At 72.1% G+C, this 112,540-nt stretch carries 103 protein-coding genes, 1 tRNA gene and 2 pseudogenes (2 of these 106 running past the window's edge); 62 read left to right on the forward strand and 44 right to left on the reverse strand.

What is annotated here, in order from left to right; genetic code table 11:
- From MTF69_RS02400 to MTF69_RS42735, 4 genes are all read left to right on the forward strand, one after another.
- Nucleotides 1-810, forward strand: partial view of an RluA family pseudouridine synthase gene (locus tag MTF69_RS02400; RefSeq protein ID WP_243330191.1) — the 3' portion only. It extends 132 nt beyond the left edge of the window; the window shows 810 of its 942 coding nt (coding positions 133-942); the start codon falls outside the window, past its left edge; its stop codon occupies nucleotides 808-810.
- Entirely contained in the window at nucleotides 807-1,289 is a 483-nt protein-coding gene (locus tag MTF69_RS02405) for a GNAT family N-acetyltransferase (protein ID WP_243330194.1), read from the forward strand. The genes MTF69_RS02400 and MTF69_RS02405 overlap by 4 nt, the downstream gene beginning before the upstream one ends.
- A gap of 307 nt (nucleotides 1,290-1,596) precedes the next feature.
- The gene (locus MTF69_RS02410; protein ID WP_243330196.1) at nucleotides 1,597-3,189 is read left to right on the forward strand and encodes a Na+/H+ antiporter; all 1,593 of its coding nucleotides are present in this window, start codon (nucleotides 1,597-1,599) and stop codon (nucleotides 3,187-3,189) included.
- 277 nt (nucleotides 3,190-3,466) lie between these two features.
- Nucleotides 3,467-3,736 carry a hypothetical protein gene (locus MTF69_RS42735; protein WP_279345234.1) on the forward strand — a complete coding sequence of 90 codons (270 nt, stop codon included), beginning with the start codon at nucleotides 3,467-3,469 and terminating at the stop codon, nucleotides 3,734-3,736.
- A gap of 13 nt (nucleotides 3,737-3,749) precedes the next feature.
- Here MTF69_RS42735 and MTF69_RS02420 read toward each other — a convergent pair whose 3' ends face one another.
- Together MTF69_RS02420 and MTF69_RS02425 are read right to left on the reverse strand one after the other, a co-directional pair.
- Entirely contained in the window at nucleotides 3,750-4,766 is a 1,017-nt protein-coding gene (locus MTF69_RS02420; RefSeq protein ID WP_243330453.1) for an SDR family NAD(P)-dependent oxidoreductase, read from the reverse strand.
- A 29-nt stretch (nucleotides 4,767-4,795) separates the two neighbouring features.
- The gene (locus MTF69_RS02425; protein WP_243330197.1) at nucleotides 4,796-6,010 is read right to left on the reverse strand and encodes a glycosyltransferase; all 1,215 of its coding nucleotides are present in this window, start codon (nucleotides 6,008-6,010) and stop codon (nucleotides 4,796-4,798) included.
- 72 nt (nucleotides 6,011-6,082) lie between these two features.
- Here MTF69_RS02425 and MTF69_RS02430 point away from each other — a divergent pair, with 72 nt between their 5' ends.
- Both MTF69_RS02430 and MTF69_RS02435 read left to right on the forward strand, forming a co-directional pair.
- On the forward strand, nucleotides 6,083-6,766 hold the full coding sequence (locus tag MTF69_RS02430) for a response regulator transcription factor (protein WP_243330199.1): 684 nt from the start codon (nucleotides 6,083-6,085) through the stop codon (nucleotides 6,764-6,766).
- Entirely contained in the window at nucleotides 6,763-8,184 is a 1,422-nt protein-coding gene (locus MTF69_RS02435) for a cell wall metabolism sensor histidine kinase WalK (protein ID WP_243330201.1), read from the forward strand. The genes MTF69_RS02430 and MTF69_RS02435 overlap by 4 nt, the downstream gene beginning before the upstream one ends.
- Before the next feature lie 152 nt (nucleotides 8,185-8,336).
- Here the strand turns inward: MTF69_RS02435 and MTF69_RS02440 are convergent, their stop codons facing one another.
- Both MTF69_RS02440 and MTF69_RS02445 read right to left on the reverse strand, forming a co-directional pair.
- Entirely contained in the window at nucleotides 8,337-9,173 is an 837-nt protein-coding gene (locus tag MTF69_RS02440; RefSeq protein WP_243330203.1) for a PIG-L family deacetylase, read from the reverse strand.
- Between the two features lie 247 nt (nucleotides 9,174-9,420).
- A complete protein-coding gene (locus tag MTF69_RS02445; RefSeq protein ID WP_243330204.1) occupies nucleotides 9,421-10,413 on the reverse strand; it encodes a ScbA/BarX family gamma-butyrolactone biosynthesis protein in 993 nt (330 codons plus the stop codon).
- Nucleotides 10,414-10,797: 384 nt separating this feature from the next.
- Here MTF69_RS02445 and MTF69_RS02450 point away from each other — a divergent pair, with 384 nt between their 5' ends.
- From MTF69_RS02450 to MTF69_RS02465, 4 genes are all read left to right on the forward strand, one after another.
- A complete protein-coding gene (locus tag MTF69_RS02450; protein ID WP_243330206.1) occupies nucleotides 10,798-11,493 on the forward strand; it encodes an HAD family phosphatase in 696 nt (231 codons plus the stop codon).
- A 90-nt stretch (nucleotides 11,494-11,583) separates the two neighbouring features.
- Nucleotides 11,584-12,351 (forward strand): glucose 1-dehydrogenase, encoded by a 768-nt coding sequence (locus MTF69_RS02455; protein WP_243330207.1) that lies wholly within the window; start codon nucleotides 11,584-11,586, stop codon nucleotides 12,349-12,351.
- Between the two features lie 146 nt (nucleotides 12,352-12,497).
- Nucleotides 12,498-13,259, forward strand: coding sequence for a ScbR family autoregulator-binding transcription factor (locus MTF69_RS02460; protein WP_243330210.1), 762 nt, complete (start codon nucleotides 12,498-12,500; stop codon nucleotides 13,257-13,259).
- A gap of 232 nt (nucleotides 13,260-13,491) precedes the next feature.
- On the forward strand, nucleotides 13,492-14,274 hold the full coding sequence (locus MTF69_RS02465) for an AfsR/SARP family transcriptional regulator (RefSeq protein WP_243330212.1): 783 nt from the start codon (nucleotides 13,492-13,494) through the stop codon (nucleotides 14,272-14,274).
- Nucleotides 14,275-14,361: 87 nt separating this feature from the next.
- Here the strand turns inward: MTF69_RS02465 and MTF69_RS02470 are convergent, their stop codons facing one another.
- Nucleotides 14,362-14,703: a helix-turn-helix transcriptional regulator gene (locus tag MTF69_RS02470; RefSeq protein ID WP_243330213.1), complete on the reverse strand. Its 342-nt coding sequence runs from the start codon at nucleotides 14,701-14,703 to the stop codon at nucleotides 14,362-14,364.
- Between the two features lie 201 nt (nucleotides 14,704-14,904).
- Here MTF69_RS02470 and MTF69_RS02475 point away from each other — a divergent pair, with 201 nt between their 5' ends.
- The gene (locus tag MTF69_RS02475; RefSeq protein ID WP_243330215.1) at nucleotides 14,905-16,401 is read left to right on the forward strand and encodes an MFS transporter; all 1,497 of its coding nucleotides are present in this window, start codon (nucleotides 14,905-14,907) and stop codon (nucleotides 16,399-16,401) included.
- 111 nt (nucleotides 16,402-16,512) lie between these two features.
- On the forward strand, nucleotides 16,513-18,015 hold the full coding sequence (locus MTF69_RS02480; protein ID WP_243330217.1) for an FAD-dependent monooxygenase: 1,503 nt from the start codon (nucleotides 16,513-16,515) through the stop codon (nucleotides 18,013-18,015).
- An 88-nt stretch (nucleotides 18,016-18,103) separates the two neighbouring features.
- On the opposite strand, the gene MTF69_RS02485 is transcribed toward MTF69_RS02480, so the two are convergent.
- The 3 genes from MTF69_RS02485 to MTF69_RS02495 all read right to left on the reverse strand — a co-directional run bounded on the left by MTF69_RS02485 (nucleotide 18,104) and on the right by MTF69_RS02495 (nucleotide 21,397).
- Nucleotides 18,104-19,813, reverse strand: a complete 1,710-nt coding sequence (locus tag MTF69_RS02485; RefSeq protein ID WP_243330219.1) for an FAD-binding oxidoreductase — start codon at nucleotides 19,811-19,813, stop codon at nucleotides 18,104-18,106.
- 54 nt (nucleotides 19,814-19,867) lie between these two features.
- Nucleotides 19,868-20,821, reverse strand: coding sequence for an amidohydrolase family protein (locus MTF69_RS02490; RefSeq protein ID WP_243330221.1), 954 nt, complete (start codon nucleotides 20,819-20,821; stop codon nucleotides 19,868-19,870).
- Between the two features lie 84 nt (nucleotides 20,822-20,905).
- Nucleotides 20,906-21,397 carry a cupin domain-containing protein gene (locus MTF69_RS02495; RefSeq protein ID WP_243330224.1) on the reverse strand — a complete coding sequence of 164 codons (492 nt, stop codon included), beginning with the start codon at nucleotides 21,395-21,397 and terminating at the stop codon, nucleotides 20,906-20,908.
- A 253-nt stretch (nucleotides 21,398-21,650) separates the two neighbouring features.
- Between MTF69_RS02495 and MTF69_RS02500 the strand changes: the two genes are divergently transcribed.
- From MTF69_RS02500 to MTF69_RS02530, 7 genes are all read left to right on the forward strand, one after another.
- A complete protein-coding gene (locus tag MTF69_RS02500) occupies nucleotides 21,651-22,823 on the forward strand; it encodes a 3-deoxy-7-phosphoheptulonate synthase (protein WP_243330226.1) in 1,173 nt (390 codons plus the stop codon).
- Nucleotides 22,824-22,837: 14 nt separating this feature from the next.
- Nucleotides 22,838-23,641 (forward strand): 2,3-dihydro-2,3-dihydroxybenzoate dehydrogenase, encoded by an 804-nt coding sequence (locus MTF69_RS02505; RefSeq protein ID WP_243330227.1) that lies wholly within the window; start codon nucleotides 22,838-22,840, stop codon nucleotides 23,639-23,641.
- Between the two features lie 61 nt (nucleotides 23,642-23,702).
- Complete coding sequence (locus MTF69_RS02510; RefSeq protein WP_243330229.1) at nucleotides 23,703-24,359, forward strand: isochorismatase family protein; 657 nt, start codon at nucleotides 23,703-23,705, stop codon at nucleotides 24,357-24,359.
- Nucleotides 24,356-26,233: an anthranilate synthase family protein gene (locus MTF69_RS02515; protein ID WP_243330231.1), complete on the forward strand. Its 1,878-nt coding sequence runs from the start codon at nucleotides 24,356-24,358 to the stop codon at nucleotides 26,231-26,233. Before MTF69_RS02510 ends, MTF69_RS02515 begins: the two co-directional genes overlap by 4 nt.
- A complete protein-coding gene (locus tag MTF69_RS02520; RefSeq protein ID WP_243330233.1) occupies nucleotides 26,221-26,559 on the forward strand; it encodes a hypothetical protein in 339 nt (112 codons plus the stop codon). Before MTF69_RS02515 ends, MTF69_RS02520 begins: the two co-directional genes overlap by 13 nt.
- 29 nt (nucleotides 26,560-26,588) lie before the next feature.
- On the forward strand, nucleotides 26,589-27,809 hold the full coding sequence (locus MTF69_RS02525) for a 3-hydroxybenzoate 6-monooxygenase (RefSeq protein WP_243330234.1): 1,221 nt from the start codon (nucleotides 26,589-26,591) through the stop codon (nucleotides 27,807-27,809).
- A 195-nt stretch (nucleotides 27,810-28,004) separates the two neighbouring features.
- A complete protein-coding gene (locus tag MTF69_RS02530; RefSeq protein WP_243330236.1) occupies nucleotides 28,005-29,243 on the forward strand; it encodes a transposase in 1,239 nt (412 codons plus the stop codon).
- Here the strand turns inward: MTF69_RS02530 and MTF69_RS02535 are convergent.
- Nucleotides 29,240-31,189 (reverse strand): GAF domain-containing protein, encoded by a 1,950-nt coding sequence (locus tag MTF69_RS02535; RefSeq protein WP_243330237.1) that lies wholly within the window; start codon nucleotides 31,187-31,189, stop codon nucleotides 29,240-29,242. The genes MTF69_RS02530 and MTF69_RS02535 overlap by 4 nt on opposite strands.
- Before the next feature lie 146 nt (nucleotides 31,190-31,335).
- Nucleotides 31,336-32,364 (reverse strand): mechanosensitive ion channel family protein, encoded by a 1,029-nt coding sequence (locus MTF69_RS02540; RefSeq protein WP_243330240.1) that lies wholly within the window; start codon nucleotides 32,362-32,364, stop codon nucleotides 31,336-31,338.
- Between the two features lie 49 nt (nucleotides 32,365-32,413).
- Here MTF69_RS02540 and MTF69_RS02545 point away from each other — a divergent pair, with 49 nt between their 5' ends.
- Nucleotides 32,414-32,983, forward strand: a complete 570-nt coding sequence (locus MTF69_RS02545; protein ID WP_243330242.1) for a dienelactone hydrolase family protein — start codon at nucleotides 32,414-32,416, stop codon at nucleotides 32,981-32,983.
- 91 nt (nucleotides 32,984-33,074) lie between these two features.
- Here the strand turns inward: MTF69_RS02545 and MTF69_RS02550 are convergent, their stop codons facing one another.
- The 5 genes from MTF69_RS02550 to MTF69_RS02570 form a co-directional block, all read right to left on the reverse strand.
- Entirely contained in the window at nucleotides 33,075-34,016 is a 942-nt protein-coding gene (locus MTF69_RS02550) for a zinc metalloprotease (protein ID WP_243330455.1), read from the reverse strand.
- A gap of 222 nt (nucleotides 34,017-34,238) precedes the next feature.
- Entirely contained in the window at nucleotides 34,239-35,927 is a 1,689-nt protein-coding gene (locus tag MTF69_RS02555; RefSeq protein ID WP_243330244.1) for an alkaline phosphatase, read from the reverse strand.
- A 121-nt stretch (nucleotides 35,928-36,048) separates the two neighbouring features.
- On the reverse strand, nucleotides 36,049-36,846 hold the full coding sequence (locus MTF69_RS02560) for a DsbA family protein (protein WP_243330245.1): 798 nt from the start codon (nucleotides 36,844-36,846) through the stop codon (nucleotides 36,049-36,051).
- A 73-nt stretch (nucleotides 36,847-36,919) separates the two neighbouring features.
- Nucleotides 36,920-37,609, reverse strand: coding sequence for a hypothetical protein (locus MTF69_RS02565; RefSeq protein WP_243330247.1), 690 nt, complete (start codon nucleotides 37,607-37,609; stop codon nucleotides 36,920-36,922).
- A 50-nt stretch (nucleotides 37,610-37,659) separates the two neighbouring features.
- Nucleotides 37,660-38,985, reverse strand: a complete 1,326-nt coding sequence (locus tag MTF69_RS02570; RefSeq protein WP_243330249.1) for a DUF2252 domain-containing protein — start codon at nucleotides 38,983-38,985, stop codon at nucleotides 37,660-37,662.
- A 172-nt stretch (nucleotides 38,986-39,157) separates the two neighbouring features.
- Between MTF69_RS02570 and dnaE the strand changes: the two genes are divergently transcribed.
- A complete protein-coding gene (dnaE, locus tag MTF69_RS02575; protein ID WP_243330251.1) occupies nucleotides 39,158-42,703 on the forward strand; it encodes a DNA polymerase III subunit alpha in 3,546 nt (1,181 codons plus the stop codon).
- Nucleotides 42,704-42,784: 81 nt separating this feature from the next.
- Here dnaE and MTF69_RS02580 read toward each other — a convergent pair whose 3' ends face one another.
- Nucleotides 42,785-42,955, reverse strand: a complete 171-nt coding sequence (locus MTF69_RS02580; protein WP_243330253.1) for a hypothetical protein — start codon at nucleotides 42,953-42,955, stop codon at nucleotides 42,785-42,787.
- 228 nt (nucleotides 42,956-43,183) lie between these two features.
- Between MTF69_RS02580 and MTF69_RS02585 the strand changes: the two genes are divergently transcribed.
- The 4 genes from MTF69_RS02585 to MTF69_RS02600 are packed head-to-tail and all read left to right on the forward strand — an operon-like array spanning nucleotide 43,184 to nucleotide 47,170.
- On the forward strand, nucleotides 43,184-44,518 hold the full coding sequence (locus MTF69_RS02585; protein ID WP_374321955.1) for an NYN domain-containing protein: 1,335 nt from the start codon (nucleotides 43,184-43,186) through the stop codon (nucleotides 44,516-44,518).
- A 28-nt stretch (nucleotides 44,519-44,546) separates the two neighbouring features.
- Nucleotides 44,547-45,587 (forward strand): ABC transporter ATP-binding protein, encoded by a 1,041-nt coding sequence (locus MTF69_RS02590; protein WP_374321957.1) that lies wholly within the window; start codon nucleotides 44,547-44,549, stop codon nucleotides 45,585-45,587.
- Nucleotides 45,584-46,408 carry an ABC transporter permease gene (locus MTF69_RS02595; RefSeq protein ID WP_374321959.1) on the forward strand — a complete coding sequence of 275 codons (825 nt, stop codon included), beginning with the start codon at nucleotides 45,584-45,586 and terminating at the stop codon, nucleotides 46,406-46,408. The genes MTF69_RS02590 and MTF69_RS02595 overlap by 4 nt, the downstream gene beginning before the upstream one ends.
- 51 nt (nucleotides 46,409-46,459) lie before the next feature.
- Complete coding sequence (locus MTF69_RS02600) at nucleotides 46,460-47,170, forward strand: hypothetical protein (protein WP_243330256.1); 711 nt, start codon at nucleotides 46,460-46,462, stop codon at nucleotides 47,168-47,170.
- A gap of 225 nt (nucleotides 47,171-47,395) precedes the next feature.
- Here the strand turns inward: MTF69_RS02600 and ybaK are convergent, their stop codons facing one another.
- The 3 genes from ybaK to MTF69_RS02615 are packed head-to-tail and all read right to left on the reverse strand — an operon-like array spanning nucleotide 47,396 to nucleotide 50,275.
- Nucleotides 47,396-47,884, reverse strand: coding sequence for a Cys-tRNA(Pro) deacylase (gene ybaK / locus MTF69_RS02605; protein WP_243330258.1), 489 nt, complete (start codon nucleotides 47,882-47,884; stop codon nucleotides 47,396-47,398).
- Nucleotides 47,885-47,898: 14 nt separating this feature from the next.
- Nucleotides 47,899-48,636, reverse strand: a complete 738-nt coding sequence (locus tag MTF69_RS02610; protein ID WP_243330260.1) for an LON peptidase substrate-binding domain-containing protein — start codon at nucleotides 48,634-48,636, stop codon at nucleotides 47,899-47,901.
- A gap of 34 nt (nucleotides 48,637-48,670) precedes the next feature.
- Nucleotides 48,671-50,275: an oxidoreductase gene (locus tag MTF69_RS02615; RefSeq protein ID WP_243330262.1), complete on the reverse strand. Its 1,605-nt coding sequence runs from the start codon at nucleotides 50,273-50,275 to the stop codon at nucleotides 48,671-48,673.
- 425 nt (nucleotides 50,276-50,700) lie between these two features.
- Between MTF69_RS02615 and hisD the strand changes: the two genes are divergently transcribed.
- The 11 genes from hisD to MTF69_RS02670 all read left to right on the forward strand — a co-directional run bounded on the left by hisD (nucleotide 50,701) and on the right by MTF69_RS02670 (nucleotide 58,487).
- The gene (hisD, locus tag MTF69_RS02620; protein WP_243330264.1) at nucleotides 50,701-52,023 is read left to right on the forward strand and encodes a histidinol dehydrogenase; all 1,323 of its coding nucleotides are present in this window, start codon (nucleotides 50,701-50,703) and stop codon (nucleotides 52,021-52,023) included.
- Complete coding sequence (locus MTF69_RS02625; protein WP_243330265.1) at nucleotides 52,020-53,171, forward strand: histidinol-phosphate transaminase; 1,152 nt, start codon at nucleotides 52,020-52,022, stop codon at nucleotides 53,169-53,171. Before hisD ends, MTF69_RS02625 begins: the two co-directional genes overlap by 4 nt.
- Nucleotides 53,168-53,761: an imidazoleglycerol-phosphate dehydratase HisB gene (hisB, locus tag MTF69_RS02630; protein WP_243330267.1), complete on the forward strand. Its 594-nt coding sequence runs from the start codon at nucleotides 53,168-53,170 to the stop codon at nucleotides 53,759-53,761. The genes MTF69_RS02625 and hisB overlap by 4 nt, the downstream gene beginning before the upstream one ends.
- A 1-nt stretch (nucleotide 53,762) precedes the next feature.
- Nucleotides 53,763-53,930: a hypothetical protein gene (locus MTF69_RS02635; protein WP_243330269.1), complete on the forward strand. Its 168-nt coding sequence runs from the start codon at nucleotides 53,763-53,765 to the stop codon at nucleotides 53,928-53,930.
- Between the two features lie 5 nt (nucleotides 53,931-53,935).
- Nucleotides 53,936-54,577 carry an imidazole glycerol phosphate synthase subunit HisH gene (gene hisH / locus MTF69_RS02640; RefSeq protein ID WP_243330461.1) on the forward strand — a complete coding sequence of 214 codons (642 nt, stop codon included), beginning with the start codon at nucleotides 53,936-53,938 and terminating at the stop codon, nucleotides 54,575-54,577.
- Nucleotides 54,577-55,311 (forward strand): bifunctional 1-(5-phosphoribosyl)-5-((5-phosphoribosylamino)methylideneamino)imidazole-4-carboxamide isomerase/phosphoribosylanthranilate isomerase PriA, encoded by a 735-nt coding sequence (gene priA / locus MTF69_RS02645; protein ID WP_243330271.1) that lies wholly within the window; start codon nucleotides 54,577-54,579, stop codon nucleotides 55,309-55,311. The genes hisH and priA overlap by 1 nt, the downstream gene beginning before the upstream one ends.
- Nucleotides 55,308-55,724, forward strand: a complete 417-nt coding sequence (locus tag MTF69_RS02650) for a RidA family protein (RefSeq protein ID WP_243330274.1) — start codon at nucleotides 55,308-55,310, stop codon at nucleotides 55,722-55,724. Before priA ends, MTF69_RS02650 begins: the two co-directional genes overlap by 4 nt.
- Nucleotides 55,721-56,476 carry an imidazole glycerol phosphate synthase subunit HisF gene (hisF, locus tag MTF69_RS02655; RefSeq protein WP_243330275.1) on the forward strand — a complete coding sequence of 252 codons (756 nt, stop codon included), beginning with the start codon at nucleotides 55,721-55,723 and terminating at the stop codon, nucleotides 56,474-56,476. The genes MTF69_RS02650 and hisF overlap by 4 nt, the downstream gene beginning before the upstream one ends.
- Nucleotides 56,477-56,504: 28 nt before the next feature.
- Entirely contained in the window at nucleotides 56,505-57,731 is a 1,227-nt protein-coding gene (locus tag MTF69_RS02660; protein WP_243330276.1) for an MFS transporter, read from the forward strand.
- 130 nt (nucleotides 57,732-57,861) lie between these two features.
- Entirely contained in the window at nucleotides 57,862-58,080 is a 219-nt protein-coding gene (locus tag MTF69_RS02665) for a type II toxin-antitoxin system VapB family antitoxin (protein ID WP_243330277.1), read from the forward strand.
- A complete protein-coding gene (locus MTF69_RS02670) occupies nucleotides 58,077-58,487 on the forward strand; it encodes a PIN domain-containing protein (protein ID WP_243330278.1) in 411 nt (136 codons plus the stop codon). The genes MTF69_RS02665 and MTF69_RS02670 overlap by 4 nt, the downstream gene beginning before the upstream one ends.
- Nucleotides 58,488-58,491: 4 nt before the next feature.
- Here MTF69_RS02670 and MTF69_RS02675 read toward each other — a convergent pair whose 3' ends face one another.
- Complete coding sequence (locus MTF69_RS02675) at nucleotides 58,492-59,124, reverse strand: TIGR03085 family metal-binding protein (RefSeq protein WP_243330279.1); 633 nt, start codon at nucleotides 59,122-59,124, stop codon at nucleotides 58,492-58,494.
- An 84-nt stretch (nucleotides 59,125-59,208) separates the two neighbouring features.
- Between MTF69_RS02675 and hisI the strand changes: the two genes are divergently transcribed.
- The 11 genes and pseudogenes from hisI to lgt all read left to right on the forward strand — a co-directional run bounded on the left by hisI (nucleotide 59,209) and on the right by lgt (nucleotide 68,676).
- Nucleotides 59,209-59,598: a phosphoribosyl-AMP cyclohydrolase gene (hisI, locus tag MTF69_RS02680; protein ID WP_243330280.1), complete on the forward strand. Its 390-nt coding sequence runs from the start codon at nucleotides 59,209-59,211 to the stop codon at nucleotides 59,596-59,598.
- 31 nt (nucleotides 59,599-59,629) lie between these two features.
- Complete coding sequence (locus tag MTF69_RS02685; protein WP_243330281.1) at nucleotides 59,630-61,120, forward strand: anthranilate synthase component I; 1,491 nt, start codon at nucleotides 59,630-59,632, stop codon at nucleotides 61,118-61,120.
- A 14-nt stretch (nucleotides 61,121-61,134) separates the two neighbouring features.
- Nucleotides 61,135-61,818, forward strand: coding sequence for a TIGR02234 family membrane protein (locus tag MTF69_RS02690; RefSeq protein WP_243330282.1), 684 nt, complete (start codon nucleotides 61,135-61,137; stop codon nucleotides 61,816-61,818).
- A gap of 166 nt (nucleotides 61,819-61,984) precedes the next feature.
- Nucleotides 61,985-62,236 (forward strand): HGxxPAAW family protein, encoded by a 252-nt coding sequence (locus MTF69_RS02695; RefSeq protein WP_243330283.1) that lies wholly within the window; start codon nucleotides 61,985-61,987, stop codon nucleotides 62,234-62,236.
- Between the two features lie 63 nt (nucleotides 62,237-62,299).
- The gene (locus tag MTF69_RS02700) at nucleotides 62,300-62,770 is read left to right on the forward strand and encodes a DUF2752 domain-containing protein (RefSeq protein ID WP_243330284.1); all 471 of its coding nucleotides are present in this window, start codon (nucleotides 62,300-62,302) and stop codon (nucleotides 62,768-62,770) included.
- Between the two features lie 162 nt (nucleotides 62,771-62,932).
- Nucleotides 62,933-63,742, forward strand: a complete 810-nt coding sequence (gene trpC, locus MTF69_RS02705) for an indole-3-glycerol phosphate synthase TrpC (protein WP_243330285.1) — start codon at nucleotides 62,933-62,935, stop codon at nucleotides 63,740-63,742.
- A gap of 177 nt (nucleotides 63,743-63,919) precedes the next feature.
- Nucleotides 63,920-64,135: a tryptophan biosynthesis modulator TrpM gene (gene trpM, locus MTF69_RS43645; protein ID WP_374321967.1), complete on the forward strand. Its 216-nt coding sequence runs from the start codon at nucleotides 63,920-63,922 to the stop codon at nucleotides 64,133-64,135.
- A gap of 196 nt (nucleotides 64,136-64,331) precedes the next feature.
- Nucleotides 64,332-65,588 (forward strand): tryptophan synthase subunit beta, encoded by a 1,257-nt coding sequence (gene trpB / locus MTF69_RS02710; protein WP_243330286.1) that lies wholly within the window; start codon nucleotides 64,332-64,334, stop codon nucleotides 65,586-65,588.
- On the forward strand, nucleotides 65,585-66,397 hold the full coding sequence (trpA, locus tag MTF69_RS02715; protein WP_243330287.1) for a tryptophan synthase subunit alpha: 813 nt from the start codon (nucleotides 65,585-65,587) through the stop codon (nucleotides 66,395-66,397). The genes trpB and trpA overlap by 4 nt, the downstream gene beginning before the upstream one ends.
- A gap of 140 nt (nucleotides 66,398-66,537) precedes the next feature.
- A pseudogene (locus tag MTF69_RS02720) lies at nucleotides 66,538-67,323 on the forward strand (DsbA family protein); the annotation flags it as partial.
- Nucleotides 67,324-67,653: 330 nt separating this feature from the next.
- Complete coding sequence (gene lgt, locus MTF69_RS02725) at nucleotides 67,654-68,676, forward strand: prolipoprotein diacylglyceryl transferase (RefSeq protein ID WP_243330288.1); 1,023 nt, start codon at nucleotides 67,654-67,656, stop codon at nucleotides 68,674-68,676.
- 63 nt (nucleotides 68,677-68,739) lie between these two features.
- On the opposite strand, the gene MTF69_RS02730 is transcribed toward lgt, so the two are convergent.
- From MTF69_RS02730 to MTF69_RS02765, 8 genes are all read right to left on the reverse strand, one after another.
- Complete coding sequence (locus tag MTF69_RS02730; protein WP_243330289.1) at nucleotides 68,740-68,886, reverse strand: hypothetical protein; 147 nt, start codon at nucleotides 68,884-68,886, stop codon at nucleotides 68,740-68,742.
- 35 nt (nucleotides 68,887-68,921) lie between these two features.
- Nucleotides 68,922-69,746, reverse strand: a complete 825-nt coding sequence (locus MTF69_RS02735) for a CoA ester lyase (RefSeq protein WP_243330290.1) — start codon at nucleotides 69,744-69,746, stop codon at nucleotides 68,922-68,924.
- Complete coding sequence (locus tag MTF69_RS02740) at nucleotides 69,743-70,981, reverse strand: CaiB/BaiF CoA-transferase family protein (RefSeq protein ID WP_243330291.1); 1,239 nt, start codon at nucleotides 70,979-70,981, stop codon at nucleotides 69,743-69,745. The genes MTF69_RS02735 and MTF69_RS02740 overlap by 4 nt, the downstream gene beginning before the upstream one ends.
- Nucleotides 70,978-71,913: a ribokinase gene (gene rbsK / locus MTF69_RS02745; RefSeq protein WP_243330292.1), complete on the reverse strand. Its 936-nt coding sequence runs from the start codon at nucleotides 71,911-71,913 to the stop codon at nucleotides 70,978-70,980. Before rbsK ends, MTF69_RS02740 begins: the two co-directional genes overlap by 4 nt.
- On the reverse strand, nucleotides 71,910-73,727 hold the full coding sequence (locus MTF69_RS02750) for an ADP-ribosylglycohydrolase family protein (protein WP_243330293.1): 1,818 nt from the start codon (nucleotides 73,725-73,727) through the stop codon (nucleotides 71,910-71,912). Before MTF69_RS02750 ends, rbsK begins: the two co-directional genes overlap by 4 nt.
- Nucleotides 73,724-74,926, reverse strand: a complete 1,203-nt coding sequence (locus MTF69_RS02755) for an ADP-ribosylglycohydrolase family protein (RefSeq protein WP_243330294.1) — start codon at nucleotides 74,924-74,926, stop codon at nucleotides 73,724-73,726. The genes MTF69_RS02750 and MTF69_RS02755 overlap by 4 nt, the downstream gene beginning before the upstream one ends.
- Nucleotides 74,923-76,251, reverse strand: a complete 1,329-nt coding sequence (locus MTF69_RS02760) for an ADP-ribosylglycohydrolase family protein (protein WP_243330463.1) — start codon at nucleotides 76,249-76,251, stop codon at nucleotides 74,923-74,925. The genes MTF69_RS02755 and MTF69_RS02760 overlap by 4 nt, the downstream gene beginning before the upstream one ends.
- An 833-nt stretch (nucleotides 76,252-77,084) precedes the next feature.
- On the reverse strand, nucleotides 77,085-78,071 hold the full coding sequence (locus MTF69_RS02765) for an ADP-ribosylglycohydrolase family protein (protein ID WP_243330295.1): 987 nt from the start codon (nucleotides 78,069-78,071) through the stop codon (nucleotides 77,085-77,087).
- A 278-nt stretch (nucleotides 78,072-78,349) separates the two neighbouring features.
- Between MTF69_RS02765 and MTF69_RS02770 the strand changes: the two genes are divergently transcribed.
- From MTF69_RS02770 to MTF69_RS02780, 3 genes are all read left to right on the forward strand, one after another.
- Nucleotides 78,350-79,081: a VIT1/CCC1 transporter family protein gene (locus MTF69_RS02770; protein WP_243330296.1), complete on the forward strand. Its 732-nt coding sequence runs from the start codon at nucleotides 78,350-78,352 to the stop codon at nucleotides 79,079-79,081.
- A 378-nt stretch (nucleotides 79,082-79,459) separates the two neighbouring features.
- Nucleotides 79,460-84,010: a glutamate synthase large subunit gene (gene gltB, locus MTF69_RS02775; protein WP_243330465.1), complete on the forward strand. Its 4,551-nt coding sequence runs from the start codon at nucleotides 79,460-79,462 to the stop codon at nucleotides 84,008-84,010.
- Nucleotides 84,003-85,463, forward strand: coding sequence for a glutamate synthase subunit beta (locus MTF69_RS02780; protein WP_243330297.1), 1,461 nt, complete (start codon nucleotides 84,003-84,005; stop codon nucleotides 85,461-85,463). Before gltB ends, MTF69_RS02780 begins: the two co-directional genes overlap by 8 nt.
- A gap of 124 nt (nucleotides 85,464-85,587) precedes the next feature.
- On the opposite strand, the gene MTF69_RS02785 is transcribed toward MTF69_RS02780, so the two are convergent.
- Complete coding sequence (locus MTF69_RS02785) at nucleotides 85,588-86,370, reverse strand: GntR family transcriptional regulator (RefSeq protein ID WP_243330298.1); 783 nt, start codon at nucleotides 86,368-86,370, stop codon at nucleotides 85,588-85,590.
- Complete coding sequence (locus MTF69_RS02790; RefSeq protein ID WP_243330299.1) at nucleotides 86,367-86,915, reverse strand: GntR family transcriptional regulator; 549 nt, start codon at nucleotides 86,913-86,915, stop codon at nucleotides 86,367-86,369. Before MTF69_RS02790 ends, MTF69_RS02785 begins: the two co-directional genes overlap by 4 nt.
- Before the next feature lie 146 nt (nucleotides 86,916-87,061).
- Between MTF69_RS02790 and MTF69_RS02795 the strand changes: the two genes are divergently transcribed.
- Nucleotides 87,062-87,451: an ATP-binding protein gene (locus tag MTF69_RS02795; RefSeq protein ID WP_243330301.1), complete on the forward strand. Its 390-nt coding sequence runs from the start codon at nucleotides 87,062-87,064 to the stop codon at nucleotides 87,449-87,451.
- 180 nt (nucleotides 87,452-87,631) lie between these two features.
- Here the strand turns inward: MTF69_RS02795 and MTF69_RS02800 are convergent, their stop codons facing one another.
- Nucleotides 87,632-88,402: a CHAP domain-containing protein gene (locus MTF69_RS02800; protein ID WP_243330303.1), complete on the reverse strand. Its 771-nt coding sequence runs from the start codon at nucleotides 88,400-88,402 to the stop codon at nucleotides 87,632-87,634.
- Between the two features lie 254 nt (nucleotides 88,403-88,656).
- Between MTF69_RS02800 and MTF69_RS02805 the strand changes: the two genes are divergently transcribed.
- From MTF69_RS02805 to MTF69_RS02815, 3 genes are all read left to right on the forward strand, one after another.
- Nucleotides 88,657-89,691, forward strand: coding sequence for a helix-turn-helix transcriptional regulator (locus MTF69_RS02805; protein WP_243330304.1), 1,035 nt, complete (start codon nucleotides 88,657-88,659; stop codon nucleotides 89,689-89,691).
- 212 nt (nucleotides 89,692-89,903) lie between these two features.
- Nucleotides 89,904-92,483 carry a molybdopterin-dependent oxidoreductase gene (locus MTF69_RS43320; RefSeq protein WP_243330306.1) on the forward strand — a complete coding sequence of 860 codons (2,580 nt, stop codon included), beginning with the start codon at nucleotides 89,904-89,906 and terminating at the stop codon, nucleotides 92,481-92,483.
- The gene (locus tag MTF69_RS02815; protein ID WP_243330307.1) at nucleotides 92,480-93,451 is read left to right on the forward strand and encodes a xanthine dehydrogenase family protein subunit M; all 972 of its coding nucleotides are present in this window, start codon (nucleotides 92,480-92,482) and stop codon (nucleotides 93,449-93,451) included. Before MTF69_RS43320 ends, MTF69_RS02815 begins: the two co-directional genes overlap by 4 nt.
- Nucleotides 93,452-93,508: 57 nt before the next feature.
- Here the strand turns inward: MTF69_RS02815 and MTF69_RS02820 are convergent, their stop codons facing one another.
- From MTF69_RS02820 to MTF69_RS02845, 6 genes are all read right to left on the reverse strand, one after another.
- On the reverse strand, nucleotides 93,509-94,174 hold the full coding sequence (locus MTF69_RS02820) for a M15 family metallopeptidase (protein WP_243330308.1): 666 nt from the start codon (nucleotides 94,172-94,174) through the stop codon (nucleotides 93,509-93,511).
- Nucleotides 94,167-94,634, reverse strand: a complete 468-nt coding sequence (locus MTF69_RS02825; protein WP_243330309.1) for a hypothetical protein — start codon at nucleotides 94,632-94,634, stop codon at nucleotides 94,167-94,169. Before MTF69_RS02825 ends, MTF69_RS02820 begins: the two co-directional genes overlap by 8 nt.
- 2 nt (nucleotides 94,635-94,636) lie before the next feature.
- Nucleotides 94,637-96,988 (reverse strand): glycoside hydrolase domain-containing protein, encoded by a 2,352-nt coding sequence (locus MTF69_RS02830; protein WP_243330310.1) that lies wholly within the window; start codon nucleotides 96,986-96,988, stop codon nucleotides 94,637-94,639.
- Between the two features lie 281 nt (nucleotides 96,989-97,269).
- Nucleotides 97,270-98,232 carry a hypothetical protein gene (locus tag MTF69_RS02835; RefSeq protein ID WP_243330311.1) on the reverse strand — a complete coding sequence of 321 codons (963 nt, stop codon included), beginning with the start codon at nucleotides 98,230-98,232 and terminating at the stop codon, nucleotides 97,270-97,272.
- Between the two features lie 16 nt (nucleotides 98,233-98,248).
- Complete coding sequence (locus tag MTF69_RS02840) at nucleotides 98,249-98,659, reverse strand: hypothetical protein (protein WP_243330312.1); 411 nt, start codon at nucleotides 98,657-98,659, stop codon at nucleotides 98,249-98,251.
- A gap of 282 nt (nucleotides 98,660-98,941) precedes the next feature.
- The gene (locus MTF69_RS02845; RefSeq protein ID WP_243330313.1) at nucleotides 98,942-99,139 is read right to left on the reverse strand and encodes a hypothetical protein; all 198 of its coding nucleotides are present in this window, start codon (nucleotides 99,137-99,139) and stop codon (nucleotides 98,942-98,944) included.
- A 249-nt stretch (nucleotides 99,140-99,388) separates the two neighbouring features.
- Here MTF69_RS02845 and MTF69_RS02850 point away from each other — a divergent pair, with 249 nt between their 5' ends.
- From MTF69_RS02850 to MTF69_RS02860, 3 genes are all read left to right on the forward strand, one after another.
- The gene (locus tag MTF69_RS02850; RefSeq protein ID WP_243330314.1) at nucleotides 99,389-99,595 is read left to right on the forward strand and encodes a hypothetical protein; all 207 of its coding nucleotides are present in this window, start codon (nucleotides 99,389-99,391) and stop codon (nucleotides 99,593-99,595) included.
- A complete protein-coding gene (locus tag MTF69_RS02855) occupies nucleotides 99,592-100,677 on the forward strand; it encodes a hypothetical protein (RefSeq protein WP_243330315.1) in 1,086 nt (361 codons plus the stop codon). Before MTF69_RS02850 ends, MTF69_RS02855 begins: the two co-directional genes overlap by 4 nt.
- A gap of 128 nt (nucleotides 100,678-100,805) precedes the next feature.
- Nucleotides 100,806-102,251: a DUF1906 domain-containing protein gene (locus tag MTF69_RS02860; RefSeq protein ID WP_243330317.1), complete on the forward strand. Its 1,446-nt coding sequence runs from the start codon at nucleotides 100,806-100,808 to the stop codon at nucleotides 102,249-102,251.
- Between the two features lies 1 nt (nucleotide 102,252).
- Here the strand turns inward: MTF69_RS02860 and MTF69_RS02865 are convergent, their stop codons facing one another.
- The 5 genes from MTF69_RS02865 to MTF69_RS02885 form a co-directional block, all read right to left on the reverse strand.
- Nucleotides 102,253-102,774, reverse strand: coding sequence for a pyridoxamine 5'-phosphate oxidase family protein (locus tag MTF69_RS02865; protein ID WP_243330319.1), 522 nt, complete (start codon nucleotides 102,772-102,774; stop codon nucleotides 102,253-102,255).
- Between the two features lie 104 nt (nucleotides 102,775-102,878).
- Nucleotides 102,879-104,369: an RNA-guided endonuclease IscB gene (gene iscB, locus MTF69_RS02870; RefSeq protein ID WP_243330321.1), complete on the reverse strand. Its 1,491-nt coding sequence runs from the start codon at nucleotides 104,367-104,369 to the stop codon at nucleotides 102,879-102,881.
- Between the two features lie 212 nt (nucleotides 104,370-104,581).
- Entirely contained in the window at nucleotides 104,582-105,310 is a 729-nt protein-coding gene (locus MTF69_RS02875; RefSeq protein ID WP_243330323.1) for a VWA domain-containing protein, read from the reverse strand.
- 51 nt (nucleotides 105,311-105,361) lie between these two features.
- Nucleotides 105,362-106,507 (reverse strand): acyl-CoA dehydrogenase family protein, encoded by a 1,146-nt coding sequence (locus MTF69_RS02880; RefSeq protein ID WP_308401356.1) that lies wholly within the window; start codon nucleotides 106,505-106,507, stop codon nucleotides 105,362-105,364.
- Entirely contained in the window at nucleotides 106,504-108,189 is a 1,686-nt protein-coding gene (locus MTF69_RS02885) for a FadD3 family acyl-CoA ligase (protein ID WP_243330325.1), read from the reverse strand. The genes MTF69_RS02880 and MTF69_RS02885 overlap by 4 nt, the downstream gene beginning before the upstream one ends.
- A 121-nt stretch (nucleotides 108,190-108,310) precedes the next feature.
- Here MTF69_RS02885 and MTF69_RS43325 point away from each other — a divergent pair.
- Nucleotides 108,311-108,700 (forward strand): annotated as a pseudogene (locus MTF69_RS43325) (flavin reductase family protein); the annotation flags it as partial.
- A 47-nt stretch (nucleotides 108,701-108,747) separates the two neighbouring features.
- On the opposite strand, the gene MTF69_RS02895 reads toward MTF69_RS43325, so the two are convergent.
- A complete protein-coding gene (locus MTF69_RS02895; RefSeq protein ID WP_374322007.1) occupies nucleotides 108,748-109,425 on the reverse strand; it encodes a helix-turn-helix transcriptional regulator in 678 nt (225 codons plus the stop codon).
- A gap of 114 nt (nucleotides 109,426-109,539) precedes the next feature.
- On the opposite strand from MTF69_RS02895, the gene MTF69_RS02900 reads away from it, so the two are divergent.
- From MTF69_RS02900 to MTF69_RS02910, 3 genes are read left to right on the forward strand one after another with little or no spacing between them, the layout of a single operon-like run.
- Nucleotides 109,540-110,670, forward strand: a complete 1,131-nt coding sequence (locus MTF69_RS02900; protein WP_243330328.1) for an LLM class flavin-dependent oxidoreductase — start codon at nucleotides 109,540-109,542, stop codon at nucleotides 110,668-110,670.
- Nucleotides 110,671-110,673: 3 nt separating this feature from the next.
- Nucleotides 110,674-111,423 (forward strand): SDR family NAD(P)-dependent oxidoreductase, encoded by a 750-nt coding sequence (locus MTF69_RS02905; RefSeq protein WP_243330330.1) that lies wholly within the window; start codon nucleotides 110,674-110,676, stop codon nucleotides 111,421-111,423.
- Nucleotides 111,420-112,319, forward strand: a complete 900-nt coding sequence (locus MTF69_RS02910) for an alpha/beta hydrolase (RefSeq protein ID WP_243330332.1) — start codon at nucleotides 111,420-111,422, stop codon at nucleotides 112,317-112,319. The genes MTF69_RS02905 and MTF69_RS02910 overlap by 4 nt, the downstream gene beginning before the upstream one ends.
- A gap of 16 nt (nucleotides 112,320-112,335) precedes the next feature.
- Here MTF69_RS02910 and MTF69_RS02915 read toward each other — a convergent pair.
- A tRNA-Ala gene (locus MTF69_RS02915) sits at nucleotides 112,336-112,410 on the reverse strand.
- 67 nt (nucleotides 112,411-112,477) lie between these two features.
- Here MTF69_RS02915 and MTF69_RS02920 point away from each other — a divergent pair.
- Nucleotides 112,478-112,540: the 5' portion of a hypothetical protein gene (locus tag MTF69_RS02920; protein ID WP_243330334.1), read on the forward strand. It continues 267 nt past the right edge of the window; the window shows 63 of its 330 coding nt (coding positions 1-63); it begins with the start codon at nucleotides 112,478-112,480; the stop codon falls past the right edge of the window.

Genomic DNA, 112,540 nt, shown 5'->3' on the forward strand with positions numbered 1-112,540 from the left:
GTGCTGGTCGACGGCAGTGTCGTCGGGAAGTCCGAGCGTGTGCACGGTGGCGCCTGGCTCGAAGTCGAGATGCCCGAACCGCCGCGGAAGGTCGAGCTCGTCGCCGAGCCCGTTCCCGGCATGGAGATCGTCCATGACGACGACGACATCGTCGTCATCATGAAGCCGGTCGGCGTCGCCGCCCACCCCAGCCCCGGCTGGACCGGTACCACCGTGATCGGCGGCCTCGCCGCCGCCGGCTACCGCATCTCCACCTCCGGTGCCTCCGAGCGCCAGGGCATCGTGCACCGGCTCGACGTCGGCACCTCCGGCCTGATGGCCGTCGCGAAGTCGGAGCGCGCGTACACCTCGCTGAAGAACCAGTTCCGCGAGCGGATCGTCGACAAGCGCTACCACGCGCTGGTGCAGGGCCACCCCGACCCGATGAGCGGCACGATCGACGCGCCGATCGGGCGGCACCCCAGCGCCGACTACAAGTGGGCCGTGACCCAGGAGGGCAAGCCCTCCGTCACGCACTACGACCTGATCGAGGCCTTCCGCGCCGCCTCGCTGCTGGACATCAAGCTGGAGACCGGGCGCACGCACCAGATCCGCGTGCACATGGCCGCCCACAAGCACCCCTGCGTCGGCGACCTGACCTACGGCGCCGACCCGACCGTCGCGAAGCGCCTCGGGCTCACCCGGCAGTGGCTGCACGCGGTGCGGCTCGGGTTCGAGCACCCGTCGGACGGGCAGTGGGTCGAGTTCGCGAGCACCTACCCGACGGACCTGCAGAACGCGCTGGACGTGATCCGCAAGGAGAGCGAGTGACCGCCGTCGGCGGCGCCGGCGGTGTCGCCGTACGGGTCGCCGTCACGGAGGCGGACCTGAAGGCCTGCTTCGCCGTGCGGACCGAGGTCTTCGTGGTCGAGCAGTCGGTGCCGGAGACGATCGAGTACGACGCGTACGACGAGATCGCGCTGCACGTGCTGGCCGAGGGGGCGGACGGGGTCGCGCTGGGCACCGGCCGGCTGCTGTACGGGCCGCGGGCCCTGGGCAAGACGGGGTCCCCGGAGGTCGGTTCGCTGGGGCGGCTGGCCGTCTCCAAGTCCGCGCGCGGGCTCGGGGTGGGGGTCGCGCTGGTCCGGGCGATCGAGGCGGAGGCGGTTCGGCTGGGCCTTTCCGCTGTCGACCTCGGGGCGCAGACCCATGCGATGGGGTTCTACGGGCGGCTCGGGTACGAGGCCTACGGGCCGGAGTTCGAGGACGCGGGGATTCCGCACCGGTCTATGCGGCGCGCTCTGCCGTAGCCCGGCCGGGGTGGAGGCGGCCCTGCGGGGCTGTCCCCTACCCGCCCTTCCACCGTTCCCTGGGCTCCGCCCAGACCCGCGCCTCAAACGCCGGCGGGGCTGAAAGGTCGCCTCAAACGCCGGCGGGGCTGAAAGGTCGCCTCAAACGCCGGCGGGGCTGAAAAGATCGCCTCAAACGCCGGCGGGGCTGAAAGCGGCGGAGCCCCAGGACGCGGCGCCGCGCGGGCTCGACGGGCCGCTCGTCGGCGGAGCCCGACACGCAACCCGGTCCGCGTCGCCCAGCGCAGCGGACTGGCAGGGTGTGGGAGTGGATCAGCTCCTGCTGCTGTTCGTGTTGTTGCTCGGGGCCGTGGTGACGGTGCCGCTCGGGGACCGGTTGGGGCTGCCCGCGCCCGTATTGATGACGCTCGGCGGAGTGGTGCTCGCCCTGGTGCCCGTGGTGCCCAATGTCGACATCCCGCCCGAGTACATCCTGCCGCTGGTGCTGCCCCCGCTGCTGTACGCCTCCGTGCAGCGGACCTCCTGGCGGCAGTTCGCCGCCAACGTGCGGCCCATCCTGCTGCTGGCCGTCGCGCTCGTCTTCGTGACCACCGCGGCCGTCGCCTTCACCGCGCACGCCCTGGTGCCGGGGCTCTCGATCGCCGCGGCCGTCGCGCTCGGCGCGCTCGTCGCCCCGCCCGACCCCGTGGCCGCCACCGCCGTGGCCGGATCGCTCGGGCTGCCCCGGCGCATGGTGTCGATCCTGGAGGGCGAGGGGCTCTTCAACGACGTCACCGCCATCGTGCTCTACCACGTGGCCGTCGCCGCCGCCGTCAGCGGCACCTTCTCGTGGCCCGGGGCGCTCGGCGAGTTCGTGCTGTCGGCCGTCGTGGCCGTCGCGGTGGGGCTCGGGCTCGGCTGGGCCGCCAACCGGCTCATGGGACGGCTCGGCGATGCCACGCTCCAGATCGGGCTGACGCTGCTCGTGCCGTTCGTGGCGTACGTGCTGGCGGAGGAGTTCCAGGGCTCCGGCGTGCTGGCCGTGCTGACCACGGCGCTGTTCCTCGCCGAGTACGCGACCGACGCCGACGACGTGCTGGGCCGGCTCGCCGGGCACACGTTCTGGGAGGTCGTCGACATGCTGGTCACCGGTGTCGCCTTCGGGCTGATCGGGCTGGAGCTGCACAACGTGTTCGGGGCCGCCAGCGGCCGGGCCTGGGAGATGGCCGGGTGGGCGGCGGCCGTGGTCGCGGTGGTGGTCGGCGTACGGCTGGTGTGGCTGCTGCCGGCCGGCTGGCTCGCGAAACGGCTCCACTCGCGGCGCGACTACGAGGAGGAGATCCCGCTGAGCTGGCGGGAGTCCGTGGTCATGTGGTGGGCGGGGATGCGGGGCGTGGCGTCTGTGGCGCTGGCGCTCGCCCTTCCCTTCGAGACGGACGCGGGGGATCCCTTCCCGGCCCGTCAGGAGATCGTCTTCATCGCCTTCGCCGTGATCATGACCACCCTGGTGGTCCAGGGACTGACCCTGCCGTGGCTGGTCCGCCGGCTCGGCGTGGAGGCCGACCCGGACGCGGAGGCGGAGATCGCCCGCGCGCTGGCGATCCGCGCCGCCAAGGCCGCGAAGCGGCGGCTGAAGGAGATCGAGGAGGTGGAGGACCTGCCCGAGGACCTGGTGGAGATCCTCTACCGCAGGGCGTACGACGTGGGCGCCAGGATCAGCCCCGACATGGTCGACGAGGAGCGGCGCGAGGCGTACGTGAAGCGGGTGGAGCGGATCCGCGACGTGCAGCGCATCCAGCGGGAGATGATGTCCGCCGCCCGGCACGAGGTGCTGGCCGCGCGCAGCGAACCGGGCGCCGATCCGGAGATCGTCGACCGGGTGCTGCGGCACCTGGACGTGCGCAGTCTGCGCAGTCCGTAGGGTCCGGCTCCGGCAGCGGGCGCGGGCCATCCGGGCGGGGTGCGGGGCCCGCACGGCATGGCGCCCGGGGGCCGCTGAGCGCCCGGGCGGATGCTGATGGCTCCCCCTCGCAGGAGAGTCCCGTGAGTGATCCCAGCCCCCGAGTGACCCCGAGAGAGAGCTACCTGCGCGGCCTGGTCGCGTACGCGCTGGTCGTCGGCCTGTGCGTGGCGATCGCGCTCGCCCCCCTGCTCCAGCGCCGGGCCTGGCTGTTCCCGATGCCGGGCACCCGACGCGAGTGCGGGCTGCTGGGCAGGGCCCCCATAGGCCGGCCCTGCAGACGGAGGCCGCGCTCGGGAACCTCGCGGGCCGTGACGCGGCGGCGCTGGCCTTCGCGCGGGAGACCCATGCCCGTACCGCGGTCGCCGAGTGCCTGGCGGCCACGACGACCCTGTGGCTGCCGCTGTACGGGGTGGGGGTGGCGGTGCTGGTGGGTACGGCCGTCTGGTTCCGCGACCGGGCCCGGGCCAGGGACCGGGACCGGGCCGGCCTTCCGGATCAGGCCTGACCCGGGGAGCGGCCTACACCTGGTAGCGGTCCGGGGCGAAGAGGTGGACGTGGCCGGCTATCCACTCCGAGGTTCGGGTCAGACCCTCCTGGAGGGAGACTTCGGGCTTCCAGCCGGCCCAGTCGCGGGCCCGGGTGTTGTCCGACAGCAGGCGCTGGACCTCGCTGCCCGAGGGACGCAGCCGGGCGGGGTCGACGACCACCTCCGCGTCCCGGCCCGACGCCGTGATCAGTGCCCGGGCCAGGTCGCCGATGGAGATCTCCTCTCCGGTGCCGAGGTTGATCACCTCGCCCAGGGCCCGGTCGCACTCCGCGACCGCGAGGAAGCCCGCCGCGGTGTCGGTCACGTAAGTGAAGTCCCGGGTCGGGGTCAGGGATCCCAGCCGGACCTCCCGGGATCCCGAGTGGAGCTGGGCGAGGATGGTGGGGATGACCGCCCGGGCCGACTGGCGCGGGCCGTAGGTGTTGAACGGCCGGACCACCGTCACCGGCAGCTCGAACGCGTGGTGGAAGGAGAGCGCCGTCATGTCGGCGCCGATCTTCGAAGCGGAGTACGGGGACTGCGGCTGGAGCGGGTGGCTCTCGGAGATCGGGACCGTCAGGGCCGTCCCGTAGACCTCGCTGGTGGAGGTGTGGACGAGGCGGCGCACGCCGTGGCGGCGGCAGGCCTCGGCCATGTTCTCGGTACCGGTGACGTTGGTCTGGACGTACGCGCCGGGCGAGGCGTAGCTGTACGGGATCCCGATCAGGGCCGCCAGGTGGAAGACCGTGTCGCAGCCGGCCACCGCGTCGCTGACCCGGCCCGCGTCGCGGACGTCGCCGGCCCACATCTCCACCGGGCCGCCCGGGTCGGCCAGGTACCGGGCCAGGTGGCCCTTCTCCGCGTACGGCTTGTAGTGCACGAAGGCGCGCACCTTCGCGCCCCGGGCGACCAGCAGGTCGACGAGCGTGGAGCCGATGAAGCCCTCGGCGCCCGTGACGAGGACCGTACGGCCGCTCCAGTCGGCGGGAGTGCGCGCCGGGGTGGGCATCGGCGCGGGCGTGGGGGCGTGCGGCGTGGTCATACGAGCTCCAGGGGAGTGCGAGTGGGGGAGGAGGAGAAGGAGGGGAAGCCGGCGACCCGCAGGACCTGCGAGGCCAGCAGTTCGGCGGCCCGTGCGTGCGGGCCGGGGTCGGCGGCGCCGGCCATCGCCGCCAGCCGCACCGGGTCGGCCAGCAGCGGGGCGAGCAGCTCCGCGAGGCGGCCGGCCGTCGCCTCGGCGTCCGCCAGCAGCAGGCCGGCGCCCGCGTCGGACAGCACCCGGGCGTTGTGCGTCTGGTGGTCGCCGGGGGCGTAGGGGTAGGGGACCAGCACCGCGGGGACCCCGGTCGCCGCGAGCTCCGCCACCGTCGCCGAGCCCGCCCGGCACACCACGAGGTCGGCTGCCGCGTAGACCAGGTCCATCCGGTCCAGGTACGGCACGGCCCGCGCGATCCGCCGCCCGCCCGAGGCGGACAGAGCGTCCACCGTGTCCGCGAGCGCCGCCGGCCCCGTCTTGATCAGCAGCGTGACGTCCCCACGGGCCTGCCAGGCGGCCGCCAGCCCGGCCGCGGCCGACGTCAGGCGTACGGCGCCCAGGCTGCCGCCGTTGAACACCACCAGCCGCCGCCCGTCCGGCACCCCGAGCTCCCGCCGGGCCCCGGCGCGCAAGGCCGCCCGCTCGGGGCGGGACAGTCCGGCGAGGCCCGACAGCGCTGCCGAGATGGGCATTCCGGTGGTCAGCGCCCGCGCCCCGCCCGCCAGGTGCTCCCGGCTGCGGTCGAAGGCCACCGCCATGTGCGGGGTGAGGCGGGCCGCGAACTGGTTGGCCCGGCCCGGTACCGCGTTGGACTCGTGGATGACGGCCGGCAGCCCGGCCAGCCGGGCCCCGAGCACGGCGGGCGCGCTCGGATAGCCGCCCATGCCGACGGCCACCTGCGCGCCCTGCGCCCGGATCACGGCCCGCGCCTGCCCGGCCGAGCGGAGCAGCGCCGCCGGAAGGAGGTAGCGCTTGGCGCCCAGCGCCGGGTCGAAGGGGATCATGTCCACGGTGTGCAGGCGGTAGCCGGCGGCCGGGATCAGCTCGGTCTCCAGGCCGCGTTCGGTGCCGATGAAGGAGACCACGGCGTCCGGGACGGCGGCGCGCAGCGCCTCCGCCAGGGCGAGCCCGGGATAGATGTGGCCGCCGGTGCCGCCCGCGCCGATCACGACGGAGAGCGGCCAGCGTGAGGAGGAGGGAGGGGGTGAGGAGGTCATGGACGCAGACTTCCGGTGCGCCCTAAGAACGTTCTAAGAGGTTCTCCCGGAGCATTTGGGAGGCTTTGCCGCATGCAGCGGATTCTGGTGGTGGACGACGAGCCCGAGGTGCGGGCCGCCGTCGAGGACGGCCTCGCCGTCGAGGGGTACGAGGTGCGCGGCGCGGCCGACGGGCTGGCGGCACTGTCCGAGGTGGCGCTCTGGCAGCCGGACGCCGTGGTCCTCGACGTGATGATGCCGGTGCTGGACGGGCTCGCCGTGTGCCGGCAGCTGCGCGCGGTGGGCGACCGTACGCCCGTCCTCGTCCTCACGGCCCTGGACGCGGTGAGCGACCGCGTCGACGGGCTGGAGGCGGGCGCCGACGACTACCTGGTCAAACCGTTCGCGCTCGACGAGCTCGTGGCCCGGGTACGTGCCCTGCTGCGGCGGGCCGCCCCCGAACCGGCCGGGGGCGCGCCCGTGCTCGCGTACGGGGACCTCGTCCTCGACCCCGCCACCCGCACCGGGCGGCGCGGCGAGCGGCCGCTGGAGTTCAGCCGCACCGAGTCGGCGCTGCTCGAACTGCTCCTGCGCCACCCCGGGCAGGTGCTGCCGCGCGAGCTGGTCCTGGAACTGGTGTGGGGCCGGGACTTCGGGCCGGACTCCAACTCCCTGGCCGTCTACGTCGGCTACCTGCGCCGCAAGCTGGAGGCCGGCGGCGAGCCCCGGCTCGTGCACACCGTGCACGGGGTCGGCTACCGGCTGGACGCCGCGTGAGCGGGCGGGGGCGGGCGCGCGGAATCGGAGCGCGGTGGCGCCGCAGGCGGCCGCTGCGGACCCGGCTGGCGCTGGCCGTCACGGCGGCGGTGGCCTTCGTCGCGCTCGGCGTGTGCGCGGCGGCCTTCCTCGTCGTGCGCGGGGCGCTGTACCAACAGCTCGACCTCAGCCTGACCCAGTCCGCCCGCCTCGCCGCCCAGCGCAACCCGGACTCCGGACCCGGGACGCTGGCCGGGGAGTGCCGCTTCCGGGCGGCGCCCGCCTGCGCCGAGGTGGTGCCGGCGGATCCGGGGCGCGACCCCCGGGCGCCGTACCTGCTGCCGGTCACCCCGGCCGCCCGGGCCGTGGCGGCGGGCACGCGGGCCCCGTACTACACCGCCATCGTGCACGCGGGGCATCCGGCGCGGATGCTCACCACCGACTACGGCAAGGGGCGGGCGCTCCAGGTGGCGCTGCGGGCGGACACCGTGGAGGACGGCATCGAGCAGGCCGCGTGGTGGCTGGCGCTGACGGCTGCCGCGGGGGTGCTCCTGGCCGCGCTGCTCGGCTACTGGGTCGCGCGGACGGGTCTGGCACCGGTCACCCGGCTCACCGCCACCGCCGAGCGGATCGCCGCCACCCGGGACCCGAGGCACCGGATCGAACTGCCGCCTCCGGGGCGCGGCCGCGAGGACGAGGTCACGCGGCTGGCCGGGAGCTTCAACACCATGCTGGGGGAGCTGGAACAGTCCGTCACCGCGCAGCGCCGGCTCGTCGCGGACGCCTCGCACGAGCTGCGGACCCCGCTGACGGCGCTGCGGACGAACGCGGAGCTGCTGGCGCGGGGGGACCGGCTGACGGCGGAGCAGCGGGACCGGGCCTCGCTGGCGCTCGGGCGGCAGCTGCGGGAGGTGACCGGGCTGGTCAACGACCTGATCGAGCTGGCCCGCGACGAGGAGCCGCAGCTGCTGGTGGAACAGGTGCGGCTGGCTCCGCTGGTGGAGTACTGCGTGGGGGCCGCGCGGGCGCACTGGCCCGGAGTGGCCTTTCGGGTGCGGGCGCCGTCGCCGTCCCGGGGGGAGGGGGAGGCGGTGGTGGCGGGGGTGCCGGCCCGGCTCAGCCGGCTGCTGGGGAACCTGCTGGACAACGCCGCGAAGTTCAGCCCGGCGGGGGCCGAGGTGGAGGTGGCGCTGGCCGTTCGGGGGGACGGCTCCGCGCAGGTGACCGTACGGGATCACGGGCCGGGGATCTCGGAGGCGGACCTGCCGTACGTCTTCGACCGGTTCTACCGGGCGGGGGCGGCGCGGGCGCTGCCCGGGTCGGGGCTCGGGCTGGCGATGGCCCGGCAGATCGCGCGGGCGCACGAGGCGGAGGTGGTGGCCGAGGCCGCCCCGGGAGGGGGCGCGCTGTTCCGGCTGACGTTCGCGGCCCCGGCCTGAGCTGATGTTCGGTGCCCCGGCCTGAGCTGACGGTCGCGGCCCCGGCCTGATCGGCATGGCATGCCCCGGGCCGTCCCTTTCGGATCTTGCCTGGCAGACGAGATCCGAAAGGGACGGCCCGGGTGTGGTGACCCGCGGGGTTGCCGGGAGGATCAGCGCAGTCCGGCGAAGAGGTCGTTCTCCGGTAGGGCCGCGCCGGTGGCGTCCTGGACGCGTACGAAGGTCTCCGTGCCCATCAGCTCGCCGAACCTCTCCTTGCCCATCTTGAGGAAGAAGATGTTCTCGCCCTGACTGGCGTGTGCGGCCAGCGCGTCGAACTTCTGACCGCTGAAGGCGAGGGTGTCCACCCACGTGCTGATCTCATCGTCGGGGAGGCCTATCTCGGCCAGCGCGGCGGCCTCGGCGGGATCCGGCTCCGGCATGTCGTCCCCTTGGAACTCGCGCATGATCTCGCCGAACCGCTGCATCCCCGAGCGGGGCATCGTCGTCCAGTACACCTTCGGCGTCAGCGCGGTCATCTCCAGCGCCGCCATCGTGATCCGGTGGGCCTGGATGTGGTCGGGGTGGCCGTAGAAGCCGTTCTCGTCATAGGTGACGACCACGTCGGGCCGGTAGTGCCGCATGAGTTCCGCGAGCCGGGCGGCGCCCTCTTCCACGGGGGTCTGCCAGAAGGATCCGGGGGCGTCGTTGCTCGGCCAGCCCATCATCCCGGAGTCGGCGTAGTCCAGCGTCTCCAGGTGGCCGACCTCCAGGACGTCGCAGCTCGCTTCGAGTTCTTTGCGGCGCATGGAGGCGACGGCCGCGGGATCGTGCCCGGGACCGCCCGGCTTGACGCCCTCCGGTCCGTCACCGCAACGGCCGTCGGTACACGTCACGAGCACCGTGCGGATGCCTTCCGCCGCGTACCGGGCGAGGACCCCGCCGGTTCCGGTGGCTTCGTCGTCGGGGTGGGCGTGCACTGCCATGAGCGTCAAGGGCCGGTCGGCCATGGAACAGTCCTCCTGCGGACATCCGTCTCGGTCCGAGTCCGCGGCGGACGTGCCGCGATCCCGGGGACCGGATCCCGGTGGGGCGGACGACCTCGTGGTCTCCGTGTTCCCCGCCCGTACGGCGCCGGTCCCTCGGTCGGTACAACCGTGGCGGCCGTACCGGGTGTTCCCGGTACGGCCGCCCGGCCTTGCCCGCGCCGCGTTTCACCGCGAACGAGGCGGGTCGGCGCGAGCCGTGGATCCGGGCTCAGAACCGCGGCGGAACGGACCCGACCGGCTCGGTGACGACGACGGCTTCGAAGACCTGTTCGCCGTCCTGGTGGCCCGTGACCCGGACCGACCGGGCCGCGGCGCCGCCCAGTTCCGCCGAGGCGGGTTCCGCGCGGATCCACAGCGGGCTGCCGAACTCGGCGTAGCGATGGTAGGTGCTCATGACGGAGACCGGAATGACGCCGGCTTCGGCGTCGATGGTCACGGCCTGGCGGGCGGCCTCCAGGAGGACCATGCCGGGCACGTGGTCGCCGACGTGGTCGAAGAGCACGGGGTGGCGGATGTCGTAGCGCAGTTCCCACACCCCCGGGCCGGAGGCCGCGGAGAGGACGACGTCGAAGGGGGAGAGCCGGCCCACTTCGGCGGGCGCGACCGGGGCGGACCCGAGCACCGAGTCCGGCTGCGCGGCCAGCTGCTTGGCGCGCAGCCGCTGGTACACGGCGGGGGAGGTGACGGTGTACCCGACGCGCCCGGTGGCCACGACGCGGTCCTCCTGACGGATCACCACCTCGTAGGTGAGCGCCGTGAGCCGGCTGCCCCGGCGGCGTATCTCGGGGCAGGTGACGGTGAGGTCGAGGTCCGCAGGGGCCCCGCCCATGACGAGTTGCTCGGGGACGGTGGAGTACTCCAGCGACCAGAGCAGGAACTGGTGCCCGACCGGTACGTCGAAGGCCTCGTGAGCCAGGTACGCACCGACCTGCCGGATGGTCTCGGCGATCAGCATCGGGTCGTAGTGGGTGCCCGCCACGGGTGCGAAGAAGCTGTGCCCGCGGGGCCACTGGGCCTTGATGTGGAAGCGGTCCTCGGTGATGCGGCACATGCCGGTCAGGAAGACCTCGGCGACTGCCGCCCGGTGGACGAGTGCCCTCGGAACCGTGGCGGCCAGCCTGTTGTCCGTCTGGGCTTGACACGCGCAGTGCTCGGCCGGAGGAGACGTGGTGAAGTCCGTCGGTTCCAGGGTCGTGATCATGAAGTCCCTCATCGTGGACGAGTGCAGCAAACCTCTACGGGGTTCAGAGTACGTACTTCCGAGTTTGGTTAGTGGTTCGATCTTGGCCGAGGGGCGCCCTCACGTCCGCACTGAGTGACAAAAGGCACATGCCAAGTTGCCGTCAGGGTGCATGAGTTGCCACAAATGCCCACTCAGGCGCCATTTTGTGGTGCGAGTTGAGGCGTGTGACCGTGATCATCCGGCCTGGCGAGAAACAGCCGACGTCCGGTATCTTTCCCGGTGCAGAGCAACGCGGATACTGCTGGGTATTTTTCGGGGGGCTATCGAGTACGCCCGCGTCGCGGGCTGATTCGGAGTCCAGAAAACGTCTGCGCCGGCCCTCCCCCGCGTGATCGGAGCGCCATGCGCCCCCTGCAGCACCTGCGGCTCGCCGCCCTGAACATCGACGGCGTCCTGCTCAACGACACCTTCAGCCCGGTCATTCACGGGTTCATCACCCGCCGGGGCGGAACCTACGACGGTGAGGTGGAGCGCTCGATCTTCTCCCAGCCCCGGGCGCTCGCGGCCCCGGCCCTGGCCCGGGCCGCAGGGCTCGACTGGACGCCGGAGCGCGTGCTGGAGGCGTACTTCGAGGAGCGGGCCGCCTATCTGGCCGAGCACCCGCTGCAGGTGATGGAGGGGGTCGAGGAACTCCTGCTCCGGCTCCGGGGCCTCGGGCTGCAGACCGTCTGTTACGGCGGCCTCGACAAGGAGCACTTCGACCACTACCTGGGGCACCTCGCGCACCTCTTCGACGGCCCCGGCTACATCAGCACGGACACGTTCCGCCCGGGCATCCACGAGATCACCGTCGACTGGTTCGGCCTCGACCACTCCCAGGCGCTGTTCGTGGACGACGTGGCACGTGTCGCCGCGGTGGCCCTCGACCTGGGTGTGCCGTTCATCGGGCACCCCAGTACCTTCGAACACGGATTCCAAGGGCGTCAGATGCGCGAAGCCGGCGTGCGGAACCTGGTCGGCTCGCTCGGCGAAATCGACGAGGAACTCCTGCGCACCGTGGACGCGGAGGCCGGTGCGGGCATCGGCAGCGCGGTCTGAACCCGCCGCGGTGCCCGCCGCCGTGCCCGCCGGCGCGGAGCGGCACGCCGAGTGCGAGGACTGGAACGAGTGGAAACGAAGGGAGCGGCAATGCAGGGGCACGGTCTACTGGAGGGCAAGGTCGCGCTGATCACCGGGGCGAGCAGCGGCATCGGAGCCGCGGCCGCCCGGGTGTTCGCGCGGGAGGGTGCGCGGGTGGTGCTCGCCGCCCGGCGTGAGCAGCGGATCAAGGAGCTCTCCGAGGAGCTGCGGGCGCAGGGCGCGCAGGCGGCGTACGTCGTGACGGACGTGACCCGGCGCGGTGACGCGGAGGCTGCCGTCGCCCGCGCGGTCGAGGAGTTCGGCCGGCTGGACTGCGCCTTCAACAACGCCGGCTGGGGCGTGGGGCGAACCCCGCTGCACGAGATGGACGACCAGCTGTACGACGAGATCATGGAAGTCAACGTGCGCGGGGTGTGGAACTGCCTGCGCCCGGAGATCGCCGCGATGCTGGAGACCGGCGGCGGGTCGATCGTCAACAACAGCAGCGTCGGCGGGCTGCTCGCCACCCCGGTGGCGGCCCCGTACGTCGCGGCCAAACACGCGGTCATCGGCCTGACCAAAGCGGCCGCGGCCGAGTACGGGGCCCAGGGCATCCGGGTGAACTCGGTGGCGCCCGGCACCACCCGCACGGAGGTGGTCGAGCAGTGGTTCGCGGCCGTGCCCGGCATCGAGGCGCAGCTGCACGCGGGGACGCCGCAGCCGCGTACCGCGGAGCCCGCGGAGATCGCCGAGGCCGCCGCCTGGCTGTGCAGTGCGAGGTCCTCATTCGTCACCGGCGTGACCATGCCGGTGGACGGCGGGTTCTCCATGGTGTGAAACTGCCCTAAGCAAGAACGTACCCCAGGGCATGTAAAGCGCCGGTGTACGAGGGATGGCGGGGGAGACAAAGACTTCATCCGCTGCTTGCCCCGGAAAGGTGGGCGCAGCGGCATGACGGATGGGGGCGGGAGAGGTCGCATCACATGAGGACAGAACGACCACAGGTCAAACAGGACCGTGCGGTACGCACCCGCCGGGCGATCCTGGAGGCGGCCGCCGTGGTGTTCGAAGAGCGGGGCTATGAATCGGCCAAGCTCTCGGACATCGTCAACATCGCCAAGGTGACCAAAGGCGCGCTCTACTTCCACTTCGACTCGAAGGAGCACCTCGCCCAGGCGGTGATCGACGCCCAGGTGGCCTCGGCCCCGCGCGCGATGCCCCAGCCGTTCAAGGTGCAGGAGTTCGTGGACACCGGGATGATCTTCTCGCACCGGCTGCGGCACGACGTCCTGATGCGGGCGAGCGCGCGGCTCACGCTGGACCAGACCGGCCTGAGCCTGGACCGGGCCTCGCCCTACGAGGCGTGGATAGAGCTCCACCTCGCTCTGATGACGGAGGCCAAGGCCCGCGGCGAGCTGTTGACGACCGTGGACCCGATCGTGCCGGCACGGCTGATCGTGGGGTCCTACGCGGGGCTCAACATGATGTCCCACATGCTCGGAATGGACATGGACGAGCAGGTTTCTGCCCTCTACACCCATGTCATGCCGAACCTGGTGGTGCCGTCCCTGGCGATCCGGCTGGACACGGCCCCGGGCCGCGGGGCGAGGGCGCTGTACGGACCGCAGGGGACGCACCCGTGCGATTACGGCTGCGCCTCGGGCGTGCGCCGGCCGGTGGCAGCCGTCGAGGGTGAGCCGTGGACCTCGGTGGCCGGCGTGCAGGAGGAAAGCCGCGCGGGTTGAGCGCGCCGCTGACGGCGGCGTGCCGTAGACGGCGGTGACGGATGTGCGGATGCCCGGACGGGGCCCGGAAAAGGGGCCTCTCGTCCGGGCGTCCGCATGTCCGCGTCCGCGCCTTCGGGGGCCTCGCTCCACCCCTCCGTGTCCCGGCCACATGTGGGTTGCGAAAAATCCTTCCGGGTATTATTTTTCCTGACGTCCAGTGTCGCTGTGTCTTGCCTCCAGGGAGGGAACCGTGGACATTGACGTGCTCGGAGGACTGCGTGTCACCGAGAACGGGGTCCCCATCGCGGCGCCCACACCGGAGGCCCGCCACGTACTGGCCGTCCTCGCAGCCCATGCCGATCAGGTCGTACCCGTGTCAGTACTGGCCGACGAGCTGACCAGCTGCACTCCGCCCGAGCACACCCGGGCCGTCGCCCACGCCGCGGTCCGCATGCTGCGCGAGCAGTTCGCGGGGGCCCTGCAGTCCGGTCCGGGTGCGGTACGGACTCCCGACACGGTGCTGTCGGCGGTGCCCGGCGGGTATCTTCTCGACACCGGTGGGGGCCGGTGCGACTTCCGCGACTTCGAGCGCGAGGCGGGCGCCGGTTACCGGGCCATCTCCTGCGGGGACTTCGAGAAGGCGGCCCGCCGGCTGCGCGGCGCCCTGGACCTGTGGTCCGGCACGGCCTTCGCCGGGATCGACGCGGGCGCCTGGCTCGGCGAGCGCATCGCGGCCCTGGAGGAGACCCGGTACGCCGTGCTCGGCCAGTGGGTGGAAGCCGGGCTGGCGCTCGGCCGTCACTGCGAGCTGGACGCCGAGCTCTCGGCCCTGCTCGTCCGGCACAGCGGCCACGGGCACCTCGACGCGCAGCGCTTCGCGGCCCTGCGCCGCTCCGGGCGGCGCGTCGGACCGCAGCGCGGTCACTCGCTCGCGGCGGAGCGGCGCCCGAACGGCGGACCCGCGACGGTGGTCTGGGCCGCGGGCCGCACCGCCCTGCTGAGCGCCGCCGCCCCGGCCCCCCGGGCGGCCTGACCGGGGCATCCGGAACATCCGGCTGCGGGCCGGCGATGTCTCCGCGCGTCCGGTCCGCGACGGCGCGGACCGGACGCGCGGTGGTGATCAGCCCGTGGGGCGGGCGCTGCCCGCGCGGGGGAGCGCTTCGACCGAGATCGCACCGAGGACCGCGTCGAGCAGTCCGGGGAAGCGCGCGTCGAGATCCTCGCGCCGCAGGGACAGGAGCAGCTCTCTGCCGGACGGGCGCTGCCAGATGATGCCGCCCTCGCGCAGCACCCGCCAATGGTGGGTGAGCGTCGATTTGGAGACGCCTTCGAGCAGGCTGCCGCACGGGTACTCGCCGCCGGCCGCCAGGGCGCGGACCACGGTGAGTCGCATGGGGTTGCCCAGCGCGGTGAACACGTTCTCCAGCTTGATCTGGTCCCTGGTCGGGTGGTTGACAGTCATGCCGTCAAAAGTAGCTCGTATGTCCAAGGATGGTCGAACAGTTGCTGGTCAGTACTTGTTCGCGAACTTTCCGGGACCGTCCCCGACCTGACACAGCCGCCGGGTGCGGTTGACAGGCACCTCAGAACCGTACGACTATCCGTGAACAGTAATTGTACGTACTCAGTCGTACTGTTGAGCCCGGAAAGGTCGTCACTCCCCATGTCTGCCACCCGTTCCGCCTCCCCGTCAGGCACGGGGACTCCCCGCCTCGGCTGGATTCTTGCCCTCCTGGCCTTCGCCCAGCTGATCATTTCGCTGGACTTCAACATCGTCTACGTGGCCCTGCCGGAGATCGGCGAGGAGCTGGGCTTCACCGACCAGTCGCTCCAGTGGGTCGTCAGCGCCTACGCGGTGGTCTTTGGGGGTTTCCTCCTGCTCGGCGGGCGGGCGGCCGACCTGCTCGGCAAGCGCAACATGTTCGCCCTCGCCCTCGGCCTGTACGCCGTGTCGTCGCTGGTCGGCGGCTTCGCGGGCAACCCGGAGACGATGATCGCGGTCCGCGCCGTGCAGGGTCTGGGCGGCGCGCTGCTCTTCCCGGCCACGCTGTCACTGATCAACACCCTGTTTGCCGAGGGCAAGGAGCGCAACAGGGCGCTCGCGATCTGGGGCGGCGCCGGCGCCTCCGGTCTCACCCTCGGCTCGCTCCTCGGCGGCGTCCTCACCGGCGCCTTCGGCTGGGCCTCGGTCTTCTTCGTCAACGTCCCGCTGGCCGGCATCGTGCTGATCGCGGCCCTCGCCGTCATGCCGCGCGACACGAAGGCCACCGAACGCCGCAGCTTCGACCTGCCGGGCGCCATCACCGCCACGCTCGGTGTGACCCTGCTGGTCTACGTGCTGGTCCAGGGCCCGGAAAGCGGCTGGGCCTCCACCGAGATCATCATCAGCGCCGTCGTCGCCGTCGCCCTGCTCGCCCTGTTCGCCTTCATCGAGGCGAAGAGCAAGGACCCGCTGATGCCGCTGCGCCTCTTCGGCAACCGCAGCCTCGCGGTCGGCATGGCCGTCACCTTCATCTTCATGGGCACCTTCAGCGCCCTGCCGTACTTCCTGACCGTCCTCTTCCAGAGCGTGCACGGCTTCAGCGCCCTGGAGACCGGTCTGGCCTTCCTGGTCCCCTCGCTCTCCATCGCCGCGGGCACCCAGGTCGGTGAGCGCATGGCCACCCGCACCGCGACCCGGACGACCCTCGTCACCGGCCTCGTCGTCGGCGCGATCGGCACCGCCGTCCTCGCCTTCACGATCTCCGCCGACGCCGGCTACGCGAGCGTCGTTCCCGGCCTCGTCATCGCGGGCGTCGGCCAGGGCATCACCTGGACCGGCATGTGGATCGCCGCCGCCTCCGGCGTGGCCCCGCACGAGCAGGGCATCGCCTCCGGCATGGCCTCCACCACCCAGCAGATCGGCGGCGCGGTCGGCCTCGCCATCCTCATCGCCATCGCCAACGCCAACATCGACGGCCTCGCCGGCGACGCGCTCAAGACCAGCATGGCGGACGGCACCCAGACCGCCGTCTACATCGCCGCCGCGGGCATCCTGCTCGGCGCGCTCATCTCGCTCGCCCTCCCCGGCAAGCCCGCGGCCACCACCCGGCCCCCCGTCCAGGGGGCCCCGGACCAGCGGGGCGAAGAGCACACCGTGAGTTCCCCCGCCACGGTGTGATCTCGTCACCACCGCTGGACGGAGGGGAAGCGGCGCACGATCTGCCCGCTTCCCCTCCGTCATGTCACCCCCTGCACAGCACAGCGCCACCCAGCAACCTGGAGGTCCCCCATGTCCCTGGACACCGACGTCGCCGTGGTCGGCGGCGGCCCGGTCGGCATGCTGCTCGCCGCCGAGCTCGCCCTGTACGGCGTACGCGCCACGGTCCTGGAACATCTGCCCGAGCCCACCGGGGAGTCCAAGGCCGGCACCTTGCACGCGCGCACCGCGCAGACACTGCACCGGCGCGGCCTGCTGGGCGCCGTACAGCCCGGAGCGCACAAGGCCCTGGGGCATTCCCGCGGACCGGTGCCGTTCCACTTCGGCGGGATGTTCGAGCTCGACCTGTCGGCGGTCGTCCACGAGGGACCCGCCATGGTCGGCAGCCCGCAGGCCTACGCGGAGCAGGTCTTCGCCCGGCGCGCGACCACGCTCGGCACCCGCATCGAGCGCGACAGCGAGGTGGTCGGACTCGAGCAGCACGAGGACCACGTCACGCTGACCGTCCGGAACGAGGCCGGGACCGAGCGGACGCTGACGGCCGGCTGGGTCGTCGGCTGCGACGGCGCGCGCAGCTCCGTGCGCAAGCTCGGCGGCATCGACTTCGTGGGCACCCCGGCCACCGTGGGCGCGCTGATGGGCGAGGTCGAGCTGCTCGACCCGTACCGCGCGCCGTCCGGCTGGCAGCGGGGCGCCCGCGGCTGGACGCTGATCTGGCTCAACCCGTACGGCCGCAGCCGGGTCTCCACCTACGACTTCCGCAGCCCGCACGCGGACCGGAGCGCGCCCGTCACCCTCGACGAGATGCGGGACGAGGTCGAGCGCATCGCCGGGTACCCCGTGCCCATGGCCAACCCCCGCTGGCTGACCCGCTTCAGCGACGCGGCCCTCCAGGCCGAGCGCTACCGCAACGGACGGGTCCTGCTCGCCGGCGACGCCGCGCACGTCCACTTCCCGGCCGGCGGCCAGGGCTTGAACCTGGGACTCCAGGACGCGGTCAACCTGGGCTGGAAGCTCGCCGCGCAGGTGCAGGGCTGGGCCCCCGAGGCGCTGCTCGACACCTACCACGCGGAGCGCCACCCGGTGGCGGCCCAGGTGCTCCACAACGTCCGCGCGCAGGTGGCGCTGATGAACCCCGATCCGCGCACCGACGCGCTGCGCGAGCTCTTCACCGAGCTGATGCACATGCCCCAGGTCAACGAGTACCTCAGTGGAATGATCAGCGGCACCGCGGTGCGGTACGACATCGGCGACCCGGCCGACCCCATGGCGGGGCTGCTCGCCCCCGATCTCCCGCTCAAGACCGGCGACGCCGAGACGGGCCTGGCCGAGCTGCTGCACGGCGGGCGTCCGCTGCTGCTCGACCTCGGCGGGCAGGGCGACCTGCTCGACGCGGCCCGGCCCTGGGCCGACCGCGTCACCACGCTCTCCGCGGTGACCGACGTCCGGACGCCCGGCGCGCTCCTGGTCCGTCCCGACGGCTACACGGCATGGAGCGCGGCCGGTGTCCCGGACGACGTGCGGACCCTGACGGCGGCGCTGCGCGCCTGGTTCGGCTCGCCGCTCCGGCGATGAGCCTCAGGAGCCGGCGGTGAACCGGAGAACGCGAAGGGCCCGCCCGGCACGCGATGTGCCGGGCGGGCCCGCCGTCGTGCCCCTCGTCCTACGGGAGCCGGATGGACTGCCCGTGGCTGAAGCGGTCCGCCGGGTCGTACGTGGCCTTGATCTGCTGCAGGCGCGGGTAGTTGGACCCGTAGTACAGCGTGTACCAGGGCACTCCCGACGTGTTGTGGGCCGGATCGTTCAGGTCGATGTCGCAGTAGTTGATGTAGCAGCCGTCGGTGACGTCGTCCAGCACGGGGACACCGCCGGTCGTCGCGTAGGTCTCCTCGTACAGATCGCGCAGCCAGGAGATGTTGACCGCGTCGTCGGACGCGGACGGCCAGTAGCTCTGGAAGAGCAGCTTGAAGACCGAGTCCCGGTGCACGGTGGCCGTGGCGCCGGGGCTGACGGCGTTCACGTTGCCGCCGTAGGAGCTGAGCAGCACCATCGCGCCGGGATTGTCCAGGTCGGTGCGGTTGAGGTGCTTCCAGAAGGCGCCGATCTGCGCGTCGGTCACGTTCTTCTTGTGGAAGGCCGACTTGTAGTCGCCGCGCAGCGTCGGGTCCACCAGGGTGCTGTTGGTGGTGCCCAGGTAACGGGTGGCCTGCAGCCAGCCCATGCGCTGCGGGGTGAAGTACTCCGGCATCGGGCCGTGCTCGCCCATGGCCTTGGTGACCGGGCCGTGCGGGATGTCGACGCCTTCGGTGACCGCCGCGAGGAAGTCCTCCAGGAGCTGCCGCGCGTTCGGTACGGTCGCGTCCATCTGGGTGAGCAGGCCTATCTCACCATTGGACTTGTGGTTCAGCTTCAGGAAGCTCATCAGGCTTCCGTACTTCCCGCCGGGCGCCCCGTTGGCGACGTGCCAGGCGCCGAAGTTGCGGGTGAGGCGGGTGAAGGCCGCCTCGGTGACCTGGTCCCACTTCCAGGAGACGGCGCTGATGAAGACCTCGGCCGGCGGCTTGATGAGCGACTGCTCCGGCGCCGTGCCCGTGGCCTTCGGCGACCGGAACCAGTAGCGGGTGATGACGCCGTAGTTGCCGCCGCCCGCTCCCGTGTGCGCCCACCACAGGTCACGGTGGGGGTCGGTCGCCTCGCGGGTCGCGAGGACGGTGCGGGCGGTGCCCGCCGCGTCCACGGTCACGACCTCGACCGCGTACAGGTGGTCGACGATCAGGCCGTGCTCGCGGGCGAGCATGCCCCAGCCGCCACCGCTGACGTGGCCGCCGGCGCCCACGGAGTAGCACATGCCGCCGGGGACGGTCACGTCCCAGACCTTGAACAGCCGCTCGTAGACGTCCAGCAGGGTGGCGCCCGCCTCCACGGCGAAGGCCTTGTACGCGGGGTCCCAGTAGACGGAGGTCATCTCGGACATGTCGAGGACGATCTGCGTGTCCGCGTTGAAGACGAAGTCCTCGTAACAGTGGCCGCCACTGCGCACGGTGAGCTTCTTCTTGGCCCTCGCGGCCTCCTGGACGACCGCGAGGACCTGAGCGGTGGAGTCCACCACGCGCACGCTCTCGGGACGGCCGGTCCAGCGCTGGTTCATGCCGTGCACGAGGTCCTGGTAGCGCGGGTCGGTCGCGGTGACCTTCGCCGCGGGGAACTCCGCGGCCGGTCCGGCGGCCGGTCCGGCGGCGGGACCCGTCGCGGATTCGGCGGCCCGCGCGGTGAGGGCTCCGCCCGCGGTGATCGCCGCGCTCGCGCCGACGACCGCCGCCGCGTTGCCCAGCAGCCGCCTGCGGCTCCACTTGCCGTTCGATACGTCTGTCATTGCTGTTGGCGAACCTTTCGTGGAGTGTGGGTGGTCCCGCTGCGCCCTGAGGCGTCAGGAGGCCTTGTCGATCCGCTCGGACAGGCGGGGCAGGAGGCCCAGCGCGTTGGTCCGGCCGATGGCCGCGCGCTCCTCGCCGGACCACCCCGGGAAGGCGTGGAAGCCCTCGGTGTTCTCCGTGGTGTGAGCGGCGGGCATGAAGGGGAAGTCGCTGCCGAACAGGATGTTCCCGGTGCCCGCGAGCTTGGTGAGCGCCGGAAGGGCGTACTCGGTGGCGGACATCGCGATGTCGTAGTGCAGGCGTCCGAGCGAACCGATGAGGTCCTCGGGCGCGCGGTCCTTGAGGTAGGCGCCGATGGTCGGTCCGTACGTCATCCGCTGGGCCAGGAACGGCAGGGTGCCGCCCGCGTGGGACAGGATCAGCCGCAGCCCGGGCAGCCGGTCGAGGGTCCGGCTGAACAGCAGGCTGGCGACCGTGCGGGTGGTCTCGAAGGTGAACTCGTAGAGCGACGGCGGCAGATCGAAGGTGGCGAGGTCCTTCGACGGCGGGGTCATCGGGTGCACGTGGACCGGCAGGCCGCGCTCGGCCAGCTCGGCGAGGAGCGGCTCGAACCCGGGGTCGCCGAGGTAGCGGCCCTCGTAGCTGGTGAGCAGTCCGACACCGTCGAGTCCCAGCTCGTCGACGGCGTAGGCCAGTTCCTGCCGCGCCGCGGCCACGTCGGGCAGCGGCAGGACCGCGAAGGCGCCGAAGCGGCCGGGGTGCCGGCGGATCAGCTCGGCGAAGTACTCGTTGACCTGACGGGCGAGCTTGCGGCTCGCGTCGCCTTCCAGGAAGGTCACGCCCGGCGCGGTGATGGACAGCACGGCCGCGTCGATGCCGTGCCGGTCCATGACCTCGAGGCTCTCCTCGGGCGTCCAGGTCGGGTAGTCCACACCGGGGATGGCCGTCTTCCCGCCGAGCGCCTCGGCGTAGACGGGCGGAATCGCGTGGTGGTGAACGTCAATCAATCCGTTTGATCCGGGCATGAGTGGCTCCAGCGTCAAGAGTTCGTGAAGAGGATGCCGCCTTCGGCGAAGGCGTTCACATGAAATTTACGAGAGGTATTCGTCGCCGTACTCCGCGGCCACTCTGAGTGCCCGCTCCACGTCCAGCTCGTATTGGCCGGCCGGTGGCATCGGTGCATTGTCGTCCGCCGATATACCGGCGCCGAGAAAGAATCCGTCCTTGCCCCCGGGCATGAACATAATGAGAAGTTTCGAGGGCTCGTCACTGACGTTCTTGAACGAATGCACACTGCCGCGCGGCACGTGGATGAATGAGCCGGACTTCAGTTTCAGCTGCTCGGTTCCGTCGAACATGTCCACCTTTCCCTCGAGGACGTAGAACGCCTCCTCCTCGTGGTGGTGGATGTGTGGCGGCGGGCCACCACCCGGTGGGACCAGGGCTTCCATCATGAAGAAGTGTTTTCCGGTGTTGTGCTCGCCCGATTTGATCGTGTACTTGTCGCCGAATGCCCAACGGCTCGGACCCTCGCCCGGGGGTACGTGCACGATCTTGCGCGACCACTGTTCCTCGAAACTCAAGGTGCCGCTCCGTCCTCTGTTTTTGTCGGGACACTCCGTCCTGTCCAGGAATGCCCAGCAGAGTGTCCGACGGGTGGCAGACCGGGACAACCGCGAACGCGACAGTAAGTCATGTCCGAACGGATGTCCTTCGCCAACTGACATAGTCCCGCGATCGTCTTTGAACCTCTCCGACGCTTTCGGACAGAGTCGGCGGCGGCCGCTTTCCTGAACCAGATCGGGGGCGGCATCACTTCACCCCAGGAGGTACCAGGTGAACGGTGTCCACGAATTCCTCCGCTCTTTGCCCGCCGCGCAGCAGCCGGACTGGGCAGGACACGCAGAGCTCGGGCGGGTGCGGGAGGAACTGGCTTCCCTGCCCCCGCTCGTCGACGCCGACGACGTCGACGGACTGCGCGCCCTGCTCGCCGAGGCCGCGGAGGGCCGCGTCCAGATCATCCAGTCCGGCGACTGCGCCGAGGACTGGGCGGACTCGTCCGCGGACAGCGTGGCCCGCAAGGCCGGCCTGCTGGAAGTGCTGGCGGGCACGATGAAGATGATCTCGCACAAGCCGGTGATCCGGGTGGGCCGGATAGCGGGCCAGTACGGCAAGCCGCGCTCCAAGGCCACCGAGACCGTCGGCGGCGTCGAACTCCCCGTCTACCGGGGCCACATGGTCAACGCCCCCGAACCCGATCCGGAACTGCGCAAGCCCGACCCCACCCGCATGCTGACGGGTTACGAAGCGGCGCGCGGCGTCATCGAAGGCCTCGGCTGGCACCGGGACGAGCGCAGCCCGCGCCCCGACACCACCGTGTGGACCAGCCACGAGGCGCTGCTGCTCGACTACGAACTGCCCATGATGCGGACGCAGGCCGACGGCCGGGTCCTGCTCGCCTCGGCCCACTGGCCGTGGATCGGCGAGCGCACCCGCCAGGCCGAAGGCGCGCACGTCGCGCTGCTGGCCTCGGTGTCGAACCCGGTGGCCTGCAAGGTCGGCCCCGGCATGACCACCGACGACCTGCTCGCCCTCTGCCTCAAGCTCGACCCGGACAAGACGCCCGGCCGCCTGACCCTGATCGCGCGCATGGGCGCCGACACGGTCGGCGAGAAGCTCCCCCCGCTGGTCGCGGCGGTCCGCGAGGCAGGCCACCCGGTCATCTGGCTGACCGACCCGATGCACGGCAACACCGTCAGCGGCCCCGAGGGCCTCAAGACGCGCCTCGTGAAGACCGTGGTGCGCGAGGTCCGGGAGTTCCACCGCGCCGTCACCGAGGCGGGCGGTGTCGCCGGCGGCATCCACCTGGAGACCACGCCCGAGGCGGTCACCGAGTGCGTGGCCGACCAGGACCGGCTGCACGAGGTCGGCAACAAGTACACGAGCTTCTGCGACCCGCGCCTCAACCCGCGACAGGCCGTCGCGGTGGCCGCTGCCTGGCTCGGCTGAAGGGGACGGGAACAGTGACGTACGGAGAGACAACGACGGACGGCGGGATCGCCCTGGTCACCGGTGCGGCCGGCGGCATCGGCGAGGAGGTCGTCCGCACCCTGGCGGAGCGCGGCCTGAGCGTCGCGGCCGTGGACCGGCACGCCGGGACGCTCGGCGACACCGTCGCCAAGCTGCGTGCCGAGGGACTTCACGTCGAGGGGTTCACCTGCGACGTGACCGTCTCGGCTCAGGTGGACAGCCTGGTCGACACCGTCGAGCGGGTCCTTGGGCCGGTGGAGTACCTGGTCAACTCCGCCGGCGTGCTGCGCGTGGGCCAGGCGGTGTCCCTGTCCGACGACGACTGGGCGGCCACCTTCGCGGTCAATGCCACCGGCGTTTTCTTCGTCTCGCGCGCCGTGGTCGGCCGGATGGTGGCGCGCCGGTCGGGAGCGGTGGTCACCGTCGCCTCGAACGCCGCCGGCACCCCCCGGACCGGGATGGCCGCCTACGCGGCGTCCAAGGCGGCGACGGCCATGTTCACCAAGTGCCTGGGCCTGGAAGTGGCCAGGTACGGAATCCGGTGCAACGTCGTGGCCCCCGGATCCACCGCCACCCCGATGCTCACCTCCCTCTGGACGGACGGCGGCGCGGACGGCAGCGGAGAGCGGGGCTCGATCGACGGCATCGCGGACGAGTTCCGGGTGGGCATCCCCCTCGGCAAGCTGGCCCGCCCCCGCGATGTGGCCCAGGCGGTGGCGTTCCTGCTCTCCGACCAGGCCTCGCACATCACCCTGCACGACCTCACCGTCGACGGCGGCGCCGCACTCGGCGTCTGAACCGCCGCCGAGCCCACCCGAACCCACCCGAGCCCACACCCGAGCGAGAGGAAGGCCGATCATGGCGGGAATTCCGCCCATCGACCCGTACCCCATGCCCTCCGAGGGCGACCTCCCCGTCAACACCGCCGACTGGACGGTCGACCCCGGCCGGGCCGTGCTGCTGATCCACGACATGCAGCGCTACTTCCTGCGCCCCTTCCCCGAGGGCGAGTCCCCCGTCAACGACCTGGTGCGCAACGCGACGCTGCTGCGCGAACAGTGCGCCGCCCTCGGCCTCCCGGTCGCGTACACCGCGCAGCCCGGTGGCATGTCGGAGCAGGAGCGCGGTCTGCTCAAGGACTTCTGGGGCGCCGGCATGAAGGTGTCCCCCGAGGACCGCCGGGTGGTCGACCCCATCGAACCGGGGCCCTGCGACTGGGTGTTCACCAAGTGGCGCTACAGCGCCTTCTTCAAGTCGGACCTGCTGGAGCGCATGCGCTTCGAGGGCCGCGACCAGCTCGTCGTCTGTGGTGTGTACGCCCACGTGGGCGTGATGGCGACGGCCGTCGAGGCCTTCACCAACGACATCCAGACCTTCCTCGTCGCGGACGCCGTGGCCGATTTCTCCGAGGCGCAGCACCGGCTCGCCCTGGACTACGTCGCCCAGCGCGCCGGGTCCGTCAAGACCACCAAGTCCGTGCTCGCCGAGCTCACCACGACGGGCGGTGCCCGGTGACCCCGGACCTGCTGAACCGGGTGCTGACCGGCCGCGCGCCGGCGTACGCCCTGCTGCACCGGCCCGAGACGACCGGTCAGGAGCTCCTGGAGGTGCTGCTCGGCGAGGTGTCGAACGTGGACACCCTCGCCGACGTCCCCGTCCCGGAGGGCTCGGTCACGGGCCCGCGGCACGAGACCCTGGCCGTCGTCCCCTACCGGCAGATCACCGAGCGGGGGTTCGCCGGTACCGACGACGGTGAACCGCTGATCACCATGGCGGTCGGCGAGCAGGCGGTGTTCCCGCTGGCCGATGCGCTGCGCAGGCTCCCCGACGAGCCCGTCACCCTCACCGGCGGCCACTTCGACGTGGACGACGACGCGTACGCCGGAAAGGTCCGTGAGGTCATCGAGCGCGAGATCGGCAACGGCGAGGGCGCGAACTTCGTCATCAAGCGCTCGTTCGTCGCGGAGATCACCCACTACACCCCGACCAGCGCGCTCTCCTTCTTCCGGCGGCTGCTGGAGCGGGAGTCGGGCGCGTACTGGACCTTCCTCGTCCACACCGGGGACCGCACCTTCGTCGGGGCCAGCCCCGAGCGGCACGTCAGCCTGCACGACGGCACCGCCGTGATGAACCCGATCAGCGGCACCTACCGCTACCCGGCCGCGGGCCCCGACCTGCCCGGCGTGCTGGCGTTCCTCGCCGACCGCAAGGAGGCCGACGAGCTGTACATGGTCGTGGACGAAGAACTCAAGATGATGGCCCGGATCTGCGAGGGAGGCGGCCGCGTCGTCGGCCCGTACCTCAAGGAGATGGCGCGCCTCGCCCACACCGAGTACTTCATCGAGGGGCAGACCTCCCGCGACGTACGGGAGCTCCTGCGCGAGACGATGTTCGCCCCCACCGTCACGGGCAGCCCGCTGGAGAGCGCCTGCAAGGTGATCAGCCGGTACGAGCCGGAGGGCCGCGGCTACTACAGCGGCGTCATGGCCCTCATCGGCCGGGACGCCGACGGCGGCCGCACGATGGACTCCGCGATCCTCATCCGCACCGCCGACATCGCGGCCGACGGCCGGGTGCGCATCGGCGTCGGCGCGACGCTCGTACGGCACTCCGACCCGCTGAGCGAGGTCGCCGAGACCCGGGTGAAGGCGGCCGGACTGCTGTCCGCGCTCGAAGGGGGAGGCGCGAGCCGTTTCGCCCGGCACGCCGACGTCCGGGGCGCCCTGGAGGAGCGCAACGAGGGCATCGCCGGATTCTGGCTGCGCAAGACCGCCGACCGGTCCCGGCCGGTGCCGGAGCTGGACGGCCGCAGCGTGCTCATCATCGACGCCGAGGACACCTTCGCCTCGATGATCGGCCACCAGCTGGCCTCCATGGGCCTGAAGGTGACGGTCAGCCGTTTCGACGAACCGTACGACACCGGCGCCCACGACCTGGTCGTCATGGGCCCGGGTCCCGGCGACCCGGGCGACACCGCGCACCCCAAGATCGCGCACCTCAGGGCGGAGGTGTCCCGGCTGCTGGACGAGCGGCGGCCGTTCCTCGCGGTCTGCCTCAGCCACCAGGTCCTCTCCACCCTGCTCGGCCTCGACCTGGTCCGCAGGACCGTGCCCAACCAGGGAGTCCAGCGGCCGATCGACCTCTTCGGCGCGCCGGAGCGCGTCGGCTTCTACAACACGTTCGCGGCGCGGCTGGCCGAGGACAAGTTCGAGCACCCGCAGGCGGGCATCGTCGAGGTCAGCCGCGACACTGAGACCGGTGAGGTGCACGCCCTGCGCGGACAGGGCTTCGCCTCGATGCAGTTCCACGCCGAGTCGGTGCTCACCGAGGACGGCGTACGGATCACCCGCGACCTGCTGATCGGAGTGGTGCGCTCGTGCGAGCGGTAGTCGTCTGGTGGGACCTGAAGGACTCCGCGCAGACCATCGACTCGCTGCGCGGGTTCCTGCGCGACGAGGCGGTCGACCGGTTTGGCCGACTGGCCGGTCTGCGGCTGAAGTTCTGGATATCCGACCGGGAGACCGACCGCTGGGGCGCGGTTCTCCTGTGGGAGTCCGCCGAGTCGGCCGCGCTCGCCGCGGCGCTGCCCAACCGGGCCGCGGAACTCATCGGCTACCCGCCCACCGAGCGTTCCTCCTTCGACGTGGAAGCCACCGCCGAGGGCGTCTTCTCGCTCGACCGGCTCGCCGGCCGCGGCCTGGCCCTGGAGAACTGAGCGATGCCGCCCACAGAAGGAGAACGAGGATGACGCACGTGCTCGTCGCCGGCGGCGGCATCGGCGGACTGGCGACGGCGCTGAGCCTGGCGGCCCGGGGCCACCGGGTGACCGTGCTGGAGCGCCGGCCCGCATTCGCCGAGCTCGGCGCCGGAATCCAGCTGGGTCCGAACGCCTTCCACGCCCTCGACCGGCTCGGTGTGGGCCGGGCCGTGCGCGACCGGGCCGTCTTCATCGACGAGCTGTCCTTCATGGACGCCACCAGCGGGGAGCGCATCGCGCGGATGCCGCTGACCGGCGCCTACCGGGAACGGTTCGGCAACCCGTACGCGGTCGTCCACCGGGGCGACCTCTACCAGCCGCTGCTGGACGCCTGCCGGGCGGCGGACGGAGTCACCCTGCGGGCCGGGCACGCGGTCATCCGGTACGAGCAGACGGCCGACGAGGTCACGGCGCTCACCGACACCGGGCAGCGGTTCACCGGGGACGTACTGATCGGAGCCGACGGCATCCGGTCGGCCGTGCGCCGCCAGCTGATCGCAGACGGGGACCCGCGGGTCTCCGGCCACACCATCTACCGGTCGGTCATCCCCATGGAGAAGGTGCCCGCGGAGCTGCGCTGGAACAGCGTGACCCTGTGGGCCGGACCCAAGTGGCACTTCGTGCACTACGCGATCGGCGGCGGCGAGTTCCTCAACCTGGCCGCCACCCGCGACAACGGCGCGCGCGAGGCGCTCGTCGGGCTGCCGGTGGACCGGGACCACGTCCTGGGCGCGTTCCCGGAGCTGGGCGACGTGGCCCGGCGGCTGCTGGAGCTCGGTGAGGAGTGGAAGACCTGGGTGCTGTGCGACCGGGACCCGGTCGCGGGCTGGACGGACGGCCGGGTGGCGCTCATGGGCGACGCCGCGCATCCGATGCTCCAGTACGCGGCCCAGGGCGCGTGCATGGCGCTGGAGGACGCGGTCGTGCTGGGTGAGGCGCTGGATCCGGGCGGCCCGGAGGTCGTCCGGCGGCTGGAGCGGTACAACGAGCAGCGGCGCGACCGCACGGCGAAGACCCAGCTGGTGGCACAGGAGATGGGCAGGAAGCTCTACCACGTCGCCGGCGAGGAGGCGGCGGCCCGCAACAGGATGCTCGCCGGGTACAGCGCCGACGACCTGTACGACACGGTGGCCTGGCTGCACGGGTCCCGTGACTTCACGGACGGGCCGGCGGCCGGCCCCGAACTCGCCGAGGGAGGCGTCCGTTGAGCCCGCCGCAACGTGCGTTCGTACCGGGGTAACCTCCGGTACGCCTGACCCGGCCGACCCCTGCACCCCTTGTGCCGCACGGGGTGTGGGGTCCCGTCACCACCCCCGGCCACAGGCAGGTGGCCGGCGCACCTCCCCCGCGCGGGGGCCTTGGGGCGACCGTGGGACTGCACTCGACGCAGCCAAGGGGGGCCCGTGGTGACCACCGTCATGAACACCATCGTCCGAAGGGAACTGTCCGTCGTGGGTCCGAAGGAGGTCCGGGCCACCGCGGTCCAGATCCGACGCGACCCGATCCGGGAAATGACCGAGGACCTGTGCGACACGGTCTTCGCCTCGCTCCGCCGCAAGGACCAGCGGGAGAAGGCCCTGCGGTACGTACGGGGCCTGCTCGCCACCTCGGGGCGCAAGTCCATCCGCAGCATCGCCGCCCACGTCGAGGGGGACGCCGCCGAACAGAGCCTGCACCACTTCATCTTCAGCTCCACCTGGGACTGGCAGCCCCTGCGCACCGCACTGTCGGGCTACCTGGAGAGCACCACCCCGCTGACGGCGTGGGTCGCCCAGCCGATGGCGATCCCCAAGGGCGGCGAGCACTCGGTCGGAGTGGGCCACCACTTCGACCCCCACCAGGGCCAGATGTTCCGCGGCCAGCAGGCGTTCGGCACCTGGTTCACCTCACCCGAGGTGGCCACGCCGGTCGGCTGGCGGCTGTTCGTACCGGACGGCGAGAACAACGTCGAGGCCGCCGCCAACTCGGTGCGGCGCAGCACCGGCAGCAGCCCCGAACCCACACACCACACGTCCTACGAGGAGTGCGCGGCCAGCGGTGTCATCGAGACCGTCAAGGCCGCCGCGATGCCCGCGCGCCCGGTCGTCCTCGACGTCCGCAACATCGGCACCCGTCCGACCATGAACCGCTTCGCCGAGGCCAAGATCCCCGTCATGGCCCGGATCAGCCCGATCAGCCGGCTGCTCGTCACCGACCCGGCACTGCCCGGCTACGGCGCCGGCCCGCTGAACGCCGGAGACATCCTCCAGTCCCTCAAGGGCCTGCGCGCGCCCGTCGAGTGGGTCGACCCGGTCGGCTCCTCGGCGCGCCGCAGCACCCTCGCCGTCGCCGTCGGCGTGATGATGCCCGACCCGTCGGCGGCCCGGCGCCGCCAGCTCGTACTGGTCGGCGAGTGGGCCGACCCGCACGGGCTGCCGACCCAGCTGTGGATCACCGACCTGACGCGGATGCCGGTGGGCCGCCTGCTGCGGCTGACCAAGCAGGCCACGCGGGTGGCGCTCACCTCCCAGCGCAGCGGCCAGGAACTGGGACTGCGCGACTACGCCGGACGTTCCCTGCACGGCTGGCACCGGCACGTCACCCTGGCCTCCATCGCCCACGCCGCCCACCGCCTCGCCGCGGCGCGGCAGCAGCGGTCCTAGAGTCCCGCGCCGGGATGCGCGGCCCCGGACTCGGTGCGCCGTTCGTGCAGGACGTCGCGGGCCTTGCGCAGCCGCAGCGCCATCTGGATCTCCAGGGCCCGGTCCGGCCTCTGCCAGTGCGGGCCGAGCAGTTCCGTGATGCGCGCCATGCGGCGCGAGACGGTGTTGGCGTGGACGTGCAGCGCCTCGGCCGCACGGGTGGGGCTGCCCCCCGACTCGAAGTACGAGTCCAGGGTGCGGGTCAGCTCCGTGAAGCGGGTCTCGTCGTAGTCCAGGACCGGGCCGATCGTCGACCCGATGAACGCGTCGACATCATGATCGGTGGACAACAGCATTCCCAGGAAGCCCAGTTCGCTCAGCGAGGCGGTTCCGCCGGCTCCGTCGAGTGCCGTCAGGGCGTCCAGGCAGCGCACGGCCTCCGCGTACACCTGGGCCACCTCGCGGGCGCTGCGCGAGGGCCCGGCCGCCCCGGTGGACACCGGGTGCCCGAGGAGCGGTGACAGATCGGCCGAGACCTGGCGGGCGGCGGCAGAGGCGTCGGAGCCGGGGACCACGAGCACGATGCACCCGCGGCGCACGCCCTTGAGTCCGTTCATCCGGTGGGCGTACGAGGACGCCCAGGCCACTGCCCTGCCCAGCTCCCCGCCCTCCGGACGGGCCACCACCACCACGTGGGGGCGGTCCAGCTCGATGCCCAGGCGCCGGACGCGCTCCAGCAGGTGCCGGTCGGAGCGGGTCGGCCGGTCCAGCAGCTCCTGGAGCAGCTCCTCGTGGACCGGGCCCTCGGCCGCGGCGGTACCGCGCTGGATCAGGATCAGCGAGGCCACGGTCTGGGCGGCCATCCGCAGGAGCCGTACGTCCTCGACCGTCAGCGGCGCCGAGGCGTGGAGCACCAGTACGCCGAGCTCCTCGGCGCCCGCCAGGACCGGGGCCAGCCACACGTCGCCGGGCAGCTCCACGGGCCGCAGTCCGTGGGCCGCCAGGGCCGCCCTCGCGAAGGCCTCCTCGTCGAGCTCCGTCGGCAGCTCACCGGTGGAGACCAGCGGCCGCCCACCGGGATCCCGGACCTGGACGACCCCGTCCAGCGCGTCCGCGGTCGCCCGCGCCAGCGCCGACAGGCTCGCCCCGTCCAGCACCAGACCGGCCAGCCGGGCGTGGCACTCCCACAGGTAACGGACCCGGGTCAGGGTGGAGTTGGTCTGGGAGCCGAACCGCTCCAGCTCGGCGACCTCCTCCTGGGTCTGCTCCAGCAGGCGTGCCTTCTCGATGGCGACGGCCGCCAGGTCGGCGAGCGAGAGAAGCAGCCCGATCTCGTCCGGGGTGAAGCGGCGTACGTCCCGGCTGGCGCCGTACAGGGCGCCCAGCGTGGAGTCCCCGTTGCGCAGCGGCACCGCGATGATCGCGTGCAGTCCCTCGGCCCGGGCCACGGTGTCGATGCCGGGGCCGTGCGGGACGGTGTCGTCGTTGAGGTAGTCGGCGCTCCACAGGGGAGCCCGGTGGGTCTGGGCTGCGCTGCCCAGGCCCGAGCCCAGTTCGAGCCCGACGTTCTGTGTGGTGGTCTCGCCCTCGGAGGTGCGTACGTAACCCGTGCCGTCGGGGCGGTTGAGGGACACCCAGGCCATGTCGAGGCAGAGCAGCCGCCGGGCCCTGCGGTTGATCACCCGGAGCAGGCCGTCCAGGTCGTACGGCGAGGTCAGGTCGTGCGCGGTGTCCACCAGCGCGGCCAGGGACGCCTGTCGCTGCCGGCCGAGCACGGCGTGTGCGCGCACGGTCCGGGCGAGCTCCAGGGCCCGCGTCAGCTCGGCGACCTCCGCCGCTCCGGCCCCGGTTCTTCGGGCCTCGTGCAGCAGGGTCTCGAAGAGACCGGGCGGCGCTTCCTGTGCGAGGAGCTCCAGCACGGCCAGCGCGCCGGACCCTCCCCGGTGGGAACCGGTCTCCGGTCCCATGCGTGTCTCCCCTCGTCTGACCAGCGCATTCAAGCCAGCTCCCCGAACCTAGGTTCCGTCCGCCGAAGGGTCAAGCGGAGCCCGTTCCCTGTGGCCGGGGACGTGGTGCGGCGGGAGTCAACACCCTTACCCGGCCTGCGTGTACGTCAGGGTCCGGGCGGGGGAACCGCCTCCGTCGTGATGATGTGAGGCAAAGCGTACGGGTGGTTGGCTGTCAGCCAGGTGATCATGTGTTCGCGCACCGCGCAGCGGACGGTCCAGACGGCGTCGCCGTCCTTCGCCGTGACCACCGCGCGGACCTGGATGGTGTGCGGGGTGGTGTCGGTGACGGCCAGGGAGCCGGTGCGGCCGTCCCATTCCGGGACGTCCCGCAGGATCCGCTGGAGCTGCTCGCGCATCAGGTCCACCGGGGCACTGTGGTCCAGGTGCCAGAACACGGTGCCCGTCATCTGCGCGCCACCGCGCGACCAGTTCTCGTACGGCTTGCTCGTGAAGTACGAGACCGGCATCGTGATCCGGCGCTCGTCCCAGGTGCGGACCGTGAGGAAGGTGAGGGTGATCTCCTCGACCGTGCCCCACTCCTTGTCCACCACCACCGTGTCGCCGATCCGGACGGTGTCGCCGAAGGCGATCTGCAGTCCGGCGAAGAGGTTGCCGAGGGCGGCCTGCGCCGCGATGCCCGCCACGATGCCGAGTACGCCCGCCGAGGCCAGCATCGAGGTGCCGACCGTCCGCATCTCGGGGAACGTCAGGAGCATCGCACCGAGGGCCACCACGATCACCACCGCCGTGACCACCCGCTGGATCAGCGTGACCTGCGTGCGGACCCGGCGGACCCTGGCCTGGTCGGAGGCATCGGCGGCGTAGCGGGCGTACGTGGAGTCCACGATCGCCGTCGTGATGCGGATCAGCAGCCACGCGGCCGCGGCGATCAGGACCAGGGTCAGCACGTGCCCGGGGCCGTCCGCGCGCCGCCGCACGGCCTGGAGCAGGGAGGCGGCCAGGACCACCAGGAACGGCGGCCGGCAGCGGCGCAGCAGCCCCCACAGCGGGGTCTCGCTGTGCCGGGCGTCCGCGCGGCGGAGCAGCAGGTCCAGCAGCCAGCCCGCGAGCAGGGTGATGGCCAGGGTGCCGGCGACGGCCGCGATCGGGCGCAGGAAGGAGTCCGTGTCCATGCAGGCAACGTAACCGGAGGGGATCGCTCGAAACTGGCACGATGGGGGCATGAACATCATGCTTTTCCATTCGACCTACGGGCTGCGGCCCGCCGTGCGGGAGGCGGCCGACCGGCTGCGCGCGGCCGGGCACCAGGTCCAGGTGCCGGACCTCTTCGAGGGACGCACCTTCGAGACCGTCGAGGAGGGCATGGCCCACCAGGAGGAGATCGGCCGCGACGAACTGCTCAAGCGGGCGGTACTGGCTTCGGCCCCCTACTCCGACCAGGGCCTGGTCTATGCCGGCTTCTCCTTCGGAGGCTCGATCGCCCAGCACCTGGCGCTCGCCGACGAGAAGGCGCGCGGGCTGCTGCTCCTGCACGGGACGGCCGACCTGGAGGAGGGCGCCTACGTCGACGAGCTGCCGGTGCAGCTGCACATCGCCGACCCGGACCCCTTCGAGCCGCACGACTGGCTCACGGCCTGGTACCTGCGGATGCGCAAGGCCGGGGCGGACGTCGAGGTCCACGGCTATCCGGGGGCCGGGCACCTGTTCACCGATCCGGGACTGGACGACTACGACGCCGAAGCCGCCGAGCAGGCCTGGGCGGTCGCCCTCGCCTTCCTCGACTCCCTGTAGGCGGAAGCGCTGTAGCCGGACGCGGATGGGGCCCCTCGGGAGGGGCCCCATCGTCATGTGTGCGTCAGGACGTCAGGACGTCGGCACTGCGTCAGGCGCGGTACGCCGTCCACATGCTGTTCATGCGGGTCACCTGGCCCGCGGTGAACTGGTACATGCAGTTGTCGTACGTGTAGTCCATGAAGTTGTGGATCGGGTCGACGCCCGCCTTGCTGGCGCAGGTGTCACGTCCGGTCGGGCACTGGTAGGCCGCGCTCTTCTCGGCCGGGGTGTCCGAGACGGAGTCACCGCTGCCGTTGCAGCCGCCCTGGAAGGTGTGGTAGAGCCCGAGCCAGTGGCCGACCTCGTGGGTCGCGGTGTCGCCCTCGTTGTAGTTGGCGGCGGAGCCGCCGGGCAGCGAGGTGTCGAGGACGACGACGCCGTCCATCGACGGCTGGGAGGCGTAGGAGCTGGGGAAGGTGGCCCAGCCGAGCAGCCCGCCCGAGAGGTTCGCGGTGTAGAAGTTCAGTGCGTTCGCGCCGCCCTTGCGCAGGGTGGTCTTCATGGTCTTCTCGGCCGTGGAGCCGGAAGCCAGGTTGTACCAGCTCGCGTTGTCCGTGTAGTCGGTCGCCGCCAGGGTGAACTGGTAGTTGGTGTTGACGTTTCCGGTGCCCTGGCCGCCGAAGGCCGCGTTGAGGACCGCCATCTGGTTGTTGATGTCGGTGGACGTCAGCTTTCCGGTGGTGCCGGAGTGGACGACGTGGAAGTACACGGGGATGCTCGTGACCGCCTCGGCGACGCGCAGGCTGCGCGGCTCCTTCGAGATCTTGTCGAGCTTCGCCTTGAGGTCGGCGTCCATCGCCTTGGACTGGGCCTCGGTGACCTCGTTCGGCTCGGCCGCGTGCTGGTCCTTCGGGCGCGCCACACGGGCGTTGGCCGCCGCGCCGGAGACCTCCTCGGCGCACACCTCGGCGCCGGTCTTGGCGGCGGCGACCGTGGTGGGGGCGGCGAGCGGGGTGAAGGCCAGGGTGCCGGTGAGTAGGGCGGCACCCATCAGGCGGCGGCGAAGAAGGGGGGATATGCGGGCAAGAGCGCGCACGTGTGCTCCTCGCGAGTGGGGGGTTGAGCGGGAGGGATCTCCTCAGCTGGCGGGAATCTTACGTGCGCATGTCATAAACAGGTCAAGTGCTCTACGTAAAAGATTTGTTGCTTCTGATGTCAAAGGGGCGCCTGGTCTACGCCAAGCGCCCCTCCGGACGGGAAATCTGGCGGAGTGTCAGCGCACCGGCCGGTCCGCCCGCTCGACCTTCTGGGTCCCGTTGAGCGTGCGGTACGAGCGCGCCCAGGCGGCCGTGGCGTCCTGGCGCCGCTTGTCCGAAACCACGTAGTAGTCCATCTGGGAACGCTCGGCCGCCACGTCCAGCACGCCGTAGCCGTGGGCGTCCATGTCCAGCCACTTCACGTGCCGGTTGGCGGCCTTGATCGCCGTCTCGGCGACCAGCGAGGCCGTGTCGGCCGGTACGTGCAGCAGGTCGTCGATGTTGTCGGAGGTCACCGACGTCACCACGAACTCCACGCCCGCCGACCGCGACCACGGGTAGGTGGCCGCCGTCACCGGCACGTCGTTCGCCCAGGCCATGTGGATGTCGCCGGTCAGGAAGACGGTGTTGCGGACGGAACGGTCCGTCAGGTGCCCCAGCAGCTCCCGGCGGTCGTCCGTGTACCCGTCCCACTGGTCCACGTTGACCGCGAGACCGCCCGCGGGCAGCCCGAGCAGTTCGGTGAGGGGCCCCAGCAGGTGCGCGGGCAGCGAGCCGAAGGCGACCGGCGAGATCATCACCGAGGTGCCCACCAGCTTCCAGGTGGCCTGCGAGCCGGCCAGCCCGGCCTTCAGCCAGTCCAGCTGAGCCCGCCCGGTGAGGGTGCGCTCCGGGGCGTCCACCGCGCCGCTGCCGATGCCCGACTGCTGCGAGCGGAAGGTGCGCAGGTCCAGCAGGTGCAGGTCGGCGAGGGTGCCGAATTGCAGCCGGCGGTAGACGGTGCCCTCGGTGGAGGTGCGGACCGGCATCCACTCGAAGTACGCCTGCCGGGCGGCGGCAGCGCGGGCCGCGAAGGAGCCCTCGGCGGCGGGGTCGTGGTTCTCGGCTCCGCCGGACCAGGTGTCGTTGGCGATCTCGTGGTCGTCCCAGATCGCTATGACCGGGTGGGCCTGGTGCAGGGCCTGCAGGTCCGGGTCGGTCTTGTACTTCCCGTGGCGGGTGCGGTAGTCGGCCAGGGTGAGGATCTCGTGCAGCGGCTCGTGCTGCCGTACGACGTACTTCGCCTCGGGGTAACCGCCGCTCTGGTACTCGTAGATGTAGTCGCCCAGGTGCAGTACGGCGTCCAGATCGGCCCGCGCGGCCAGGTGGCGGTACGCGGAGAAGTAGCCGGACTCCCAGTTGGCGCAGGAGACCACGCCGAAGCGGACCCCGGCGGGCGCGGTCGCGGCGGCGGGGGCGGTGCGGGTGCGCCCGGCCGGGGAGACGGTGGCGCCGGCGGTGAACCGGTACCAGTAGGCCGTCTGCGGCCGCAGGCCCCGTACATCGGCCTTGACGGTGTGGTCCGAGGCGGCGCTCGCGGTGACGGTGCCGCTCGCGACGACCTGGGAGAAGGCCTTGTCCTCGGCGACCTCCCAGCCCACCGCGACGGCCGGGCCCGCACCGGAGCCCGGTACGGCCCCCGCGGTCGGGGTGACGCGGGTCCACAGCAGGACCCCGTCGGGGAGCGGGTCGCCCGAGGCGACGCCGTGCAGGAAGGAGGGGGCGTCGGCGGTGGTGCCGGTGCCCGTGGCGGCGTGGGCCTCGGCGCCCAGCGCGGCGATCGGGACGAGTGCCGCCGTGGCCGCCGCGGCCAGGACGACCGTACGGCGGCGGGGTGTCGACGGAAGCGTCGATTCCGGGGCGGAAGGGGAGAGTTGACTGGTCACGGATGATCATATTACCGACGGGTACTCGATCGGTGCCAGCCTCTTGACAGCAACGGACGGGCGAACTCTGGGAGTTCGCCCGTCCGTCGGGGTGCTGCGAGGGGGAGGGGAGGGGCAGGGATCAGCCGGCGATGGCCTTGTCGATCGCCGTCGTGAACGCCTCGGGCGACTGCGGCAGCGGGTCGATCTTCTTGCCGTCCATCTTCAGCGTCGGCGTGCCCTTCACACCGCTCTTGTCGAAGGTCTTGGACATCTCCAGCGCCCACCGGTCGTAGGTGCCGTCGTCGAGCGCCTTCTTGAACTCCGCGTTGCCCTTGAGCGCCGGGACCTGGTCCGCGACCGACAGCAGGTAGTCGTCCTTGGCGAACTTGTCGTCCTTCTCCTCCGGGTGGTTCGCCGCGGAGTAGAGGGCCGTCTTGTACTCGAGGAACGCCTCGGGGCTGACGTTGAGGGCCGCGCCCAGCGCGCTCAGGGCGTTCTTCGAGCCGCTGCCGGGGAAGCCGTTGTCCAGGAAGGTGGCGCCGACGAACTGGATCTTGTACTTGCCGGCGTCGACGTCCTTCTTGAGCTGCGGGCCGACCGCCTGTTCGAAGCTCGCGCAGACCGGGCAGCGCGCGTCCTCGTACAGCTCCAGGGTCTTCTTGGCGTCGGCCTTGCCTATGACCACCGTCGTGCCGTTCTCGCCCGAGGTGTTCTTCGGCGCGACCACGGGCGCGTCGGCGGCCTTCTCCCAGGCGCTCGGCTTGCCGGACTGGACGACGGCGTAACCGACGCCGCCGGCCAGGGCGAGGGCGGCCACGACGCCGCCCGCCACGAACACCTGCCGGCGGACCTTGGCCTTCTTGGCCTGCTGCTCGCGCTCGATGCGCAGCTTCTCGCGGGCCGCCGCCTTGTTCGCCTGGCTGTTGCGTGCGCTCATCGTTCTCTCCATGGGGGGTGGCTCCGCGGTGGAGCCGGCTGGAAGGGGGGACTGAGGGGACTGTCTTCGGACCTCAGGCGCGAGCGAACGCGCCGGGTACACGAGGAGGTCCCCGCCGTCCCACGGAGTGCACGGGGAAGCGGGTACGGGCCACCGTGCTCGCCAGCGCGGCCCGCGCCGAGCGCCGCACCGGAGCGAGGGCCCGCGCCGCGCGGGCCGAGGCCATCCGCAGCGGCCGGAAGGCGCAGGCGGACGCGGCGCGCAGCAGCCGGCCGAGCGCCCGCTCCCCGCGGTGCAGCCACAGCGAGGCGAGCAGTCCGACCGATACGTGCGCCCCCAGCAGCAGCCAGGGCGCCCACGGTCCGGGTGCGGCCAGCAGCGCGGCCGGATCGGCGGGCCCGCCCACCTCGGCCAGCGCCCCGCCCACCGGGCTGCCCCCGCAGAAGTCGGCAAGCCCCAGGGCACGCAGCGGACCCGAGACGGGGCCGCCCGCGGGGCCGTAGCAGAGGTGCTGGCCGGAGGTCAGGACGGTGTCGGCGGCCAGTTCCAGGGGGACGAGCAGCCCGGCGATGTGACCGAGGCCCCGCTCGCGGCCGGCCAGGGCGAAGGCGATCGCGAAGACCGCGGCGAAGGCCCCTCCCACCAGGGCGGGAGGCAGCGGCACCCGGGACATCAGGACGTGCGAGCCGGTCGAGAGCAGCACGACGATCGCGCTGAACAGCGCGGCCCGCAGCCCTCGGAGACCCACCCCTGATATGTCCATCGTCGCGAGTGTGCCATGCGTCCCTGTGGGGACGGGCCCTCGGTCCCCGGCTAGGGGAGGATCCGGCCGTTGCGGAAGAGGTCCACGAAGATCTGGTGGTCGGCGCGGGCCCGGGCGCCGTAGGCGTGCGCGAAGTCCACCAGCAGGTCCGCGAAGCCCTCCTCGTCGGCGGCGATGGCCGCGTCGATGGCCCGCTCGGTGGAGAACGGGACCAGCGTCTGACCGCTCTCCTGCTCGTCCGCCGCGCCGTGCATGGTCGCGGTCGCCCGGCCCAGGTCGGCGACCACGGCCGCGATCTCCTCCGGGTCGTCCAGGTCCGACCAGTCCAGGTCCACGGCGTACGGGGAGACCTCCGCGACCAGCTGCCCGGCCCCGTCCAGCTCCGTCCAGCCGAGCCACGGGTCGGCGTGCGCCTGCAGGGCCCGCTGCGAGATCACGGTGCGGTGCCCCTCGTGCCGGAAGTACTCGCGCACCGACCGGTCGGTGACGTGCCGGGACACGGCCGGGGTCTGCGCCTGCTTGAGGTAGATCACGACGTCGTTCTCCAGGGCGTCGCTGTGCCCCTCCAGCAGGATGTTGTACGAGGGCAGGCCCGCCGAGCCGATCCCGATGCCCCGGCGGCCCACCACGTCCTTGACCCGGTAGGAGTCGGGGCGGACCAGGGACTCGTCGGGAAGGGTCTCCAGGTACCCGTCGAAGGCGGCGAGCACCTTGTACCGGGTGGCCGCGTCCAGCTCGATGGTCCCGGGGCCGGGGGAGAAGCGGCGCTCGAAGTCACGGATCTCGGTCATCGAGTCGAGGAGCGAGAAACGGGTGCGGCGGCGGGCGGCGCGCAGGGCCTCCAGCAGAGGGCCGTCGGCGGTGTCCAGAGTGAAGGCCGGAACCTCGTCGTTCTTGGCTCCGGTGGCCAGCGCGTGGATGCGCTCCCGGTAGGCAGCCGCGTAGATCCGTACCAGCTCGCCGATCTGGTCGTCGCTGAGCGCCTTGGTGTAGCCGAGCAGGGCGACGGAGGCGGAGAACCGCTTCAGGTCCCAGGTGAAGGGGCCGACGTAGGCCTCGTCGAAGTCGTTGACGTTGAAGACCAGCCGGCCCTGCGCGTTCATGTAGGTGCCGAAGTTCTCGGCGTGCAGATCGCCGTGGATCCACACCCGGCCGGTGCGCTCGTCCAGGTACGGGCCGCCGTGCCGCTCGTGCTCCAGGTCGGCGTAGAAGAGGCAGGCGGTGCCCCGGTAGAAGGCGAAGGCCGAGGCCGCCATCTTGCGGAACTTGACCCGGAAGGCCGCGGGGTCGGCGGTGATCAGCTCGCCGAAGGCGATGTCGAACACGTCGAGTATCTGCTCGGCGCGCTGCTCGTCGGTCGTTTCGGGAACCGCCATGGCGGGTGCCTCCAGGTGGTGCGGTGGATCGGCGTTTTTGATCAGGCGCAGCGGACAGGCGTCCTTGGGTCTGCAACGGACGAAGGTACCCGTCGGTGCCCGGAAACTGTCACTGGGGCCACGTAGGATTCATAGCTGCCGCCCCCTCTCTCCCCGCCCGGAGGCCCCCACCGTGACCAAGACGCCGTTCACGCACCTGCACGTCCACACCCAGTACTCCCTGCTGGACGGTGCCGCGCGGCTGAAGGACATGTTCAACGCGTGCAACGAGATGGGCATGACGCACATCGCCATGTCCGACCACGGCAATCTGCACGGGGCGTATGACTTCTTCCACACGGCGAAGAAGGCCGGGGTCACGCCGATCATCGGCATCGAGGCCTACGTCGCCCCGGAGTCCCGGCGCAACAAGCGGCGCATCCAGTGGGGCCAGCCCCACCAGAAGCGCGACGACGTGTCCGGTTCCGGCGGTTACACCCACAAGACGATCTGGGCGGCGAACTCCACCGGGCTGCACAACCTCTTCCGGCTGTCCTCGGACGCGTACGCCGAGGGCTGGCTGACCAAGTGGCCGCGCATGGACAAGGAGACCATCTCCCAGTGGTCCGAAGGCCTGATCGCCTCCACCGGCTGCCCCTCCGGTGAGCTGCAGACCAGGCTGCGCCTCGGCCAGTTCGACGAGGCCCTGAAGGCCGCCTCCGAATACCAGGACATCTTCGGCAAGGACCGGTACTTCCTGGAGCTGATGGACCACGGCATCGAGATCGAGCGCCGGGTCCGCGACGGGCTGCTGGAAGTCGGCAAGAAGCTCGGCATCCCGCCGCTGGTGACGAACGACTCGCACTACACGTACGCGCACGAGTCCGCCGCGCACGACGCCCTGCTGTGCATCCAGACCGGCAAGAACCTCTCGGACCCGGACCGCTTCCGCTTCGACGGCACCGGCTACTACCTGAAGTCCACGGAGGAGATGTACGCCGTCGACTCCTCGGACGCCTGGCAGGAGGGCTGCCGCAACACCCTCCTGGTCGCCGAGCAGATCGACACCACCGGCATGTTCGAGGCCAAGAACCTCATGCCGAAGTTCGAGATCCCCGAAGAGGGCTACACCGAGATCACCTGGTTCAAGGAGGAAGTGCGGCGCGGCATGGCCCGCCGCTACCCGGGAGGCGTCCCCGAGGACCGCCAGCGCCAGGCCGATTACGAGCTGGACGTCATCATCCAGATGGGGTTCCCCGGCTACTTCCTCGTCGTCGCCGACTTCATCATGTGGGCGAAGAACCAGGGCATCGCGGTGGGCCCCGGCCGTGGCTCCGCCGCCGGCTCGATCGTCGCCTACGCCATGGGCATCACCGACCTCGACCCGATCACCCACGGCCTGATCTTCGAGCGCTTCCTCAACCCCGAGCGCGTCTCCATGCCCGATGTCGACATCGACTTCGACGAGCGCAGGCGCGTCGAAGTGATCCGGTACGTGACCGACAAGTACGGCGACGACAAGGTCGCCATGATCGGCACGTACGGAAAGATCAAGGCGAAGAACGCCATCAAGGACTCGGCGCGGGTCCTCGGCTACCCGTACGCCATGGGCGACCGGCTCACCAAGGCCATGCCCGCCGACGTCCTGGGCAAGGGCATCGACCTCAACGGCATCACCGACCCCTCGCACCCGCGCTACGGCGAGGCCGGCGAGATCCGGGCGATGTACGAGAACGAGCCGGACGTGAAGAAGGTCATCGACACCGCCCGCGGTGTGGAGGGCCTGGTCCGCCAGATGGGCGTGCACGCCGCCGGCGTGATCATGTCCAGCGAGCCGATCGTCGACCACGCACCGGTCTGGGTGCGGCACACGGACGGCGTGACCATCACGCAGTGGGACTACCCCCAGTGCGAGTCGCTCGGCCTGATCAAGATGGACTTCCTGGGCCTGCGCAACCTCACGATCATGGACGACGCCGTCAAGATGGTGAAGGCCAACAAGGGGATCGACCTCGATCTCCTGGGCCTGCCGCTCGACGACCCCAAGACCTTCGAACTGCTCGGCCGCGGCGACACCCTCGGCGTCTTCCAGTTCGACGGCGGGCCCATGCGCTCCCTGCTGCGCCTGATGAAGCCCGACAACTTCGAGGACATCTCCGCCGTCTCGGCCCTGTACCGGCCGGGCCCGATGGGCATGAACTCGCACACGAACTACGCCCTGCGCAAGAACAAGCAGCAGGAGATCACCCCGATCCACCCGGAGCTCGAGGAGCCGCTCAAGGAGATCCTCGGCGTCACCTACGGCCTCATCGTGTACCAGGAGCAGGTGCAGAAGGCCGCCCAGATCATCGCCGGGTACTCGCTCGGCGAGGCCGACATCCTGCGCCGCGTGATGGGCAAGAAGAAGCCCGAGGAACTGGCGAAGAACTTCGTCATCTTCGAGGCGGGTGCCAAGGAGAAGGGCTTCAGCGACCAGGCGATCAAGGCGCTGTGGGACGTCCTGGTCCCCTTCGCCGGCTACGCCTTCAACAAGGCCCACTCGGCCGCGTACGGCCTGGTCTCCTACTGGACCGCCTACCTCAAGGCCAATTTCCCGGCCGAGTACATGGCGGGCCTGCTCACCTCGGTCAAGGACGACAAGGACAAGTCCGCGATCTACCTGAACGAGTGCCGCCGGATGGGCATCAAGGTGCTCCCGCCGAACGTGAACGAGTCGGAGCCCAACTTCGCCGCCCAGGGTGACGACGTGATCCTCTTCGGCCTCACCGCCGTGCGCAACGTCGGCCAGAACGTCGTCGAGTCGATCATCAAGACCAGGAAGGCCAAGGGGAAGTACTCCACCTTCCCCGACTTCCTGGACAAGGTCGAAGCGGTCGTCTGCAACAAGCGCACCGTCGAGTCCCTGATCAAGGCCGGCGCCTTCGACGAGATGGGCCACACCCGCAAGGGCCTGGTCGCCCACCACGAACCGATGATCGACAACGTGGTCGCCGTCAAGCGCAAGGAGGCCGAGGGGCAGTTCGACCTCTTCGGCGGAATGGGCGACGAGAGCGCGGGCGACGAGCCGGGATTCGGCCTCGACGTGGAGTTCTCCGACGTCGAATGGGAGAAGTCCTACCTGCTCGCCCAGGAGCGCGAGATGCTCGGCCTCTACGTCTCCGACCACCCGCTCTTCGGCCTGGAGCACGTGCTCTCCGACAAGACCGACGCCGGCATCTCCCAGCTCACCGGCGGGGAGCACGGCGACGGCGCGGTCGTCACCATCGGCGGCATCATCTCGGGCCTCCAGCGCAAGATGACCAAGCAGGGCAACGCCTGGGCCATCGCCACCGTCGAGGACCTGGCCGGCTCCATCGAATGCATGTTCTTCCCCGCGACCTACCAGCTCGTCTCCACCCAGCTGGTCGAGGACACCGTCGTCTTCGTCAAGGGCCGCCTGGACAAGCGCGAGGACGTCCCCCGGCTGGTCGCCATGGAGATGATGGTCCCCGACGTGTCCAACGCCGGCACCAACGCCCCCGTCGTCCTCACCATCCCCACCGTCAAGGTCACCCCGCCGATGGTGACCCGGCTCGGCGAGATCCTGCGCCACCACCAGGGCAACAGCGAGGTGCGGATCAAGCTCCAGGGCCCGCGCACCACCACCGTGCTCCGCCTCGACAAGCACCGGGTCAAGCCCGACCCGGCGCTCTTCGGCGACCTCAAGGTGCTGCTCGGCCCGTCCTGCCTGGCCGGCTAGCCGCAGCCGCACCCACCGAACCCGTACGCGGGAAGCCCGCCCCAGTCGACCGGGGCGGGCTTCCCGCGTACGGGGGAGGCGTCAGTTGTGGCCGAACTTCTTTTCCTTCTTCTTGCCGGCCATCTGCAGCGGACTCGGGGCCGCCGGGGTCGAGGTCGAGGACGAGGAGTCCATCGAGCTCTTCGCCGGATCCTGTGAAGCCGAGCGCTCTTCGGACTTGGCGGGCTGCTGGCGGTTCTTGTTCTTGGCCATGGGATGCCTCCGTGGGGGGTTTAGGGGCCAGGGCCGCCTTCACACTCACACAGGGCCGTAAACGGCGCATTTTGGATCATTACCGCGCGTAGTCGGGGCACCTGCCGGGGACTCCGGGAGATACGCCACGCCGATGATCGAGTTCCGGCCGTCTAGGCCGTTGCCGTCGGGCAGACTCGGGGAAACCGCGAAAGACACAGAGGACCCCCAGGGAAGAGGGTGGTACGCGTGGACCGCTGCGTCGTCCTGGTGGACGCCGGCTATCTGCTGGGCGCCGCCGCGAGCCTCCTCGCAGGAGAGCCGTCCCGCTCCCGGATCACCGTCGACCACGCCGCCCTCATCCAGGGCCTGCGCGAGCGCGCCGAAGCCGACACCGAGCAGCCGCTCCTGCGGATCTACTGGTTCGACGGCGCACCCGACCGGGTGCCCCAGCCCGAGCACCGGCGGCTGCGCGTCATGCCCCGCGTCACCGTCCGCCTCGGCGCCCTGACCCGCAGCGACGGCCGCTGGGCCCAGAAGGGCGTCGACGCGGCCATGCACGCCGAGCTCACCGAGCTCGCCCGCAACCGGGCCTGCTCGGACGTCGTACTCGTCACCGGCGACGGCGACCTGCTGCCCGGCCTGATGTCCGCCAAGGAACACGGAGTCGCCGTCCACCTGTGGGCCGTCCAGGCCGCCGACGGGGACTACAACCAGTCCGAGGACCTCGTCGCCGAAGCCGACGAACGCCGCGTCCTGGACCGCACCTGGATCACCCGCGCCGTCCGCGCCCGCGACCTCACCGGACTCTGCGCCCCGGCGCCGGCCCCGCGCCCCGAGATCGCCGCCATCCTCTCCGCACCGCTGCCCGAAGCCGCCCTCGCCGAAGCCGCCCGCGGCAACGGCAACGGAACCCGGCCCGCGGCCCCCGTGGAGCCAGAGGAGGGCGGCGCAGCGGCCACCGCCGGGGCCACCACCGCCAACGGGAAGACCGTACCGACCCCGAAGGACCTCGCGGGCGCCCTGCGCGCCCCCGGCACCGCCGCGGCCGCACCCGCGCCCGCGCCCGGCCAGGCCCTCGGCGCGGCCCCGGCCGGCAGCGCCCTGCGGTGGTCCTCCGACAAGGGGTGGATCGACCGCGCCGGACCGCTCGGCGAGCCCGCCGAGACCGCCTCGCTGCCCACCCTCGCCCAGCTCACCTCCGCCGAGCAGCGCTGGGCGGACCGCGAGGAGGACATCACCACCGTCGGCGGCGACCCCTTCGAGGTCGGCCAGGTGTTCGCCCGGCGCTGGATGGAACGGCTCCCGGAGACCGTGCACCTGCAGAAGCTCGCCACCATGTACCCGCGGATCCCGCACCGCATCGACGGGGAGCTGCTGCGCTACGCCGCCCGCTTCGGGCTCCTCGCACACAAGGACGACCAGATCGACGAGCACGACCGCTACGCCATCAGGGCCGGCTTCTGGCGCGAGATCGACGTACGGGCGGCCGCGGAGCACGTGGCCGGCGCCGGATCGGCGGCCGCCCCCGGCGCCGTCGGTACCCCCGTGGCCCCCGTAGCGGCGGCCCCGGCAGCCGAGTAGGGGCCGCAACCCCGTAGGCTGCTCCCTCGTGAGTACGGGGACAGCACAGGCGGATACGGACACGGCAGGGGCCGCGGGACCGGCCCCCGACGTGGTCTGCGCGGTACGTGACCTGGTCAAGACGTATCCCGCGGTACGAGGACGGCGCGGGGCCCCGGCCCTGCCCGAGACCCGTGCCACCGACGGGATCTCCCTGGACGTGCGGCGCGGCGAGATCTTCGGGCTGCTCGGCCCCAACGGCGCCGGCAAATCGACCCTGGTCCGCCAGCTCACCGGCCTGCTGCGGCCCGACTCCGGCTCGGTGAACCTGCTCGGCCACGACCTCGTGCGCCACCCCGACCGGTCGGCCCGGCTGCTCTCCTACCTCGGCCAGGAATCCACCGCCCTCGACGAGCTCACGGTCTCGCTGGCCGCCGAGACGACCGGCCGGCTGCGCGGGCTCGGCCTGCGCGAGGCGCGGACCGTACGGGACTCCGTCCTGGAGGAGCTCGGACTGACCGGGATCGCCGGCCGCCCCCTGAAGAAGCTGTCCGGCGGACAGCGGCGCCTCGCGTGCTTCGCCGCCGCACTGGTGGGGGAGCGCCCCGTCCTGGTGCTCGACGAGCCCACGACCGGCATGGACCCGGTGGCCCGGCGGGCCGTCTGGGCCGCCGTCGACCGGCGCCGCGCCGAGACCGGGGCCACCGTGCTGCTGGTCACCCACAACGTCATCGAGGCCGAGACCGTCCTCGACCGGGTCGCCGTCATCGACCAGGGCCGGGTCATCGCCTGCGACACCCCGGCCGGGCTCAAGGCCCGGGTGTCCGGAGAGGTCCGGCTCGAACTGGTCTGGCGCACCGCGCCGCCGCTGGAGCTCCCGGAGGTCGCCGCGCTCGCCCCGGCCGCCGCCGAATCCGGGCGGCGCTGGGTGCTGCGGCTCGGACCCGACGAGGCGCGGGCGGCGGTGGCCGCCGTGACCGGCGGCCCGGCCTTCGCCGCCCTCGACGATTTCACGCTGGCCACGCCGAGCCTGGAGGACGTGTACCTCGCCCTGGGCGGACGCACCTCGAAGGGACTGGTGAAGGCGTGAGCCCCACCGCCGCCACGGCTACCGCCACCGCCGCCACGGCCACCACGGCCGCACCCGGCACCGCCGTCGGGGCACTGGCTCCGCGCGCCCGGTTCTTCCCGGCGCTGGCCGCCGTGTACCGGGCCCAGCTGTCCCGCGCGCGGGTCTCGCGGATCCCGCTGCTGTTCGTGGCCACCTTCCAGTCCGTCGGGATCATGATCCTGATGCGGGGCGTGGTCGACGGGGGCTCCGAGGCGCGGGCCGTCGTCGCCGGTTCCTCCGTGCTGGTCGTCGCCTTCGTCGCGCTGAACCTGCTCGCCCAGTACTTCGGGCAGCTCCGGGCCAGCGGCGGGCTCGACCACTACGCCACCCTGCCGGTGCCGCCCGCGTCCGTGGTGCTGGGCGCGGCGGCCGCGTACGCCTCCTTCACGCTGCCCGGCACGCTGGTGACGGCCGTCTTTGGCAGCGTGCTCTTCGGACTGCCGATGGGCGGCCTGTGGATCCTGGCCGCCGTGGTGCCGCTGGCGGGGGCCGCCCTCGCCGGGCTCGGCGCGGCGCTGGGCCTGCTCGCCCCCCGGCAGGAGCTGGCCACCCTCGCCGGACAGCTCGGCATGTCCGCGGCCCTGCTGCTGGGCGTACTGCCGCCCGAGCGGATGCCGGACGTGATCGTCTGGGCGCGGGACCTGCTGCCGTCCACGTACGGCGTGGAGGCCTTCGCCCGGACCTTCGAGCCGCACCCCGACTGGGCGGCGGTCCTCCTCGACCTCGGCGTCTGCGCCGGGGTGGGCGTGCTGTCGCTCGCGCTCGCGACCTGGGCCTACCGGCGGGCAGCGGTCCGCTGACGCCCGCCGGGGCCGATCGTTAAATCAAACACTTCCTGGCACGATGTGGGGGTGACCGAAGCCGTGACCCCTTATGACAAGCCCGATCAGCCGCCGTCGGAGTCCCCTTCGGCTGCGACAGCGGCTGGGGCCGCGCCCGCGCCCGAGCCCGCCTTCTCCCCGTCGGACATCCGCGACGGGGCCGCCATCGCCCTCGTGACCGGCGTGGCCGGCGTGCTCCTCGGGCTGCTGTGGGTCTGGCTCGCACCGCGCGTGCAGTTCGTCTCCAACGGCGAGGCAGTGTTCCTGCGGGACACCGAGAGCGAGGCCCGGATCGGGGCCGACGGGACCTTCCTGCTGCTGTCGGTGGGATTCGGCGTGCTGAGCGCGCTGGGCGTCTTCCTGTGGCGCCGCGGCGGGGGCGCCGCGCAGGTGATCGGGCTCGCGGTCGGATCGGTCTTCGCCACGCTGGTGGGCTGGCGCGTGGGCCTGTGGCTGGGGCCGACCTCGGACCTGGCGGCGGCCGCCCGGAAGGCGGGCAAGGGAGTCCCCTTCGAAGCCCCGCTGGAGTTGCTCGCGCACGGGGCGCTGCTCGGGTGGCCGATGGCCGCGGTCGTCGTCCACCTGGCGCTGACCGCCCTGTGGGGGACGCGGGACCCGGCGCCGGAGCTCGCGATGTGGCCGTCGGCGTATTACCAGGCCCCTGTCGATTCCGCCGACTCCCCGGCCCCGTCCCCGTCCGTGTATCCGGACCCGTCCGGTACGGAGCCTCCGCGGCCGTAGGCCCGGCCGGGGGAGGCGGGCCCTGCGGGGCCGTCCCCTACCCGCCCTTCCTCCGTTCCCCGGGCGCTGCCCGGACCCGGTCCTCAAACGCCGGACGGGCTGAGAATGCCGCTGCGCGGCATCATCCAGCCTCGCCGGCGTTTGAGGCGCGGGGTCTGGGGCGGAGCCCCAGGGAACGGTGGAAGGGCGGGTAGGGGACCTCTGCCGCGCAGCGTTCCGGGCCCGCTACGCGCGGGCGATCGGGGCCGGAGTGGCTGCGGTCAGGGCGGTCAGGGTGGACGGGGCGAGCTCGACCTCCAGGCCGCGGCGGCCCGCCGAGACGCAGATGGTGGGGAACAGCGATGCCGAGGCGTCCAGGACCGTGCGCAGGCGTTTGCGCTGGCCCAGCGGGGAGATGCCGCCCAGGACGTAGCCCGTGGTGCGCTCCGCCAGGGCCGGATCGGCCATCGCGGCGCGCTTGCCGCCCACCGCGGCGGCCAGGGCCTTCAGGTCGAGGCTGCCCGAGACCGGGACCACCGCGACCACCAGCGAGCCGTCGACGTCGGCGAGGAGCGTCTTGAAGACCTGGGAGGGGGAGACCCCGAGGGCCTGGGCCGCCTCCTCGCCGTACGACGGGTGGGCCGGGTCGTGCTCGTAGGCGTGCACGGTGAATTCGGCGCCGGCCGCCGTCAGCGCCACGATCGCCGGGGTGCCCGCCGGCTTCTTCTTCGCCATCGGTGCGCCGTCCGTCAGTTCGGGCTCGTCGGGGCGCGGGTGAGTTCCACGGCCGGGAGCGAGGGCAGGTGGCGGATGACGGCCGTCTCGGAGCGCAGCAGCTTCAGCTCCTCCGCTAGGCGGGTCGCCGTGTCCGGGGCCTGGAGCAGCCGCTGCTTCGCCGGGATGTCCAGCACTGCGGCCGCTGCGACCAGGTAGGAGACCACCGAGGGCTCGTCGGGGAGGTCCATGCCGGTCAGGGACCGTTCGCGGGCTCCGGCCAGCCGCTTCTGGTAGGCGCGGAACGCCCGCAGGACGCCCTCCGCCAGCGCGCCCGCGCCGTCGCCCGCGTCCTCCGGGAGCTCCTCCAGCTCCGCCACGAGGAAGGGGCCGGACGCGTCCACCGACAGCAGCCGGACCCGGACCGTGCCGGTCGCCATCACCTCGAAGCTGCCGTCCTCCCGCTCCCGGATCGATGCCGCGTCCGCGATGCAGCCCACCCGGTGGAAGGCCTGGACCGGGTCCGCGCCGAAGCCGGCGGCCGGCCCGCGCTCGGGCACGGCCGTCTGGTCCGGCAGACCGGGCGCGGTCGGGGCGACCTCACGGCCGTCGCGGATCGCGACGACCGCGAAGCGGCGGGGCTCGTCCTCTCCCGCCTTGAGCAGCTCGCGCATCATGGCGCGATAACGCTCCTCGAAGATGTTCAGCGGGAGGACGAGTCCCGGGAACAGCACCGAGTTCAGCGGGAAGAGGGGCAGGCGAACGGTGGTCACGAGGCACAGGGTAGTGGCCGTGGCCAGGGGACCGTCACCCCCGCCTCAGGACGCGGGAGGCTCCCGCTGCCACGGTCGTGGCCAGGATCCAGCCCAGGATGACCAGGGCCGCCGTGCCCCACTGCCAGCCGCCCCGCAGGATCCACTGGTCCTGCTGGCCGAGGTCGATCACCGGCAGCAGCAGGTCCAGCGCGAACAGCGCCGGGTTCCAGTCCGGGTGCTCCTCCGCCTTGAGCGGCGGCGGCTCGCCGTGCACCGCGAAGAGCGCGGCCCCGGCCGCCCACAGCACGGCCATCCACAGCGCCGCCCGCCCCGGCCGGTAGCCGTAGACCACCGTCCAGTCCTGGAGGTAGCCCCACGCGCGCAGCGCCGGCGGCAGCGTCGTGCGCCGACGCCGCTGTTTGGCCAGCAGCACCTCGCGGGCGTCCGCGTCCTCCCCGGAGGCCCGCAGGACCGCGGCGAGCCGCTCGTACGGTTCCGGGGAGTACTCGGGGGTGGCCGCCTCGACCCACTCCAGCCGGCGGGCCGGCGGGAAGAGGCCCCGGGGCGCGAGGTTCTCGTAGCCGAAGCCCTCGATGGACAGCCGGCCCGGGCGGGCCGGCCAGCTCGTGGCCGTGTCCACGAGCTTGACCACCTGCGAGCCCGACAGCACCACCCGGCCCCGCTCCGGCCGCTCGCCGACGAACCGCAGCTCCGGGGTGTGGATGCGGCGCAGCGAGACCTCCTGGTCCTCCGTGAGGGTGAACCGGGCCCCGTAGAAGTCCACGGCGTCACCGAAGCGGCCGTCGTCCAGCCGCAGGCCGCCCCGGCACTCGAAGTGCTGCGCGGGCTCGCCCCGCAGCGGGGTGTAGCCCTGCCCGTAGGGGGGAGTGGAGGAACCGGAGTCGCCCGAGGTGTAGTCCAGGGCGATGGAGGTCAGGTAGAGCGTGCGCTCCACGGTGAGCTGCGGGGCGTTCAGCGCCCGCTTCCCGGCCGGATTGCTCAGGCGGGCCCCGCGCAGGCTCATCGACACGCCGACCTTGGCGCCGCGCAGGCTGAGCTCCCCGTAGGTCTGGAGGAGCTCGCCCTGGAAGTCCTGCGCGACCGACATCCCGTCGGCGGCCAGGGCCCGGCCCTTGCCGTCGCGCTGCACGACCGCCTCGCTGATCAGCAGGTCGGTGCCGATCTGCGCGTCGGTCAGCCGGATCCCGCGCGCCACCCGGCAGCGTGGCAGGTGCAGGTCGCCCTCCGTCTGCAGGCGGGCCGCTTCGAGCCGGGGTATCGCGCAGTTGACCAGGCGCAGCGTGCCGAAGCGGGTCTCCGAGAGCTGCACCTCCCCGTCGAAGCGGCAGGACTGGAGCTCCACGTACGGGGTGACCGTGCCCCCGGAGAGGTCGAGGCGGCCGGTGATCCGGACGCCGCGCAGCTTCAGGGAGGCCACCCGGCCCCGCACCGGGCCCGGCCCGTGGAGCAGCAGCAGGGCCACCACCGCCGCGCGGACGCTGCGCTCGGGACCCCAGACCCGGTCGGCGTGCGGATCGTCCCGCTCGGCGGTGCGGGTGCTGAGATCGCAGACGCTGCCGGTCCGGTACGCGTCCCACATGAGCCGTTCGGGGCCGGTGAGATCGTCCGGTTCCCCGTCCGGGCGTGCTTCGGCCATGGCGGCCCCCCTCCGCTGTCACGGCGGTAGTCACCGCGCGTAATCGAACGCCAATCGGCGTTCCGTAATTCCGCTAGGATCGCCAAGTCCCGCAAGGGATAGGGCGAGAAGACGCCCTGTGGGAGTCAACCGCATTGTGTCTGTCCCCGGCTTGCCGGTACAGATCGCGCGGCAGCACAACGTTTGAGCTGTGCCTCTGCTCCCCGAATGCCGGACCAGCGCCCTGAGCGACCCCGGATGAGCCGCCCCCGGGCGACCATGCCGGACAGCCCAGGAACGCCCCGGCGGCAATCCGCCATCCCCACAAGATGCGGATCAAGTCTTAGAGGGCCGCTGTGACATTTTCTCCGTGGAAACCTCCGTGGCCTGTATCACCCAGTGATACAGGCAAACGGTGCCGCGAGGCGGTCTGAGAGAATTGGCAGGTGATCTCTCGTATCGACCTGCGCGGCGACACCCTCCCCGAGGGTGGCGCCCTGCGCGATCTGCTGCCCCGTGCCGAGTTCGACGTAGAAGCCGCCCTGGAGAAGGTGCGGCCCATCTGCGAGGACGTCCACCATCGTGGGACGGCGGCGCTGATCGAGTACGCGCAGAAGTTCGACGGGGTGGAGCTCAAGCAGGTCAGGGTGCCCGTCGAGGCACTGAAGACCGCTCTGGACCAGCTCGACCCGGCCGTCCGCGCCGCCCTGGAGGAGTCGATCCGGCGCGCCCGGATCGTGCACCGCAACCAGCGCCGCTCCGAGCACGTCACCCAGGTGGTCCCCGGCGGCACGGTGACCGAGAAGTGGGTTCCGGTGGAGCGCGTGGGGCTGTACGCCCCGGGCGGCCGCTCGGTGTACCCGTCCTCCGTCGTCATGAACGTGGTCCCGGCCCAGGAGGCGGGCGTCGAGTCCATCGCGCTCGCGTCCCCGCCGCAGAAGGAGTTCGACGGTCTGCCGCACCCGACGATCCTGGCCGCCTGCGCGCTGCTCGGCGTGGACGAGGTGTACGCCGCGGGCGGTGCCCAGGCCGTCGCGATGTTCGCGTACGGGACCGAGGAGTGTGCCCCCGCGAACATGGTGACCGGCCCCGGCAACATCTGGGTCGCCGCCGCCAAGCGCTACTTCACCGGCAAGATCGGCATCGACACCGAGGCCGGCCCGACCGAGATCGCGGTCCTCGCGGACTCCACGGCCGACCCCGTGCACGTCGCCGCCGACCTGATCAGCCAGGCCGAGCACGACCCGCTGGCCGCCGCCGTCCTCGTCACGGACTCCGCGGAGCTCGCGGCCGCCGTCGAGAAGGAGCTGGAGCCGCAGGTCGCGGCGACCAAGCACATCGAGGACCGGATCAAGCCCGCGCTGGCCGGCCGCCAGTCGGCGATCGTGCTGGTCGACAGCCTGGAGGACGGCCTCAAGGTCGTCGACGCGTACGGCGCCGAGCACCTGGAGATCCAGACCGCCGACGCGGCCGCCTGGGCCGCCCGCGTGCGCAACGCCGGCGCGATCTTCGTCGGTCCCTGGTCCCCGGTCTCGCTGGGCGACTACTGCGCCGGCTCCAACCACGTGCTGCCCACCGGCGGCTGCGCCTGCCACTCCTCGGGCCTGTCCGTGCAGTCCTTCCTGCGCGGCATCCACATCGTCGACTACACGCGCGACGCCCTCGCCGAGGTCACCCACCACGTGGTGACCCTGGCCGAGGCCGAGGACCTGCCCGCGCACGGCGCGGCTCTGAAGGCACGTTTCGGGTGGAAGGTTCCCCAGGCATGACCGGCACCACAGACAGCACGGACACGACGGCTGAGGCGGCCGTCATCGGCATCGACGACCTCCCCATCCGGGACGAGCTGCGCGGCAAGACCCCGTACGGCGCCCCGCAGCTGGACGTGCCCGTCCAGCTCAACACCAACGAGAACCCGTACGGGCTCCCCGAGCCGCTCGTCGCGCGCATCGCCGAGCGGGTCGCCGAGGCCGCCCGCACCCTCAACCGGTACCCCGACCGGGACGCCGTCGAGCTGCGCACCGAGCTCGCCGCCTACCTCACCCGTACCGGCAAGCACCCGGTCGCGCGGGAGAACGTGTGGGCCGCCAACGGCTCCAACGAGGTCCTCCAGCAGCTGCTGCAGACCTTCGGCGGCCCCGGCCGCACCGCGATCGGCTTCGAGCCCTCGTACTCGATGCACGCGCTCATCGCGCGCGGCACCGGGACGGACTGGATCTCCGGCCCGCGCAACGAGGACTTCACGATCGACGTGGAGGCCGCCGAGCGCGCCATCACGGAGCACGCGCCCAACGTCGTCTTCATCACCTCCCCCAACAACCCCACGGGCACCGCGGTCGGCGCGGAGACGGTCCTGGCCCTCTACGAGGCCGCGCAGGCGGCCGGGCCCAGCCTGGTCGTCGTGGACGAGGCCTACGTGGAGTTCAGCCACCGGGACTCGCTGCTGCCGCTGATCGAGGGCCGCCCGAACCTGGTGGTCTCCCGGACCATGTCCAAGGCCTTCGGCGCCGCGGGCCTGCGCCTGGGCTACCTGGCCGCGCACCCGGCCGTGGTCGACGCCGTACAGCTCGTACGCCTGCCGTACCACCTGTCGGCCGTCACCCAGGCGACCGCGCTGGCCGCCCTGGAATTCACCGACACCCTGCTCGGCTACGTCGAGCAGCTCAAGGCCGAGCGCGACCGCCTGGTCACCGAGCTGCGGGGGATCGGCTTCGAGGTCACCGACTCCGACTCGAACTTCGTACAGTTCGGCCGGTTCGAGAATTCCCACACCGCCTGGCAGAAGATCCTCGACCAGGGCGTCCTGGTCCGGGACAACGGCGTACCGGGATGGCTGCGGGTCACCGCGGGCACCCCGGCCGAGAACGACGCGTTCCTGGAAGCGGTTCGCGCACTGAAGAAGGAGCAGCACGCATGAGCCGCATCGGACGGGTCGAACGGACCACGAAGGAGACCTCGGTCCTCGTCGAGATAAACCTCGACGGCACGGGCAAGGTCGACGTCTCGACGGGCGTGGGCTTCTACGACCACATGCTCGACCAGCTCGGCCGCCACGGCCTCTTCGACCTCACGGTCAAGACCGAGGGCGACCTGCACATCGACAGCCACCACACCATCGAGGACAGCGCGCTCGCGCTCGGCGCCGCCTTCAAGCAGGCCCTCGGCGACAAGGTCGGCATCTACCGCTTCGGCAACTGCACCGTGCCGCTCGACGAGTCCCTCGCCCAGGTGACCGTCGACCTGTCGGGCCGCCCGTACCTCGTGCACACCGAGCCCGAGAACATGGCGCCGATGATCGGCTCGTACGACACGACGATGACCCGGCACATCTTCGAGTCCTTCGTCGCGCAGGCCCAGATCGCCCTGCACATCCACGTGCCGTACGGCCGCAACGCCCACCACATCGTGGAGTGCCAGTTCAAGGCGCTGGCCCGGGCCCTGCGCTACGCCGCCGAATTCGACACGCGCGCGGCCGGGATCCTGCCCTCCACGAAGGGCGCCCTCTAGCGTGAACGGGCTCAACACGATCCTGATCGTCCTCGGCCTGTTCCTGGCCGGCGGCGTCTACTCCTTCAAGAAGCAGGAGATGCCCACCTCGGTCATCGCCCTGCTCGCCATCGGCTCCGTGATGTGCCTGGTCGCCGGAGTGCTGCGGATCCAGGGAATTTGGGAGTGAGCACTGTGACCCCCACCAAGAAGGTCGTCGTCTTCGACTACGGCTTCGGCAACGTCCGCTCCGCCGAGCGCGCCCTCGCGCGCGCCGGCGCGGACGTGGAGATCACCCGCGACTACGACAAGGCCATGGACGCCGACGGACTCCTCGTCCCCGGTGTCGGAGCCTTCTCCGCCTGCATGCAGGGGCTCAAGGACGCGCGCGGCGACTGGATCATCGGCCGCCGGCTCTCCGGCGGCCGTCCGGTCATGGGCATCTGCGTCGGCATGCAGATCCTCTTCGAGCGCGGCATCGAGCACGGCGTGGAAACCGAGGGCCTCGACGAGTGGCCCGGCACGGTCGGCCCGCTCCAGGCCCCGATCGTCCCCCACATGGGCTGGAACACCGTCGACGCGCCGGCCGACAGCCAGGCCTTCGCCGGCCTGGACGCGGACGCCCGCTTCTACTTCGTGCACTCCTACGCGGCCCACGACTGGTCGCTGGAAGTCACCAACCCGCTGATCAAGGCCCCCAAGGTCACCTGGGCCACGCACGGCGAGCGGTTCGTCGCGGCCGTGGAGAACGGGGCCCTGTGGGCCACCCAGTTCCACCCCGAGAAGTCCGGGGACGCCGGCGCCCAGCTCCTCACCAACTGGATCGAGACCCTGTGATGACGACGTCGAAGAAGCTCGAACTGCTCCCCGCCGTCGACGTCCGCGACGGCCAGGCCGTCCGCCTCGTGCACGGCGTGTCCGGCAGCGAGACCTCCTACGGCTCCCCGCTCCAGGCCGCCCTGGCCTGGCAGGCCTCCGGTGCCGAATGGCTGCACCTGGTCGACCTGGACGCCGCCTTCGGCACCGGTGACAACCGCGCGCTCGTCGCCGAGATCACCGGCGCCATGGACATCAAGGTCGAGCTGTCCGGCGGCATCCGCGACGACGCCACGCTCGCCGCGGCCCTCGCCACCGGCTGCACCCGCGTCAACCTCGGCACCGCCGCCCTGGAGACCCCCGAGTGGGCCGCCAAGGCCATCGCCGAGCACGGCGACAAGATCGCCGTCGGCCTCGACGTGCGCGGCACCACCCTCAAGGGCCGCGGCTGGACCAGCGAGGGCGGGGACCTCTACGAGACCCTCGCACGCCTGGACTCCGAGGGCTGCGCCCGGTACGTCGTCACCGACATCGGCAAGGACGGCACCCTCACCGGCCCCAACCTGGAGCTGCTGAAGAACGTCTGCGCCGCCACCGACCGGCCCGTCGTCGCCTCCGGCGGCATCTCCTCCCTCGACGACCTGCGCGCACTGGCCGGGCTCGTCGGGGCCGGCGTCGAGGGCGCCATCGTAGGCAAGGCCCTGTACGCCAAGGCGTTCACGCTCGAAGAAGCCCTGAAGGTGGTCTCCGCATGAGTTCCGAGAACGGTTCCGCGAACAGTTCCGACGTCCGACGCATCTCTTCCGGCGGCGCCTACGAGGACGTACTCGGCTACTCCCGCGCTGTCCAGCTCCCCAACGGGCTGGTCCTGGTCTCCGGCTGCACCGGAGCCGACGCGGGCGGCCCGTACGACCAGACGAAGAAGGCCTTCAGCGTGGCCTTCAAGGCGCTCGAGGAGGCCGGACTCGGCCCCGAGCACGTGGTCCGCACCCGCCTCTACCTCACGCACGCCCGTGACGTGGACGAGGTCGGCCGCGCCCACAGCGAGCTCTTCGACAAGATCCGCCCCGCCTCGACGCTGATCATCGTCAACGGGTTCGTGGACCCGAGCATGGTCGTCGAGGTGGAGGTCGAGGCCTTCGGCCCCGTCGCGGGAGGCTCCGCATGACCCTCGCCGTACGGGTGATCCCCTGCCTGGACGTGGACAACGGCCGCGTGGTCAAGGGAGTCAACTTCCAGAACCTGCGCGACGCCGGCGACCCCGTCGAGATGGCCAAGCTCTACGACGCCGAAGGCGCCGACGAGCTGACCTTCCTCGACATCACCGCGTCCTCCGGGAACCGGGAGACGACCTACGACGTGGTGCGCCGCACCGCCGAGCAGGTCTTCATCCCGCTGACCGTCGGAGGCGGCGTACGCACCGCCGACGACGTGGACAAGCTGCTGCGGGCCGGCGCCGACAAGGTCGGCGTGAACACCGCCGCCATCGCACGGCCCGAGCTCATCCAGGAGATCGCGGAGCGCTTCGGCCGGCAGGTGCTCGTCCTGTCCGTCGACGCGCGCCGCACGGCCTCCGGCTCGTTCGAGGTGACCACCCACGGCGGCCGGCGCAGCGCCGGCATCGACGCCGTCGAGTGGGCCCACCGGGCGGCCGAACTGGGCGCCGGGGAAATCCTGTTGAACTCGATGGACGCGGACGGCACCAAGGACGGCTACGACACCGAGATGATCGCGGCCGTGCGCAAGCACGTCACGGTCCCGGTGATCGCCTCGGGCGGCGCGGGCAAGCTCTCGCACTTCCCGCCGGCGATCGCGGCGGGCGCCGACGCGGTGCTCGCGGCGTCGGTGTTCCACTTCGGAGACCTGCGCATCGGCCAGGTCAAGGACGCGCTGAGGGAAGCGGGCCACCCGGTCCGCTGAGGTCCGCTTCGCCCGTGGGGGGCTGGTCGTGAACGGGAACGTCTGGCGGGACGGCAACGTCCTGCGCTGGCTGGCCGCCTACGGGGCTTCGCTCGTCGGGGACGGGGTCTACTTCCTCGCCCTCGGCTGGGCGGCCGCCCAGACGGCCGGCCCGGCCGAGGTCGGCCTGGTCATGGCGGTCGGCGCGATACCGAGGGCCCTGCTCATGCTGGGCGGCGGGGTGGTCGCCGACCGCTTCGGGCCCCGGCTCGTGGTCATCTCCTCCGACGCCGTGCGGTGCGGTGTCGTCCTCGGACTGGCGCTCGTCCTCGCCCTCGGCTCCCCGGGCCTGTGGGTCCTGGTGCTCGTCGCGCTGGTCTTCGGCATCGTCGACGCCCTGTTCATGCCGGCCGTCGGCGCGCTGCCGCCCCGGATCGCGGGGCCCGGGCAGCTGGTACGGGTCCAGGGGCTGCGCAGCCTCGCGGAACGCGTCGGGCACACCGCCGGGCCGCCGGTGGCGGGGCTGGCGATGGGACTGGGCGGGCCGGCGTCGGCCTTCGCGGTGGCGTCGGTGCTGTTCGGGGTGTCGCTGGTGCTGCTGGTGGCGGTACGGATCGCTCCGCTGCCGGCTCCGGCGGAGGCTTGCGCCCCCACCTCGGGGGAGAGCCCTTGGAGGCAGCTCCGCTCGGGGCTCGGGTACATCCGGCGGCACGGGCTGATAGGCCCCCTGGTGCTGTCCGGGGCGCTGAGCCAGCTCGGCACCTCCGCGCCGATGACGCTGGGGCTCATCCTCGTCTCCGAGGAGCGCGGCTGGGGGCCGGGCGGGGTCGGCTGGATCATCGGCGGGATGGGCCTGGGAGCGGCGTCGAGCGCGCTGGTGCTGACGTTGATCCCGAGGTTCCCGCGGGCCGGGGCGATCCAGAACCTCACCCTGATCATCGGCTCCGCCGGGATCGGCGGCCTGGTGCTGGCCCCGAGCCTCCCGGTGGCGGTCGCCCTGGCCGTGCTGACGGGTCTGGTCTGCGGGATCTGCGGAGGCCTCGCGGTCGCCCTGATCCAGACGGCCACGGACCCCTCCTACCTGGGCCGGGTCAGCTCGGTGATGGCCTTCACGGCGGTCGGCCTGGCCCCGCTGGCCTATCCCGCCTTCGGCTTCGCGGCGGATGCGTGGGGGGTGACCCCGATCTTCCTGGCGGGTGCCGGTGTGAGCATGGCGGGGGCCATAGTCGGAACCTCAGCCCCCGCTGTCCGCCGCGCGGAGCTTGCCTTCGCCTGAAGCTCCCGCCCCCGCCCCGGCATCCCGCTGCCGGCCTTTGCCGCGCGGAGCTCGCCCTTGCGGCATAGCCGTCTCGACATCCAGGTTGATATACTGATGCCTACGTGTATATCGGCGCTGGAGGTTCCTGATGGCCAGAACTGTGATCGACGTCGACGACCAGATGCTCGCCTTCGCTCAGCAGCAGCTCGGCACCACCACCAAGCGCGACACCATCAACCGGGCGTTGACGATAGCGGCCGGGATCAGCGCGGACGACCGCGCCCGGGCGCTGCGCTGGCTCCAGGAGAACGCAGAGGACTTCCTCGACTTCGCGGTGCTTGAAGAGCGGGAGCGCAACGGCCTGTGAGCTACCTTGCCGACACCTCTGCGGTCTGGCGGCTGCTACGGGGGCAGATCGGGGAACCCTGGGTCAAGTACGTCGCCCAAGGACTGGTGGCGATCTGCCCACCGGTGGAGTCCGAGCTGATGCCCAGCCTCCGGGCCGACCGGGACTTCGAGCCGTTCTTCAGCATGCTGGGGCAGACCTTCGGCTGGGTCCCCGCCGTGGACGACCCATGGCCAAAGATCATCGCCGTGCAGCGGGACCTCGCCGCCATCGGCCATCATCGAGGTCCGTCCCCGATCGACATCCTCATCGCGCTGACCGCGCAACAGCACCGGCTCACGGTCCTGCACGTCGACGACGACTTCACCGCGATCGGCAAGGTGCGTCCGGGTATTCCCATGATCCGACTTCAGCCGCAGACCGCCTGAAGGATCAGATGCCCAGCTGGGCCGTGGTCAGCTCGGCCACCGCGTCCTTTTCGCCGTCCAGTTCCACCGCGGCAGCGTCCTGCCGGCCGAAGCAGAACAGGGTCAGTTCGCCCGGCTCGCCGGTCACCGTCACCACCGGCGCGCCCTTGTGGGCCACCGCCGTCTGGCCGTTCGGGCGGCGCAGGACCAGGCCCACCGGGGAGCGGCGGCCCGTGAGGCGGGCCAGCTTCTCCAGGCGGGACCAGAGGGAGTCGGAGAAGACCGGGTCCAGGACGCGCGGGGACCAGTCCGGCTGGGCGCGCCGGACGTCCTCGGAGTGGACGTAGAACTCCACCGCGTTCGCCAGCTCGTCGATCTGCTTCAGCGAGTAGAGGGACATCTTCGGCGGGCCCGTGCGGATCAGCTGGATGAGCTCCTCGTACGGCTTGGCCCCGTACTCCTCCATCGCCTTGTCCAGGCGGGCCTTCAGGACGTTCAGCAGGAGTCCGCCCGCCGCGTCCGGGCGACGCTCCCGGACCACCACGTGCGCGGCGAGCTCCCGCGTCCGCCAGCCGTCGCACAGCGTCGGTGCCTCCGGGCCGGCCGACTCCAACAGGTCGGCCAGCAGCAGTCGTTCACGCTTCGCATGGGTAGACATGCTGGCCAGCCTACGGCCGGAACCCGCCCCGTGCCTGCCCATCAGGCGGACAGGGATCCTTGATCGTCGCCCCGGCCCGGCACAATGGCTCCCATGAGTACGTCCTCCCTCGATCCCGCCATCGCCGCCCGCCTCAAGCGCTCCGCGGACGGTCTGGTCCCTGCCATCGCCCAGCAGTACGACACCGGTGAGGTGCTCATGCTCGGCTGGATGGACGACGAGGCCCTGCACCGCACCCTGACCACCGGCCGCTGCACGTACTGGTCGCGCAGCCGTCAGGAGTACTGGGTGAAGGGGGACACTTCCGGCCACTTCCAGCACGTGAAGTCCGTCGCGCTCGACTGCGACGCCGACACCGTGCTGGTCCAGGTGGACCAGGTCGGCGCGGCCTGCCACACCGGTGCCCGGACGTGTTTCGATGCCGACGTCCTCCCCCTGGCCGGTCCCTCCGGCCCCACCGCCGAAGCCGAATAGCCGAAGCCGATCACAAGTAAGGTCCCACGCCATGGATCTTGAGACGTTCCGCAAGCTTGCGGCCGACCGCCGCGTCATCCCCGTCAGCCGCAAGCTGCTGGCGGACGGTGACACGCCCGTCGGGCTCTACCGCAAGCTGGCCGCAGAACGCCCCGGGACGTTCCTCCTGGAGTCCGCGGAGAACGGCCGCTCCTGGTCGCGCTACTCCTTCGTCGGCGTCCGCAGCGCCTCCACCCTCACCGTCCAAGGCGGCCAGGCCCACTGGATCGGCACCCCGCCCGTCGGCGTCCCGACCTCCGGTGACCCCCTGGAGGCCCTGCGGCAGACCGTGGAGGCCCTGCACACCCCCCGGGACCTGGCCTCCGGCATGCCGCCCTTCACCGGCGGCATGGTCGGCTACCTCGGCTACGACATCGTGCGCCGCCTCGAGCGCATCGGCGAGCACACCGAGGACGACCTGCAGCTGCCCGAGCTGACGATGCTGCTCACCTCCGACCTGGCGGTCCTGGACCACTGGGACGGCACCGTCCAGCTGATCGCCAACGCCATCAACCACAACGACCTCGCCGCGGGCGTGGACGAGGCGTACGCGGACGCCGTCGCGCGCCTCGATGCCATGGAGGCCGACCTCGCACGGCCCGCCCCGTACGCACCGATGCCGCTGCCGGACTCGCAGCTCCCGGAGTACTCGGCCCTGTGGGGCGGCGAGAAGTACCAGGCCGCCGTGGAGGACGTGAAGGAGCGCATCCGGGCCGGCGAGGCCTTCCAGGTGGTGCCCTCGCAGCGGTTCGAGACCCCGTGCAGCGCCTCCGCGCTCGACGTGTACCGGGTGCTGCGGGCCACCAACCCGTCCCCGTACATGTACCTCTTCCGCTTCGAGAACGGCTTCGACGTCGTCGGCTCCAGCCCCGAGGCCCTGGTCAAGGTCGAGGACGGGCGGGCCATGGTCCACCCCATCGCCGGCACCCGGCACCGGGGCGCCACCCCGCAGCAGGACAACGAGCTCGCCGACGAGCTGCTGGCCGACCCCAAGGAGCGCGCCGAGCACCTCATGCTCGTCGACCTCGGCCGCAACGACCTCGGCCGGGTCTGCGAGCCGGGATCGGTGGAGGTCGTCGACTTCATGAGCATCGAGCGGTACTCGCACGTCATGCACATCGTCTCCACCGTCACCGGGCGCGTCGCCGAGGGCAGGACCGCCTTCGACGTGCTCACCGCCTGCTTCCCGGCCGGCACCCTGTCCGGGGCGCCCAAGCCGCGCGCCATGCAGATCATCGAGGAGCTGGAGCCCACCCGCCGCGGGCTCTACGGCGGCTGCGTCGGCTACCTCGACTTCGCGGGGGACTCCGACACCGCCATCGCCATCCGCACCGCGCTGCTGCGCGACGGGAAGGCGTACGTCCAGGCCGGCGCCGGGGTCGTCGCCGACTCGGTGCCCGAGCTGGAGGACGCGGAGTGCCGCAACAAGGCCGCCGCGGTGCTGCGCGCGGTGGCAGCGGCGAACCGCCTCCACGGCGCCTGAGCCCGTAGGGGATAGTGGGGTACGTGAGTGCCGTACCCCCGCCCCGAACCGAACACGCCGATGCCGCCGCCGAGCCCGAGGCCCCCTCGGGCCGCGGCGGCCGCCGCAGCGTGGCCGTCGCCCTGCTGCTCGGCGCGCTCGGCGCCACCGTCGTCCTGCTCGCCTCCGGCCGCGTCTGGGCCCGGGGCGTCGCCGCCATCGGCGGCGGTTCGCTGCCGGTGACCGCCGACGGGCGGGCCGTCACCGGCCTGCCCGCCGCCCTGGCCATCGTCGGGCTCGCCGCCCTGGTCGCCGTCTTCGCCGTACGCGGCAGGAGCCGGCTGCTGGTCTCGGCGCTGCTCGCGCTGAGCGGCCTGGGCGCGGGGGCGGCCGCCCTCGCCAACGCGGACGGCCGGCGTGCCCTGGACGCGGAGGCGGCCCGTACGACGGCCGACACCGCGGCCCACGTGGCCGGCCTGACCCATACGGCATGGCCCTACGTGACGGCCGTCGGCGGGGCGCTGATCCTGCTGGCCGGACTGCTCGCGCTGCGCTTCGGGAGCACCTGGCCCACGATGGGCGGCCGCTACGAGCGCGACGGCGGGCCCGGCGGGTCACAGCCGCGCAAGGCGGCCGTGGTGGACCCGGACAGGCCGGAGGACTTGTGGAAGGCTCTGGACCGGGGCGAGGACCCCACCGGCCCGGACCCGACTCCGTGAAACCGGGACCGACCCCGTGAACCCGGAGCGGACCCCGTGAACGAGGTCGCCTCCTGGTACGGGACAATGACCATCGAGCGTTCGACACAGCACCGTTCAACACAGCACCGTGCGACACAGCACGTGCGGCGTGCGACGGAGCACACCCGAGTACGAGGAGCAACTCATGGCGGGCACTAGCCACGGACACACCCCGGCCGCCTGGACCGGTGTCATCATCGCGGTCATCGGTTTCTGCATCTCCGGCGCCTTCATGGTGCTGGCGAACCCGCTGGGCTTCTACGCGGGCCTCGTCGTCGTCGTCATCGGCGGTGTCGTGGGCATGGCGATGAGCGCTGCGGGCATGGGCGCGCCGAAGGCCGCGCACCAGGACCTCGCCGAGGTCATCGCCGCGAACCGGGTCGCCGCCAAGGTCTGACCGGGCGGTAGCCGGTACGCGGGTTTTCGAAAGGCGCGGCCCTGTCGGGCTGCGCCTTTTGTCATGAGCGGAGAGAATCAGCGGGTGGACGCCTCCTCTGGAACGACCGACCTCGCACCGCCTCCCGCGCCCGCATCCCGGGCCGGCCGGCTGGCGCGTCCGGCGCTCACGCTGGCAGCGGCCGCCGCGGCCCTCGCGTACGTGGGGACCGTGGATCCGAACGAACCCGGCCACTATCCGGCCTGCCCGCTGTTCCGGCTGACCGGGGTCCTGTGCCCCGGCTGCGGAGGGCTGCGCAGCGCACACGCGTTCGCCCAAGGCGATCTCGTGACAGCTATCGGGGCAAATGCCCTGGCGGTCGCCGGCTACTTCTTCTTCGCCGGCTTCATGGCCCTGTGGCTGGTTCGCGCCTATCGGGGGGTGCGGGCTCCGAGGCTCGTCGTACGGCCGTTGTACTGGTGGGGGATCGGCGCGGTGGCCCTGGTCTTCTCCGTTGTCCGGAACCTGCCCGTGGGCTCTTTCCTGGCGCCCTGAGGTATAGCTGAAGTAAATATTCCGGATGTCCATTTAATGGGACGCCGTCAGCCGCGTGCGGAGGGCAAGGCGTCCTGCGGATACCATTTGAACTGCTGACCTTGCAGTTGTACGTGTCTGCAAGGCGGCCGACCGTCATCGACCCGGAAGGGGGCCGCTCGCGTGAGTGTGCTCGACGAGATCATCGAAGGGGTCCGCGAAGACCTTGCCGAACGGCAGGCGCGCGTCAGCCTCGACGAGCTCAAGGAGCGTGCCGCCAAGGCGCCCCAGGCCAAGGACGGCGTCGCTGCCCTGCGTGGCGACAGCGTCAAGGTGATCTGCGAGGTCAAGCGTTCCAGCCCCTCCAAGGGTGCGCTGGCCGCCATCGCCGATCCGGCCGGGCTCGCCGCCGACTACGAAGCGGGCGGTGCGGCGGTCATTTCCGTCCTCACCGAGCAGCGTCGTTTCGGTGGCTCGCTGGCCGACCTGGAGGCCGTCCGCGCCCGCGTGGACATCCCGATCCTGCGCAAGGACTTCATCGTCACGGCGTACCAGCTGTGGGAGGCCCGCGCCTACGGCGCCGACCTCGTGCTGCTGATCGTCGCGGCCCTGGAGCAGGAGGCCCTCGTCTCCCTCATCGAGCGGGCCGAGTCCATCGGCCTCACCCCGCTCGTCGAGGTCCACGACGAGGAGGAAGTGGAGCGTGCGGTCGCCGCCGGCGCCAAGATCATCGGCGTCAACGCCCGCAACCTCAAGGACCTCAAGGTCGACCGCTCCACCTTCGAGCGCGTCGTCGGAGAGATCCCGGCCCACATCGTCAAGGTTGCCGAGTCCGGCATCCGCGGGCCGCACGACCTGATCGCCTATGCGAACGAGGGCGCGGACGCCGTCCTCGTCGGGGAGTCCCTGGTGACCGGCCGCGACCCGAAGTCGGCCGTGGCCGACCTCGTCGCCGCCGGCGCCCACCCCGCCCTGCGCCACGGGCGGAGCTGACCCGTACCCATGGCCCCTAGGGAGTGTCGTCAAAGTAGCGTCTGGCCGGCGGGGCCTGGCACGCACGCTCGCCGCGTTGTCGTCGGTCGCCGACGCTCCGCGTCGACTCCCTCCTCCGCTTTGCGATCGCACGCACCAGGCCCCGCCGGCACCGCCCTGCGGGCGGCCGACGCTACTTTGACGACACTCCCCAGCCGCCCCTCCGTCCGCACCCGGCCGGGCTCCGCCCTGGCCGGCGTGCCGACGGCGCACGCGCCCCTGGCGCGCGGCTGCCGCCCTCGCGGCTGCCGCGCCCCGGCCCGGCGCGTGCGCGGGCGGCGGGTCCGGTACGTGATCGGCTCCGAGCCCGGTCAGGTCAACGGCATGCGATGGCGACCCGGAGTCGCGTCGTAACGAGGCCCGCCGGTCGGTGTACGTCGTACACCGCGTCCGTCGGCGTCCCCGTACGGTCCGTCCCCCCGAGCCGCCGGCTCCGGGGCGGGCCGCTCCGCACCCTCGTACGCCCATGCCCCAGCGGGGTGTGCGCGTCGCGGGCGGACGGCGCAATACGGTGAAGACATCCGCGTCGCATCCGTAGGAGTACCTGGGCATGTCCAGCGCCAGCAGTTTCTTCATCCCGGACCCCGAGGGTCACATCCCCAACGCCGAGGGCTACTTCGGCGACTTCGGCGGCAAGTTCATCCCGGAGGCGCTCGTCGCCGCCGTGGACGAGGTCGCCGTCGAGTACGAGAAGGCCAAGGGCGACCCGGCCTTCGCGGCCGAGCTCGACGACCTGATGGTCAACTACACCGGCCGCCCCAGCTCCCTCACCGAGGTGCCCCGCTTCGCCGAGCACGCCGGCGGCGCGCGGATCTTCCTCAAGCGCGAGGACCTGAACCACACCGGCTCGCACAAGATCAACAACGTGCTGGGCCAGGCTCTGCTCACCAAGCGCATGGGCAAGACCCGCGTCATCGCCGAGACCGGCGCCGGCCAGCACGGCGTGGCCACCGCCACCGCCTGCGCCCTGTTCGGCCTCGAGTGCACCATCTACATGGGCGAGATCGACACCCAGCGCCAGGCCCTGAACGTGGCCCGGATGCGCATCCTGGGCGCCGAGGTCATCGCCGTGAAGTCCGGCTCCCGGACGCTGAAGGACGCCATCAACGAGGCGTTCCGCGACTGGGTCGCCAACGTGGACCGCACCCACTACCTCTTCGGTACGGTCGCCGGCCCCCACCCCTTCCCCGCCATGGTCCGCGACTTCCACCGCGTCATCGGTGTCGAGGCCCGCCGCCAGATCCTGGAGCGCGCCGGACGCCTCCCCGACGCCGTCGTGGCGTGCGTGGGCGGCGGCTCGAACGCCATCGGCCTCTTCCACGCCTTCATCCCGGACGCGGACGTCCGCCTGGTCGGCTTCGAGCCCGCCGGGCACGGCGTGGAAACCGGTGAGCACGCGGCGACGCTGACCGCGGGCGAGCCCGGCATCCTGCACGGATCGCGCTCCTACGTCCTGCAGGACGAGGAGGGCCAGATCACCGAGCCCTACTCCATCTCGGCCGGTCTGGACTACCCGGGCATCGGCCCCGAGCACTCCTACCTCAAGGACGCGGGCCGCGCCGAGTACCGTGCGGTCACCGACGACCAGGCGATGCAGGCCCTGCGCCTCCTCTCGCGCACCGAGGGCATCATCCCGGCCATCGAGTCCGCACACGCCCTCGCGGGCGCCCTGGACCTCGGCAAGGAACTCGGCAAGGACGGCCTGCTCGTCGTCAACCTGTCCGGCCGCGGCGACAAGGACATGGACACCGCCGCCCGCTACTTCGACCTGTACGACGCCAACGCCTCCGAGGGGGAGACCAAGTGAGCGGCACCATCGAACTCCTGTCGGCCACCCTCGCGAAGGCGAAGTCCGAGGACCGTGCGGCCCTCGTCGCCTACCTCCCGGCCGGCTTCCCGACCGTCGACGGTGCCATCGCAGCCGTCAAGGCCGTCATCGCCGGCGGCGCGGACGTGGTCGAGATCGGCCTCCCGCACAGCGACCCGGTCCTGGACGGCGCGATCATCCAGACCGCAGACGACATCGCCCTGCGCGGCGGCGTCAAGATCGCCGACACGCTGCGGACCGTCCGCGAGGCCTACGAGGCGACCGGCGCCCCGATCCTGGTCATGACCTACTGGAACCCCATCGACCGCTACGGCGTCGAGCGGTTCACCGCCGAGCTCGCCGAGGCCGGCGGCGCGGGCTGCATCCTGCCCGACCTGCCGGTCCAGGAGTCAGCCCTGTGGCGCGAGCAGGCGGCCAAGCACGGTCTGGCGACCGTCTTCGTCGTGGCGCCCAGCAGCAAGGACGAGCGCCTCGCCACCATCACGGCGGCCGGCTCCGGCTTCGTCTACGCGGCGTCCCTCATGGGTGTCACCGGCACCCGCGAGTCCGTCGGCAACCAGGCCGCCGATCTGGTGCGCCGTACCCGCGCCACCAGCGACCTGCCGGTCTGCGTGGGACTGGGCGTCTCCAACGCCGCCCAGGCCAAGGAGGTCGCCGGCTTCGCCGACGGTGTGATCGTCGGCTCGGCCTTCGTGAAGCTGCTGCTCGACGCGCCGGACCTGCCCGCCGGGCTGGCCGCCGTCGAGGCGCTGGCGGGCGAGCTCGCCGAGGGCGTGCGCCGGAGCTGAGGCGTGCGCCGGGCCTGACGGGCGGCGCGTTCGATCGGGCAGCCGGACCCCTGAGCGGGTTCTGTAGCCCGATCGGGTGGAAGTAGGGGCAGGGAGGCACGAGAGTGCCTCCCTGCTTCGTTTGGCCGAACGTGAGCGACATGAACGACGGTGCGAACCGCGATGCGACGAAACGATCGGCCCGCGAGCGACTCCAGGTGGAGCGCGAGAAGCAGAAGGCTAGGGACAAGCGCCGGCGGACCCTCGTCGTGTCGGCGGCGGTGGTCGGCGTACTGGGGCTGGCGGCCGTCGTCGGCCTGATCGCGGCGAACGCGGGCAAGGGCGGATCCTCCGCCAAGGGCGGCCCGCTGGTCGCCCCGTCCGGGGCCACGGGCAAGGACGCACTCGCCATCCAGACCGGCAAGGGCGAGGCCCCCTCCACGCTGACCGTGTGGGAGGACTTCCGCTGCCCGGCCTGCAAGTCCTTCGAGACCAACTACCGGGACACCATCCACGAGCTGGAGGCCAAGGGCCTCCTCAAGGTCGAATACCACCTCGTCACCCTGATCGACGGGAACATGGGCGGCACCGGCTCGCTCAAGAGCGCCAACGCGGCCGCCTGCGCACAGGACTCCGGGAAGTTCGCCCCGTACCACGACGTGCTCTTCGACAACCAGCCCGAGGAGACCAACGACGCCTACGGCAAGAACGCCAAGCTGCTGGAGCTGGCCGGGAAGGTCGACGGACTGGACACCGCCGCGTTCCGCACGTGCGTCGAGGACGGGACGCACGACAGCTGGGTGAACAAGTCGCAGGAGGCCTTCCGTGCGGGCAAGTTCCGCGGGACCCCGACCGTGCTGCTCGACGGCACGGACATCTTCGCGGACCAGGCCAACCCGCTGACCCCGCAGAAGCTGAAGGAGAAGGTGGAAGCGGCCGGCAAGGGCGGCCCGGGCGGCGTGAAGGGCTCCCCGTCCCCGGCGGCGTCCGGCTCCCCGGCCAAGTCCAAGTCCGGATCCGGATCGGCGACGCCGTCGCCGTCCGCGTCGGGCTCGGCGAAGGCCTCCTCCGCCCGCTCGGGCACGGCCTCGGGCTCCTCCTCGTCCCCGGCCGCGCGCCCGGCCGGCCGCTCGGCCACGGGCGGGCCGGGCTCCGCCGACGCTTCCCCGGAGCACGCGGGGATGCCCATGGGGCACTGACGGCCGTCTCGATTCGGCAGCAGCTTGCCGGGCGGGTTGCGGTCACCACCGTCCGGCAAGGTAGCGTCGGGTCTTGCCATGAACCTTGCCTTCATTCCCAGTCCGTCGACGGGTGTGCTCGAACTCGGGCCGATCCCGCTGCGCGGCTACGCGTTCTGCATCATCATCGGCGTCTTCGTCGCCGTCTGGCTCGGCAACAAGCGCTGGGTCGCGCGCGGCGGTAAGCCGGGCACGGTCGCGGACATCGCCGTGTGGGCGGTGCCGTTCGGCCTGGTCGGCGGTCGCCTCTACCACGTGATCACCGACTACCAGCTCTACTTCGGCGAGGGCCGCGACTGGGTCGACGCCTTCAAGATCTGGGAGGGCGGCCTCGGCATCTGGGGCGCCATCGCGCTCGGCGCGGTCGGTGCCTGGATCGGCTGTCGCCGGCGCGGCATCCCGCTGCCGGCCTGGGCCGACGCCCTGGCCCCCGGCATCGCGCTGGCCCAGGCCTGCGGACGCTGGGGCAACTGGTTCAACCAGGAGCTGTACGGCCGCGCCACCGATCTGCCGTGGGCGGTGGAGATCACCGACGGCCCGAACCGGGTCGCCGGGACCTACCACCCGACCTTCCTCTACGAGTCCCTCTGGTGCGTCGGTGTCGCCCTCCTGGTGATCTGGGCCGACCGCCGCTTCACGCTCGGACACGGGCGGGCCTTCGCGCTGTACGTCGCCGCGTACTGCGTGGGGCGCGGCTGGATCGAGTACATGCGGGTCGACGAGGCCCACCACATCCTCGGCCTGCGGCTCAACGTTTGGACCTCGATCGTCGTCTTCGTGCTCGCCGTGACCTACCTGGTCCTGTCGGCGAAGCTGCGGCCGGGCCGCGAGGACGTCGTCGAACCGGACGCTGACTCCGTGGCCGGAGCCAAGGACGGGGACACCCCGGCCGGGGGCGGCGAAGCCGAGAGCGACGAGGCCAAGGCCGGTGCCAAGGCTCAGGACAAGTCCGCGGGCGACGTCGCCGCAGAGGCCGGGGACGACGTCACGGCCGACGCCGAGGGCGAAGCCGACGGCAAGGACAAGGACAAGGCCGAGGCCCCCGGGGCCAAGAAGCTCTGACCGGAGCAACGGTCGAACGGGAGGGGCGCCGCGCGGATGCGCGGCGCCCCTCCCGTTCTGCGTTCACCGGCGCGGCAACAGCGCGATCACCGCGCGCAGCAGCCGGACGTACGGACTCCAGCGCGCGGGCCGGGCGACCGTACCGGAGCAGGCCGGCTCGGCGCGGTCCAGGGCGTCCTCGGCGAGCGCGTCGTGCAGCCACCGGAACACCAGCGGCCGGCTGACCCGCGCCGGCGCCGTGTCGGTCAGGAGAGTACCGGCGCGTCCCGGCGGGACAGGGCCATGATCCGTTCCGCGCCCGCCAGCATCGCCGGGTCGACGAAGCGGCCGTCGGGGAGGGCCACCGCGCCCGGGGTGCGGCGGGCCGCGGCCACGATCTCCTCGGCGGCGCTGACCTCCGCCGGGCCGGGCAGGTAGGCCCGCTCGATCACCGGGAGCTGGCGCGGATGGATCGCCGCGCGCCCCAGGAAGCCGAGGGCGCGGCCCCGGGCGCAGGAAGCCGCCAGTGCCTCCAGGTTCCGGATGTCGGGGAACACCGACTGGGCCGGCGGCGCCAGCCCGGCCGCGCGGGCCGCGACCACCACCCGGGAGCGCGGCCAGTCCAGGCCCGACTCCGCGGTGACGCCCAGGTCGGCCCGCAGGTCGGCCTCGCCCAGGGACAGCCCGCGCAGGGCGGGGTGCGCGCGGGCGATCTCGTAGGCCCGTTCCACGCCGAGCGCCGATTCCAGCAGGGCGTACAGGGCCACCCCGGCGGCGCGGTCGGCGGTGGCGGCGATCTGCTCCGGCGAGGAGATCTTGGGCAGGCGCAGTCCGGCGAGGCCGTGGAGCCCGCCCAGCGCGCTGAGGTCGGCGCCGCCCCAGGGGGAGTCCAGGGCGTTGACGCGGACGTGGACCGGTACCGGGTGCGACCGGTCGCCGAGCAGTTCGGCGGTGGCGCCGCGGGCGTACTCCTTGCGGGAGGCCGACACCGCGTCCTCCAGGTCCACGATGACGGCGTCGGCTCCGGCGTGCAGGGCCTTGGAGACCACCTCCGGGCGGTCGCCGGGTACGTAGAGCCAGGTCAGGATCACAGCGCCCCCTCCGTGCGCAGAGCGGTGATCTCGGCCGGGGAGAGGCCGATCTCGGCGAGGACGGCATCGGTGTCCGCGCCGTGCGGGCGGCCCGCCCAGCGGATGGCGCCCGGGGTTTCCGAGAGCCGGAAGAGGACGTTCTGCATGCGGATCGGGCCCAGCTCCGGGTCCTCGACCTCGGTGATCGTGTCCAGGGCCGCGTACTGCGGATCGGCCATGACGTCCCGTACGTCGTAGACCAGCGCGACCGCGGCCTCGGCCTCCTCGAAGGCGGCCGTCACCTCGTCCGCCTTGTGGCGGGCGATCCAGCCGCCGACCGCTTCGTCGAGCACGTCCGCGTGACCGGCCCGGCCGGAACCCGACGCGAACCACGGCTCGGAGATCAGCTCGGGCCGGCCCACGAGCCGCATCACGCGCTCGGCGATGGACTGGGCGGAGGCGGAGACCGCCAGCCAGCGGCCGTCCAGGCTGCGGTACGTGTTGCGGGGGGCGTTGTTGGTGGAACGGTTGCCGGTGCGCGGCTGGACGTAACCGAGCTGGTCGTACCAGAGCGGGTGCGGCCCGAGGACGGTCAGGATCGGCTCGATGATCGCCAGGTCCACCACCTGCCCGTGCCCGGTGCGGTCGCGCCCGGCGAGCGCCGCCATCACGGCGTACGCGGTGGTCAGCGCGGCGATCGAGTCCGCGAGCCCGAACGGCGGCAGGGTCGGCGGCCCCTCCGGCTCCCCGGTGATCGACGCGAAGCCGCTCATCGCCTCCGCGAGGGTGCCGAAGCCGGGGCGGTGGGCGTACGGGCCCTCCTGGCCGAAGGCCGTGACGCGGGTCAGGATCAGCCGCGGGTTCGCGGCGGACAGCTCGGGCCAGCCCAGACCCCAGCGCTCCAGGGTGCCGGGGCGGAAGTTCTCGATCACCACGTCGGCGGTGGCGACGAGGCGCAGCAGGGTGTCCCGGCCGCCGGCAGCGGACAGATCGAGGGTCATCGTCCGCTTGTTGCGGCCCAGCAGCTTCCACCAGAGCCCGATGCCGTCCTTGGCGGGGCCGTGGCCGCGGGAGGGGTCGGGGCGGGTCGGGTGCTCGACCTTGACGACCTCGGCGCCGAAGTCGCCGAGGAGGGTGGCGGCGAGGGGACCGGCGAAGAGGGTGGCGAGGTCGAGGACGCGGAGCCCGCGCAGGGGCGGGGCGGCGGCGCCGCTCCCGGTCCCGGTCCCGGTGGTGTCCTGGCCGGTGGGGGTCACGAGGCGGCTCCGGGCTCGGGGTCGGTCGTGGGGCCGGAAGCGGAGAGGGCGAAGGCGTCGGTTTCCGTGCGGGTCGGCATCGAGTCCTGGGCGCCGGGGCGCTGCACGGACAGGGCGGCGGCCGCCGAGGCCCAGCGCAGGGCTTCGGGCATCGGCCGGCCCTCGCCCAGGGCGACGGCGAGCGCGCCGACGAAGGTGTCTCCGGCGGCGGTGGTGTCCACGGCCCGTACGCGCGGCGCGGGCAGGGTCAGCGGCTCGCGGCCGCGGGCGGCGTACAGGACCCCGGCCGCGCCGAGGGTGACGACCACCTCCGGCACGTCCTGGAGCAGGGCCGCCGCGGCGCGGTGGACGTCGGTGAGCCCGGTGAGCGCGGCGGCCTCGTGTTCGTTGGGGACCAGAAGGTCGGTGGCGGCGAGGAGTTCGGCGGGCAGCGGCTGGGCGGGGGCCGGGGTGAGGATGGTCCGGACGCCGCGGGCGCGGGCGGCGAGGGCGCCGGCGAGCACGGCCTCCAGGGGCAGCTCGAGCTGGAGGAGCAGGGAGTCGGCGGCGCCGATGCGGGCGGCGTCGCCCGGTTCCAGGGAGGTGACGCGGGCGTTGGCGCCGGGGATGACGACGATGCTGTTGCCGCCCTCGTCGTCCACGGTGATGTGCGCGGTGCCGCTGGCACCCTCGACGGTGCGCAGGGCCGCCGTCTCGACCCCGGCGCCGGTGAGCGCGGAGCGCAGCCGTACGCCGAACTCGTCGGCCCCGACCGCGCCGATCATCACCACCTCCGCGCCCGAACGGGCCGCGGCGACGGCCTGGTTGGCGCCCTTGCCGCCGGGGACGGTGCGGAAGGAGCGGCCGGTGACGGTTTCCCCGAGGCGGGGGGCCTTGGCCACGTAGGCGACCAGGTCCATGTTGGTACTGCCGAGCACGGCGATGGCCGTCATGAGCGGGCTGCCTCCTGTGCGGTGAGGTGGGCGAGGGTGTCGAAGCCGATGCCGTCGAAGCCGGGGACGGTGGTGGCGAGGCGGTTCTTCAGCGGGGCGGTCCAGCGGTGCGGGATGGCGTCGGGGGAGCCGGCGATCAGTCCGGCGAGGGCGCCCGCGGTGGCGCCGTTGGAGTCGGTGTCCCAGCCGCCGGAGACGGCGCGGCAGACGGAGTGGGTGAAATCCCCGTCTGCGTGGGTGAGGGCGGCGGCGATCACGGCGGTGTTGGGCACGGCGTGGACCCAGTGGTAGTGGCCGTAGCGGGCGTGGAGCAGGTCGACGACGGTATCGAAGCCGGCGGCGGTGTCCCGTGCGTCCGAGGCCGTCCGGATGCCGAAGCGCACGGCCTCGGCGAGGCGCGACCGGGGCGGTACGGCGGCCAGCCCGGCCCGGAGCGCGGTGTGCACGTCGGCTTGGCCGGTGGCCGCGGTGGCGGTGGCGGCGGCCACGAAGGTGGCGGCGTGGGCGCCGTTGCCGGTGTGGGTGAGGGCGGCGTCCCGGTACGCCTGGGCCGCGGCGGCGGCCGGGGCGCCCGGGTTGGTCCAGCCGTGCACGTCGGCGCGGATCAGGGCGCCGATCCATTCGCGGAAGGGGTTGTGGTGGGTGGCGGTGGCGGGGGGCTCCAGACCCTGGAGGAGATTGCGGTACGCGACCCGCTCGGCCGTGAAGGTACGGCCGGCCGGGAGTTCGTCGAGCCAGAGCCGGCCGACGTCGGCGGTGGTGAAGCCCTTGCCGTGGCGCTGGAGGAGGAGCAGGCCGAGGAGGGGGTAGTTGAGGTCGTCGTCCTCGGGGGCGCCGTCGATGTTCTCGGCGAGGGAGGTGGGCGCGGAGCGGCGGTTCCAGGGGTGGGCGGCGAGTACCTCCGGTGGTACGCCGCGCTCGGTGAACCAGTCGGCGAGCGGCCAGTTCCCGGCGGCCCGGGCCAGGGCCCGGATCCCGTGCAGGGGCAGCTTCTCCACGGGCTTCCCGAGCACGCAGCCGACGGCGCGGCCGAGCCAGGCGGCCTCCAGCCTGCGGCGCAGGACGGGGTCGTGGGTGGCGGTGGCGTGGCCGCCTGCGACTCCGGCGGGAGTCGTGTCGGGGGTGGGGGAGGGTTCCCCCACCCCGCCCCTTCCCGAAGCCGGGGGCAGGTCCCCGGATCCCGGGGCCTGGGCGGCACCGTGACCCGGGGGGTCGGGCCACGGGGGCGGTTCGGCGGGTGTGGGGAGGGCCGCGAGGGCTGTCAGGAGGTCGGTGGCCAGGGCTCGGAGCTCCGGTGGGGCCGGGGTGGGGGAGGCGCCCGCCCGGGTGGGGGCGAGGTGGCCGCCCGCCGCGAGCCAGACGCGCAGCAGCGGCTCCGCGGCCTGCCCGCGGCCGTCCTCGGCGGCCTGCCGGAACTCGTGGCCGACCAGGTCCTCGGGCTGGACCCAGGTCAGCCGGAGGGGGTCGCCGGGCCCAGATCCGGGCGGCTGGGCCGTCTCGCCGTGGGGGGTGGGTAGGCCCGGTTCGGGGGTGGGGGCCGTTTTGCCGGCGGGGGTGGGCAGGCTCGGGGGCGAGGGGGCCGGGGGCTTGCCTCCGGGTTCGGGGAGGGGCGGGGTGGGGGAAGTCTCGGGCCGGACCGGGCCGTGGGCCGGAGGTCCGGGGGCGGGCGTCGGCGGGGCCGAGCCGCGGGTCGCCGCTCCCGTGGCTCCGTGGGTGCCCGGGGCCGCGCGCGTGCCCAGGGGCGGGACGGTCGGCGCCGGGGCCGGGGAGGCCGACTTCGACGGTGGCGGCGAGGTCGGGGAGGCAGGACTCATCGGGGGGCCGTCAGAGCTGCGAAGGCGGCCTCGTGGGCGCGGCGGCGGGAGCGGTCGCGGGCGAAGACCTCCCGGGTGACCGAGGCCAGCGCGGACGCCGGAGCGTGCAGGTCCAGGCGGCTGGCCTCCGCGACCCGGTCCGCCCAGGCGGGCGGGACCGCCGCCCCGCCCGACAGGGCGCCCGCGATCGCACCGGCCATGGTGGCGATGGAGTCGCAGTCCCGGCCGTAGTTGACCGCGCCGAGCACGGAGGTCTCGTAGCAGCCGTCCGAGATGAGCAACATGCCCAGTGCCACCGGGAGTTCCTCGATGGAGTGCAGGCGCGAGGGGCGCCGCGCGCCCAGGGAGGGCGTGCGGTAGTCCGGCCCGACCGAGTCGTACGGGGCGACCGCCGCCCGGAGGGGGGTCAGCGCCGACTCGAAGTCCCGGTGGCCGGCGGCGACTTCGCAGACCGCCGCGATGGCCGCGCGGGTGCCGTCCTTGGCGAGGGAGAGGGCCGTGTCGACCACCGTGGCGGCCGTCGCCCCCGGCACGCAGGCCGCGGCCACCGCCGCCGCGAACACGCCCGCCGCTTCCCGCCCGTACGAGGACTGGTGCGCGCCGGTGACGTCCAGCGCCTCCGCGTACGCCCCGGCAGGATTGCCCGCGTTGACGAGGCCGACCGGCGCCATGTACATCGCCGCGCCGCAGTTGACGATGTTGCCGTTGCCCGCCTCCCGCGGGTCCGCGTGCGCGTAGTGCAGCCGGGTCACGATCCACTTCTCGGCGAGGAAGATCCGCTGCAGGGGGAGGGCGTCCGCCTCCAGTTCCGGGATCCAGCGGGGGGTGGTCATCAGGTCCGGGACCAGGTGCTCGGCGATCGCGTACGCGTCCAGGTGGTCCCGTACGGCCTCGTAGACCCGTACCAGCGCGTGCGTCATCAGGGTGTCGTCGGTGACGTGGCCGTCGCCCTTGTGGTACGGGGCGATCGGGCGGGCCGTACGCCAGTCCTCGTGCCACGGCCCGACGACGCCGCGCACCCGGCCGCCGTGCCGCTCGACGATCTGTTCCGGTGTCCAGCCCTCCACCGGGCCGCCCAGGGCGTCGCCGACGGCCGCGCCGACGAGGGCGCCGGTGATCCGGTCGTCCAGGGTGGGGGAGGTGGAGGTGGAGGTGGAGGTGGTGTCGGGGGTGGGGTCCACGGGGGTCAGGGTCGTCATGTCCGGGGCTTTCCTTGGGGCTTGGGTGAGGTGAGTTCCGTACGGGTGAGCAGCGCGGCCAGTTCGACGAGGTCGGTGCCCGCGAGGCGGGGGAGGGCGCAGCCGGAGAGGGTGCGGCACGCTTCGCGCCAGGCGGCGGGGAGCGAGTCGCCGCCGCCGAGCGCGCCGGTCAGCGCGCCGGCGAGGGCGGGGGCGGAGTCCGCGACGCGCGACAGGCAGGCGGCGGCCGGGACCGCCTCGCCGACCCGGCCGCGGGCGGCGGTGGCGAGGGCGAGGGCCACGGGGACGGTTTCCGCGGCGGCGATCCCGTAGCTGTAGACGTGGTCGACGATCTGGTGCTCCAGGAGCGGGACGATGGCGAAGGCTCCGCCGGTCGTCTCGGCGCGGGCGAGTTTCACCGCGTGCCGGGCGTTGCGGCCGATCTCGGTGGACTCCGGGAGCTGCGCCAGGGCGGCGTCGACGGCGGCGTCGGTGTCCGCTGCCGTACAGGTCCCGGTGGAGGCGAGGGCGGTGGCGATGGCGGCGGCCATGGCGCGGGCGCCGTGGACCCCGTCGCCGTCCTGGGTGTAGCGGGCGTCGAACTCGGCGAGGTCCGCGGCGGCTTCGGGGTCCCCGGGATGGACGACGGCCAGGACGCAGGCCCGGATGCAGGCGGCGTCGTCGAAGTAGTGCGGGTTGTCGTGGCCGGTGGCGGGCGGGCGCAGGCCGGCGGCGAGGTTGCCGAGGCCGGCGCGGACGGAGATCCGGGCACGGAGGGGGAGGACGGCGGACTCGACCTCGGGCGCGCGTTCCGCTGCCGCGGCGACCTCGCTGGCCAGGGCGTTCCAGGCGAGGTCGATGGCGGCGCGCATGCGGCGGGACCGGGAGAGGTCGCTGAGCAGCACGCCGGCGGCGGTGAGGACGGACTCGGCGGCGAAGGCGGCCCACTCGGCGTCGTCGGAGGGGCCGAGGCGGAGCGGTTCCGGGGGCTGGTTGAGGGCGATGGGGACGGGGAGGGTGGTGGTGGCGTTCTGCTCGGCGAAGGTGTCGAGCTCGCGGGTGAGGCGGCGGGTCCACTCGGGCATGCGGCTGGCCCGGTGGCGGGCCGCGGGCCACCCGGCGGCGTCGCCGGCGGCGAGCCCGAGCAGCAGGCCCTCGATCCGGCGGGGCCCTGCGGGGGCGGGCCTGGCGGCCGCCGGCTCGGTTCGGGGCTCGCCCGTGGCGGTGGCCGTGGCCGTGGCCGTGGGCGGGGCCGTACGGGGCTGCGCGTCCCGCGGGGCGGGTCCCGACGGGGCGGTGAGCGGGCCGCCCGTGGCCTGCGCCGGGGTGGTCCAGGCCCCTGGCAGGGCGTTGCGGGCCGACGCGTGCGGCGGGGTGGCGGGCTGGCCGTACGCGGCCTCCGCCGGGGTGGTCCAGGCCCCTGGCAGGGCGTTGCGGGCCGGCGCGTGCCGCGGGGTGTCGGGCTGGGCGTACGCGGCCGCCGCCGGGGCGGTGGGGGGCTGCGCAGCCCCGCTTGCGGCGTCGGCCGCCGGGGTGTCTCGGCCGGAGGGGCTCCCGTCGGGGGGACGGACGTCGCCCCGGGGGCGCCGGCCGGGTGCGTGCGCCGGACCGGCGGTACGGGCCTGCGTGCGCGGCGGGGCGTCGTGCCCGGCGGGCGGCGGCTCCGGGGCGGGGGGACTCTCCCCGTACCCGCCCCTTCCCGAAACCGGGGGCAGGCCCCCGGGCCCCCGAACCGGCGCGGCCGTCACCTCCGCCGGCCCGGCGGCGTCGCCCCGTAGCGCGGTCGCGGCTCGGAGGAACCCGGGCACCGGCGTGCCGGCGATCCCCCGGCCCAGGGGGTGGCCGTGCGGGGCCGGGCCGACGGGGGCGCCGTCCTGCGGAGTCGGCTGGGGCCGGGAATTGCTCTGTGGGGTCCGCTCCGGCCGGGCGCCGTCCTGCGGGGTCGCCTCGGAGAGGTGGGCCGCGGGTCCCCCCGGCTCGCGGGGCGCCTCGCGGCCTTCGGCCGGATCCGGCCGCCCGGGCGCCCCCGGGACGGGCGACGGCGACGGCGACGGGGACGGGGACGGCGACGGGGACGGGGACGGCGACGGCGATGGGGACGGCGACGGTGGCGGCGACGGCGACGGCGATGGGGACGGGGACGGCGACGGCGGCGGGGGCGGGGTGGTTGGGGTCAGGGTCATCGGGGGGTCTCGGTTTCCGGGGTGAGGAGGTCCGCGATGTCCAGGACGTGGTAGCCGCGCATCGAGGGGAGGCAGCTTCCGCGGACCGGGCCGATCGCCGAGGACCAGGCGGCCGGGATGGCGGGGGCGCCGGACATCGCGCCGGCGAGCGCGCCGGCCACGGCCGCCGTGGTGTCCGCGTCGCGGCCCATGTTGACCGCCATGAGGACGGAGGAGGGGAAGTCGCCACCGCATGCGGCGAACGCGCCGAAGGCGAGGCCGACCGCCTCCGGGGCCAGGTCCGTCCAGGGGTAGCCGCCGATGACCACCGCCGAGCGGACCGCCCGTTCGCCGCGCGGGGCGGCCGTCACGGCGCGGCGCAGGGAGCGGGCCGTCCAGGAGTCCGAGGGGATGACGGAGAGGGCCGCCGAGATGACGGACGCCGCGGAGCCTCCGGCCATCGCCGCCGCGACCCCGGCCGCGACGGCCTGGCCGCCGTAGATGCCCTCGCCGTCGTGGCTGACGCAGCCGTCGATGGCGACCAGCCGGGCGGCTTCGGCGGGCCGGCCCGCCGCGAAGACGCCGAAGGGCGCCGCCCGCATGGCCAGACCGTCCGACCAGGCGTGCCGGTGCTGGGCGGAGATGGGGGCCGCCAGGCCCCGGCGGAGGTTCTCCAGGGTGCCGCGTTCCGAGAAGCCCGCACCGCGGAACGGGCCTTCGTCGAGGTCCGCGATCCAGTGGTGCCACGCCCGTTCGACGTGGGCGACCGTCAGCGCCGATCCGTGGCGGGCCAGCAGGAGGCCCGAGAAGATCGCGTACTCCGTATCGTCCGTGCCCGCCGGGTCGTCCGAGACGAAGCCCTCGATCCGGCCCCACTTCGCGCGGATCTCCGAGGGCTTCATGTTCTCCGCGGGGGCGCCCAGCGCGTCACCCACCGCGAGTCCGAGAAGAGCGCCCCGGGCCCGTTCGAGGAGGACCTGCGGATTGCATGCAATCTGCTTCATCAGCTCCATGGCGCGCCTCTCCCACTTGATGGGACTCATATTGAGCCCTTGGGGGATTTGTGCCATGGCATGTGGTTTGTCGCTCGTCGCGAAACACCCGCCGCGGGCCGCCGTCACCCGGTCGCCGATCCCCAAAACCCCAGGTAAGTACGGCCTTCCTTGCTGGCGGGCGGCAAAAATCGTGCGTAGTTTCGAGGTGTTCCGGGGGAGTGGGTGTCCGCGCGTCGTCCATGGCACAGCTCTGTGCACCCACTCGTACAAAAGGGGAGATAGTCGGCATGTCCATCATCGATATCGAAGCACCGCTTCACACCGCCCACCGCGACAACCACACCCACCGTGACGTCAACGGCGGATGGCTGCGCCCGGCGGTCTTCGGTGCGATGGACGGGCTGGTCTCCAACCTCGCGCTGATGACCGGTGTGGCCGGCGGCGCCGTCGCCCCGCACGTCATCGTCGTCACCGGCCTGGCCGGCCTCGCCGCCGGCGCCTTCTCCATGGCGGCGGGGGAGTACACCTCGGTCGCCTCCCAGCGCGAGCTCGTACTCGCCGAACTGGACATAGAGCGCCAGCAGTTGCGTAAGCACCCCATCGACGAGATGGAAGAGCTGGCCGAGCTGTACGTCTCGCGCGGCGTCGAGCCGGCGCTGGCCCGCGAGGTGGCCATGCAGCTCTCCCGCGACCCGGAGCAGGCGCTGGAGATCCACGCCCGCGAGGAGCTCGGGATCGACCCGGACGACCTGCCGTCGCCGATGGTCGCCGCGGTGTCCTCCTTCGGATCGTTCGCGCTCGGCGCGCTGATCCCGCTGCTGCCCTACCTGCTCGGCGCGGTCACTCTGTGGCCGGCGGTCCTGCTGGCGCTGCTGGGGCTCTTCGCCTGCGGCGCGGTGGTCTCCCGGGTCACGGCCCGGTCCTGGTGGTACAGCGGGCTGCGCCAGCTCGTCCTGGGTGGCGCGGCCGCGGGTGTGACGTACATCCTGGGAACCTGGATCGGTGGAGCCGTAGGCTGACCGCGCAGGGAGTGAGACACTATGCAGTAGGCAACATAAGTAGTCAGTTACTCGGCGGTTTCGATCCTGTGTCCGCCGGGCATCAGACCCCCTGGGCGCCGGGCAATGAGGCCCGCCCCGTACCGGGACCTTCGTCCCGTGTCCCGATTGCCGGACACCTGCGAAAGTCCCCTCTTGTCTGCTCCGTGCAGTGTCCGCATGCTGGAATGGCATATCCGCTTCGCGGGATTGTCGTCATCATGTAATCTGCACGAAATTTCGCAGAGGGCCAACGTCGTCCCTCGGCTATGCACATATGCCACGACGACGACGGGAGAGCCGATGCGTTCCGCATCCACGCACTCCGCGACCGGCCTCAGCAACACCGCCTGGTCGCCCATGGACGGTCGCCCCGCCCAGCAGGGCATGTACGACCCGCGCAACGAGCACGACGCCTGCGGCGTCGGCTTTGTGGCCAACCTCACCGGCGAGGCCAGCCACACGCTGGTCGAGCAGGCGCTGACCGTATTGCGGAACCTCGAGCACCGAGGCGCCACCGGATCCGAGCCCGACTCGGGCGACGGCGCCGGCATCCTCTCCCAGGTCCCGGACGCGTTCCTGCGCGACGTGACCGGTTTCGACCTCCCCGAGGCCGGCGCGTACGCCGTCGGCATCGCCTTCCTCCCCGCCGACGGCACCGCACAGGCCGTCGCCGTGGAGCAGATCGAGGCCATCGCCGCCGAGGAGAACCTCACGGTTCTCGGCTGGCGCGAGGTTCCGGTCACCCCCGACCTGCTCGGCAACGGCGCCCGCGCCACCATGCCGGCCTTCTCGCAGCTCTTCGTGAGCAACGGGACGAGCGGGATCGAGCTGGACCGCAAGGCCTTCGTACTGCGCAAGCGCGCCGAGCGCGAGGCCGGGGTCTACTTCCCGTCGCTCTCCGCCCGCACGATCGTCTACAAGGGCATGCTGACCACCGGCCAGCTGGAGCCCTTCTTCCCGGACCTCTCGGACCGCCGCTTCGCCTCCGCGATCGCCCTGGTCCACTCCCGGTTCTCGACGAACACCTTCCCGTCGTGGCCGCTGGCCCACCCGTACCGCTTCGTCGCGCACAACGGCGAGATCAACACGGTCAAGGGCAACCGGAACTGGATGCGGGCCCGCGAGTCCCAGCTGGCCTCCGGCCTCTTCGGCGAGGGCGCCCTCGAGCGGATCTTCCCGATCTGCACCCCGGACGCCTCCGACTCGGCCTCCTTCGACGAGGTCCTGGAGCTGCTCCACCTCGGCGGCCGGTCCCTCCCGCACAGCGTGCTGATGATGATCCCGGAGGCGTGGGAGAACCACACCTCCATGTCGCCGGCCCGCCGCGCGTTCTACAAGTACCACTCCACGCAGATGGAGCCGTGGGACGGCCCCGCCTGCGTCACCTTCACCGACGGCACCCAGGTCGGCGCGGTCCTCGACCGCAACGGCCTGCGCCCCGGCCGCTACTGGGTCACCGACGACGACTTCGTCGTGCTCTCCTCCGAGGTCGGCGTCCTGGACATCGACCCGGCCAAGGTCGTCCGCAAGGGCCGCCTGCAGCCCGGCAAGATGTTCCTCGTCGACACCGCCCAGAAGCGGATCATCGAAGACGACGAGATCAAGGACGCGCTGGCCGCCGAGCACCCGTACGCCGAATGGCTGGAAACGGGCGAGATCGAGCTGACGGACCTGCCCGAGCGTGAGCACATCGTGCACACCCACGCCTCGGTCACCCGCCGCCAGCAGACCTTCGGCTACACCGAGGAAGAGCTCCGCGTCATCCTCGCGCCGATGGCCCGCAGCGCCGGCGAGCCGCTCGGCTCCATGGGCACGGACTCCCCGATCGCGGCCCTGTCCGAGCGCCCCCGGCTGCTCTTCGACTACTTCACCCAGCTCTTCGCGCAGGTCACCAACCCGCCGCTGGACGCCATCCGCGAGGAGCTCGTCACCTCGCTGCTGTCCTCGCTCGGCCCGCAGGGCAACCTGCTGGAGCCGACCGCCGCGTCCTGCCGCAGCGTCACGCTGCCGTTCCCGGTGATCGACAACGACGAGCTGGCCAAGCTCATCCACGTCAACGCCGACGGGGACATGCCGGGCATGAAGGCCGCCACCCTCTCGGGCCTGTACCGGGTCTCGGGCGGCGGCGAGGCGCTGGCCGCCCGCATCGAGGAGATCCGCGGCGAGGTCGACGCGGCCATCGAGAACGGCGCGCACCTGATCGTCCTCTCGGACCGTCACTCCGACGCCGAGCACGCGCCGATCCCGTCGCTGCTGCTCACCTCCGCCGTGCACCACCACCTCATCGCCACCAAGCAGCGCACCCAGGTGGGCCTGCTGGTCGAGGCCGGCGACGTGCGCGAGGTCCACCACGTCGCGCTGCTCATCGGCTATGGCGCGGCCGCGGTCAACCCGTACCTCGCCATGGAGTCCGTCGAGGACCTCCTCGCCGCGGGCACCTTCCTGTCCGGCCTGGAGCCGGAGCAGGCCATCAAGAACCTGATCTACGCGCTCGGCAAGGGCGTCCTGAAGGTCATGTCCAAGATGGGCATCTCCACCGTCGCCTCCTACCGCGGCGCGCAGGTCTTCGAGGCCGTCGGCCTGAACGAGGAGTTCGTCGCGGCGTACTTCGCGGGCACCGCCACCAAGATCGGCGGCGCCGGCCTGGACGTCATCGCCAAGGAGGTGGCCGCGCGCCACACCAAGGCGTACCCGGCCTCCGGCATCGCGGCCACGCACCGCGCGCTGGAGATCGGCGGCGAGTACCAGTGGCGCCGCGAGGGCGAGCCGCACCTGTTCGACCCGGACACGGTCTTCCGCCTGCAGCACGCCACGCGCAACCGCCGGTACGACATCTTCAAGCAGTACACGGACCGGGTGAACGAGCAGTCCGAGCGCCTGATGACGCTCCGCGGCCTTTTCGGGTTCCGGACCGACGAGACTGGGGCCCGGCCCTCGATCTCCATCGACGAGGTCGAGTCGGTCGCCGACATCGTCAAGCGCTTCTCCACCGGCGCCATGTCGTACGGCTCCATCTCCAAGGAGGCGCACGAGACCCTCGCCATCGCCATGAACCAGTTGGGCGCCAAGTCCAACACCGGTGAGGGCGGCGAGGACCCGGACCGCCTGTACGACCCGGCGCGCCGCTCCTCCATCAAGCAGGTCGCCTCCGGCCGCTTCGGTGTCACGAGCGAGTACCTGGTCAACGCGGACGACATCCAGATCAAGATGGCGCAGGGTGCCAAGCCCGGCGAGGGCGGCCAGCTGCCCGGCCACAAGGTCTACCCGTGGGTCGCCAAGACCCGGCACTCCACCCCGGGTGTCGGCCTGATCTCCCCGCCGCCGCACCACGACATCTACTCCATCGAGGACCTGGCTCAGCTGATCCACGACCTCAAGAACGCCAACCCGGTCGCCCGCATCCACGTGAAGCTGGTCTCCGAGGTCGGCGTGGGTACGGTCGCGGCCGGTGTCTCCAAGGCCCACGCGGACGTCGTCCTCATCTCCGGCCACGACGGCGGTACGGGCGCCTCCCCGCTCACCTCGCTGAAGCACGCGGGCGGTCCCTGGGAGCTCGGCCTCGCCGAGACCCAGCAGACCCTGCTGCTCAACGGGCTGCGCGACCGCATCGTGGTCCAGACGGACGGCCAGCTCAAGACCGGCCGCGACGTCATCATCGCCGCGCTGCTCGGCGCCGAGGAGTTCGGTTTCGCGACCGCGCCGCTCGTCGTCTCCGGCTGCGTCATGATGCGCGTCTGCCACCTGGACACCTGCCCGGTCGGCATCGCCACCCAGAACCCGGTCCTTCGGGACCGCTTCTCCGGCAAGCCCGAATTCGTCGTCAACTTCTTCGAGTTCATCGCGGAGGAGGTGCGCGAGCTCCTCGCCGAGCTGGGCTTCCGCACCATCGAGGAGGCCGTCGGTCACGCCGAGCTCCTCGACACCAGCAAGGCCGTCACGCACTGGAAGGCGCAGGGTCTCGACCTGGAGCCGCTCTTCTACGTGCCGGAGCTGCCCGAGGGCGCGGTCCGCCACGCCCTGATCGAGCAGGACCACGGTCTGGAGAAGGCGCTCGACAACGAGCTCATCCGCCTCGCCGCGGACGCGCTGGGCGCCGACTCGGCCGAGACCGCCCAGCCGGTCCGCGCCCAGGTCGCGATCCGCAACATCAACCGCACGGTCGGCACCATGCTCGGCCACGAGGTCACGAAGAAGTTCGGTGGCGCGGGCCTGCCCGACAACACCATCGACCTGACCTTCACCGGCTCCGCCGGCCAGTCCTTCGGCGCCTTCCTCCCCAAGGGCGTGACCCTGCGCCTGGAGGGCGACGCCAACGACTACGTCGGCAAGGGCCTCTCCGGCGGCCGCGTCGTGGTCCGTCCCGACCGCGGAGCCGACCACCTGGCCGAGTACTCGACCATCGCGGGCAACACGATCGGCTACGGCGCCACCGGCGGCGAGCTGTTCCTGCGCGGCCGCACCGGCGAGCGCTTCTGCGTCCGCAACTCCGGCGCCCTGGTCGTCTCGGAAGGCGTGGGCGACCACGGCTGCGAGTACATGACCGGCGGCACCGCGGTCGTCCTCGGCGAGACGGGCCGCAACTTCGCGGCGGGCATGTCGGGCGGCGTCGCGTACGTCATCGACCTGGACCCGGACAACGTCAACGTCGGCAACGCGAGCGCGCTCGAAGCCCTCTCCGACACCGACTCCCAGTGGCTGCACGATGTGGTGCGCCGCCACGAGGAGGAGACCGGCTCGACCGTGGCCGCGAAGCTCCTGGCTGACTGGACCGCCTCGGCGGCCCGCTTCAGCAAGATCATCCCGACCACGTACAAGGCAGTGCTCGCCGCCAAGGACGCCGCTGAGCTCGCCGGACTCTCCGAGTCCGAGACCACGGAGAAGATGATGGAGGCGGCGACCAATGGCTGACCCGAAGGGCTTCCTCACCACCCCGCGCGAGACCGCCTGCACCCGTCCTGTGGCCGAGCGCCTCAAGGACTGGAACGAGGTCTACGTTCCGGGCTCGCTGCTGCCGATCATCAGCAAGCAGGCCGGCCGCTGCATGGACTGCGGCATCCCGTTCTGCCACAACGGCTGCCCGCTCGGGAACCTGATCCCCGAGTGGAACGACTTCGCGTACCGCGAGGACTGGACCGCCGCCTCCGAGCGGCTGCACGCGACGAACAACTTCCCGGAGTTCACCGGGCGGCTGTGCCCGGCGCCGTGCGAGTCCGCCTGCGTGCTCGGCATCAACCAGCCGGCCGTCACCATCAAGAACGTCGAAGTCTCGATCATCGACAAGGCGTGGGACAACGGCGACGTCACCCCGCAGGCGCCCGAGCGCCTGTCGGGCAAGACCGCCGCGGTCATCGGCTCCGGCCCGGCGGGTCTCGCCGCGGCCCAGCAGCTGACCCGGGCCGGCCACACCGTGGTGGTGTACGAGCGCGCCGACCGCATCGGCGGGCTGCTGCGCTACGGCATCCCCGAGTTCAAGATGGAGAAGGTGCACATCAACCGCCGCATCGAGCAGATGCGCGCGGAGGGCACCAAGTTCCGTACCGGCGTCGAGGTCGGCCGCGACATCACCGCCACCGACCTGCGCAAGCGGTTCGACGCGGTGGTCATCGCGGCGGGCGCGACGATCTCCCGCGACCTCCCGGTCCCGGGCCGCGACCTGGGCGGCATCCACTTCGCGATGGAGTACCTCCCCCTCGCGAACAAGGTCCAGGAGGGCGACTTCATGGCGCCCCCCATCACGGCCGAGGGCAAGCACGTGGTCGTCATCGGCGGCGGCGACACCGGCGCGGACTGCGTGGGCACCGCCCACCGCCAGGGCGCGGCCTCGGTCACGCAGCTGGAGATCATGCCGCGTCCCTCCGAGGACCGGCCGACCGGCCAGCCCTGGCCGACCTTCCCCATGCTGTACAAGGTCACCTCTGCTCACGAGGAGGGCGGCGAGCGGATCTACTCCGTCTCCACCACCCACTTCGAGGGCGACGAGGACGGCAACGTCCAGGCCCTCCACCTGGTCGAGGTCGCCTTCGAGGACGGCAAGCTCGTCCAGAAGCCCGGCACCGAGCGCGTCCTCCCCGCGCAGCTGGTCACCCTGGCGATGGGCTTCACCGGCACCGACCAGGAGAACGGCCTCACGGCGCAGTTCGGCCTGGCGATGGACGCCCGCGGCAACATCGAGCGCGACGCCTCCTACGCGACCAACGTCGACGGCGTCTTCGTCGCCGGCGACGCCGGCCGCGGCCAGTCGCTCATCGTCTGGGCCATCGCGGAAGGCCGCTCGGCCGCCCGCGGCGTGGACCGCTTCCTGACCGGCACCAGCGCCCTCCCGTACCCGGTCAAGCCGACGGACCGCTCGATCACCGTCTGACCCGCAGTACCCCCGGCTCCGGCCGGGACCCCTCATGCGGTCCGTACAACGAAGTACGGCACTCGACACAGCGCCCGCCACGTCCCCGACCAGGGGTGGCGGGCGTTGTGGCGTTCCGGGGCGGTCAGGCTTCGGGCGTGAACTCGTACTGGAGCTCGTACAGGTGGCCTGCCTTCACCATCACGGTGACCTCGATCGGCTGTCCCTCCGCGCTGTACACCGTACGGAGGGTCCGCAGGACGGGCAGGTCGCCTGGCAGGCGCAGTGCGGTGTACTGCTCCTGCGTCGCGACCCGAGCGGAGAGCCGGTCCACGCTGCGGTGGGGCGGGAAGCCGAGTTCCCTCAGCAGGGTCGGAGTGCCGCCCCGGATCCGGCGGGGCTCTGCGAGTGCGGTGCCGCGCGCGAGGTCGGGCGGGTAGTACGAGCTCACCAACTCGGCGGGTTCGCCCTGGATGGTGATCAGCTGGCGCCTGCACACGGCCGGACTGCCTTCAAGGAGGCTGAGCGCGGCAGCGACATCACCGACGACGGGCACCTCTTCCACCACCAGCAGGGTGCTGTGAGCTGTGCCGGCCGTTTCCGATGCCTCGGCGAGCCAAGGGAAGGCCGCCCCGTCCACGGCCGGCGTCAGGGAGCCGGCCGGGCGAACGGTCCGTTGCCGGGTGTCCCGCACGGTCACGGCCGAGCCCGCACGGCCCAGGGCCAGTCCCTCGTCCTTGAGTAGCTGGACGGCCTTCTGGATCGTGGCGTTGGAGGCATCGAACCGGGTCTTCAGCCGCGCGGTGGAAGGCAGCTTCGATCCCGGTTGGAGGTCGCCGCTCATGATCTCGTCCCGCAGATCGGCGGCGATGCGGGCATGGAGCGGCCGGGGGTCGGGGCCTGCGGCTTCGGAACTGGACAGGGTCATGCGACCTCGATGTCGATCTCGTACCGCAACTGCTGGCGTCCGGCAGGCATGACCATCACGTCGGCCTGGATCGGCCGGCCCGCCGAGTCGTAGGTGGTCCGGGCGAGTTGGAGGACCGGCTCTACCGGTCCGAGACGCAGGTGCTCCCGCTCCTCGGGGCCGGGCATCCGCGCCGTCACGTTCTCGACGACCCGTACGCCGATGTGTCCCAGCCCGGCCAGCAGGGTCACCGCGCCGCCTCGGATCTTCGCCGTTCCGGCCAGAGGGGTGCCTGCGGCGATGTCGACAGGGTAATAGGTGTCGGTCAATTCGGTTGGCTCGCCGTCGAGTTCGATGATCCGGCGGCGGACGATGGCGGTCTCCCCGGTTGCGAGGTCGAGCATCCGGGCGACTTCGGCCAGGGTGTCGGCCTCGCCGGCGTGCAGGATGCGCTGCCCGCCGCGACGGCCCGCGGCCTCGGCCTCGGCGGTCCAGGCGTCCGCGTTCCCGGCGGCGCGCGGAGTCAGGTACGGCATCGACGTGCTGGTCCATCCGCTGCCGCTCACGCTGCCTCCCGAGTATCCGCCGCTCTGCCGGTCCCCACGTTAAGCGACACCTCTGAGCTATCCCAGCCTGCAACCTTGCTGCTTTTCGCGAATAGCGATACGTTCTGTAGGGCCTTGGAAGCTCAGCGTTAAGGCGGTGGGGTGCTATGTCCTTGTCTCGGCAGCAGCGGTTCCCTCGGGCCCGTGCCTCGGTGCGCGCGGCCCGTCAGTTCGTGGGTGACACGCTTGGCGATTGGGGTGTGTCCGAGCGGCGGGATGACATGCGGCTCTGCGTGTCTGAGCTCGCCACGAATGCCGTGCTGTACGGGGTCCCGCTGGGGCGGGAGTTCTCCGTACGCTTGGAGTGGGAGGGCGGGATCGTGGTGATTGAGGTGCGTGACAGTGGCCCCGGTTGTCCCGTCGTGCAGCAACCCGACCTCGGCGCCCGGAGCGGTCGGGGGCTGTGGTTGGTGGTCGAGCTTGCGGACGAGTTCCAGATCCGCGACGAGCGGGTGGGCAAGACGGTCTGGGCCGGCTTCAAGCTGGCGCCTGCGTGAAGTGAGTAGTTGGTGACACGGCGCCCGCCACGTCCCCGACCAGGGGTGGCGGGCGTTGTGGCGTTCGGGGTGCCGGGCTACTCGGCCCGAGGTGCGGCTCCCGTTGTGGTCCATCCGCTGTCGCTCATGTTGCCTCCTGGGTGTCCGTCGCTGACCGGCGATGTGCAGGTTCGGGGGCCGTCAGAGGGGCTTGGGGGAGGTGTAGCCGACCACGTACGGGGAGACCGCCGACTGCTTGGTGTTCTTGTAGGTGAGTTTGTCGCTGGAGTTGCCCTCTACCGAGAAGTAGGCCTTGTACGTGGTGCTGTAGGCGGTCAGCACGCCGACGTGGTCGATGATGCCGTCCCCCTCCCAGTCGTAGCTGACGGCGTCACCCTTCTTCGGAACGTAGGTGTTGGCTGCCACCTGGGCGCGGGTGTGCCAGGTGCCGTTGGCGCGGCCGTAGTCGCGGAAGGAGGCGGCCGAGGCGTTGAGGCCGGTGACCTTGGCGCCGCCCCAGTACCACGTGTACTTCGCGAAGTCGGAGCACCAGGCACGGGACTTCCAGTTCACCGTGGTCCAGGTCTTGGCGCCGTCGATGTACATGTAGCCCTTGCTCTTGCCGCAGGTGGCGCCGTTGGTGCCGGTGCGCGGGGCGCTCGTACCGTCGAAACGGCGGTTGCGCGGGTCGGTCCAGAAGCCGGTGTAGAAGTTGCAGTTGTTCTTGGCGTTGACGCCGTTGGCCGCGCCCTCGTACCTGCGCTTGCGCACCTCGGCGTTGTCGCTCGTGTACTGGCCGAGGGCCTGCGAGGCTATTTTGTCGCCGAGAGCGGATGCTTGCGCCGCCCCCGCCATGGTGAGGTCGCCGAGGGTCAGGCCGGCGGTCAGGGCCAGGACGGCCATCGCCTTGAGTGCGCGGTGGCGTCCCGTGCTGTGAACGGCTGCCGGGGATATCGGAAGTGGCGTCGTCATGGCATGACCTCATGAACTCGGATCGGATGGGGAGGGTGCGGGGGCGGCGAACCGGCAAGGAGGCCGAGCCGGGGCACGGATGCCCGCCGGCCGACCATCACCCGGACCGGAAAGCAGCGTCCAGTGATCTCCCTGTCCCGGACACCGGACGGATGTCCGGGCTGGTCAGGGGTCGGACCGGTTGGCAACTGGGCGTGGAAGATGGCGAGTTCTGCCGTAGCTGACAGGGCCTCGGGCTGGAAACCATGGGCACCATGGACCCCGCCGACGACCTGGAACCGGGAAGAGCCGACAGCGCCGCCGCGTTCATCGCTCTGCTCCGGGAGCTGAAGAGACGCTCCGGACTGACCTACCGGCAGCTCGAACATCGCGCCGCAGACCAGGGCGGGATACTCGCTCGCAGCACGCTCGCCGATGTGCTGGCGGGCAAGAAGCTTCCGCGCCCCGAGCTCCTGTCCGACTTCGTGCGGGCCTGCGGCGACGGTGGGCGGGTTGACGAGTGGCTCAGGGCCTGGAGCCGCATCGCCGCGCAGCCGCCCGCAGTTCCCGCGGTTCCCGCCGTTCCCGCCGTTCCCGCGGCTTCTGCCGTTCCCGCCGAGCACGCGGCGCCGCCGACGGACGAGTCGCCCGCCCGTCCCGGCAGGCGCCGCCGCCGACGTGTCCTGCTGGCATCAGCGGCCGTCGGGGTGCTGGCGGCAGCGGCCGTGGCCGCGGGCATCAGCGGCTGGCCGCCCGAAGGCTCCGGCGACCCGGCGAAGGCGGTCGTGCGCGAACCCCTCCCGGCGCAGCCGCCCGTCGGCAGCGCAGTGTGGATCCGCCCGGCCCTGGCACCGGGGCTCTGCCTGAGCGACGGCGTCGTCCGGGACCACCGCTACGACTCCCTGGTGGCCGTACAGCGTCCGTGCGAGGAGACCGCGCCGCAGCGCACGACCCTGGTGAACGCGGGCGTCGGCACGTACCGCATCCAGTGGCACCGGCCCGAGATGGGTCCGGGATGCCTTCGGCTGCGCGGGCAGGGGGCGGGCGCCGAACTGCTGGAGCCGTGGGACAAGTGCGATCTCGCCAGCCACTTCCGCTTCGAGCCCGCGCGGGCCGGGAGCGCGAGCGGCTATCGCATACGGGTCAACGAGCAGGGATGCGTGGGAATCAAGGGGGGCGGCGCCGAGACGGGAACGGAGGCCGTGGTCGAACCGTGTGTCGAGGACGGCCGACAGATCTTCACCGTTACCGAGGCGACCGAGGCGACCCCGGCGTCCCCTACGGCCTCCACCGCGTCGACCGCGCCGTAGCCGAGGCCCCCGGCTTCCCGCGATGCTCCGCGGCGGCACCTCCTACGGACCTCCGCCGGCGGCCGTGGGCACCTGACCGGTGGCTCAGCCAGGAGGACGACCCGCGGCAGCCCGGGGTGTGTGCCGAACTGCGGGGAGGGCGGGAGCGGGTTATCAAGGGGGGTGAAGGCGAGCCCGGGTGGTGTGGGGGTCGTCGCCCCCACGGTTGAGGAGTGCGTCTCGTGGAGTTCGAGGTCAATGGCGTCCTGTGTGCGGTGGACGTGGACGACGATCCGGCCGCCGTGGAGGTGGTGCGGGAGCAGTTGGGGCTGACCGGGACCAAGCTGGTCTGCTCCGGCGGGGTGTGCGGGGCGTGCACGGTGCAGGTCGACGGTGAGCCGCGGGTGGCGTGTCTGACCCCGGCGGTGCGGCTGGCCGGGCGGCGGGTCACCACCGTGGAGGGGCTGGCCGGTCACCCGGTCGGGCGTGCCTTCGCGGGTGAGGACGCGCTCCAGTGCGGTTACTGCACGCCCGGGTTCGTGGTCGAGGCGGCCGCGTTCTTCGAGCGGTGGCGGGCCGAGCACGGACGGAGCAGGCCGGGGCGGGAGGAGATCGCGGAGGCGCTGGCGGGGCATCTGTGCCGGTGCGGGGCGTACGAGAGGATCTTCAGCGCGGTGGCCGCCGCCTGCGCGGGCGCGTACGAGACGGATGCGGATGGCGGGGCCGCCGTTCCGCGCGCCGAGGCTCCGGAGAAGGTCGACGGGTCGGCCCGGTACACCACCGACCAGCGGCCCGAGGGGCTGCTGGTCGGGGTGATCATCCGTTCCCCGCACGCGCACGCCCACGTACGGTCCCTGGAGGCCGGTGACGTTCCGCTCGTGCCGCTGCTGCCCCCCGACGGCGTGGTCCGCTACGTCGGGCAGCCGGTGGCGGCCGTTGCCGCGCCGGACCGGGCCTCCGCGCGAGCGGCCGCCGAGCGGGTCAGGGTGAGGTACGAGGTGCTGCCGGCCGCCCTCGACGTGGGGCGGGCCCGGGCCGGCGAGGGGCCGCTGGTCTACGAGGACAAGGCGGCGCGCAAGCTGGCGCCCGGGGCCGGCGAGACTCCCCAACTGCTGCCCGTCCCCTGGCGCGGCAACCGGCGGGGCCCGAACGCCATGAGCAGGCGCCCCGCCACGGCCGTGCGCCGGATCACCCAGGCCCGGGAACGCAGCCCCGAGCGGGTGGTCGAGGGCGTGTTCACGACCGCCGCGCAGACCCACACCCCGCTCGAACCGCACGCCTGTCTGGCCCGCTGGGACGAAGGCACCCTCCACCTGGAGGTGTCCACGCAGTCGGTCAAGCAGGTGGCCGTACTCGCCTCCGAGCGGTTCGGCGTGCCCCTCGAACGGGTGGTGGCGCGGGCCGTCCACGTGGGCGGCGGTTTCGGCTGCAAGATGGGGCTGACCTCCGACATCGTCGCCGCGGTGGAGCTGGCCCGGCTGCACGGAGCCCCGGTGCGGGTGGTGCTGGACCGGGACGAGGAGCTCACCGACGGCGGGTACCGGCCCGGCACCCGGATCCGGCTGGCGATGGCCGCGGACGCCGCCGGCGAGCTGAGTGCGCTGGCCATGGACGTGGACAGCGACGGCGGGGTCTCGGTGGGCGGCAACGCGGCGCTACTGGCCCGGTTCATGTACGGCAAGGCCCCGCGCCGGCTCCGCGACTTCGACACGGTCACCCACCGGCCGCCCGGCGCCCCGTTCCGCGGCCCCGGCGGACCCACGATGTGCTGGGCCCTGGAGCAGGCCGTCGACGAGATGGCCCACCGGCTCGGCCAGGACCCCATCGCCCTGCGCCGCCGGTGGGACGGCAACCCCAAACGCCACGCGCTGTACGACCTGGCCGCGGCCCTCCCGGCCTGGTCGGGAACCCGCGGCGGCACCGGGCGGTTCCGCCGGGGAGTCGGCGTCGCCGCGGCCAACTGGATGTACTTCCTCGACCCCGTCACCGAGGTCGAGCTCACCGTCGAGGACGGGATCGTCGTCGCCCGCTGCGCCGTGCAGGACATGGGCACGGGCTCGCGCACCGTACTGCGCCGGGCCGTCGCCGAAGGGCTCGGCGTGCCGGAGGAGCGGGTGCGCGCCGAGGTCGGGCACAGCGACACCGTCCACGGGCCCACCTCCGGCGGCAGCCGCACCACGCCGTCGATCGTGCCCGCCGCCGTGGACGCAGCCGCGCGACTGCGCAGGGCGCTCGGCGCCGGTGACGGTGACCTGAGCGCCCGGCTGGACGGGGCGCACGGCGTACGGGTCACCGGCCGGCGCACCCGCGACCACCGGGGCTACGTGACCCCCTTCAACCTGACCACCGGCGGTGTGGCGATCGGCCGTGGCTTCACCGGATCGGTGCAGGTCGCCGAGGTGGAGGTGGACACCCGGCTCGGCCGGATCCGCCCGCTGCGCGTGTGGAGCGGCATCGCCGCGGGCCGCATCCACGAGGACCGCCTCGCCCGGAGCCAGTGCGAGGGCGCCGTCGTGCAGGGCGTCGGCTACGCCCTGTTCGAGGAGCGGCGCACCGACCCGGCCACCGGCCGGGTGCTGACCGACAACCTGGAGGACTACCGCATCCCCGGCATCGGAGACACCCCCGAGATCACCGTCCACTTCCATCAGGAGGGCTTCGCACACGTCCCCGGCGGAGGAGTCGGCCTCGGCGAGATCGCCACCCTGCCCACCGCGGCAGCCCTGGCCAACGCGGTCCACGACGCCACGGGCCGGCGCCCGTACGACATGCCCATCCGACCCGACCGCGTCCTGGAAGGACTGGCCACGTGAGCACGGAGCCCACCCTCACCGACCTCTCGGCCGCCGTCCTCGCCCGCGGCGGGGAGCTGCGCGCCGGTGGCACCGACACCACCGCCCGGCAGCGATCCGGCATCGCCCCGGGCCCGTTCACCGACCTCGACGGCGCAGGCGGCGCGGACGGCCTGCGCGGCTGTACGCCGCTGCCCGGCGGCGGGCTGCGGATCGGCGCCCTGACCACGCTCGCCGCGCTGGCCGCCGATCCGCGGGTGCGCTCCGGCTGGCCCGCCCTGGCGGTGTCGGCCGGGACCGCCGCGACCCCGCAGATCCGCGCCGCCGGCACGCTGGGCGGCAACCTGCTCCAGCGCAACCGCTGCTGGTACTACCGCAATCCGCACTTCAGCTGCCTCCAGAAGGGCGGCTCCGGCTGCCCCGCGCGCGAGGGTGACCACCACTTCGGCGTGGTCAGCGGCGACGGCCCGTGCGTCGCCCCGCACCCGTCGACCCTCGCGATGGCCCTGCTCACCTACGACGCCGGGGCCGAGATCCACGGCGAATCGCCGCGCACCGTAGCCGAGTTGTACGGGGACGGCGCCCGGCTCCACCAAGCCGACCACCTGCTGGCACCGGACCGCATCCTCACCGCGGTCGTGCTGCCGCCGCCCCTGCCGGGCGAACGCGCCGCCTGCCACCGCGCCACCAGCCGCGCCCACGGCGAATGGCCCCTGGTCGAGGCCACCGCCCGGCTCGCGCTGGACGGCGCCACCGTCACGCACGCCGCCGTCGCGGCGGGCGGGGTGGCACGGGTTCCGCTGCGGCTGCCGGAGGTCGAGGCCGCCCTGATCGGCCGTAAGGCCACCCCCGATGCCCTCGCGTCGGCGGCCGCGACGGTACTGGCCCGCTGCCGGCCGCTCCCGCAGACCGGCTACAAGGCCACCCTGTTCCGCGACACCGTCCTGGAGGTGCTGGAACGGGCCGCAGCTCCTGCCCCCACCGGTTAGCGTCCCGCCCGCCGTACGGTTGAACACGAGAGCCCGCCCGCGCCAAGGCCGCCCTGGTCAGCGTGTGGCGCGTGCGGCCTTTCGGCGTCGCTCCGGGAGGAAGGCGTCCATGGCTCCAGCGCCTTGGCCTGGCCGGCTGTCCCAACCGTCGATACGGGTGGCGAGGGCTGTCAGCCGACGGTCGCCGGGCTTGACCGCGATGTGGAAGTGGCTCTCCTTGGGTGTCCTCTCGTCTCCGCCCCATCGCACCATTCCCTCGCACTCGGCGAGGATGTCGCGGACGACGACGACCTCGTTGGGGAACAGTCCGCCCGCCGCACCCACCGGGTAGAGCAGGGGGCGGATGGTGAGGGCGGTGCCCGAGAGGTGGTTGCTCTCGTAAGCCTGGGCGATGGTGCGATCGCTGCGGTGGCCTTCGACATCGCCTACCCGGAGGGTGTCGATCTCGTAGTGGAAACGGCGTGCCACATACAGCAGGACGCTGGCAGGGGCCCCCTGCGTGACGGCGACCGTCAGCCCGCTTCCCTCTATCGGAATGCGCGGTGGGGCCGTGACGACGGGCCAGCCGTTGGCGCTGGTCCTCCCTGCCCAGCGAGTGGTTCGGACGGACGCGGCCGAGGCGGTGCCGCCCGTGCCGACGGCGGTCAGGGCTGCCGCAGTGCCAAGGCCGAGGCCGGCGGTGAGCAGGCGGCGCCTGGGTATCTGTGCAGGAGTGTCACTCATGATCGTTCTGTTCCTTCAGGAGACGTTCGGGTTCTTTGATGTAGGCGCGCGCCCCGGCCACGGCCGACCCTGCACCCGCCGCCAGCAGTACGAGAACGCCCGCGCTGAGAGGGAGCGGTACGAGTGGGGTGCCGGTGCCGTCGTCCCAGTGGCAGACCGCAGTGGGGGGCAGGATCCGGCGTTCCACCCGTTGCAGGTCGGCCTCCTCGTGGGCGGTGTCGGGCTCGTCGCTGCGCAGAACGCACAGCTCGGCCTCATCCACCGCCATGAACGGGGTCGAGATGAACTGGGCGAAGCCGTACGCCATGCCGGCCAGGGCGAGCAGGGCGAGGGTGAGGCCGCCCCAGGTACGGGGCCGTCTGTGTGCGGGAACCTTGCGCTTCACCAGGCGGTATGTCTGCCGGGCGGCCCAGCCGGTGACGACAAGCGGGACGGCGAGCAGGAGGGTGAGGAGGAGCACTCCTACAGTTTGCCTTCGGCTCGCAGGCGGGCGGCTTTGGCCGTTTCCTGGCCGACCCGGTCCTGGATGGTGTCGGTGTAGCCCTTGACGAACTCGTCGAGTTTGTCGCCGGGGAGGGTCGAGGGCAGCATGACCCCGGTTCCGGCCGTCCACTGGATGAGCGCAGTACGTCCCGCGCTGAGCACGCTGCCGCCGCCGGTCAGCATCTCGTCGGCGATGGCGGCTGCCTTGGCGGCGCTGCCGCCCAGCCGGTTGGCGTAGTAGTCGCGGTGGCGGTGCAGGTGCCCTCCCCGCTGGTAGACGTCGCGGAGCGCTTCGACGATGTTGGTTCCCCCGCGCACCGCCCGGCCGATGTTGTAGCCGTCGATGTCCTCTATGAGGTCGTTGAATCCGAAGGTCGTGGTCACGTTGACCTTCGCGAGGCGGTCCATGCAGTAGGTGTAACCGGAGGACCAGCGGTCGCTGTCGCGTCGCCACTCCGCGTAGAAGGTGATCAGGTCGCCGCCCCAGCCGGCGAGGTCGCCGGGGTTGACGTCGCTGCCGGCGGCCAGACCGTGAAGGTCGACGCCGTTGGCCGCCGCCGCCAGGTGGTCGACCGACAGGTTCACGCCGCTGTTCGGGTCCTTGAAGTCCAAGAGGACCGCGAGGTTCTTGCTCTTGACGAAGTCGATGAACCCGAAGTCGGGTTCGCCGACCATGGCGATCCACCTGGCGTCCGTGTAGGTGGGGTGGCGCAGGTACTCCAAGACGTGGCGGTCGTGGCTGTAGCCGGCCTTGTTGTACTCGACCGACAACTCTCGCAGGCGGGAGGCGCTGGCGATGAAGGCGTCCACGCTGTCGTATCCGGGGCTGCTCACCGCTCCCACGCCGGGGTCCTGCGAAGGACGGTGGACGTTCCTGTCGATCTCGATCTGGCCGTCGCCGGATCCGACCGTCACGGTGGCTATCTGGTTGAAGGACCAGTTCGCCGGGAGGGGGAAGCCCATGTTGCCGGAGAAGCCCGTCGACATGCCGGACACGAAGGAGTACCGGGCGAAGGTCCGGTCGGTGATCCTCGCGCAGACGTTCCTGGATCCGTACACGCCGTGGATGTACCGCTTGCCCATGCTGGAGAGCCCGGCCGTGACGCCGTTGAAGTACGGAACGATGCGCGAGTCGATGTCCGGATCGGTGGCGTCGAAGTCGACTGCGAAGTACAGCACGGTTCCCCGGTCGAAGCCGTGCTGCACGGCGGCGATGTGGGCTTCCGTGGCGTCCTCGTGGCCCTGGTCGTAGGAGAAGTAGCTCAGGGCTCCGCCGTTGTACTGGGAGATGGGGAATACCCTCAGCCCGTTGCGGAAGATGGTCTCCAGCTCGCCGGGCTGGATCGCCTTGCCCATCCAGTGATCTGACGGCCTCTCGTCCAGATAGCGGCCGACGACCTTGTAACCTGCGGCCGTCAGGGCCTTGGCACGCGCATCGGTCACCGTTTTCGAGCAGTCCGCCGCGGTGGCCGGGCGTGAGGGGTCGCCGGTGGAGACGAGCAGCTGCGCCCAGGTCCGGAAGTCAGAGGTACCGTTCTTGTCCAGCATGGAGAAGTCCTGGAAGTCCTCGACGGCGCCGGCCAGGCCGGAGGTGAAGGTGTCGTTGAGTTCGACTCCTTCTCGCCTGTTGCAGATCATCGCGGCACGGAACAGGCGGACGAAGATGCCGCTGGCGCCGGTCGAGTACACCTTGTCTTTCATGCCGGCCTGGGTTCCGGGCCCGAAGACGCCGTTCGCCTGGGCGTCGGACATGCCCAGCTCGTACTGGATGGCGTAGATCAGCGCCTTCTGCACGTCGCGGGAGAAATGGCCGTCGGCAGGCATCACGAAGAACTGGGAGCGGCCGATGTAGGCGCCGTTCAGCCATCGCTGGACCGCGCGGATCGTCTCCGAGCCTCCGGCCAGCAGGACATAGGCGTCCATCGTCAGCAATGCCTTGAAGACCTTTGGCTGGACCATGCCGTTGGTGCCGTCCAGGCCGGCGTCGATCTTCATCTTCGCGACGGCCTGGGCTGTGGCGGCGTCGTAGTTGCCGTCCTGGTCTCCGCCCCAGTATCCCTTGCAGAACAGGGCGTGCTGCAGGATCCGCCGGATGTTCGCGTTCGGTTCGTTCGACCCGATGTCGCCTCGCTCGGCCAGCTTGGCCAGGCTGCCGGGGCCGAAGTTGGCCACGACCGGACTGATTCCCATCTCGTGCTGCAAGCCCATGGTGAGGGCGTACATGGTGGACCAGCCGGTGCGTCCGTCCTCGGGACACTTCTGGTAGCCGGTGACGCTCGCGTAGGTGGCGTTGACCCATTTCTGGGCCGTCAGGACCTTCTCGTCTGCCATTGTTCTCGGGCTCTTTCTCAGCTGGGGCGGGCGTGCCGGATTCTTGTGGCGGCCGGGGCGCCACCCCGCACAGGACGTGCCGGTCAGCCCTGCAGCCGTGGATTGCTGTGCGTTGTCTTGTGGAGAGGCCCGCACGGTCGCGGGCGGGAGCACCACGAGCCCGAACTCGTCCCCAGGCTCGGGACAGAGGCCTTCTCGGGGTGTGCGACGTGGGAGCGGGCGGCGGGCCCCGAACCTCTGCCCCAGTGATCCGGCCGTGGCGGGAGGCCGCGCCCCCGCGGTCAGCCCAGGGACTTCGCGGTGTTGCGCAACGCGGCTTGCTTGGCCGTCCTGATCGGTGCCATCTTGGATGCGTGCTGGTCGATGAGCTTCTGCTGGATCTCGGCGTCGGCCGTGTGCCAGATGCCGACGAGGTTGGTGTCGGCCTTGCAGGCGACGTCGGCGGACGCCGTGGCGATCTCCTCGGGAGTGATCGCGGATCCGGAGAACATCGGATCGTCATTGGCCTGCATCGGGTCCTTGTAGTCGAACCCCTTGCCCTTCATGCACTCCGACCACTTGGCGAACACCGACGTCACCCTCGGGTCCTGCTGGGACTGGCGGAAGCTCTGCCCGTTGATGTCCTGTGCAAGGTCGGCGTACAGGTTGTCGCTGCCGTCCGTCAGCGTACGGATCGCCTGCCCGATGCACCCGCCTTCCGGAATGGCCTTTGCCCCGAAGTTCTGCGGCGCGGCCATCGCGGACGCGCTGTCGCCGACCGCCTTGGTCGTACCGGTCATGACGAGCCACTGGTCATCGCTGAGCTCCGGTTCGGCTGAGCCTGCCGCCGTACCCTTCTTGTTCACGGACTCCGGCTTGTATCCGGAACGGGCCGCCTCCGCGGCGTTCACGGTGCCGTAGCGCAGCTCACTGAGCGTCTCCCGGGGATCGGCCAGACCCGGTTCCGGAAGGGTGAAACCGGAGAAGCCGAAGTCCCGCATGCACTGCTGCTGGATCCGCGCACTCGCCTGGCTCATCCTGGCGAACTCCGCCGGCGTCGGCAGGTACTGCTCGATCGGCAAGCTCCTGATCTGCGCCGCATCCGCGACCGGCGTGCTGCTGCCCTGGCCCGAAACGGAAGGGCTCACAGAATCCACGGGTTTAGCCTTGCCGGAGGCCCCTGAGGAGCCGGAGCAGCCCGTCATGAGAGAAATGGAGAGAGCGGAGACTGCAATGACAGCGATCTGATTCTTACGCTTGTTCATTATCTTCGTATTCCTGTCAGACGGGGTTCGGGTGGTAGTTCCACGAAGCATTCTGGTTGTATGTCGCACTCAGATTGCGCTTCGACTGGGCCGTTACCACGTCATATGCACCCTTGTACCAGCTGTTGTAGTGGACCCGGACCGCCTGGCTGGTGTAACGGCTATCGGCCGAGGCTGCGTTGTTCTTGAGGGGAGACTTGTCGCCGTTCCCCGTCCCCGAATTGAACGTTCCTGTGAATTCCCATGTCGGAAGGTTCTCGATGTAATACATCAGAGCCACCGCACCGGCCTGGTTCGAGTTGTAGTAAAGGCAGGCTCGCCCCGGATAGCAGCGCACCGTGGCAGCGGCATGCGCAGGGGAAGGGAGTGCAATTGCCAGCGTCGCGGCGGCAAGGGCTCCGGCGGTGACGATCCTGAATGGCTTCACGGACTACTCTCTCCTCGCGATTGGTCGCGAAAAACGGAAGAAGGGGGTTTGGTAAAGAAAGTCTTGCATCGCATTCGATCAAGAACGCACCCCCTAAGGTCCCGAAACGGACACCCCTTGGACCTTCTTTACGGGACACTTAGATGCATCTGCCCCGATGTGGACCGGATTGCTTCCATGGGGCGTTCGCAGTGGGCGAGCGGACGGCGTGTCAGCGGTTCAAGCGGCCGGCGTCGGCGCCAGGGTGGTGGGTTTCCTCGGCCGCGATGTGCCGGGGGTGTGTCAGGCCACCGGCAGGCTGCGTAACCCGTCCTCGTGCGCGTAGAGGCTCTTCACCGCGTGCTGCACGGCCTTGCGGTTGAAGCCCCGGCGCAGGAAGTCGGGCGGCGTGGTCGCTTGGACCCTTCGCCGGGACCGGCCGTCGAAGCGGGTCCGGCTCTCCGGGGCGGTCAGGGGGTCTCCGTCCTGTTCGCGGGCCACGCGTACGGAAGGGCCGTGCCCGGCTACGGGGGCCGGGGGCGGTCGCTCAACCAGCAGGCGGCGACGCTGTGGCGGCCTTTGGGTTCACCTTGGCTGGACCCCTCGAGGGGCTGGTGGAGGGCGGGAACCGATGTCCCCGGCCGGGCCTACCCGCGAGTATTGACTATTAGTCAATTCGGGCCCACGCTCGACGCGAGCCGTCGTGTCGTCTTTGGTGTGGGAGGTCGTCCCGTGCGTACAGATGAGGAAATGGGCCTTTTGAGCGGGGAGTTGGGGGGCGCCCGGCCTCCCGCTTCGTTCGCGGAGCTCGACGCCGGGGAGCTCGTACGGCTCGCCGAGGCGCTCAAGGCGGAGCGGGCGCGGCAGGCCGAAGGCCTGAACCAGGCCGCCGAGGAGGCGCTGGGGCTGGTCCCGGCCCTCGCACGCGGGGCCGTGCGCAAGGTGCTGTTCCGGTGAGCCGCGCCGAAGTGGAGAAGATCGCCCGGCTGGTGGGCACGGACGCCGGGGAGCTCGGCTTCCTGCGCGGGCTGCCGGACGAGGACGTACGGGCGTTCCGGGAGCAGGTCAGCGGCGTACTGAACGACGGCGCACCCGAGATGCTCGACCGGATCGCCGCCGCGACCAAGCTGGTGCCGGCCGGGGTGGCGGCTGCCATCTCGCAGAAGGCGCTCGGGCCCCGGCTGGCCGCCGGCGTGGCCGGCCGGCTGGAGGCGGGCCGGGCCGCCGCCATCATCGAGAAGCTGCCGGTCTCCTTCACCGCCGAGGCCTGCGGACACCTGGACCCGCGGAAGATCTCCGGGATCGTCGACCGGCTCGACGAGGGGCTCGTCGTCCGCATCGCCACCACCCTCGCCGAGAACCGCGACCACCTCACCATGGGCCGGTTCGTCGGCCACATGCGGGACCAGGTGCTCCGCCGGATCCTCGACCAGGTCGACGACGCGGCGGTGCTGCGCGCCGGCTTCTACGTGGACCTGCCCGAGCGGCTGCCCCGGATCCTGGAGCTCATGGGCGACGACCGCCTGGGCGCCGTCGTACGGGCCGCTGCCGCCGAGGGGCTCTGGGAGGAAGCCCTCGGCGTCGCCGCGATGGTCGGCGGCGACCAGCGGCTGCGCATCGCCGAGCTCACCGCCCGCCTCGGTGCGGCCGAGCTCGACTCGCTCGTCCGGGTGACGCACGCCGAGGGCCTGTGGGAGTCGCTGCTTCCGCTGGTGGCGCTGCTCGGCGAGGAGGACCGGCTCGCGGTGGCCCGGCTGGACTCCCTGCGGGACCCGCTCGTGCTGGCCGGGGTGGTGCGCGCCGTCGTGGCGACCGCACTCTGGGGAGCCTTCCTCCCGCTGGTCGGCGTACTGCCCGGGGAGGCGCGCAAGGTGGTGGCCGACGCCGCCGCCGGACTGGGTGACGCGGAGCTCGACGGGCTCGTGCGCGAGGTCGACAAGCAGGACCTGTGGGAGCTGGTGCTGCCGCTCGTCGAGCTGATGGAGGAGGCGGGGAAGGAACGGATCTTCGCCCTGCCCGCCTTCCAAGAGCAGGAGTAGGGGGAGGGGAGGGGAACGGGGAGCGAAGGGGGTTGTCCGCGGTGCGGTGCGGCCGTCCCGTCAACAGGTGAGCGCGGGCTCTCGTGCCTCTGCGTCAACCCCCGGGCCTTCTGGTAACAGTGGGTCACATGCTCCCCTCCCACATGATGTTGAGCTGCCTGCTGGGCGCCGCGCTGCTCGCCCCCGTCCCGCTCGGGGCCGCCGACGGCCCCACCGCCGAAGGCCGGACCGCCGACGGCCGCACCGTCGACTACCGCGGGCTGCGCCTCACCGTCCCCGCCGACTGGCGGGTCGTCGACCTCGACCGGAACCCGGACGCCTGCCTGCGCCTCGACCTGCCCACCCTCTACCTCGGGCACGCCGGCACCCAGGGCGAATGCGGAGCCGCCCGAGCCGCCGCCCCCCGCTCCGACACCCTGCACCTGGAGCCCCTCGACGGGGCTCCGCCGCGCGCCGACATCCCCACCGTCGGAGGCGACGAGGGCGACCCCCTGCCCAAGGTCCGGGGCGACAGCAACGAGATCCGCTACGCCCTGCGCCGCGCCGGGGTGATGGCCACCGTCTCCTACGGGTCCACCCCCGAGGCCGTCCGCGCGGTCCTCACCCGGGCCCGCGCCCTCACACCCCCGGCCGCCCCCGGCCCGGTCCCCGTCGATCCGGCCGGCGTCGTCGGCGGGGGTCCCCGTACCACCGTCCAGGTGCCCTTCACCGGCGAGGGTTTCGACGCGTGCACGGCTCCCACCCAGCGGACCATGAACGCCTGGCGGGCCGACTCGCCCTTCGGCGCCGTCGGCGTCTACATCGGCGGCCGTGCCCGCGCCTGCGCCCAGCCGCAGCTCACCGCCGGATGGGTGAGCCGGCAGGCCGGGGCGGGCTGGTACCTCATGCCGATCTGGGTCGGCCCCCAGCCCTGGCACAGCTCCTCCACGGGGCTCTCCACCGACCCCTCGGAGGCCAACGAGCAGGGCCGGGCCGAGGCCGAGGGCGCGGCCCACGCGGCCGCGGCACTGGGCCTGGCCGAGGGCACGGTCCTCTACAACGACCTGGAGAACTACACGGACCGGGCCACCTGGGACGCCCCGGTCGTCGCCTACCTCACGGCCTGGACGGTCCGCCTGCACGAACTGGGCTACGGCGCCGCCGCCTACGTCGCGGCGAGCTCCGGGGCCAAGGCGCTGAGCGCCCACTACGCCCAGGCCCCGCACGCCATGCCGGACGTGCTGTGGGTGGCCCGCTGGAACGGCGTGGCCTCCGTCGCCGACGCCGACCTGGGGCTGCCCGCCGGTAGGAGCCAGTGGACGGGGGGCCGCCGCGCCCACCAGTTCCGGGGTGACCACGACGCCACGTACGGGGGCGTGACGCTCAACATCGACCGGAGCTGGGTGGACGTCGCCGCCCAGACCCCGGCCGGGGCCCCGAAGACGCCGAAGACCCCGAAGGTCCCCGGCAAGGCGCAGAAGGCTCCCGCCAAGTCGCCCGCCAAGTCGCCCGCGAAGGCCCCGGCGAAGGCCCCGGTCAAGGCGCCCGCCAAGGCGCCGGCGGTCATCCCGGCGAAGACCCCGGCCAAGGTCTAGCTCAGCCCGCCGCAGGCTCCTCGCGGGCCGGCTCGTCGTCATTGCCCCGGCGCAGGGTGCGCAGCCCGTGCTCCGGGGTCCACGAGCGGACGACCAGGTCGTCGCCCTCGACGCCGACGTGGACCACCTCCGTCAGCTCGGCGCGGAACAGGTCGAAGGGGTGCGGGGTGTCGTTCTCCTCGGCCTCCTCCGCGTACCGGTGGAGCTCGGGCTGTTCCACGATCTCCACCGCCCGCCCGGAGATCCGTACGTCCCCGTCGGGCATGGTCTCGCCCGCGCCCGGGTTGGTGTGCAGGGCGAAGCGGGGATCGCGCCGCAGGTCCTTGCCCTTCATCGAGCCCGGCATCATGCCCAGCCACAGCTCGCCGCCGCGGATCTCGACGTTCAGCCCGGTCGCGCGCGGGGAGCCGTCCTTGCGCAGGGTCGCCAGGACATGGTGCGGGAACTGCGCGAAGCGGGCCTTGACGGCCGCCGCGAAGTCCGGTTCCGCCTTCTCGAATACGGCCCAGTTGTTCGTTGTCATCGGACTTCTTTCGTGGATACCCCCTGCTTTAACTGGGGGAGGAAGTGGATCGTTGGGCCGGCGGTGCGGAATGCGGGGTGTCTCTTCGCTTTTGCCGGTGGCTGTCAGATGGCAACGGTGGGGCCTTCGGGTCGGGTGGTGTAGGCGTAGCCGTCGGCTCGTTGGAGGAGGCGGAAGTGTTTGTGTCCGATGCCCTGGATGAGGCCGTGGGCGGTTTTGATGTTGAAGCGGCCGGTGGCTCGGACAGCGATCCGTCCCGTGTGGGTGCCGGTCTTCTTGCCGGTGGGGACGACGGCGCGGGCGAGGTCTCCGGTCTGGTAGCCGAAGAACTGCTTCTGCCTGGGTAGCCGCAGACGGGGGAAGCCGTACTTGTCAGTGCGGGTACGGGCGTACGTGCCGCGCCCGGTTGCGGCAACGGCAAGAATGTGGGTCGGGGTTCGGGTGACGGCATTGAGGTAGCCAACGCACAGGGCGTCCAGCGTGTGGGTCTTTGGAGTAGCGGTCCGCTGCCGGTTCCATTTCGTGCGGCCGCCCGATGCGGTGCGCACCGAGGGGAACACGGCGTCGAGGGCGCGCCAGAGCGCCCAGCGGGTCGCGTTGACGGCTGCAGTGTCCCGCAGGGGGGCTTTGGCCTGGGCGAGGATGCGGGCCAGTTGGCGCGAGGATTCCTTGAGGAACTCTTCGACGGGCTGGTTGGACTTCTTTTCGTTGCAGGGGATGCAGGCGGTGCACAGGTTGGAGATGCGGTCGCTGCCGCCGCGTGAGCGGGGGTGGATGTGGTCGATGTTGAGCGGTACTCCGGTAATGCCGCAGTAGGCGCATGCCCTGTCCCACTTGGCGAGGAGGTATTCGCGGACTTCTGTGCCGTGCAGGGTGCCGTGCTGGTACTCGGCCCCCTCCAGAGGTCCGCCGTGGGACATGGCGTGGGTATCGAACACGTTCCGTTCCACGTGCACCGTACGGACGGGTGCCCAGCGTGCGAGCCGGGTGGTCCACGACATGGTGGTGTCTACACGGTGACGCAGCGACGGGGCGAGCCAGCCCTTGGGGCGCGCGCGGTTGGAGAAGCGGGGCGCGCGGTGGCGCAGGTTACTGGTGCGCCTACGGCGCCGGTAGGCGGCGCGAGCGGTGAGCTTGTCCCGGATGGCGCTGCCCCGGTGGGCGAGTTCAACTGCGTACAGGCCACGGCGCTCACCATCCCTGGCAGTGAATACGGCGATACCGGTGTGCTTCGAGCCCGGGTCGAGCCCGAGTTCCACGCCATTGATCTGTGACTGGCCTGCGGCGCGGTCTTTCAGCCGGATCACGAACGGGGTGTGCCGGGACACGACAGCCCGTCCCTGATGGAGGAGGCGGCGGGCTCTGGCGGGGCTGGTGGGTTGGAGCGGTGTGCCGTGCTTGTCCAGGACGAACACGACGGGGTGGCCTTCACGGGCCTTCTCCCCAACCTGATGGTTGGGGGTGACGCCGCCGATGCCAGGTGAGACATCGGCGGTCTCCCCTCGCACATGTACCGCGCCGGGTGCCTTGCGGCGTTCGAGTCCCGTTTCGTCCCCGATCCGGGGGGTGTCTGCTGACTCGAATTCCAGAGCCATCTGCTGAGGAAGTACAGGTGGGTGGGTCTTCCGTCCTACGCGGTACGTAGCCAACTTCGTTCACCTCCACATACGTGTGTTGGCTGGTGCTGGTAACGGCGGCCAACAGCCGGCGTGGCTGACAGCCCCCTCCTCCAGGAGGGAGATCCCGTTACACCTCCATCAAAGCGTGAGGCACCTCCATCAAAGCGCGAGCCACTGACAATCGCGGATCAGGCGCGCACGATTCCCGCCGCCCGGGCCGCCGCCAGCCACCCCGGGAACTCCCCGACCAGCCGGTCGTACAGCTCCGAGTCCGCGACGGTCCGCGGGTCGGGGCCGGCGTGGAAGTAGCCCGCGTTGTCCACGGCCCGCTTCTGCGGGACGGGCAGTTCGTCCAGCCGCCGCAGGAAGTCGAACTGTGAGCTGCGGGTGTTGCCGAAGCCGACGAACTGCCAGAAGAGGGGCAGCCGGGCGGCCTTGCACAGGAACTTCTCGGCGGCGAGCTTGTTGATCGGGCCGCCGTCGGTCTGGAAGACGACGAGCGCGGGGAGGGTGGACCCGGAGTCCAGGTAGTGGTCGATCACCGCGTCCATCGCCGCGTGGTAGGCCGTCTTGCCCATGTGGCCGAGGCCCGCGGCGATCGCGGTGACCCGGCCCTCGTGGCCGGCCAGGGAGATCTCCTCGACCGCGTCGACCTCCGTCGAGAAGAAGACGACCGGCACGCGGGCATCGTCGTCCAGGTGCGCGGAGAGCCCCAGCACCCGGTCGGCGAGGGCCTGCACGCTGCCGTCGTCGTAGTACGGGCGCATCGAGCCGGAGTAGTCGAGGACCAGGTAGACGGCGGCCCGCCCGCCCTCCAGGCCGTGTGTGCGCAGCGAGGTCCCGGCGCTCTTGTAGAGGCTGACCAGCGCCGGGGCGGTCTCTTCGATCTTCCGGAGGTTTATCGCACTGCCCGTCATGGGCCGAGCGTACGACAGCAGCCGTCCCCGGCGCCCCCGGTCGCCGGCGCGTCACCCGGTGGGGAGGAACCCCAGCAGTGCCGCCAGCCGTTCACGGTGCGCGGCGGGGGAGCCGAAGAGCAGGGCCGAGCCGTGCGCCCGCTTGAAGTACTCGTGTGCCTCGTGCTCCCAGGTGATGCCGACGCCGCCGTGCAGCTGGATCATCTCGCCCGCCACGTAGGCGTAGGCCTCCGAGCAGGCCGACTTGGCGGCGGCCGCCGGCTCCGGGGCCGCGTCGGCGGCGGCCGCCGCGAGGGCGAGCGAGCGGGCTCCCTCCACCGCGGTGTGCAGGTCGGCGAGCCGGTGCTTCACCGCCTGGAAGGAGCCGATCGGCCGCCCGAACTGCACCCGCTCCTTCGCGTACCGGACCGTCGCCTCCAGCGCCCGCGCCGCCGCTCCCGTCTGCTCGGCGGCGAGGGCCGTGCAGGCCAGGTCCCGGACCCGGGCGAGGACCCCGGCGCCGTCGGCCGAGAGCAGCCGGGCCGGGGTCCGGTCCAGGGTCAGCTCCGCGAGCGGGCGGGTGCGGTCCATCGTGGACCGCACGGTGAAGGCCGCCGGCGCGGCGAGGAGCTCGAACAGCCCGAGCCGGCCGGGGCCCTGGCCGGGCTCGGTACCGGGTCCGGGTCCGGGGGCCGCGCCCGGGTCCGGGGCCGGGTCCATCCTGGCGAAGGCCAGCAGCAAGGACGGTTCGGCGGGGCCTGCCAGGACGTACTGCTTCCTGCCTGTGAGCAGCCAGTCCGCCCCGGCGGCCTCGGCCCGGGCCGACAGGTCGCCGGGCTCCCACCCGCCCCCCGGGGCCGACGGGTCGGCCGCGGCCTCCGCCCAGGCCAGGGCGCCCACGACCGTGCCCTCCGCCAGGTCCGGCAGGTGCTTCGCGCAGGCCTCCCGGTCACCGGACGCGAGCAGGGCCCCCGCGGTCAGCACCGCCGAGCCCAGGTACGGTACGGGGCTCAGTGCGCGCCCCAGTTCCGCCATGACCACCCCGACTTCGGCCTGCCCGCAGCCCAGCCCGCCGTACTCCTCGGGGACCGCCAGCGCGGCCGCGCCGATCTGCGCCGTCAGCGGAGCCCAGGCCGTGTGGCCGGGGTGGCGGGCCAGGACCGCCCGTACCGCGTCCCGGAGTTCCTCCTGCTCGGGCGTCAGCTCCAGCGGCCTCACGCCGACTCCCCTCGCGCCGTGCGGCGCAGCTCCGTCTTCAGCAGCTTGCCGCCCGCGTTGCGCGGGAGCTCCTCCAGCCGGGTGAACCGGCGCGGCACCTTGAAGTTGGCCAGCCGTTCCCGGGTCCAGGCGGTCAGCTCCTCGGAGGTGACCGGCCCGGTGGTGACGACGTAGGCCACCCCGACCTCGCCGAGCCGCTCGTCGGGGGCGCCGACGACCGCCGCGTCGGTGATGGCGGGGTGGGTCAGCAGCACGTTCTCCACCTCCGCCGGGTAGGCGTTGAAGCCGCCGACCACGTACATGTCCTTCAGCCGGTCGGTGATGGCGAGGTAGCCCCGCGCGTCGAGCACGCCGATGTCCCCGGTGCGCAGCCAGCCGCCGGGCAGCACGGCTTCGGCGGTGCTCGCCGGGTCGTCCAGGTAGCCGGGGGTGACGTGGTAGCCGCGGACCTGCACCTCGCCGGGCTCCCCGGCGGGCAGCACGGCGCCGAGCGGGTCGGTGATCCGTACCTCGGTGTCCGGCAGCGCCACGCCCACGGTGTGCGCGAGGGTCCAGGCGTCGGCGTCGGTGGGACAGACGGACACGACTCCGCCGGACTCGGTGAGCCCGTACGCGGTGAACACGTCGGGCGCCCCCAGTTCGCCGCGGATCTCCTCGACGAGGGAGGTGGGCACGGAGGCGGCTCCGGTGCCGGCGAGGCGCAGCGCGGACAGGTCGTGCGCGGCCCGCGCCGGGTGGCGGATCAGGCCGTGGAAAACGGTCGGCGGGCCCATCAGGCAGGTGACGCGCTCGGCGGCCATGCGGTGCAGGATGCGGTCGGTGTCGTAGACGGCCTCGGGGAGCATGGTGACCCCGCGCAGGAGGCAGGCGAGCACTCCGGCCTTGTAGCCGAAGGTGTGGAAGAAGGGGTTGACCAGCAGGTACCGGTCGCCGGGGCGCAGGGTGACGAGCCCGGACCAGGAGGCGTACAGCCGGAGGGTCTGGCCGTGGGTGGTCATGACGCCCTTGGAGCGGCCGGTGGTGCCGGAGGTGTAGAGGATGTCGCTGAGGTCCTCGGGACGCACGGCGGCCGCGCGCGCGGCCCGCTCCGCGTCGGGGACGGCCTCGCCGGCGTGCAGGTACGCCTCCCAGGAGACACCTGCGCCACCGTCACCTGCTCCGCGCCTCTCGAGCCCCTCGAGCCCTTCGAGCTCTTCGCGCCTCGCGCGCCCGTCCCGCAGGATCACCGTCGAGGCGAGCGCCCCGAGGTCCTCGCCGGAGGCGTGCAGGTCGCGGGCGTAGTCGGTACCGAGGAACCCGCGCTCGGTGAACAGGACGCGGGCGCCGCTGCGCCGGATGATGTCCGCGGCCTCGGCGGGCTTGTAGCGGGTGTTGACCGGTACGAGGACCGCTCCGGCGCCGACCGCGCCGAGGGCGGCGGTGATCCACCGGCGGCTGTTGGGGGCCCAGATCGCGACCCGGTCGCCGGGGCGGATGCCGTGGGCGATGGCGGCGCGGGCGGCCGCGGAGATCTCGGCGGCGAGGCGGGCGAAGGTCCAGCGGACCTCTCCGTCGGCGAGCGCCTCGCGCTCCCCGTACGCGGCGGCGGCGTACTCGGGGAGCCGGGCGAGCGTGGCGGGCGGCTGCGGCTGCGGCTGCGGTTGGGGTTGGGGCTGTGGCTGAGGCGGGGGTGGTGGTGGCATCGGACCCTCCCTACTTGACGAGCGAGCGTGGGCGGTATCCAATCACAGGTGTTTCGGTTAGGCATATACCTAGTAGAAATAATCAGGGAGGGTTCTCATGAGGGAGGAAGCCATGTCCGACATGAAGTCGGTCCTGTCCAGCTTCTGCACCGGCGTCGCCGTCATCACGGCACGCGGAGCCGACGGCCGTCCCGTGGGGATGGCCGTCCAGTCCTTCTCGTCCGTGTCCCTGGACCCGCCGCTGGTCTGCTTCTGCCCGGCGCGCACGTCCACCACCTGGCCCCGGATCCAGGCTGCGGGGGTCTTCGCCGTCAACATCCTCGCCGCCGACCAGCAGGAGCTGTGCCGCCGGTTCGCCGTCACCGGGGGCGACAAGTTCGCCGGTGTCCCCTGGCTGGCCGGCGGCAACGGCGCGCCCCTGCTGGACGGGGTCCTCGCCACCGTCGAATGCGATCTGGAGGCCGTCCTGGACGGCGGCGACCACGCCATCGCGCTGGGCCGGGTCACCGCCCTGACGGCGCACCGCGAAGGCGCGCCGCTGCTCTACTTCCGGCGCACCTACGGCCGCTTGCCGGGCTTGCCCGGCGCCGCATCCGCATCCGCATCCGCATCCGAATCCGGGGCTGCGGCGGGGCTCGGAGTGCGCCCGCTCTCCAGCACCGCAATGTCGTCGAGCATGGCGGCCGCGAGGTCGCGCTCGGAGGCGTAGTACCGCTCCGCCCACTTGAGGGTGAGCGTCGGGTACGCCCACGAGGCCTCTTCCCTGGCCCCGTCCGCGTCGGCCACCGCGCGCCGCCGCATCTTCTCCGCGAACTCCTGGTGCTGCACGAGGACTTCGCGCACCTGCTCCGGCTCCAGCAGGTGGCCGAGCCACAGCCGCAGCATCGGCCCGTGCTTGAGCACCGGCGGGTCGACGGGCGCCTCGCGCGCCCATCGCCGTACGGCCGTCATGCCCTCGTCCGTGATCCGGTACACCCGCTTGTCGCGGCTGCCGGTCTCCTGGGCGACCATCCGCGAAGAGGCGTAGCCGGCCTTCTCCAGCCGCTTGAGCTCGCTGTAGATCTGGCTGAAGGACGGGCTCCAGTAGAAGAAGCGCAGCGACCAGTCCGACCACTTCTTCAGGTCGTAACCGGAGAGCTCCTCTCCGAAGGAGAGTAGCCCGAGCACCGCCCAGCTGGTCGCGGGGAGCGTGCGCCCGTTCGTCTCTTCTGCCGCCTCGTTCGTCACGCAGCGCAGTCTACGACCGGTCTTCGGGGCGGCCCTTCCCCCGGCGGGGTATGACTGCTAGAAGTATTCCTATTCGAAATACATCCGACGTGCCGTGCGGAGCGCACGGCTGGGAGGTTCCCCGTGAAGTTCTCGATGATCTTCGAGGCGCAGCTCGTCGACCCGACGCCCGAACGCGAGCGCCAGGTCATCCACGACTGCGTCGAACAGGCCGTGTACGCCGAGGAGATGGGCTTCGACCGGATCTGGGCCGTGGAGCACCACGCCCTCACCCAGTACGCCCACATGAGCGCCTCCGAGATCTTCCTGACCTGGGTCGCCGCCCGGACCGAGAAGATCCGCATCGGCCACGGCGTCGTCACCATGCCCTTCGGCTACCAGCACCCCGTGCGCGTGGCCGAACGCGCCGCCATGCTCGACGTGCTCTCCGGCGGCCGCGTGGACATCGGCGCCGGCCGCGGCGCCACCCGCCAGGAGATGTCCATGTACGGGGTCCGCCCCGAGGACACCTACCCGCAGATGGAGGAGGCGCTGCGGATCTTCTCCTCCGCGTGGCGCGAGGAGAAGTTCGAGTGGCACGGCTCCATCGACATCGGCCCCGGCGCGATCCTGCCCCGCCCGGTCCAGGACCCGCACCCGCCGCTCTTCATGGCCTGCTCCAAGCACGACACCCTCAAGCTCGCCGCCGAACTGGGCATCGGAGCCCTCGTGATGGGCTTCGCCGGCGCCGACGACGTCCGCACCATGCGCAAGGTCTACGACGAGGCCATCGCCACCCGCAGCGGCGACCGCTTCGTCTCCACCGAGGTCAACGACCACCTCTCCGCGCTCTGCCCCACCATCGTCCTTGACGACGCCGAACGCGCCCTGCGCCTGGGCACCCGCGGCCAGCGCTTCTTCGCCGAGTCCATCGCCCACTGGTACGGCAACGCCCCCGAGCCGACGGGCTACTCCGAGGACGAGACCGCCGAGGAGCACGTGGCCGCGCTGGACAGGGGCCGCGAGGAACTGGTCGCCAAGCTCCACGAGGCGAACATCCCGGCCCGCCCCATAGACACCGGCACCTACAACGCCGAGCATGCCTACGGCAACGCCCAGACGGCCATCGCCTACGTCGAGCAGCTGCGCGAGATCGGCGTCGACGAGGTCATGTGCCTGATCCAGATGGGCACCGTCCCGCAGGAGGCCTGCATGGAGACCATCCGCCAGTGGGGCGAGAGCGTCATCCCGCACTTCCGCGCCCTGGAGGGCTGACCCGTGTCCGTCTCCCTCTCCCTCTCCCTCTCCCTCGACGGCAAGGTCGTCGTCATCACCGGCGCCGGACGCGGCCAGGGCGCGGCCGAGGCCCGGCTGTGCGCCGAGGCCGGAGCGCGGGTCGTGGTCACCGACATCCGGGAGGAGGAGGGCCGCGCGGTCGCCGCCCAGCTCGGCGACCAGGGGCTCTACGTACGCCACGACGTGGCCGACGCCGACAGCTGGGCGGAGGTGGTCCGCGAGGCCGTACGCGCCTTCGGCACGGTCTCCGCCCTGGTCAACAACGCCGCGCTGTGGCGCACGGCCCACGTCGAGCGCCAGGGCCTGGAGGACTTCGAAGCCCTGCTCCGGGTCAACCTGCTCGGACCGTTCCTCGGCATCCAGGCCGTGGCCCCGGTGCTGCGCGCCGGCGGAGGCGGCTCGATCGTCAACGTCTCCTCCACGGCCGGACTGGTCGGCATCCCGGGCCACGCGGCGTACGGATCGAGCAAGTTCGCCCTGCGCGGGCTGACGAAGTCGGCCGCGCTGGACCTGGCGGCGGACCGGATCAGGATCAACTCGGTGCATCCGGGGGCGATCGACACCCCGATGGTCAGCGAGGCCGTCGCGGGGCGGGACTGGTCGCACCTGCCGCTGGGGCGGATCGGGCGGCCCGAGGAGGTCGGGGAGCTGGTCCTCTTCCTCTGCTCGGAGGGGTCCTCGTACATCACGGGCGCGGAGTTCACGGTCGACGGCGGGATGACGGCGCGATGAGCGGTACCGGCAGGGATTCCCTGTCCCCGGCGGCCCGCGCGCTGTGCGACGCGATGGCGGCCGTCTTCCCCGGACCGGGGGACCCGGCGGCCCTGCGGGCGGCCGCGTCCGCCTCCCGGGGCGGCGGCGCGGAGGTGGCCTCCGTCCGGGACGCGGTCGCGGACGGCGTCCCCGTCCGGATCTACGACCCGGCGCCGGGCGCCGGGGGCGGCCGCCCGTTGGTGGTGTTCTTCCACGGCGGGGGCTGGGTGATGTGCGGCCTGGACACCCACGACGCGCTGTGCCGGGCGCTGGCCGTGGCCTCGGGAGCGGTGGTGGTCTCCGCGGACTACCGCCTCGCGCCCGAACACCCGTGGCCGGCGGCGCCCGACGACGCGCTGACGGTGCTGCTGTGGGCCCGGGCGGGGGCGGCCGGACTGGGCTGCGACCCCGCGCGGCTGGTCGTCGCCGGGGACTCCAGCGGAGGCAACCTCGCGGCCGTGACGGCCCTGCGGGCGCCCGAACTGGTCGCCGGCCAGCTGCTGTTCTACCCGCCGCTGGACGCCTCGATGGAGCAGCCCTCCGTATCGGAGTTCGCGGAGGGGTACTTCCACACGGCCGCGCACATGGCCTGGTACTGGGACCAGTACGGCGGCGACCCTGCCCACCCGCACGTCTCGCCGCTGCGGGCCCCGGACCTCGCGGGACTGCCGCGCACGCTGCTGGTCCTGGCCGACTGCGACGTCCTGCGGGACGAGGGCCTGGCCTACGGGCGCCGGCTGGGCGAAGCGGGAGTCGACTGCGGGATCCACCTGGTCCCCGGGGTCTTCCACGGCTTCCTCGGCCTGCCGCTGCCCGCGGCTGCGGCGGCGATCGGGGCGGCGGGGGCGTGGGTGGCGGCGACGGCCGCGAAATAGGGGGGAGGGGGAGGGGGGCTGGGCGGCCGGATTCGAACCGGCGTCCTCCTCCATGCTGTGTAGGCGCACTACCTATGTGCTACGACCCAGCCCTTGCTCCGGATCCTAGGCGCGGCCCCGCCGGACGCGCACCCGAATATCACCGGCATGATGTGCGCATGTCGATATCGGTCCCGGGGGCCTTGGCGCGCAACTCCCTCGCCCTCGCAGCGGAGTTCGCC

The organism is Streptomyces sp. AP-93 (assembly GCF_022808175.1).
In the GTDB taxonomy this organism is placed as follows: domain Bacteria; phylum Actinomycetota; class Actinomycetes; order Streptomycetales; family Streptomycetaceae; genus Streptomyces.

What these genes read in the sequence shown, in the direction of transcription:
- MTF69_RS02420 (WP_243330453.1), bottom strand. Translation starts at nt 4,766, where the DNA reads ATGCCCACCCCGGCGCGCACTCCCGCCGACTGGAGCGGCCGTACGGTC.
- MTF69_RS02425 (WP_243330197.1), bottom strand. Translation starts at nt 6,010, where the DNA reads ATGACCTCCTCACCCCCTCCCTCCTCCTCACGCTGGCCGCTCTCCGTC.
- MTF69_RS02430 (WP_243330199.1), top strand. Translation starts at nt 6,083, where the DNA reads ATGCAGCGGATTCTGGTGGTGGACGACGAGCCCGAGGTGCGGGCCGCC.
- MTF69_RS02440 (WP_243330203.1), bottom strand. Translation starts at nt 9,173, where the DNA reads ATGGCCGACCGGCCCTTGACGCTCATGGCAGTGCACGCCCACCCCGAC.
- MTF69_RS02445 (WP_243330204.1), bottom strand. Translation starts at nt 10,413, where the DNA reads ATGATCACGACCCTGGAACCGACGGACTTCACCACGTCTCCTCCGGCC.
- MTF69_RS02450 (WP_243330206.1), top strand. Translation starts at nt 10,798, where the DNA reads ATGCGCCCCCTGCAGCACCTGCGGCTCGCCGCCCTGAACATCGACGGC.
- MTF69_RS02455 (WP_243330207.1), top strand. Translation starts at nt 11,584, where the DNA reads ATGCAGGGGCACGGTCTACTGGAGGGCAAGGTCGCGCTGATCACCGGG.
- MTF69_RS02460 (WP_243330210.1), top strand. Translation starts at nt 12,498, where the DNA reads ATGAGGACAGAACGACCACAGGTCAAACAGGACCGTGCGGTACGCACC.
- MTF69_RS02470 (WP_243330213.1), bottom strand. Translation starts at nt 14,703, where the DNA reads ATGACTGTCAACCACCCGACCAGGGACCAGATCAAGCTGGAGAACGTG.
- MTF69_RS02475 (WP_243330215.1), top strand. Translation starts at nt 14,905, where the DNA reads ATGTCTGCCACCCGTTCCGCCTCCCCGTCAGGCACGGGGACTCCCCGC.
- MTF69_RS02480 (WP_243330217.1), top strand. Translation starts at nt 16,513, where the DNA reads ATGTCCCTGGACACCGACGTCGCCGTGGTCGGCGGCGGCCCGGTCGGC.
- MTF69_RS02485 (WP_243330219.1), bottom strand. Translation starts at nt 19,813, where the DNA reads ATGACAGACGTATCGAACGGCAAGTGGAGCCGCAGGCGGCTGCTGGGC.
- MTF69_RS02510 (WP_243330229.1), top strand. Translation starts at nt 23,703, where the DNA reads ATGGCGGGAATTCCGCCCATCGACCCGTACCCCATGCCCTCCGAGGGC.
- MTF69_RS02525 (WP_243330234.1), top strand. Translation starts at nt 26,589, where the DNA reads ATGACGCACGTGCTCGTCGCCGGCGGCGGCATCGGCGGACTGGCGACG.
- MTF69_RS02535 (WP_243330237.1), bottom strand. Translation starts at nt 31,189, where the DNA reads ATGGGACCGGAGACCGGTTCCCACCGGGGAGGGTCCGGCGCGCTGGCC.
- MTF69_RS02540 (WP_243330240.1), bottom strand. Translation starts at nt 32,364, where the DNA reads ATGGACACGGACTCCTTCCTGCGCCCGATCGCGGCCGTCGCCGGCACC.
- MTF69_RS02545 (WP_243330242.1), top strand. Translation starts at nt 32,414, where the DNA reads ATGAACATCATGCTTTTCCATTCGACCTACGGGCTGCGGCCCGCCGTG.
- MTF69_RS02550 (WP_243330455.1), bottom strand. Translation starts at nt 34,016, where the DNA reads ATGGGTGCCGCCCTACTCACCGGCACCCTGGCCTTCACCCCGCTCGCC.
- MTF69_RS02560 (WP_243330245.1), bottom strand. Translation starts at nt 36,846, where the DNA reads ATGAGCGCACGCAACAGCCAGGCGAACAAGGCGGCGGCCCGCGAGAAG.
- MTF69_RS02565 (WP_243330247.1), bottom strand. Translation starts at nt 37,609, where the DNA reads ATGGACATATCAGGGGTGGGTCTCCGAGGGCTGCGGGCCGCGCTGTTC.
- MTF69_RS02570 (WP_243330249.1), bottom strand. Translation starts at nt 38,985, where the DNA reads ATGGCGGTTCCCGAAACGACCGACGAGCAGCGCGCCGAGCAGATACTC.
- MTF69_RS02580 (WP_243330253.1), bottom strand. Translation starts at nt 42,955, where the DNA reads ATGGCCAAGAACAAGAACCGCCAGCAGCCCGCCAAGTCCGAAGAGCGC.
- ybaK (WP_243330258.1), bottom strand. Translation starts at nt 47,884, where the DNA reads ATGGCGAAGAAGAAGCCGGCGGGCACCCCGGCGATCGTGGCGCTGACG.
- MTF69_RS02615 (WP_243330262.1), bottom strand. Translation starts at nt 50,275, where the DNA reads ATGGCCGAAGCACGCCCGGACGGGGAACCGGACGATCTCACCGGCCCC.
- MTF69_RS02625 (WP_243330265.1), top strand. Translation starts at nt 52,020, where the DNA reads ATGACCGGCACCACAGACAGCACGGACACGACGGCTGAGGCGGCCGTC.
- hisB (WP_243330267.1), top strand. Translation starts at nt 53,168, where the DNA reads ATGAGCCGCATCGGACGGGTCGAACGGACCACGAAGGAGACCTCGGTC.
- priA (WP_243330271.1), top strand. Translation starts at nt 54,577, where the DNA reads ATGACGACGTCGAAGAAGCTCGAACTGCTCCCCGCCGTCGACGTCCGC.
- MTF69_RS02650 (WP_243330274.1), top strand. Translation starts at nt 55,308, where the DNA reads ATGAGTTCCGAGAACGGTTCCGCGAACAGTTCCGACGTCCGACGCATC.
- hisF (WP_243330275.1), top strand. Translation starts at nt 55,721, where the DNA reads ATGACCCTCGCCGTACGGGTGATCCCCTGCCTGGACGTGGACAACGGC.
- MTF69_RS02665 (WP_243330277.1), top strand. Translation starts at nt 57,862, where the DNA reads ATGGCCAGAACTGTGATCGACGTCGACGACCAGATGCTCGCCTTCGCT.
- MTF69_RS02675 (WP_243330279.1), bottom strand. Translation starts at nt 59,124, where the DNA reads ATGTCTACCCATGCGAAGCGTGAACGACTGCTGCTGGCCGACCTGTTG.
- hisI (WP_243330280.1), top strand. Translation starts at nt 59,209, where the DNA reads ATGGCTCCCATGAGTACGTCCTCCCTCGATCCCGCCATCGCCGCCCGC.
- MTF69_RS02685 (WP_243330281.1), top strand. Translation starts at nt 59,630, where the DNA reads ATGGATCTTGAGACGTTCCGCAAGCTTGCGGCCGACCGCCGCGTCATC.
- MTF69_RS02695 (WP_243330283.1), top strand. Translation starts at nt 61,985, where the DNA reads ATGGCGGGCACTAGCCACGGACACACCCCGGCCGCCTGGACCGGTGTC.
- MTF69_RS02700 (WP_243330284.1), top strand. Translation starts at nt 62,300, where the DNA reads ATGAGCGGAGAGAATCAGCGGGTGGACGCCTCCTCTGGAACGACCGAC.
- trpB (WP_243330286.1), top strand. Translation starts at nt 64,332, where the DNA reads ATGTCCAGCGCCAGCAGTTTCTTCATCCCGGACCCCGAGGGTCACATC.
- lgt (WP_243330288.1), top strand. Translation starts at nt 67,654, where the DNA reads ATGAACCTTGCCTTCATTCCCAGTCCGTCGACGGGTGTGCTCGAACTC.
- rbsK (WP_243330292.1), bottom strand. Translation starts at nt 71,913, where the DNA reads ATGACGGCCATCGCCGTGCTCGGCAGTACCAACATGGACCTGGTCGCC.
- MTF69_RS02750 (WP_243330293.1), bottom strand. Translation starts at nt 73,727, where the DNA reads ATGAGTCCTGCCTCCCCGACCTCGCCGCCACCGTCGAAGTCGGCCTCC.
- MTF69_RS02755 (WP_243330294.1), bottom strand. Translation starts at nt 74,926, where the DNA reads ATGACGACCCTGACCCCCGTGGACCCCACCCCCGACACCACCTCCACC.
- MTF69_RS02765 (WP_243330295.1), bottom strand. Translation starts at nt 78,071, where the DNA reads ATGAAGCAGATTGCATGCAATCCGCAGGTCCTCCTCGAACGGGCCCGG.
- MTF69_RS02770 (WP_243330296.1), top strand. Translation starts at nt 78,350, where the DNA reads ATGTCCATCATCGATATCGAAGCACCGCTTCACACCGCCCACCGCGAC.
- gltB (WP_243330465.1), top strand. Translation starts at nt 79,460, where the DNA reads ATGGACGGTCGCCCCGCCCAGCAGGGCATGTACGACCCGCGCAACGAG.
- MTF69_RS02780 (WP_243330297.1), top strand. Translation starts at nt 84,003, where the DNA reads ATGGCTGACCCGAAGGGCTTCCTCACCACCCCGCGCGAGACCGCCTGC.
- MTF69_RS02785 (WP_243330298.1), bottom strand. Translation starts at nt 86,370, where the DNA reads ATGACCCTGTCCAGTTCCGAAGCCGCAGGCCCCGACCCCCGGCCGCTC.
- MTF69_RS02795 (WP_243330301.1), top strand. Translation starts at nt 87,062, where the DNA reads ATGTCCTTGTCTCGGCAGCAGCGGTTCCCTCGGGCCCGTGCCTCGGTG.
- MTF69_RS02800 (WP_243330303.1), bottom strand. Translation starts at nt 88,402, where the DNA reads ATGACGACGCCACTTCCGATATCCCCGGCAGCCGTTCACAGCACGGGA.
- MTF69_RS02805 (WP_243330304.1), top strand. Translation starts at nt 88,657, where the DNA reads ATGGACCCCGCCGACGACCTGGAACCGGGAAGAGCCGACAGCGCCGCC.
- MTF69_RS02820 (WP_243330308.1), bottom strand. Translation starts at nt 94,174, where the DNA reads ATGAGTGACACTCCTGCACAGATACCCAGGCGCCGCCTGCTCACCGCC.
- MTF69_RS02830 (WP_243330310.1), bottom strand. Translation starts at nt 96,988, where the DNA reads ATGGCAGACGAGAAGGTCCTGACGGCCCAGAAATGGGTCAACGCCACC.
- MTF69_RS02835 (WP_243330311.1), bottom strand. Translation starts at nt 98,232, where the DNA reads ATGAACAAGCGTAAGAATCAGATCGCTGTCATTGCAGTCTCCGCTCTC.
- MTF69_RS02850 (WP_243330314.1), top strand. Translation starts at nt 99,389, where the DNA reads ATGGGCCTTTTGAGCGGGGAGTTGGGGGGCGCCCGGCCTCCCGCTTCG.
- MTF69_RS02860 (WP_243330317.1), top strand. Translation starts at nt 100,806, where the DNA reads ATGCTCCCCTCCCACATGATGTTGAGCTGCCTGCTGGGCGCCGCGCTG.
- MTF69_RS02865 (WP_243330319.1), bottom strand. Translation starts at nt 102,774, where the DNA reads ATGACAACGAACAACTGGGCCGTATTCGAGAAGGCGGAACCGGACTTC.
- iscB (WP_243330321.1), bottom strand. Translation starts at nt 104,369, where the DNA reads ATGGCTCTGGAATTCGAGTCAGCAGACACCCCCCGGATCGGGGACGAA.
- MTF69_RS02875 (WP_243330323.1), bottom strand. Translation starts at nt 105,310, where the DNA reads ATGACGGGCAGTGCGATAAACCTCCGGAAGATCGAAGAGACCGCCCCG.
- MTF69_RS02885 (WP_243330325.1), bottom strand. Translation starts at nt 108,189, where the DNA reads ATGCCACCACCACCCCCGCCTCAGCCACAGCCCCAACCCCAACCGCAG.
- MTF69_RS02910 (WP_243330332.1), top strand. Translation starts at nt 111,420, where the DNA reads ATGAGCGGTACCGGCAGGGATTCCCTGTCCCCGGCGGCCCGCGCGCTG.